Genomic DNA, 115,343 nt, shown 5'->3' on the forward strand with positions numbered 1-115,343 from the left:
TATACAATTAGTTATGTTGTTTGTGTTTTTTGATGGGAGCGTGAGCGGAATATTTTTTACGTCAAAAAAGTAGGAAAGGACTTAACAATTAAAAGGTTAGTTACAGGTATATTTATAGTATTTAAGGAGTATTTTGTTTATACCAATCTACATAAAAGCAATTTTAAGTGGATTGGTATTGTCTGAGATAAAATATGCTGGTTTTTACTTGTTTTTAAAAGGCATTGTAAGTAACCCCAAAAGCGACGCATTTTGCTTTTGGCTTGGGTATTCTTTTAAGCCAATATTTATATCTGCGTCGGTTTTTTTAGCTTTACCTTTGTAACTACCAAATAATTTATCCCACCAAATTACACTAAAACCATAATTTGAGTTAGTTTCGCTAACCACTTGGCTATGATGAATTCGATGCAATATTTGCGTCATTAAAATTAAACGCAGTGGTTTTTCAATGGCATTAGGTAGGCGTATATTTGCATGATTAAATAGTGCTAAACCATTAAGTGCTATTTCAAAAATAAGTACTGCAATGGCAGGTACGCCAAGGGCAGTTACTGCAGTGAATTTTATAAGTATGCTAAGTACAATTTCGATAGGGTGAAAGCGCAGCCCTGTACTTGTGTCTACGTGTGCATCGGCGTGATGTACACGGTGCAAGCGCCATAAAATAGGCACGTTATGAAATAACCTATGTTGCCAATAAATTAATATATCGAGTAAAAGTATGCTCAATATAATAATTAAACTGCTTGGTAGAGCTATTTGATTAAATAAGCCTATGCCGTGCTCTTGATTGTAAAGTGCTACGGCGGTTAGCCCAATGGGAGCCACTAAGCGCGCAACAACTGATGAAGCGAACACTAACCCAAAGTTAGCAAACCAACGTGTACTGCTTTTTATTGGTGATTTGCGCGCTGGTTTTTGCGCTTCAAGCAGCATCATTATAACTAAAATGCTAAAAAAGAAGCCTAAGCGCCACCATACTTCATTAGTCATCTATTACCTCAGAATTTGAACTGCTAGGCACGTTTTCAGCTGCTTTGTTAGCATCGGCTTCTTGTTGTTTAAGTGTGTGATAACCGCCATGTATACGGGTAAAAATAGTTATGCCACACGCAATAGCAAAAATGCTCGCCATAACCGCAAAATGCTGCGGCCAAATACAAAATGCAATAAATAGCGCTATTGTTTCAGTGCCTTCGGTTAAGCCGTTTAAGTAGTAAAAGCTTTTATATTTAAATTGCGGTTTTTCGAGTTTAAATTTTTCGGCGGCAATCGCAAAAGCTAAAAAGCTTGAACCCGTACCAATAAAAGTAGCAAGTAATAACGATCCCGCTATCGCGTTTTGCTCAGGGTTTGCCAAAATAAAGCCAAGGGGAATAGCCGCGTAAAATAAAAAGTCGAGTGTGATATCTAAAAAGCCACCTGCGCTTGAACTTTGGTTTGCATAGCGTGCTAATGCGCCATCAAGTCCATCTAAAATTCGATTTAAAGTAATGGCAACTAATGCGCCGTACCACATTTCAAACGCCAGTAATGGCACGGCCAATAAGCCAACTAAAAAGCCAACCACGGTGAGCTGATCGGCGGTCATGCCGCGTTTATGCATAAGCATAACCACAGGTGTTAACAGTGGCTTAATTACAGGGGTGATAAATTTGTCTAGCATGTTTGTTGCCTTATGCGTTTAAAACTATTCATTAAAGTCATGTATTAAAGTGCGCTACTTAAAGTAATGAGTTTGCCATTTGCAGCGTCGGCATCGCTATGATCATGAGTAACCATAATTGCAGGTAGCTTATGATCGCGTATTTGGCTAAACACGAGTTCGCGTGTATCAACACGCAGTTGGGTGTCGAGTTTGCTAAAGGGTTCGTCAAGTAAAATGGCTTTAGGTTCGCTCAGCAGCATACGTAATAATGCAACACGGGCTTGTTGCCCACCTGAGAGGTTGTCGGGGTGACGATTACCCATATCTTTAAGGCCGACTTTCTCAAGTGCGTGTTCTATTTTTTCAAGGCGTTGTTTTTTATTGCCTTTGGGCATTGCAAAGGCAATGTTACCAGCAACAGTTAAATGCGAAAACAATAAAGCGTCTTGATAAAGCACTCCAATATGGCGCAAGTGTGGAGGGGTGTTATCGATATTTTGACCATTAAGCCACACCTCTCCATTGGCCTTAAAGCTACTTGGTAAAGTACCCGTAAGCCAATTTAATAAGCTTGATTTACCACTGCCTGATGGGCCCATAATAGTCAGAATTTCACCGCCATTAACTTGCTCGTTTAAGCTAAGTAACAGTTCATTTTGGCGATAAAGCTGACAATTTTTAATCTGTAACGATGACTGCATTAAAAAACCTTAACCCTGATAGTGTTAAACATGGGTGCTTTACATATGTGCACGTTTAAACACGTGCACTTTTGAAAAAATATTTAGGTAAACCCCATGCCAGTATAAATCCAATAAGCGGTAACACCATTTGCATAATAGCGTACACGGCACTGGTGCGTCTGCTTGCGCCATTGGCAAGCGTAACGGCTTCGGTTGTTATTGTGGCTATACGCCCGCCGCCAGCTAAAAGCGTGGGGAGGTATTGTCCAAAACTAATAGCTAAGCCCAGTGCGGCTGCAATTAAAATAGGGGCAAACAACTGAGGTAGTTTTACTTTAAAAAACACCTTACATGGCGCTGCGCCTAAGCTTGCTGCAACATGAGCAAAACGAGGGTCTAAACGTCTATAGCTGCTCGCAAGTGACAAAAACACATAAGGCAACACAAATAGTAAATGCGTAAGTACTACATTAAAAAATGCGGCTTGGTTATTTACCAATTGTTGTATCCATACTAGCCCAAATAAAAAGGCAATACTGGGCACTAATAACGGTAAGTAAATAATTAAACTGGTAAAACGAGAAATAGGTTTGTCACTCAACTGCTCTGATTCTAAACACAATAAAGTAAGAATAATGGCAAATAGCGTGGTTACTAAACCGATTGCTAGCGTATTAAAAAGCGGGCTGCCCATTTGCATTAGTGCACTTTTAAAATGCAGTAGTGTAAATTGTTCAGGCATTGCCTCTGGAAAGCGCCAAAAACCTGCAACCGACCACATAACTAAACCAATAAGCGACAATAGTATAAAGCTAATTACTAATGCGGTGAGTACGACCGTTATTTTTTGCCAATAAAATCCGCCGTATTCACGCACCCCATTAGTGAGCGAGTCGCTAAATAATACTTTTATGGCTTTTTCTCCGGCAAGCCAAAGGGCTAACAACCCGCCTGTAACAGCCAGTTGTAATAAAGCACCTGCTGAGGCTTTAATACGCAGGTTTAAATCAACATCGTTAAACCAATGCATTATTGCAACGGCCAACGTGGGTGGTGTATTTGGGCCTAAAATGAGTGGCATTTCTACACTGGCACTTGCATAGGCAAGCACGGCTAAAAGGGGTAAACGCAGCAGCGGATAAAGACTTGGCAGTATTACTTTAAAAAAGGCCGTCATTGGGCAATAACCCAAGTTAAGCGCAACCTTATGTTGTTGGCGTAATTTTTTGCCAAGCTCAGGTTGAGCAAGTACGCCCAGTGCCATTAATAATAAAAAGGGAAGCTCTTTGAGTGTTAAGCCTAAAATAATACTAATACCGAACGAATCATGCGGAAACATGCCGTTTGGCGCAAGTTCCCAGCCGCTTAACCAAGGCGACGCTAAGCGTGAAATCATACCTGAAGGGGCAATTAAAAACCCCACCGCAATAGCGGCGGCGGCATGAGGTATAACTAATATAGGGCTCAATAAACGCTGAATTCGGTTAAGCCACGGGCTGTTAAAAAACGCAGCTAAAATCATTAAGGTAATGATAAATGCAAGCAAAGTACTTATTAAGCCTGTTGCAACGCTTAAGGTAACCATTTGGGTAAGGCCAGGTGTTTGCCAAAGGGCATTAAAACCTTGCAAGCTAAACGTTGTTTGCTCAAGTACGGGCGCATAACCAAAGGCAGGCAGCAATACGCTAATTAAGCCACCAAGTACGGGTAATATAAGTAAAGCGAGTAAAAATCGCGGGCTAAATTTTACAATGCGCGTAAACATATCGGTGCTGCACTGCGTTGTTGCTTTGGTATTTACTGGTACACTTTTTGAAATAACGCTCATTGGCTTACTCCATAACGGGTTTGCCAACCTTGCATAATGGCGTTTACCCAGCTTGGATGAGGTTCGCTCAATGTGCGTTTAATACTGTTTAAAGGCAGTGCACTTGGATGCGGTTTAGCTGTTTTAAATAAGGCTTGCTGATCAGGCGTTAACGTTGATTGAATAAGTACGCTTTTATCGCCCCATATATACGCTTTTTGTTTTTCAGCTTGTGCCTCAGGGCTCATTAAAAAATTAGCCACTAATTGCGCACTTTGCTGGTGGCTTGCATTGTAAGGGATTGCCACAAAATGGGTATTACTCAAACTGCCATCACTCATTGCGTAACTGCGAATGCTGTTTGGTAAATCATAGCGTTTTACAGCTGCCGGTACTTCTGGTGCTGAAAAAGTAAAGGCTAAACTCAACTCTGTATCGTCTACTAAGCGGCGCATTTGAGCACCACTTTGCATAAAATGAGTGCCACCACGCCAAAGAGTTGGGTGTAATTTATCTAAAAAGTCCCACAGTGGGTTTAACACTTGCGCTGTATTTTTAGTTGTAGCTGGTTGGTTTAGCTGCGCTTTAATATTTTCGCTGCTTTGCTGATGCAGTAAAACTAAGGCGTATTTTAAAAAGCTCATACCTAAAAAGTCAGGCGGCTTTGGGTAACTAAAGCGACCAGGGTTTTGCGCGCTCCAGTTTAATAATTCGTTTAATGTCGTAGGCAATTTATTGTTTGCCTTACCATTTATTGCAATGCTGTCGTAATAAAATGTAAGTGACGCTTGCCCCCATGGAGCCTCCATACCATTGGTAGGTAAACCAAAGTCAAAGGTTACAGCAGGGTTGTTAGCCGGATCGGTTAATGCAAAGTAGGGGAGTTTATTAGCCCATTCTTTTAAAAGCAGAGAGTGCTCACTCATGGTGGCAAAGTTAGCCCCGTTGATCCACATTAAATCTACGCTGCCTTGGTTGTTATTGTTTGCTGATTTTTCGGCAAGTACACGGCTTACTGCTTCGCTGGTATCGCTTAATTTTACATGCACTAGGTTAATGTTGTACTTAGTTTTAACTTGCTGCGCTGCCCATTGAATATAGGCATTTATTTGCGCGTCGCCGCCCCATGCATAAAAGTATACATCTTGATTGCGACCAAGTGTTTGAACTTGTTGCCAGCGAGATCCCTGTTGTGTGTTAATTACTAAATTACTTTTACTATTTGAGTTAATAGCGGGATTAGCAAACGCAGTGCTCGAAAAAACAGCTAAATTTACGATTGCAAAAACGCAAAACGCGACACAGCAAAAGCTGTATCGCGTCAGTGTTTGCCAAAACTTAATGGCGAACATTTAAATCCCAGTTGTAGTCTAAAAATTTAACTTTCATGTCATCATTCTTAAGTGCTTTTTGCTGAGCGGGTATCAGTTTAAGGGCATCAGGATACTGCAAGAAAAACTGCTGTAGCGTGTTTGCACCTCTAAAGCCTTTTTCAAAGTCATCGCCGTACCACTTAAATATTGAAGACACGCTTAGCGTATTTTCTTGAGCCATATTACGTGTCATATCTGATAAAAAGCGCACTGTTTGCTCTTGCAATTGGCTTTCTAAATCAGTGGCTGTATACGCTTCTTCTCGAAGCGCTGGACAACCAATACTCGCGCAATTTACCGCAAAGTGAATGCGAGGGTCGTTGTATTTACCGCTGCCACGTATTAAACCATGCTCAATATCATCAAGGCTGCGAGTTTTGCCAAGTAATGGCACAAACTCTTTACTCCATGGTGAGCTAAAAAAGCTCCCTAAGTCTTTAATTGATTTAAGATCTGGGTACTTTGTCAATATAAGTTCAACAGTCCACGCATTATAAGCATTGATTAAAAAAGCGAGTTGCTTAGGCTTTTCCCATGCGTCAAATTCGCTTTGCGTTACAGCCGTTAACGAATCTAAATACGTTTTTAGCTGTGCATGCTCGCGTTTTATGGCAGCGTAATCAACCTCAGTACTATGATTATGGTTAATAGCGACAACATGCTTATTTAACAATGCATTCCAGCTATCGTGCATGTTTTGGGCTTGGGCCGAAAATGACGTTGTAAACGATGTTACAACTAAAGCCGAACCAAGTAGTAATGCTTTTAGAGGTGTTTTAAACATAATTAACCTCGACGCCAAGTATGGTATTTTTCAAGCAAGTTAAGCACTTTTTCAGGTGCATGAGCGCGTTTCCACTCGCCTGCTGCGTACTTATTACCTTCAGCCCAAGTAGGATAGCTGTGTATAGTACCGAGTATTTTATTAAGGCCTAAGCCGTGTTTCATTGCCAGTACAAACTCAGCAATCAAATCGCCAGCGTGTTCAGACACCACAGTAACACCGAGTATTTTGTCTTTGCCTTTTGGTGTAATCACTTTAATAAAGCCTTTTGTAGCGCTGTCGGTAATTGCGCGGTCTAGCTCTTCAAATTCAAAGCGAGTAATTTCGTAATCTATGCCTTTGTCTTTTGCGTCTTGCTCGTTTAAGCCAACACGTGCAACTTCTGGGTCAATAAACGTAGTCCACGGAATAACACGGTAATCTACTTTAAACTTTTTAAGGTTACCAAATAAGCCATTTACCGCTGCGTACCAACCCTGGTGGGCTGCCACATGTGTAAACTGGTATGGACCTACAATATCGCCTGCTGCAAAAATATTTGGGTATAGCGTTTCCAAGTATTCGTTAGTTACAACAGTACGGTTTGTTTCTATGCCCAGCTCTTCAAGGCCATAACCTTTAAGGCGCGCACTTCTACCAACGGCACATAATAGCTCGTCATATTCAATATCTATTTCTTTGTCGTCATGCTTAACAACAATATATTTTTTACCATCGCGCGTTTCACAGCGAAGTGCTTGGTGCGATGTTAAAATATTAACGCCACTTTCGGTTAACGCTTCGTGAGCAAAAGTAGACACTTCAAGGTCTTCTTTGATCATGATGCGTTCGCTCATTTCAATTTGTGTAACACTTGAACCTAAACGTGCAAAGCTTTGTGCTAATTCGCTACCAATTGGACCGCCACCTAGTACTACAAGTTTTTTAGGTGCCTCATCCAGCTCTGCAAATTTATTCCACAATGTATCGCTTGTTACATAGCCTGTTTCTTCAATACCAGGTAGTGGCGGTACAAATGGGCGTGCGCCAGTTGCAATCACAATAGTACGAGCGGTGAGTGTTTGCGTGCCACCGTCGTTAAGTTTAATTTCTACAGTCCACGGGTCGATTAATTTACCGTAACCTTTTACAACATCTACGCCTAAGTCGGTGTAGCGCTCAACACTGTCGTGTGGTGCTACATCTGCAATTACTTTGTGTACACGTGCCATTACTTTTTTGAACGAAAACTGCGGTGTTGCGTTTTCTAGGCCGTAGTTTTCACCGTGGCGAATTTGCTCTGCAATTTTAGCGCTTTTTATAACTGCTTTACTTGGAACACAACCGTAGTTTAAACAGTCGCCGCCCATTTCGCCCGCTTCAATAAGGGTTACTTTTGCTTTAACAGCAGCAGCAATATAACTTGTTACCAAACCACCTGCGCCTGCACCAATAACAATCATGTTACGGTCGAATTTTTTAGGCTTAGTGTAGTTTTTGTATACGCGACGTTTTTTAAACACGTTTAAGATTCCTTTAGCAATGAATGGGAAAATGCCCAATAAAGCGAATGATAAGATTAAGTTGAATGATAAAATCCCAGATAAGCTCTCTATTTGCGCCAGTTGCGTACCTGCGTTAACAAATACAAATGTACCGGCGAGCATACCTGCTTGGCTTACCCAGTAATAAGTCCATGACTTTATTGAAGTAACACCCATTAATAGGTTTATTAAAAAGAACGGAAACACCGGCACTAAACGAAGAGTAAATAAGTAAAATCCACCTTCTTTTTCAACGCCTGCATCAATTGCAGCTAAGCGCTCAGGAAAGCGTTGTTTAATAGTGTCGCGTAGTAAGTAACGCGATACTAAAAAGGCAAGTGTTGCGCCAATAGTTGATGCAAAAGATGCAACCAATAAGCCTTCAACTAAACCAAACAATGCACCTGCTGCAAGTGTTAAAATAGCTGCGCCCGGTAACGAGAGAGCTGTTACAACTACATACAATAAAAAGAATCCACCAATAACTAATAGCGGTGACTGCTCTTTGTATTGGTTAAACTGATCCATCGACCCTTTTAAGCCATCAAGCGTAAGTAGTTGGTGTAAGTCAAAATGAAAGAACAGGCCGACGGCGGCCGCTGCAATCAATAATAAAAATATTTTTTTAATCATGTTCTCTCTCAAACCGCTCTTAAAAATTATGGGTTAGTGTTAATTTTGCGTTTATTGGCAATTCAGGAAATGCCAATGTTGCGCCAAAGTAACCGCCTTCAAATACTGGGCGCCAGTTTTTTTGATTCGTTACGTTGTTCACATCTAATCGTAACTTGGTACTAGGCGTAAAAGCATAGCTAGTATTTACGTTTAGTGTGTACTGATCACGAATTTTTACCGTCGCCAAAAAGTCTAATGGGTAACTCTTTGTATATAGACCTGAAAAACCCGTTTGCCATTTCGAATTAATTGAATAATTTCCGTTAAAGCTGAAAGATTGCTCAGGGATGCCCTGCACACGGGTGTTTGAAGGTGCAAAAGCGGTAAAGCTAGGTGCGCCAACACTGGTACCTTCAATAATATCTGGACGTGAGTTGTCAAATGCATCAGCTACTTGAGCCGAATCTTGACTACTTGCAGAATTATCGTAGCGAGCGTCAATATAGCTGTAGCCAGCACTTAGCCAATAAGGGTAGGCGTCATAAAATACTTGGCTTTCAAAGCCGGTAGTACGAATGCCAGTGTTACTACCATCACGATTACGTAAACTACGACGTTGGCTAAATACGGCTCCATCGGCGTACCAATCGCTGTTAGTTGGTGCGTATTTTAAACCAAATTCAACTAAGGTATTTTCGGTTGAAAAATTTTGTGCGCTAATTGTGTTGTCGCCACCAAGAGACGTGCCGCCAGCCATGCTATTTGATGTGGCTTCGTTGTAACTTGCTGCACCATAAGTGGTGTAATCACCATTCAATCGGTAGTTAAAGCTTATTTGCCCCGAATGTAGCTTATCATTAATGCTATCACGAGCTGCAATTTCACCCTCTGGCGCAATTGGGTCGTGCGCGTCCACGTCATAAAAATCAATACGGTAGCCAACACTTGTATGAAACTTATCTGTCCAATCTGAGTCTTGTTGAATAGCAAAACCTGTTTGCCATGAACGCGAATCGGTAGTGTCTGATAAGTTAAAGTCGCCACTGCCGTCGTTATTAATATCGTACTGACCACCTGGGGATACAAATACACCTGGGCTAATTTCAATTAAACGCGCTTGTTGTTCACTTGTTAAAGGTATACGGCGGTTTGAAAGTGGGCCTGTTAAGTCAATAGGCAAGTCTGCTTCTGTTGTAAATTGGCTGTAGCCTAATACGCGGTTATAACGCACATCAAATGCAAAAATTGTTTGCTGGTCGCTATTCCAAAGATAGGTAAGCTCGGTACGGTTTTGCGCCGTGTCTGCACCATCTATAATTTCAACAAAGCTATTTTGTGCAATTTCTTCACGTTGTAAGTGCTGAAAATACGTAATGTTTTTTATTGATGCATTGCTAGAAAGTTCACGCTTATAAATACTGTGTAGTAAATAGGTAGTAGCTTCGTTTTGATTATCAGGGTCGGTAAGTACTGTACTGCGATCAATTTTAACTTGTCCAGTAGGTGAAATAATTGAACCTGCTGCTGGTACGGTACTGCCGTTTGCTTGCACGCCTTGACCGGTAATATAAAGGCCGTTATCTATTAGCGCTTGAGTAGGGCGGTTAATACCGGCGTTATCGGTAAATTCAACTTGGTATAATTCAAAGTTAATATCCCAGCTGCTTTTGTCATCGGGTAATACACGCAATGATGCAAATAAGCTGTCGCTTTTAGTTCCCGAAAAATCGTAGTAACTGCCGTTATCAATATGTTCAGCGCTTACTCTAAAACCTACTTTATCTTTTACAATGGGTGCACTGTAATCAACTAAAACACTGTATTGATCCCATCTACCTGCAGATACAGCTGCTTTGCCTTTGCTTTCATCCGTAGATGCTTTTTTAGAATGTAAGTTTACAAAACCACCATTGCGTTGGCTTGAGCCAAATAATACCGGTGGCGCGCCCTTTACTACATCTATCTGTTCTATAGAGTTGAACGATAACGGCACACCAAAGCCATTATTACCAGCTTGACGACGTGTACCATCTTGAAAAAGCTCACCCAGCTGCCCGCGAATAGTAGGTAAACTTGGTGCGCCAAAACCACTGGCTGAATAGGTATTAGGGCTTACTGCGAGTACGTCTTGTAGGCTCGTAATATTAAGTTGTTCTATTAATTCGCTTGAAATAGGCGTTACAGAGCGGGCTATATCTTGAAGTGCTAAATTATCACCAAAAGGCCCATCTACTGTTGCATCCTTAACCGAAAGCCCTTGAGATTTAATAACTTGGCCTGCCACTTCAATACGCTCTATTGTGCCATCTTTTGTTGTTTTTGATTCTTCGGCTGCAAAAGCATTAAGTGGTGTATTTAATATTGTGGCTAGGGAAAGTGCTAAATATGCGTGTTTCAAACGTTTTCTCTCTACGGTTAAAATGTTGTTGGCGATAAAGACCGAAGGCTATAAAAATAACTTTCAGTTAAATTGTGTTTCTTTTTGTTTTTTAGAACATAAGCCTAAGCAAGTATTTTAAAGTAGTACTTAAGTGCTTAAATTTAATGGTTTATGTAAATAACTGCTTTTTAACATGTTTTTAAGCATAGTATACTTTTATAAAGCGTGTGCGGCACTGTTTAAGTTTTATCAATAAAGACTTAAAACAGATCGTTAATAAAAATAATTACTATTTTTTGAAATAAAAAATAATTTATACGGTCTAGGTTACTTCAACGTTTATTAATATTCATTTAAGGAAATTTTATGACAGGTTCAATGAGTTCTGATGTGCAAAACCGTTTGCAATGGTCACTTTTATCTTTGCGTTTAGGCGTGTTTATTGTAATGGTTATGTGGACGTTCGATAAATTCGTAAATCCTGGTCATAGCGCACGTATTTTCGAACATTTTTACGGTATTAGTGGCTCATCTGATATTGTTGCTTATGTAATTGGTGCTCTTCAACTTGTATTAGTATTAGCATTTTTAGCGGGTATTAAAAAGCGCATAACTTACGGTATCATTTTTGTAATGCATGGCTTATCAACGCTTTCTTCTTATAACCAGTATATAGATGGCTTTAACAACTTATTATTTTTCACTGCATGGCCAATGTGGGCTGCGTGTTTTGCACTTTACTTATTACGCGACCAAGACGTAAAATTTACTGTAAAGTAATAAAACAATAGTTATACCCTTAAGGTTGAAGCTAAAAATACATTGGGCTGAGTTGCTTACTATTTCAGCCTAATGTATAGCCTTTAAGCACTTCTTCTAACAATCCAACCTCTTTGTTATCTTCTAAAATAATCCTTTTTATATTATTTCATCCTAAATATTGCGTTAGATCAAAGTTAATATATTTGTAAGAACAATATCGACAGCTTTAGTTTATGTTAGCTATACGGTTAGTAGGTTTTAATTACCTCAAGTTATTCAACTCAATGTTGTATAGAAGGCTCGTATGGAAAAGGTTAAAATTTCGTCGGCGCATCAGTCATCAAATCGTTCAGAGAACAAGTCTTCACACAATCAAAATTGCGATGAATGGAGCAAGCTTGATTTAGTACAATTACAAGCAAAGCTAAAAACATCATCCGACGGGTTAAGCCAAGCTGATGCCACACAAAGATTGGCACAATATGGACCTAACGAACTAGTTGAAGAAAAACCAAATTTATTACTCAAGTTTTTATCTTACTTTTGGGGGCCAATACCGTGGATGATCGAGGCCGCTATTATTTTATCGGCACTTGCTAAACACTGGGCCGATTTTTTTATTATTCTTGTATTATTGTTGTCCAACGTATTGGTCGGCTTTTGGGAAGAACACCAAGCGGGTAATGCAATTGCTGCATTAAAAGCAAAATTAGCTAACAAAGCACGCGTTCGCCGCGATACTCAATGGCAAAACTTAAATGCCAGCGAACTTGTACCAGGTGATGTTATTAGAATGCGGATGGGCGATATAGTGGCTGCAGATGCGCGTTTGCTAGATGGCGATACAGTAGAAGTCGATCAATCATCACTTACGGGTGAGTCGTTACCGGTTGTAAAGTCGGCGGGTGAGACTGTTTATTCGGGATCTATTATCCGCCAAGGTGAAATAGAGGCAATAGTATACGCAACCGGTGCTAATACCTTTTTTGGTAAAACAGCACAGTTAGTACAAGGGGAGCGAACCGCAAGTCATTTTCAGCGAGCAGTGCTTAAAATTGGTAATTATTTAATAATGCTTGCTGCGGCTTTAGTACTGCTTATCGTTATTGTTGCTTTGTTTCGCGATGATCCAATGATCACCACATTACAGTTTGCACTCGTACTAACCGTTGCGGCAATACCAGTCGCCATGCCAACAGTGCTATCAGTTACTATGGCTGTAGGCGCTCGTTTATTGGCTAAAAAGCAAGTGGTTGTAACACGTTTAGCTGCAATTGAAGAGCTAGCGGGTGTTGATATTTTGTGCTCTGATAAAACAGGCACACTCACGCAAAATTTATTAACGTTAGGTGACCCACTTTGTGTTGATAATGCACTTAATGAAGTAACTTGCGATGACGTTATATTGAACGCCGCATTAGCATCTCGCTCAGAAAATAACGATCCGATTGACTTAGCAGTATTACAAAGTGTTAAAGCCGATCAAAATCTAGATTCTTACCATATAGAACATTTTCAGCCATTTGATCCCGTGAGTAAACGTACTGAAGCGTCAATTAAAAATGCTGATGGTAAAACGTTTAAAGTAACCAAAGGTGCACCACAAGTTATTTTAGCCTTGTCGGCTAATATTGAGGCAGTTAAAACTCAAGTTGAGGCGTCAATAGATGAATTTGCAGCACGTGGGTTTCGCTCTTTAGCGGTTGCTAAAACAGACGAGCAAGGTAACTGGCAATTTATAGGTGTATTGCCGCTTTTTGATCCACCGCGTGAAGAAGCAATACAAACCATTGCCGATGCAAAAGAAATGGGTATGAACGTTAAAATGGTCACGGGCGACCAAGTGGCCATTGCGCGCGAAACGGCAAGTAAACTGGGTTTAGGAGCAAACATTCTTGATGCTAGTGGATTTGGTGCAACGGAGCATCACCAAACAACGCAGTTAGATGACTCGATCGAGAGCGCTGACGGATTCGCACAAGTATTCCCTGAACATAAATACCATATTATTGATGTGCTTCAGCATAGAGGGCACATTGTTGGTATGACAGGAGATGGCGTAAATGACGCGCCAGCACTTAAAAAAGCTGACTGTGGTATTGCTGTATCGGGTGCTACCGATGCCGCGCGTTCAGCAGCCTCAATTGTGTTAATGACCGATGGCTTATCGGTCATTATTGATGCAGTTAAAGAAAGCCGAAAAATATTTCAACGCATGAACAGTTACGCTATTTACAGGGTTGCTGAAACACTACGCGTATTACTTTTTATGACAATGGCGATATTAATTTTTAACTTTTATCCGTTAACAGCCGTCATGATTGTAATGCTTGCTTTACTTAACGATGCCGCCATTTTGTCTATTGCATACGACAATGTGCATTATCAAAATAAGCCCGAAACATGGAATATGCGGCTCGTTTTAGGTATTGCATCTGTGCTGGGAATTGTAGGGCCAATTGCAGCCTTTGGTTTATTTTACTTAGGAGATAAAGTATTTGAACTCGACCGTCCTCATCTTCAAACATTAATGTACTTATTACTTTCTGTAGCAGGGCATTTGACTATATTTTTGGCGCGTACCCGAGGTCCATTTTGGTCTATTAAACCGTCTGCTATATTAATGGTCGCCGTATTTGGCACGCAAGTTATAGCAACACTTATTGCTGTTTATGGTGTGTTTATGACCCCACTAGGATGGGGGTGGGCACTTGCCGTGTGGGCATATGCTTTGGTGTGGTTTTTTATTAACGATGGTTTAAAGCTAGTGGCGTATCGAATTTTTGATCCAACAGAAGCACCCTTGCTAGAGAAGAGTTAACGCATAGACTTAAAAATGAAAAATGGTTATAAGCCAAGTGGCTTATAACCAATAGTACACAAGGGAGTGTATATAAGGTGGTTCAATTATTTGTGAGTAAAGTTACTCACAAATAAAAAGTATTTAGTGCATTGCATCGTTATATTGCTTTGCTAAGCTTTGTTTTTGCCCTTCGGTTAGTGCTTTGCCCGCTAATTGAAATACTTCGTGTTCTTCTTCACTTAAATGATGATGTACTAAATGGTGCAACTTTTTAGCTGCAACTAACCATGCAGACGAGCTCATTTCGGTATCTTCAAGTTGTTCAATTAATTCATCAATTTCGTGATGTTCAGCTACGCTGTGGCGCGCTTTTTCATGAGTTAAGTCATCAAACATAAGTGGGTTGTAAAAGTAACGTTCTTCAAATTTTGCGTGTTGTTCTAGTTCTGTTTTTAGCTCGTCCATTAGCGTGTGGCGCTGCTCTGTGTCGCCGTGCGTTTGAATAAGCGCATCTACTAATTCTCGTTGTTTGTCATGGTCATGACGTAGTGCTTCAAAAATATTCATAACTAATCCTTTTACAATTTATTTGCTTATATCACTAGTGTGCAAACTAAATGCCAAATATTAAGTTGATGTATTTTATTGCTTTTATTTTGATTTTTTATTTTTATGCTCATATCACTGTAAATTTTACAGTGATATGAATGCAATAATTTCAGGATTTTTCATAGTTCAATTATAAAGAAAGTATAAATCCCTACAGAACCTTACAAATAGTTACTGGTTGTTTATTTTATTGCAGTGATAAAGTAGCAACATTATTTAGGTACAACTTATATGTATTACTCCCAGATATAATACCAATCGGTATAAATGCAGGTAGCACGTTAACTGAATAGGATAGTTTAAGGATGAACATAAAAAGCCCCATCGCCGCATTATTGCTGTGCGCTTTACTAAGTGCGTGTAGTACAACCTCGCGTTCTGACCCTAACTTATGCATTGAAGAGGCTGAAATGGTTGATCGAAATGGCGCTCAAACAAGCTCAGAAGTTTATAATCAATGCATTAGCGCACAAATTAAAAAGGATGATAAAAACGACACTTTTTTTGATGCTATCGGTACGTTCTTTTTTGAATTTTTTGTAATGGTGGTAGAAAAGTAAATAGGCTAACTTGCAGCTGTGATTTAAATTAAATAAGTTGCGTAAAAATAGGATTAGTTATGAAGCAATTATTGATAGTAATTCCACTTTTTTTATTACTAAGCGCTTGTGCGGCACAGCCTTACGCAGGCTCGGCAAAATGTATGGAACAAGCAGATATTGCATACGAAACCGATACACGTAAAAATGAAACATTAGATAATGAATGTAAAGCTGCAAAAGTAAATACGCCTAATAAAGAGCTTGAGAATCATGGCTTGGTTGATAGAAGCCTTTTGCAGCTAATCGTTAGCTTTTTAAATGGTGTATTTCAATAGTACATATACAGTAAAAATATAACTAAATAAGGTATGTATGAGGGAAGAACTAAGAGCAAAAATAATTACCGTATGCGATAAAAAAATAGCAGTTAAAGGAGAAAATGTAGGGCTTTCTTTTTATGCATTTTTTGCAAATAAAAACGACGATCCAGAGCTACTTATGGAAGCTGCTACTTGGTGGATACACACCCATAAATTAGATCATTTTGTAAAAGCACATAAAATTAAACAAATGGTTTTAGACGAACTTTAGTCAAGTAAGTGAGCCAATACTTTTAGCTGTGTTTATTTAATCAACTACGACTTGGTTTCTTCCGTTTTCTTTTGCTTTATAAAGTAATTTATCTGCATGCTTAATAAGAATATCTAGTGTGCTTTTTAAAGGGCTACTTACAGAGGCTCCTGCACTAAAAGTGATTTTTGTATCTGTAGGAAAGTCTTCTATATTACTGCAATGCTCGGCGAAGCTAATGGCGAGTCGGTTAAATATATCGCGAATTATTCGTTCATCAGCCGTATTTAGTGCAAATAACCATTCTTCGCCGCCGTAACGGCCAAACTGATGATCATCACAGAGTGTTTCTCTTGCAGCTTTTGCAAAGGCAATAAGAACTAAATCGCCAACATCGTGACCAAAATGGTCGTTAACTTTTTTAAAGTAGTCTAAGTCAACAATTGCTATAGTCATTTTACCTTCACCAAGTTTTGCTTCTGCTGCGCGCATTATTCCTCTGCGATTAGGGCAATTTGTTAGGTAATCTGTTAATGAAATATCGTGATACTTTTGACGTTGTCGAGCTTGTCGATAAAATAAAAATAACGAAGCAATCACTAAAATAAACGCAATAGCAGCGCTAAGTCGCCAAATTATTTTTTGATGATATTCTTCTTTAGCTTGTAGCTCACTAATATCTTTTGCGTACTCTAGTTGCTGTATTTTTTCTTCTTTTTCTTTTACTTCAAACTGTATCTGTAGTGTTTTTATATTATTTTCGCTGGTTGCTTCGTAGTGTTTTTTTGTATAAAGGAGCTTTTGTTCAATTGCTTCAAAAGCCTCGTCAGTGTGGTTAAGGCGTCGCTTTAGCTCATAGCGTTTACCTAAAAAATCGGCTTTATAAATACTGCGGCTGAATTTATCTAATTTTAAAAACACCTCATCGTTTGCTTCATTTGCTTGATCAAGTAAATCTAGTTTTATATATATGTCAGCTAACAAAATGAGCGATGCGAGTTGCATGTCGTGAACACCTGCAGAACGAGCAAGCCCAATGTTTTCTTTAGTTAAAGTTAAAGCTTTATCGTAGTTTGCTTGTAAGTACTCAATACTGGCAATTGAGTACTGAGCAAAGGTTAAGCCTTTTTGCATATTAGCTTCTTTAAAATAGAGCAATGCTTTGTCTAGGTATATTAAGGCATCTTTAGGTTTTTCTATCTCAAGCAATATATTGCCTAAACTCCAATATGCTTTTGCAGTAAAAAGCCCATCTTGTGTTTGCTCATATGCTGCAACTGCTTTTCTTGCATAATATACGGCTTTGTCTTTTTCGTTTAGATAATTGTATGCATCGGCTATTTTTCTAAAAAAGTATCCTTGAGATGCTGAATCGTCATCTTTTAATGCTAATTCTAACCCCTCTAGTGCAACATTTAGGGTCTTTTTCAATGCATCTGTATCGGTGTAATAGTAAGCAAGTGCTCGTAAAATAATGATTTTTTCTTTAGTTGAATGCTGTTGCAAGCTCTCTTCTAATTTTGTGGCTAGCGTTTGTGCTGGAGCTGGGTTTGGCTCCCTCGCTAGAGACTTGAGTTGTGATTCGAGAAATAATAAATATACACTTTTTTGATTTGGTAACTCTTTGTTCTTTAAGTAATAGGATAAGTGTGTGTTTAACGCTTCGTATTTTTCTTGTCTAAAAAGTAACTCCGCATACAAAGCGGCCGCTTCTAAATGAAGGTTTTCCCAATTTTGCTCTTTGCTTATTTTAAACGCTTGAGTGAGTTTGTCTTCATTTTGAAGATAGTCTAGTTCATTTAGTTTTATGTTATTGATGAGGGTTTGAGTTGTTTCAAAGTCTAGCGCATGTAAAGTTGTACTTAATGAATCGCCGTTAGCTGAGGCAAGCTTACTTAAAAGTAAAAATAAAATGAGAACAATATACTTTGCCCATAAAGTATTACCTAAAATCTTTATTTGTGTATTGTTAGCCATGTTAATCCTTTGCTGACTTATTTTTATTATTGAAATAATTATTCACATTGCTTAATAAACTTGGGCTTGAACAATTTTTTATACTCATCATTGAAGAAAAAGACCACAAACGATATCAATTTAATTAATAAAAACCAACACATTGTATAATATAATGGTTGTAGCTATGTGTTTTTATTAAAAATCTGCGGCTACTTCAAACTCTAATCGTTTAAGTGTAATTGGGTGAGTAAATGCTAAGTATTCTGCATGTAAATGTAATCTATCGGCTTTTTGCCCGTAATGTGTGTCGCCTATAATTGGCATGTTTAAACCTAAACTGTGCGCGCAATGCACTCTTAATTGATGAGTACGCCCTGTTTTAGGATATAACTGTAATCGGGTAATATTGTTGTTACGCTCTAAAACGTGCCAGGTAGTAAGTGATGGCTTACCGTGTTTGTAACACACCATTTGGCGCGGTTTATCATCAAAGTCGAGCACTAAGGGTAAATCAATTACTCCGCTATCCTCAGCTACATTACCATTAACTAATGCGACATAACGTTTATCTATAGTGCGGTCAATAAATTGCTTTTGCAGTGCTTTGTGCACGCGTTTATTAAGTGCAATCATCAATAACCCTGAGGTTGACATATCTAATCTGTGTACAATTAGTGGACCCGACGCCTCTGGAAACTGCGTTTTGATTCGCATATAAACTGAGTCTTCAATATTTACGCCAGGCACAGATAAAAACTCAGCGGGCTTATTTACCACAAGTAAGTCGTCATCTTTATAAACAATATTTAAATCTTTACCTTGAGCTGGGTTGATAAGTAGCGGGTTATCTTCAACATCTAAACCCTTTAGCATGTGCCCAAGTATTGGTTGGCATTTACTGTAACAAGAAGGGTAGTAGTTTTTATGTTGCCTAATTGCTGATTTAGGCGCAGCTCCCCACCAAAATTCAGCCATTGCAAGTGGCTTTAAGTCATGTTTATAGGCGTATTGTAATAATTTAGGCGCAGCACAATCGCCAGCACCCGAAGGAGGAGTGTGCTCAGGCAGTGCTGCAAATATGGCATTTAAGTCTGTAGTTTCTCCATTTGCATTTAAAAATTGGTACTGTGCAAATAGCTTTTTTTGTAAGCTTTTAGAAAGCGTTTTACGGCGTTTTTTTAAATGAGCAATTTCATCAGAAATATTGATGTGTGTTTGCTGCAGTGACTCGATTATATTTTGCCAATAGGCTTTAAGTGCCAGCAGTTGCTTTTTTTCTACGATACTTTGCCCTGCAAGCTTATTTTTTAACTGCTCAAAATCACTTTCGTTAAGCTCTAATTCGCCTTCGGTACGTTGTATTTTACGTTGCTGGCGACCGGCTTGCATTACTCCCTGTTGAGCTAATAGTGCTTGCTGGTAGCTCTGTGTTGCATCATCAAGTTTGCTATTAACTTCATGCAGTTGTTCGCTATTTTCTAATTGCTCAATTTGAGCATTAATATCGTTAATTATTTTACTTTGAGCCAAATAGCTATCGTCTTGCAGTTGCATGCTAGAAACTGGCGGTACAAAGCTAATATTGGCTTTATCACCTTCAATTTGCCCCGAATAAGCACTTAAAAAGCCTAATTGTTGCTTAGCATTTTGTACCACTAAAACTCCAAACATTTTACCTGCATTTTCTGCTTTTAAATGCGTTAACGTTTCAAGTTGTTGCTGTAATTGTTTAGTGGCTGCTACAGCTAATGGTTGCGGCTCGTAATAAAAAGGGAAAGTAAACTTTTCAGGAAGCGCGAGAGAATCAATATTTTGAGAAAATAATGTAAAGCACGAAGCAGAATTTGACATAGAAGTAGGAGAAAAGCATTCAGTAAAATAATTGAGCGCATAATAACATATTCATAGTTAAGGCACTAAAAATCTCGCACTCGCATATTCATAAATACTTTAAAGCGGACATTCATGTTTTATGTATCAGTATGGGGGGGCTGCAAACCTAGGAGTATCGTTTGTTAGTAAAGTCTCGGTAGTAATATATCTATCATTATCAAAATATTTAAGCTTATCGATTCTCAATAATTGAGCGCATTTCGAAACGATGACTTACTTGATAGATCAGAGGCGAAAAATCAATTTACAGAATAACTGAATATTTAGGAGTTCTATATTATGAGTCAAAATATCGCAAGTTTTATCACTAAAACCCTCGAACAAGCTGGTGTAAAACGTATTTGGGGAGTCACTGGCGATTCACTTAACGGCATTAGTGAAAGTCTGCGAAAAATGGGAACAATTGAATGGCTAGGAACGCGACATGAAGAAGTTGCCGCATTTGCAGCCGGTGGCGAAGCGCATTTATCAGGAGAGCTTGCGGTGTGTGCGGGTTCTTGTGGCCCAGGTAATCTTCATTTAATTAATGGTCTATTTGATTGTCAGCGTAATAATGTACCGGTATTAGCTATCGCCGCACATATTCCTTCGTCTGAAATTGGCAGTAGTTATTTTCAAGAAACCCATCCGCAAGAATTATTTAAAGAATGCAGTGTGTATTGTGAAATGGTGTCGAGCCCCGAGCAAATGCCGTACCTGCTAGAAACCGCAATGCGACAAGCAATATTAAATAAAGGCGTGAGTGTACTTGTGCTACCTGGCGACATTGCATTAAAAGATATGCCTAAAGCTATTAAGCCAAAATGGAATGTGCCAAAACCAGCAACGCATACTCCCGCTTTATCTGATATTGAAGCAATGGCGACTCATCTTAATAAAAGTAAAAAAGTAACCTTGTTGTGTGGTGCTGGTTGTAAAGATGCCCACGACGAAATTGTTGCGCTAGCCGAAAAATTACAAGCACCGATAGTGCATGCTATGCGTGGTAAAGAATTTATTGAGTACGATAACCCTTACGATGTTGGTATGACCGGATTCATTGGCTTTGCGTCGGGGTATCATGCAATGCAAGAAGCCGATACATTACTTATGATTGGTACGAGCTTTCCTTATCGTGCATTTTATCCCGAAAATACCACTATATTGCAAATTGATAATCAGGCCGCGTCACTCGGGCGACACGTGCAAATTGACTGTGGCGTGCTAGGGGATACTAAAAACTCAGTGACCACTCTGCTTGATTATATTAAAGGTGAACGGAGCAGTTCGCACTTAGAAAAAAGTGTTAAAAACTACAAAGAGTCTCGACAAGATCTCGATGAACTAGCTACTGGCAAAACCTCGCAAAATTTAATTCACCCGCAATACCTAACACGTTTACTCAACGAGCAAGCGGCTGACGATGCTGTTTTTACTTGTGATGTAGGTACGCCAACAGTGTGGGCTGCACGTTATTTGCCAATGAATGGAAAGCGCCGCTTAATTGGATCGTTTAATCATGGTTCTATGGCAAATGCCATGTCGCAGGCAATGGGGGTTCAATCTGTAGATAGAGACCGCCAAGTCATTGCAATGTGTGGTGATGGTGGCTTTTCGATGTTAATGGGCGACTTAATCTCGCTTAAACAGCTTAATTTACCAATAAAGATTGTTGTTTATAATAATCGCTCACTTAGTTTTGTGGCTATGGAAATGAAAGCCAGTGGGTTTTTATCAAGCGATACCGATTTAGAAAACCCAAGCTTTGCTAAAATTGCAGAGGCCTGTGGCTTAAAAGGGATTCATGTGGATGACCCTGAAAAATTACCATCGGCAATGAACGAAATGATGAACCACTCAGGACCTGTTGTTTTAGAAGTCGACACTGCAAAACAAGAGCTTTCAATGCCACCGCAAATCAAATTAGAGCAAGCAAAAGGCTTTAGTGTTTACATGATGAAGGCGTTAATTAACGGCAAAGGTAATGAGATTGTAGAGCTTGCCAAAACTAACTGGTCACGCTAGTTGAGTTACTTCCTTGTTGAGTATTTTGGCTCAATAGGGAAGTGTAAATTAGAAGTAGGATATGATTAAAATGGAAGGTTTTTTAGTATAGTGTTGGAATCACTACGATGCTTTTGAGCTCACTCAAGTGCGATGTAAAGAGCTAAAACACTTAGCATTGGCATCAATTGCTACTTGGTAGTTTTTTTAGTTTAACGTTTCACTCGCTTTACTCAATCAAAGTAAAGCGAGCGCTCAGTATCACTTACAAACTCTTTTTAGGCGGTAGGGCGACGTTTGCAAATATTAGTCCTGCAACAAGCGACATAAATATTAAAAACGTTTGTTGGCCTATGTGTTCTGCGTATATAAAGTCTTGGCCTTCAATTAGTGAGTTTAAGCCAATATAGGTTTTGCTACCTGGTACTAATACAATTAAGCCTTGCATGGCCACAATAGAAGCTGGCGCATTAGCAACGCGGTTAAACAAGTTACTAAATATACCCACCGATAAAGCACCCACAAACGTACCTAACGTGTAATCAAGATACATAGCTGAGCCAATACTAGTGCCATACGCTATAAAGCCTGATGCAATAGACCAAACCGCATGCTTAAGTTTGGTTCTAAAAATCACGATTAAGCTGCTACAAAGTAAAAATATAGCCAGCCATGCGGTCCATTTTGGTAATGGCTCAGGTTGTACAAAGTCGGCTTGCCCAAAGAGTGCAAAGCCAATACCTATACCTATAAAACCACCAAAATACAGTTTAAACAACAGCATAAACGAGTCCATTACCCTTGCTGTGCCCGACACTAAATGCCGCGCTGCAAGCTCTGCTAAACCAAGCGCAAGTGCTAAACCGGGTATAAATACAATAATGGCCGAAAGTACTACCAAGCGTATATTTATTTCAGGCGTTATATACACGCTTACTGCACATGCAAGTACTGCTGATATTATGGCAACTAATGGCTCAAGCATGTGAGCTACGCGTTTTGAGCGACCAGACCAAAGCACAAACACATAAACGACTAAAGTAAGCAGCGATGACCAAATAACATCAGTCCAGCTAGTACCCATTAACATAGCAAACGCACCACCAGAAGTTGCAAAGGCAACGCCCGTTGTTAATTTATTATATGGGTTTGGCATCACAAAAATTGCGTCTAGCTGCGCATCAACTTCTTGTAAACTTAGCTTGTCGTCAAGCATTTGGTTTACAAGGTCGTCGGTGTCGGCAAGTGAGCCTAAATCGTGATCGCCAGGGTCTACACGTGCAACGTGGGTGTACTCATCTTCGTGGCCATCGGTCCAAATAACAAACGTTACAGAGGTTGGCGACATAACAAATGACGATTTAAGTCCTAAGTAAGTAGCCACTTCCATTAGGTGGGCTTCTAGGCGGTAGGCTGGGGTGCCATACTTGTGAAGCATTTTACCCAATTTAACGATAAATTTGCGTTTTTCTGTAAAGGTTGCAGTTTTCAAATCTTTTTGGACCAAATATTGCGATAACTAAGCTAAAAATATAGACAATACAGCTAAAACTGCCCACGTTTGATGGGCGCGATTTTAAACACTAATTGGTGTGTGTCTAGTCATTTTTAATCTAATTTTTTATTTTTTTCAGCTATCCATTGCGACATGTATTGAGTGCTGCGCATTGTATGATGTTTGAGCATTTGGCCTGTGAAGTTTTTTTCGCGATGAGCGCTTAAATCGCAACTTATTGAATCAATTTTTTTAATTAACGCTGCGCTTAATTGGGCTTTATCGTACAGCGTATTAAGGAGTGTATTACCATCTTGCTGCGCTTGTTCAAAGTCACTTTGATTGTTATGCATTTCAATGGCAGCGTTGGCAAAGTCATCGGCTGTGTTGGCTATTTTACCTGGCCATGGTAAATCGTTATGCATGCCCTCTGCGCCAATGTTAGTGGTAACGCTGGGTGTTTGCATTATCATGGCTTCAAGCAATTTACCTTTAATGCCTGCACCAAAGCGCAGTGGAGCTAAACATACACGCGCACTTTGCATTACATCAAACGCATTATCGGCCCAACCTTTTATTAAAAATCCTGTTTTAGGGTTATTTAGTGCCGTGGCTTTTGGTGGTGGGTAAGAGCCATAAATATGTAGTTCTGCTTTTGGGAGTTGCTTGCGAATAAGTGGCCATATTTTTTGTAAATAAAGTACAGCATCCCAGTTTGGCGCGTGTCTAAAGTTACCTATTGTCATAAAATGCTGGCGCTGCTCAAACGTTTTTGTACTTGTAGGCAGTGAGCTTAAATCGACCATAAACGGTAAATGGTGTAATAAGCTTGGCTCTATTTTAAATACGCTGTTTAGCAGGCTCATTTCATAACTTGAAATAATTAAGCTCAGGTCGCAGCGTAAAATAGCGGCAATTTCGCGTTTTGCTATGTCTGAATGTAAATCGCTGGTTGTAAAGTCACGCTCACCTTTAAACGCTTCGTGGCGAGCATTACGTAGGCACTGTAAATCTTCGGTATCTAAAATTTTAATTGCGTGTGGGCAATGCTTATCGACGCGCCAGCCAAATTGTTCTTCCATCATAAAACGGTCAAACATGACTATATCTGGATTATAGGCTTTAACGTATTCGTCAAAGCTGTCGCAGTTTAATGCAATGCTTTGGCTGGTTATGCCGAAGTCGTCAAGGTTTACCATGTGATCTGTGCGCTGCGCGGGCGTTGCAAATTCAACGTCCCAGTTTTGCGCTCTAAATGCATTTAATAACGACATCATGTGCGTTCCCGCAGCAGACGAATTTGGCTCTGGCCATACGTAGCCAATTACCAGCACTTTTTTCATTGGCTAGAATCTCTAATTTGTAAGTTTACATTTACCAGTGTTTTTACTGGCGGGGCTGTATTTTGTAGTAGCTCTTGCAGTATTAAAAGGCACCGCTTGGCTATATCGGTTGTACTTATAGCCACGGTGGTTAAGTGATTATTTATAACCGCGCTATTAGGAATATGGTGGCAACTCACTACTTTAATAGAGTGATGAGTTAATGAGTTAATAGCGGCAATAACACCTTGAGCAATAATATCGTTTGAACACACCACTGCGTTTAATGTTGGGTTATGCTTATATGCTTCTATAAATGCATTTTTAGCGCTAAGGGCTGTGTTTACTGCGCAGTGAATAGGGGCTACTGGATTAATGCTGTGCTGCGCGCAAGCGGTATTAAAGCCACTTTGTAGTGCTTGTGAATCATTTAAAGTAAGTTCACTGCCTATAAATGCAATGTTTGTCACGCCTTGTGCGAGCAAATGCATACTGGCTACGTGGCTGGCTTTTTTATAGTCGGGTAATACACAAGGAGCTGCGCTAAAAGGCACTTCACTCATTACGGTAATTACTTTGTGTTGCGCGCTGAGCGTATCAAGCCATTTGGAGCAAGTATTAGCAACGGGGCAAATAATAAATGCAGCAGCGTTGTATTCTTTTAAGTTTTTAACTGCGTTTGCTTGTAGTTCAAGACTATTATTACTGCTTACAATCATGGCTTGTAGGCCACTTTCGTTTAACAAAAGTTGTAGGCTGGTAGCAAGTTGCGCCATAGTTGGGTTAGTTAAATCGTTTATTACTATGGCCACTAAATTTGAGCGCTTTGAGCGCATAGCAGCGGCATCACGATTATAAACGTAACCAAGCTCATCAATCGCTTTTAGTATTTTTTGTTTACTTTTATTGCCCACTTTATCGCTTTGGGTAAGTACCAAAGATACGGTTGATTTTGATACACCAGCACGCTCTGCAACATCAAAAATAGTGACTGATTTGGCTTTGTTATGCATTGTATTTTAAGTACCGCAGTGGTGAATAAATAGCGCTGTAGTTTAGCTTAATCAGCACTATTAAGTCATCTTTTAGAGGTGTTTAACTTACCTTAATACTTTATGAACAAAGCAAAACGTGTTTATATACGCTTATAAGAGTAAAAAATAACAAAAGGATAAAAACATGAGCGCTTTTAGGCTGTTAGTTGCCTTTATTTGTTGTGCGGCATTAGTACCAACAAGTTACGCCGAGCAGGGCTATCAAACCCCATCACCTGAACTTGCAGCATTGGTTGATGCTAAGTTAGCACCCACTAGTTACTTATCGAGCGATGGCCAGTGGTTAGCGCTTTTTGAACGCAAACGTGTAGTAATCCTTGATGAACTTGCAAAAGAAGAGCTTAAGCTTGCTGGTATTAAGCTAAACCCCGCTAATTTTTCGCGCTCTCGTGTGAGTGCCAAATTTAGTGCCGTGGAGCTAAAGCATGTTCAAAGCGGGTCGGTTATCAGTATTAATAACTTACCTAATGGCATTATTCGCTCACCTAAATGGTCATCTAATAGTCAATATTTAGCCTTTATTGTTGAGCAACCAGCCCAAGCCAATTTATGGCTTTACAGCGTTGAAACCAAACAAGCAAAAGAGTTAACTAGCGCTGCATTAAATTCGGTACTAACTGCATCACCATATAAATGGCTGCCAGATAGCAGCGCCATTGTTGCAAACCTCGCTGTTAACTTTGGCAAGCCAAGGCTTGAAAATAACAGCCAAAATGTAGTGCCTGTTATTCAACAAAGTACTGGCGAAAAAGCGCCTGCACGTACTTACCAAAATTTATTAACAAGCCCGTTTGATGAATCACAATTTAAATTTTACGGCCAAGGGCAATTGGCTTACGTAACGCTTGATGGTAATACTCAAGCAATAGGTAGCCCTTCTTTATTTAAATCATTTTCGGTATCACCTGATTCTACCAATATATTAGTCGCCGGTATTAATGAGCCGTTTTCGTATCAAGTGCCTTACAGCCGCTTTGCAAGCACGTGGCAAATATGGGGCATGCGCGGCTATGCATTAGCAGAGCTGGCAAAACAACCACTTGCCGATAACATTCCACAAGGTTACGACAGTGTACGCACAGGCCGCCGTAATTTTGAATGGCGAGCCGATCAGGGCGCTGAAGTTATTTGGGCCGAGGCGCAAGATGGCGGCGACATGAAAACTGACGTTGAGCATCATGATTATGTATACAGCTTGCGTGCACCATTTAAACGCGAGCCTAAATTATTTGCCAAAGTAGAACGCCGTTATGCAGGAATGGAGTGGGGCAACGAAAACGTAGCAATGCTGACAGACTGGCGCTTTAGCGATCGCCAAGTACGTACTTACATAGTACAGCCACGAAATGCCGACAGAAACCGCGTTTTGTTTTCAGAGCGTAGTTACAACGACGCGTATAAAGATCCAGGTAATGCAATTTACGAGCGCAACGATTTAGGCGCAAACGTGATTAAAATTGTAGGCGGGCGTTATATTTACCTGCGCGGTAATGGTGCTTCAGAGCAAGGTAATGTGCCGTTTTTAGATCAATACGATGTTAAAACAAATAGCAGCAAGCGTTTATGGCAATCAGAAGCGCCATACTACGAGCGTGTACGCGCTCTGCTTGACGACGAAGGTGAGCGATTTATTACTATTCGTGAATCTAAAACTGAGCAACCTAACTTTTTTATACGCAATTTAGATAACGACACGCTAACGCAATTAACGACATTTGAGCATCCGTATCCTGCATTTAAAGGGGTAACTAAAGAGCAATTACGTTATAAACGCGACGACGGTGTTGAGCTTTCGGGTACGCTTTATTTACCACCAGGGTACGATAAAACACAAGGCCCGTTACCTGTACTTATGTGGGCTTACCCACTTGAATACAAAGATAAAGCCGTAGCATCGCAAGTTCGCGAGTCGCCTTACGCATTTACCTACATTGGCTATTGGGGTCCTATGCCTTACCTTGCCAAAGGGATTGCCGTGTTTGACGACCCTAAAATGCCAATAGTGGGTATTGATGGCAGTGAGCCAAACGATAACTTTAGAAAGCAGCTAGTATCCAGCGCACAAGCAGCTGTTGATGTATTGGTTAAAAAAGGTATTGCCGATAAAAACAAAATAGCCATAGCAGGGCACTCATACGGTGCATTTATGGTTGCTAACTTATTGGCTCATAGCGATTTATTTAAAACAGGTATTGCCCGCAGTGGCGCGTATAACCGCACATTAACGCCGTTTGGTTTTCAAGGAGAAGAGCGTGATTTTTGGCAAGCACAAAGTGTGTACGCTAATATGTCGCCGTTTTTTCACGCTGAAAAAATTAACGAACCAATGCTAATGATCCACGGTCAGGAAGATCCTAATTCGGGCACTTTCCCAATGCAAAGTGAGCGTATGTACGCAGCGCTTAAGGGTTTAGGTAAAGACGCTCGCTTAGTTATGCTTCCTTATGAAGCACATGGTTACCGCGCACGTAAAAGTTTATTACACGTGTTGTGGGAACAAGAGCAGTGGCTAGATAAGTATTTGTTAAATGATACAGCAGAGCCAGTAGAAGTAATTACTGAACCAGTGGTAAGTACTGGGCAATAGATGCTTTTTACATATGCGGTGGGGTGCAAGAAGATCCACCCTCAATCTCACGGCACTTTCCCAATGCAAAGTGAGCGCATGTACGCAGCCCTAAAAGGTTTAGGTAAAGATGCTCGCTTAGTAATGCTCCCATATGAAGCACATGGTTACCGTGCGCGTAAAAGCTTATTGCATGTATTGTGGGAACAAGAACAGTGGTTAGATAAGTATTTGTTAAATGATACAGCAGAGCCAGTAGAGGTTATTACTGAACCCTTGGTAAGTACTGGGCAATAGATGCTTTTTACATATGGGGTGGGGTGCAAGAAGATCCACCCTCAATCTCACGGCACTTTCCCAATGCAAAGTGAGCGCATGTACGCAGCCCTAAAAGGTTTAGGTAAAGATGCTCGCTTAGTAATGCTCCCATATGAAGCACATGGTTACCGTGCGCGTAAAAGCTTATTGCATGTATTGTGGGAACAAGAACAGTGGTTAGATAAGTATTTGTTAAATGATACAGCAGAGCCAGTAGAAGTTATTACTGAACCCTTGGTAAGTGCTGGGCAATAGTAATAAACATGAGTAAGCAACAGCGCGGCTACTTATAGCCGCGTTTTTGCTTTTAATATGAGAGTAAATTAATGATTGATGTAGCAGCACTTGCGGTTTTTATTCCTACCTTCTTTTTTGTGTCGATAACGCCAGGTATGTGTATGACCCTTGCCATGACACTCGGTATGAGCATTGGCGTGCGCCGCACATTATGGATGATGATAGGTGAGCTGTTAGGTGTAGCAACCGTTGCTATAGCTGCGGTATTAGGCGTTGCAAGCGTAATGCTAAATTACCCAGATGCGTTCGCTATTTTAAAATGGGTTGGCGGTGCGTACTTAATTTATATTGGCTTTAATATGTGGCGAGCCAAAGGGAAAATGTCGGTCGATACCTCAAAACCAAGTGACGTAAGTCGGAAGTCGCTATTTACGCAAGGTTTTGTAACCGCAATTGCTAACCCTAAAGGGTGGGCGTTTATGATCTCACTATTACCGCCCTTTATAAGTGTTGAGCATGCAGTAGCCCCTCAGCTTTTAGTATTGCTTGGCGTTATAATGACCACCGAGTTTTTAAGCATGTTGGCTTATGCAACAGGCGGTAAAAGCTTACGTTTATTTTTAGCCCGTGGCGATAATATAAAATGGATGAACCGTATTGCTGGTAGCTTAATGGGGTTAGTTGGAATTTGGCTTATTTTTGGTTAGCTCAAAAAGTAGTTGATATTGTCAATTAATTTGCTATAGTTGATTTTATCATCTATTTAACGCTTAAGGCATGCCCAAAAATGAGTACACCCGTATCAGTAAATCCAGTAATTGTTGAGCCTAAAAAAACACCTGTAATTTATAAGATACTGGTTATGGTAAGTATTATTACCTTAATTGGCGGTACTCTAACTGGCATTATGACTTATGTAAATGTGGGTGTTACAGAGCATTTTTATGCCGACTGGTTTACCTCATTTATAAGTGCAGTATTGGTTATGGCGCCTGTTGGTTTTGTAATGATGACCTTAATACATACGCTAGTTAATAAGTTATTACTTAGGGCGTATTGATCTTTGGTGGTTGAATTTGCATCAGTATGTTTGGTTTTTAGGCAAGGCAGAGCCTATGTAGTGTGGTTATTCCCCATAAATAGGCGATAACGCAGCATAAATACCAAACATGCGCTGCCTATTGGGTTCTTTCTAGGGACGATTAACTCTTTGTTGCTCGGTTTTGACTTAGCCCACTAGGTTACAAACCTCGCGCCGTGATTTAATCGCCCCTAGATTGAACAAATTTCAATCTACAAAGATAAACACGCCCTAGTAGCGAGCTAAAACGTAACTTAGTTATTAGTGTTTTTATGGCGCTGATCATGGAGTCTGTGATGGCGTTTGTTACCGCTACTAACAATATTGGCTATGCAGATATGCGTGTATTTGTAACTGGATGGGCTGAAGGGCTATTAGCCGCATTACCAATAGGTTTAACTATAATGCTGATAATGTCGGTTACGGTAAAACCTAAAATAGAACGCTTTTTAAAGAGCTAACACTTTGAGCGTTAACGTATTAAAGCAAATAATTTAATACGTTTATAGTGGGCAGATGCATGAAGTAATTAGCTACTTAATTGAGTTTTCTACCGGACAGCCTTGTTTACGGCATACACCTTCGTTACATAATTTGCATATTTTACGTGCTTCTACCTGCTCGCTTGTTAGGCTGCCAAGTGCTATTTCTATCAAACTTAAAAAGCTTTGTTTTTGTTCATCATTAAAGTTGTTTAGTATTTTAGAGGTGGCTGTTTCTCTGCTGCCTAGTACTAGTTCAACCCTTTTACTTCCTTTATCCGTTACGCATAAAACAACAGAGCGGGCATCTTTTACTGACTTTCGCCTTTCTACAAATTCTTCTTTTTCAAGTGTATTTATTAATCTAACTGCACCAGAATGCGTTAAGCCTAAAACCTTGCTTAGTACATCAATGGTTTCATTCGGATGATTGTAAATAGTGACCAGTGCCGCTTCGTGGCTTAGGCTTCGCCCGCCTAATTCGGCAATCTGCTTTTCAATGTCATTAGAAACAGAAGTAGCAAACGTGCCGATTAAATTTGATATATATTTTTCATTTTTCATAAATTTAATTATATGTGATTCGATCATATAAATATAGTGACAAATTAAGCGCGCTCATTTATTGTGTGACTCAGTCATGTATATTAACTCGGAATTAGTTAATCTACTTCGAATATTACACAAATTACATGAGCGAGGATTTACCGCCAGCTCATCAGTTAAATAGAGCGATATAATTAAATGAAAAATGATTCAGAAACATTACGTTATGCAAAAAAGTTTAAAACTGTATTAGATAAAAATATGGCCTACATAGACGAAGGCGAAGGTGATCCTATTGTATTTTTACATGGTAACCCTACATCTAGCTTCCTTTGGCGAAACGTTATGCCCTATTTGCAAGGAAAAGGGCGTTTAATTGCTATCGATATGATTGGATTAGGAGATTCGCAAAAGTTAGATAACACCCATGAGGGCAGCTACTCACTTGCTGAAAACAGCAAATACACATTTGCACTTTTAGAAGCATTGGGTGTAAATAATAACGTTACCTTGGTGCTGCACGATTGGGGTTCAGGCGTTGGTTTTAACTGGGCTAATACACATCGTGATGCAGTAAAAGCAATTGCGTTTATGGAAGCAATTGTTACTGACTTTCCAACATGGGACGATTTTCCTAAAGATTTGCACGGACCCATTGGCACTATGCGCTCAGCTGAGGGGGAAAAAATGGTGCTTAATGACAACTTTTTTATTGAAACAATATTACCAGCGACCATTGTACGCAAATTAACGCAGGCAGAGCATGATGAGTATCGCAGACCCTTTATAAATGCAGGAGAAGATCGCCGTGCAATTTTAGCAGGGCCTCGGCAACTGCCCATTGCTGGAGAGCCTGCTGATACCGTGGCTTTAGTTAAAAGCTATGCGAGCTATTTAGCTAACTCTCACAATATTCCAAAGCTATTTATTAATGCTGAACCGGGTGCTTTTTTAGTTGGTTACGCAAGAGACTTTGTGCGCACATGGCCAAACCTAACTGAGATAAGCGTAAGCGGTATTCATTATATTCAAGAAGATTCACCGCACGAAATAGGTAAGGCTATTTCTGATTGGTTACCAACATAGAAACAGGATGTATTAGTAAACCTGAACTTTGGATAATTAATCTATCTCAAGCCGTTATTTTCAGCGTTAACTACCATATATAGATGACGCTTTTATACAACTAAAAGCGTCATCCTTTAACTATTGCAGTAAAAAGGATGCGGTTTTACTCGCCTTTGCGCTTGCCACTTTTTCGGGTGAACCTTGCGCTACAATTAAGCCGCCTTCTTCACCAGCACCAGGGCCTACATCAATTACCCAGTCACTATTACGGGCTACTTGCATATCGTGTTCAACCATAATGACGGTATTGCCAGCATCTACTAATTTATTTAACTGCGACATCAGCATTGATACATCCGATGGGTGCAGGCCTGTAGTTGGCTCATCAAGAACATAAAGTGTGTTACCGCGCTGCGTACGTTGCAGCTCGGTTGCTAATTTAATACGCTGGGCTTCACCGCCAGAAAGCTCAGTTGCAGGTTGTCCTAAACGCAAATACCCAAGACCTACTTGCATAAGTGCATCGAGTGCTCGCAGTATCGCAGGTTCATTTTCAAAAAAGGTATACGCCGATTCAACCGTTAAATTGAGGATATCGCTTATGTTTTTATCACGATATGTAACCTCAAGTGTTTGCTCGTTATAACGTTTACCATGACATACTTGGCAAGGTGAATAAACGCTAGGTAAAAACAGTAGTTCTATACTTACAAAGCCAACGCCTTCACAGTTTTTACAGCGACCCTTAGCAACATTAAATGAAAAGCGACCAGCATCATAACGGCGTTCTTTTGCTTTTTGTGTTGAAGCAAATAGTTTACGCACATGATCAAACAAACCCGTATAGGTAGCTAAATTTGAACGAGGGGTACGGCCAATCGCTTTTTGATTGACTGTAATCAGGCGGCTTATATTATTTATACCTTCAATGATTTTTCCGTTGGTGTGTGTTTGCAGCTCTTGTTCGAGTAGGTCGGCTTCGTCGGTGGGGGCTTCTGTTATTACTTTTTGCCCAAGTGCTTCGTAAACAAGTTCTACTAAGGCTTGGCTTACTAGGCTTGATTTACCAGAGCCCGAAACCCCAGTAACGGTTGTCATAACACCCAGTGGAAATTCTGCATTGAGCTTTTTAAGATTATTACGCTCAATATCAGCCAATTTTAACCATGCATTAGGCCGCCTTTGATCCTTTTTTTGTGCGCTGTTTTGAGTAGACTCTTGAGTAGTATTTTTAGCAAAAAGGTGACGACCGGTGTGCGAGTTTTTTATTTTTTTTAACCCTTCAACAGGGCCGCTGTAAATAATGTCGCCACCATGCACACCTGCATCAGGGCCTACATCAACAATCCAATCAGCATGTTTAACAACGCTAATGTCGTGTTCAACAACAAAAACAGAATTGCCAGCCGCTATTAGCTCATCAAGCGCTTTTAAAAGTGCTTGTGTGTCTGCAGGGTGTAAACCCGCTGAAGGTTCATCTAACACGTAAACTACCCCAAATAATTTAGAGCGAATTTGTGTGGCAAGTCGCAACCGTTGTAGCTCTCCGGGGGAGAGCGTTGGCGTTGTGCGCTCAAGCGACAAGTACCCTAAACCAAGCATGGTTAGTGCTTCAATACGGGTGAGAATATCGCTGGCAATGCGCTGTGTAACAATGGCTTGCTCTGGTTTCTTTGTATTTTTATTTACTTTGGTATTAGCGGCGTTACTTAGCTTTTTAGCAAGCTCGTTTAATGTAAGTTGAGATAGCTCGCCAATATCGAGCCCTGCAAATTTAACACTTAACGATGCTTGTTTTAATTTTTTACCTTGGCAAGTAGGGCACTGCGATATTTGCATAAACTGCGATACGCGCTTTTTTGTACGCGGGCTTTGGGTAGTAGCAAAAGACTGTAAAACAAAGCGTTTAGCGCTTGAAAAAGTTCCCATGTAGCTTGGATCTTCGCTATTTTTTATCGCATTTTGTGTTTGCTCATAGGTGTAATCTGGATATACAGGCACAGTAGGTGTTTCGTCGGTAAATAAAATCCAATCGCGTGCTTTTTTAGAAAGTTTGTTCCAAGGCGTGTCTATGTCATAACCAAGGGAAGTAAGAATACGGCTTAGGTTTTTACCTTGCCATGCTGGTGGCCACGCGGCTATGGCGCGCTGGCGAATAGTTTTTGTATCGTCTGGCACAAGTAGCTTTTCGGTTACTTCAAACACTCGGCCTATTCCTGAGCATTCTGGGCACGCACCTTGTGGCGTATTTGGCGAAAATGCATCGGCATACAAAATACTCTGCCCAGCTGGGTATTCGCCAGCACGAGAGTAAAGCATGCGTAGCGCGTTAGAAATAGTTGTTATGCTACCAACTGATGAGCGAACCGACGGTGCCCCTCGTTGCTGCTGCAAAGCAACGGCAGGCGGTAGCCCTTCAATAGAGTCAACATCGGGCTCATCAACTTGATCTATCAACCTTCGGGCGTATGGCGATACTGAATCAAGATAACGGTGCTGCGACTCAGCAAACAGCGTTCCAAACGCAAGCGACGATTTTCCAGAGCCCGATATTCCTGTAAAAACAACCAATGCGTTACGAGGTAAATCAACGTCTACATTTTTTAAGTTGTGAACGCGTGCCCCTCTTACTTGAATGCTATTACTGGGGTCTGATAAATCTATTGTTGAGTTTTTATGTGTGCTTGCCATACGTTTATACTCCTGTTTAATCGCGTTTTTACTTTAAGCTAGCTTTGAATTATTTACTCTTATCACTCGTTATTACCCTAAAGTAGCGCAAGCACACTGAATGAGCGCTTAGTCTGTAGTGGCGCAGCCAAAGCGCTGGGTAAATAACGATGATTGTTTGTTTACATAATAGGTATGGAATGCGAATATAATTTAAACAGTTATTGTTATGTAATTTGTTACGTAATTTACTAGGTATTTTACTAGGTAATAAAAAGGAACTAACAGTGAATAAAGCCTTCGTGATCATTTTATTGGTGCTTTCGTGGGCAACCCAAGCCGACTCTATCAAAGCGCTAAATGTTGACCGTGCAGTACCAAATAGCATGAACTTATCGTTTGCAAACGATAGCAACATAACCCCTAAAAAAGGGGATTTTAAAATCACTAATTATGTATTAATGAGCAATGAAGAGGGCGAACGCTGGGCTGTTATAACATTAACTAACTTATCGTCGGGCAATCGCGAATTAGGCGAGGAACACATACTTGCACTTTTTGCCGACGGCAGCCGATTCATGCCAATGGAATTTAAACTTGGTTTTAAAGGTAACGAAACACAATCGGTAACTGTATCGTTTGCCGATTATAAATTCCCTATTTTAAGTGTGTATTCGAGTAACGATTTGTAACTAATAACGATGCGATAATATTAAATTAGGGATATTTCTAAAATTAAGGGTTTTTATGAAGTTTGAAGATGCGCAACAAAATATGAACCTCGCATACTTCGGTGGTGGAACCGGTGTATTAGTGTCTGGCTTGGTTTGGTGTATAGCTGGCTTTGTCGCATTACTGCATTCAAATCAATCGAGTATGCTTACTTTGTTTTTTGGTGGTATGTTTATACATCCTTTAGCCATGCTACTTTCAAAAGCGCTTAAACGCTCTGGCAATCATGACCCTAAAAACCCATTAGGTAAATTGGCCTTAGAAAGCACTATTATTTTATTTGTTGGTTTGTTTTTAGCGTTTTATGTAGCAAAACTTCAAGCTGAATGGTTTTATTCAATAATGCTGATGATAATTGGTGTTCGCTATTTAGTTTTCAACACTTTATATGGCATGAAAGTGTACTGGATTTTAGGTGCTTCGCTTATGTTTTCTGGCATGTTGTGTATTGTATTAAATGCCAATTTTGTAATCGGCGCCTTTATTGGCGGGATAACCGAAATAGTATTTTCGCTAGTAATATTTACCCAATCAAAAGGTGTGGCTTTAAAAACAGAATAACAATCTCCAATAATCGCAAAAATAGTGTGCAGTTGGAGTTACCCTTCAGCTTCGTAATATAGCAAAGGTTTTTAAAGTATTGAGTATCTGCAAATTGCATGTATTCATTAGTCGGTTTAGAGCGACAACCGGACGCTGAAAAATTCGTAGCATCATCCAAAATGCGAGACCCGTCATTGAAACTCTATCATTTGGTAAAAATGATATTCTTATTTTATAGGGACAATTGAAACCAACGACGAACATAAATCATCACTGGCTTTTAAAATTAAAAGGTACAACTCAGTTTAATATATGTAATTATTGAATAACGACCATTTTATAATGGAAATTTTTAGCTAATAAAGGATTGATGAATGGCTCTTCTACGAATTTTTTTCACTGTTATTTTTGTTATATCTATCTCAGGATGCATAGGTGCAGGTGTTGTGTACTCTTATGATGAGGAGGTGAGTGTTTCTTTAACTAAATCAGAAGTAAAAAAGCAATTTGGTGAACCTTTAAAAGTAAAATCTGACCAAAAGAAAGAAGTTTGGTATTACAAAGCCAAAGACGAAAGCGTTAATGGTTTTTTTATTGGCCTTGGTATACCATTACCGCTATTTATTTTTCTAGATGAAAAACTTATCGTTGAGTTTGAAGGCGAAACAGCAACGAAATTGATATATAAAAATTCACAGCAAAAAACAGTTGGCGCATTTTGCAAGTTTGTACCAGCTCTGCACCATGGTCCAAATACTTGGTCTTGCCATTTGGGTACTAAATCTGGAGGGGTCTAAGTAATATCTTCCGTTCATAATAGCGATATTATAAATCATGAAACTACTGGTCTTAGAATTGGATTAGTTGATTTTGCTCAGCTTTCACAATCGTCCGCTTCTGGCACTAAGCCGAACTTCGAGAAAGAGCGAATTACGGACATTGAGCTAATCTTCATTGTTAAATAATATTATGCTGTACCATTATAATGACTCTTTATTTTATAGGGATTTGAAATAACAAATGATGAGAACTTTTTTATTGTGTTGCAGTTTAATCATTACGACGCCTGCTTATGGAAATATGCCATCCTATTTCAACGAAGACATTGATAGCGAGTACAGAGAGCTGCTTAAACATGCGGACAAGATGCTTCCTCAGACGGATAAACAGCTAGCATACCTTCCTTCATTCTTTCCATTTAGCCTATTGGATGTTCGCCCAACGAATTTCGTCAATAATAATGACAAGCAAGCCTTTGCAAATTTTAATTTTGGGGTATTAGGAAGTAGGTTCCTGAATATTAATAAGAAGCAACTTTCTAATTTGCCAAGCATCTCAATATGCAAGGAGCAAAAATGTAAAAAAGAACGAATTGAGCTGATAAAGCAGTTTTTAGTGGATTCAAAGAGTGAAGTTGAAATGTTGAGACAAAATACAAATCTTTATATTGTCCAGCAAACGGCACCACATGTTTTTCGCATAAATAACACGTTTTATAGTCCAACGCAGCTTATTACCTACTACCCATCCAAACAAGCAGGATTTATCCCGTCAGGTGACTATAAGCTATCCAAGCCTGAAGAAGCTCCCAAAATGTTGGCATTATCTGAAGTTACTAAGGCTCTGAGAGAGGTGATGGCTAAGTATAATGTTGCTGCAATCACGAGAGTAAACGAAGAGAGTCTCAACATAATCTTTGGAGGTATAAGCGATAACCATTGGGGAATCGTAATTAACCATAAATCAACTATTCCAACTTCTGGTGATTATAGCCACATAGGTTTGGAATTCGATATTGTTCAAAAAGTTTCAGATAGCAGTTTTTACTATCAGACTAACTAATGGCTGTTATTGGCACTTTTGTGAAGTTCAACTGTGAGCGAAAAACTGGCTGTCAGCCCTAATTATTCCAAATATTGATTATCTTATAAAAGAAACAACAACGACAACCAGAGTAATAAACCCCGCAATCACAGCCTAATCAATAAGCATAAATTGATGAGGTATTGTTACTTTTAGTGCCTTATTGTTATTTATTGATCGTAATCAATAGATAACCTTTTAATACTCACTACACTTAACTTGCTGAGATGGAGCCGAGTCCATTCTTATGGAGTTGGTAATATCATTGAAAAATATGACTTTAGATTGTGAAGGAGAATAATATGCGAACAGGTAATATTTTATGGCCTACGGATTTTTCTGATACTGCATCACATGCTTTGCAATATGCCATTGAAATGGCGAATTTATATCAAGTAGGCATTCGTATTTTACACATTGTTGATCAGCCTTCAGATAATGAGAATTATATGATCCTTGCGATAACTCCCCAAGAGTTAGCTAAAAATATGGAAGACGCTGCGGCGAGTAAAATGCACGAGCTATTAGGTCAGTTGAATACTGATTTAAAGATTGAAACGGTTATTCGACATGGTGATGCCATTAATGAGATTTTAGATGAGACTAATAGCGGTGATATAGGCATGGTGGTAATTGCCAGTCATGGAAGAACCGGACTTTCTCATTTTTTGAATGTTAACGTTGCAGAAACGATAGCCAATAAAGCTAGTTGCCCAGTGTTAATAGTCAAATAAAATTGGCGCGTACCTCTTGTCCCGCTGCGGTTTTAGACGGGACAATGTGGCCAGCACGTTGGGTGAAAATGTGAGTTGTGTAAACGTCAATACACGGTTTAACTGCCCGAAAATGAACTTTTCATACTGGGGCAGGGTCAACGTAAAACTTTTACAGCAGTGAGTGTTAATTTTTTTCACTCATTGCGTAGGCATTCATTGTAGACGTCTTTTAGCTGATACCTTCACTCTACCAGTAAGCACAGCCTGGTCTTTTCCTCTTGAATTGACTGAATAATGAAGGTCCGCTCAACCACTCGACAACATAAAATATTGATAATAATTGGCAAGGTATTTTACTGTGTCGGATGGCGCTTCACTTATGCGACCTACACTGCCACAAAGTGGGCTATCTATAGGTTCACACCTAACTCCCAGCTATAAAACTATTACTCAATACTAATACCTTGTTTTAAAAAGTAATCTTCAATTTCATCAGTATGGGGCTTAAATGCTTTCCAACGGCCAATTGCTTTATTATTAAGTGGTTGGCGTACTTGCACCTTGCTTGCGGTAGAAACCGGTGCGGTGTTTAAGTGAAAATCTATACACTGCTCTTGCCACTCTAAGTTACAAAAGCTGACTAACTCTTTTATTTTCTGCTCGGGCTGTGCAACTAATTCTTCGTATTTTACTAATTTTATATTGCTGTGTTGCATGCTGAAGTGCTGCATTAGTTTGTAAAAACGGCTATAAAATTTTGCAGTGTCGAGTAGGTCGAGCGAGTACGCGTAGTAGGGGTTATTAATGGTAAATAATTGGCGATAGTTACCAATGGAGGTATCCATTGGGTCGCGCAGCATACAAATAATTTTAGCGTTTGGCAGTGCTTTGGTTATTAAGTCGATATAAAAAAAGTTAAACGGGAGTTTATCAATAAAGTGCTTATGGCTGCCTGTTATTACGCGTGTTGCGTTTAAATAGGTTGACCCAAGCTGATTAAAATCAAGCTTGTAGGCTTTAGTGAGCGTTTGAGTGTCGAGTACATGCGGTGTTTGCGTTTGGCTTAGCTTTTTAACGCTTAGGCCAAAGTCTTGTAATTCACCGGCTGATTGCACGTCGCTGTGGCTCGATAAAATACGCTCAACTAATGTGGTGCCAGAGCGGGGCATGCCTAATACAAAAATAGGTTCGGCCGTTGGGTTACCTTGTGTTGGCGCTTGTTTATGCTCCTCACTTAAGCGTTTAATATGTTCAAATAACTCAGTTGAGCTTGTATGATCAAAGGGCTGCACAGCACGTTTTGCTACTTTACCTTGCTCTAACGCGTTAAAAGCCTCTGAAAACTCACCAAGATCTTGATACTCTTTTGCTAAAGCATGGCCAATATGCAGTTTTTCATCGGGGTGTGTTACTTGCTCAAACACGTTTTTTAAGCGTTCAATGTGGTTGTTTTGCCTACTTACTTTAGTTAAATCACTTAATGCAAAATGACTTTGATGGTGCAGTGGGTTAAGCGCTATGGCATTTTCAAAAGCGTGTTGGGCTTTATCAAATAATCCTAAAAATTTAGCGCTTACACCATAGTTATAATAAAACGGTGGTTGAGCTTTGTTAGCTGCTGTAGCCAGTTTAATAGCGCACTCAAAGTAGTTAAGTGCTTGTTCGTGAATGCCTGCTTGAGTAAGGGCTACGCCGAGTGTGTCGGCATCAAGTGCTTTAGTTATTTGTTTTAATGATACCGATAGTGCGGTGTTTTTTGCTTTTTGTAATTCGCCAGTAAGTGCGTAACATTTAGCAAGTTGCGCGGTGTATTCAATACTTTGGCCAAGAGTGAGGGCTTTTTCGATAAGCTTTATTGCTTTGTGTATTTGCCCAACAGTTAAATTAACCATGGCCAGCAAAAAGTACCCATCGGCAAAGTCTGGTTTGAGTGTAACTAACTCCACTAGGGCTTTGTGTGCTTGCTCTATTTTACCTTGGTTTAGGGAGTGTATTGCGCTTTGATGAAGTTGCTTTAAATTTGGCTGCATGGTTTTTGGTAATTATTTTGTAAAAGAAAATAAAAAGGCTCAAATAAATTTGAGCCTTAAAACAGTGTTTAAAAAGTGAGACTGTTTAAAAGTCGCTTAAATTATATTTCAAATTTGTAGTTAAATTTAACACCTACCGTTAGCGGGCGATTAATGTAATGGCCGTAGTTACGTTGTATATCGGCGCCATTAGCTGATGTTATATCGGCATCTGAACGACGAACTGACGTAACTGCGTATTTGTTGAATAGGTTATCAACATATAGGGTAGTTGACCATGCATCAGCTGTTAATTTAGCTGATATATTACTTAAGCTGTAACCTGGTAGTGTTTCGCCGTTATCACGAAGCCCAACTCTTGAAAGCACGTCGCTTTGCGCGGTTAAACCGTAGTTAATATCGAGTGTTTTGTCGTTAAATACGTCTGTTTGATAGTTTACACCCATCGAAAATTGGTTTTCAGGTGAACCAGGTAAACGGTCGCCGTCTTCTGCGCCACCGGTGCCATCGGCGTTAAACAAAAATGGTGCGTCTGATGTTAGCTCTGCTTTTGTGTAGGCATAAGTTGCATAAACTGAAAACGAGTCAGATAAAATCGCACGGGTTGAAATTTCAATCCCTTTTGCATTTGCGCTGCCTGCGTTTGAAAGGTACGTTAATTGACCTATATCTGTAGCGCCCGTAATTTGTGCATCATCCCAATCGATGTTAAATAACGCGGCGTTAAAGTGTAGTTGGCTTCTAAACCATGTACTTTTAAAGCCTAACTCGTAGTTTGTTGTGGTGTCGGCTTCAAATAATAATTCGTCAGGTTGACCACAACCTGTTTGTTGATCCTCAGTAATAGGTTCCTCACATGACACTAAACCGTTTGAACCGCCAATTCTAAAGCCTTCACTTACTGTTACATAGCCCATTACTGAATCAGTAAATTGATATTTAGCATTAAATTTAAATAAGTTACCGTTATCGCCAGCGTCATCTTTTTCATATGCAACTGTGATGTCGTCAGGACCCGCACCACCGTACAATGTATTGGCTAGTGGGAAGTCAAAAGCTGCTTGCGACTCTACATCGTATTCGTAAAAACGGGCACCAATGGTAATATCTAATTTGTCGGTTACTTGGTAGCCAACTTCACCAAATAGTGCAGACTCAGTGACTTTACTTTTTGTAAGCTCTAAGTATTCTAATGAGTCTGGTCTTAGCTGCTCGCCACCAAAGTTATCGATAGCGAATTGGTCAAACCCAGGCGTAAACTCTCTGCTTGATGCTTCGGTTTCTGTTTTGTTGTAAAAGCCACCCACAATCCAGTTAAAGTCGCTGTCGCTTTGAGACACTAAGCGAATTTCTTGAGTGAAGGTATCTTCTTCGTCAATTTCACGGGTAAACGTTGAAAACGAAGGAAACTCTTCATAGCCGTAATCAAGACGAATAAGTAAGTCTGTTTGGTCGCGTTGGCCGTCGGCATCAAAGCTCGAAATACCAGTAGCCGATACTAGCTCTGCAAAACCTAAGTCGGCTTTTAGTTCAAGGCTTAGTAATTGATCTTTTTTCTCGCGAGGTTCTTCAAAGCGATAAGCTGACTCGTATTTACCTATTACGTCGCTTAAACCATTGTTTGCATTAAGACTGTTGTAATGAACAATCGAGCGGCCTTCGCTGTCTTGGTTTTGGTAAAAGTAGTTAAGCGTACCTTCAAACGATTCATTTGGTTTAAAGCGTACAGAAATACGACCTGTTGTTGTGGTTTCGCCGTTGGCGTCTTTTACATTTTTAAGGTTGTTGTTAACTGCTGAGCTATCGCTCCAATCTGGATCGGGCAACGATACGCCAGGCTCACGTACTACATAACCGTAATCGATAAACCCCGGATCTTCATATACGTTTAAGCTTGCACGAACTGCTAATTTATCTTCAATAATAGGAAGGTTAAATATAAAGCCGCCTTCGCCACCTAAAGAGTCACTTTCTTTTGTTTGAAATAGGTCGCCGTAAACTTCAAGCGATGTAAAATCAAGCTCAGGCTGTTTAAGCATGTAACGAATTGCACCGCCTAATGTGCCTGCACCATAAAGGGTGCCTTGTGGCCCAATTAATACTTCAACGCGCTCAATATCTACTAGGCGCATATCTACCGAAACTGGAATTTCGTTTATATAAGTAGATACCGTGCCGCCATCTGACGATGGACCAGAAGAATTTGTATTTAAACCACGAACAATAATAGGTGAGCCTGAGCGGCCACCTTGATCGGTAATTGTTAAACCAGGTACCCAGCGTGCTACATCCGCAAGCTCACTGATATTTTGATCTTTCATAATATCTGCATCAAGCGCTGTAATATTTAGCGGTGCATTTTGCACAGAGCCGCTACGCCTTGTTGCTGTAACTTCGATTACTTCGAGTGATTTGTTTTTAGCGGCAACTTCTTCTTGAGCAAGAGCGGCATTTGGTAATAAAAATACGCTAGAAACAGCGCTCGAAATAGCCAAGGTTAACAAGCTTGGTTTAAACATAAAAAGTGATCCCCAGTTCAAATGTTTTACATTAGTAAATTAAGTTAAGCAGTTTATCAGGGAGTGAAGTAGCTGGGAATATTTAAATTGAATTTTAATTCACTTTTATAGAATAAATATGGCTTATTTTCAGGGTTTTTATTTGGTTAATAGGCAATACAAGCAATAGCTTAGTGGAATTAGGTACAGTTAGGTTAAAAATTACACCCTTGTTTAAAGGTAAATAGTCATTCATGTTTTAAAGCTGGCTTTATGACGTGCTCGTTAAACAGATTATTACATTAAAATTAATATTTCATAATGTCATTACTTATACTTTTATTAGCACTATTAAAGTGTGTTTTTATCCCCATTATGAGTGATAGTCGTAATTATAAGTGACTGCATAAGCTTTTGAGTGGGCGTGTTTGATTGCCGCTTCGTATTCTCTTTTTTATTTTGTCCGCACTTTTTTGTGCGTGTTTTTTAAGGATTAACAATGAGCCAACTATTTTCGCCTTTATCACTTGGGCAAGTAACGTTAGATAACCGAATTATTATTGCACCCATGTGCCAGTATTCAGCAAACAATGGCGCTGCTAGCGATTGGCACACTATTCATTTAGGCCAATTGAGCTTAAGCGGTGCCGGGTTACTTATTTTAGAAGCAACAGCAGTAAACCCAGAAGGGCGTATTAGCTACGGCGATTTAGGGCTTTGGAATAACGAAACACAACAAGCGTTAGATAAAAGTCTAAAAGCAGTAAGGCAATACAGCCCTATGCCTATTGGCATTCAGTTAGCACATGCTGGGCGAAAAGCATCAACTGAAAAACCATGGGACGGTGGCGATGCGATTGCATCTGATGACGTAAATGGCTGGCAAACGCTCGCTCCTTCTGCAATTGCATATGACGATAAAAGCCCAGTACCAAAAGCAATGAGCCAATCTGATATTGACTCATTAATTAAAGACTTTGTAAGTGCAGCTAAACGCGCTGATGAACTCGGCCTTGATTTAATCGAGCTACATGGTGCACACGGTTACCTGTTACACCAGTTTTTGTCGCCACTTTCAAACAAGCGCGATGACAACTACGGTGGTAGCCTAGAAAACAGAATGCGTTTATTGCTTGACGTGTTTAAAGCAGTAAGAGCGGTATTCCCTAGTGAAAAAGCAGTGGGTGTACGTATTTCGGCAACCGATTGGGTTGAAGGTGGCTGGGATTTAGATCAATCGATAGTGCTAAGTAAAGCGCTTGATGAACTCGGCTGTGATTTTATTCATGTAAGTACGGCGGGCCTAAGCCCTGAACAACAAATACCTGTTAAACCTAATTTTCAGGTACCGTTTGCAACAGCTATCAAAGAAGCAGTTAAAATGCCTGTTATAGCGGTGGGTTTAATTACACAGGCGCAGCAAGCCGAAGATATTATTTGTGAGCAGCAAGCCGATGGCGTAGCACTTGCGCGTGGCATTTTATATAACCCGCATTGGCCTTGGCATGCAGCTGCAGAGCTTTGCGCTACAGTAACAGCACCTAAACAGTATTTACGCTCAAGCCCACATGGGCAGCCATCTCCAATTAAATAAAACACGCCCTAAGCAAAACCCAACCCGCGTTTGCGGGTTGGGTTTTATTATTTTTATAAAGTAGAGACACACATGACTCAAACAGGCGTTTCACCACAACCACTTAGCAATACACTCGTTACTATTATTGCTTTGTGTTGTGGCCTTATTGTTGCCAATATTTACTACGCTCAACCTATTATTGAGTTACTCGCCCCAGAGGTGGGATTAAGTGCACACAGTGCTAGCCTTATCGTATCGCTTACACAGATAGGCTACGCTTTGGGGTTGTTTTTTTTAGTGCCGTTAGCTGATTTAGTTGAAAATAAAAAGCTCATGTTGATCACACTTGGTGTGTCATTTTTAAGCTTAGTGGGGACTGCACTTGCTGACTCACCTAATGTAATGCTTATTTTATGTTTAATGATAGGTATTAGCTCGGTTTCTGTTCAGGTGCTAATTCCGCTTGCTGCGCATTTATCGTCTGACGAAAAACGCGGGCAAGTCTTAGGCAATATTATGGCTGGCCTGTTGTTAGGTATTTTGCTGGCAAGACCTATATCGAGCTTAATAGCCGATTACTTTGGTTGGCGTGCTGTATTTTACTTTGCAGCAGGGTGTATGGTGTTTATTGCAGGCGTAATTTATTTTGCTATTCCAAGCAGGCAACCTACCCATAAAACAACGTATTTTAAGTTATTAAAATCGCTTAAACAGTTAATGATAAGCCAACCAGTGCTGCGCCAACGATCTCTTTTTCAAGCATTAATGTTTGCATCGTTCAGCTTATTTTGGACAAGCGTACCGGTTGTGCTTGCCCGTGAGTATGGTTTATCTCAATCAGAAATAGCACTGTTTGCACTAGTGGGTGCGGCAGGTGCTGTAGCAGCCCCCATTGTTGGGCGTTTGGCAGATAAAGGCTATACACATCAGGTATCGTTACTGGCCAAAGTAATTGCAGCAGTGTGCTTTTTACCAAGCTTATTTGAGCTACCTTACGGCATTATAGTATTGGCATTAACCGGTGTGTTTATTGATTTTGCTGTGCAGGCCAATATGGTATTGGGTCAACGTGCAGTGTATGCACTAGAGCCACAAAGCCGTGCGCGTTTAAACGCTATTTACATGACGAGTATATTTGTAGGTGGCGCAGTAGGCTCGCTTATTGCCAGCCCATTATATGAAGCGGGTGGTTGGACAGGTATTGCACTGGTTGCTACGGGTATGCCGCTTATTTCGTTGATTGGCTATTTGGTTACAACTAAAAAGCAAAGTAAGACGGTAAGCTAATTACGTTGCAACAAAAAAGCCACGGCTTATGCGGTGGCTTTATTTTTTAGAATTAGTCGATTACAGTTTTACTTAAGCAACCTGCTTTTTTGCATTTGAAAACGAGCTACCAACAGATGCAACAATCACAAGTAAAATAGCGAGCCACTGCCATAAAGTAAGTAACTCACCCAGTATAATAAACCCCGCGAGCGAGGCTATTGCAGGCTCTAAGCTCATCATTACGCTAAATCCTTGCGAGGGCATGTTACGCAGTGCAACCATTTCAAGTGTGTAAGGCAATGCGCTTGATAAAATGGCAATACCAATACCCAATGGGATAATTTCCCATGTAAACGCGGCGCTTTGTAAAATACCGCCATAAGGTACTAGCACTATAGCGGCAACGGTCATTCCCAATGCGACAGTTGCTCCACCAGAGCTTTGTGTGCCCGTTTTTTTACCAAATAATATATAAGCAGCCCAGCAAGCACCTGCACCTAAAGCAAGTGCAACACCCAATGGATCAAGGCTGTCTTGGCCGCTCATATCAGGAAGTAAAAGCAAAATACCGGCAATAGCACAGGCAACCCAAAATAAATCACGTTTACGGCGCGATGAAAATAAGGCAACAGCCAGCGGGCCTGTAAATTCGAGCGCTACGCCTATGCCAAGTGGAATACGTTCAATGGCGTAATAAAACAAAATGTTCATGCCGCCTAAACTTAAACCATACACAATTATAGAAATACGATTACCAGAAGTAGGTAAGTGTTTCCAAGGTTTAAACACTAAGCAAAGTATTAGGGCAGAAAAACCAAGCCTAAGGGCAGTTGTACCTTCAGGGCCAACAATAGGAAAAAGCTGTTTTGCAAATGACGCGCCCGTTTGAATGGTCATCATTGCAAGCAGTACACACACGATAGCCAGTAAATAACTTTTTGAAGATGCTCGCATTTTTATCCTTGAGTTGAGTAACTCTATCAATTAGTTATGTAATGCAGGGAGTATAAAAGCTAAACCCGCCCGATATTAATGGCGGCATAGTATCTTTTTTTAAATTTATAGGTAAGTGTTTGCGACCAAAAATAGTGCAATTAATATAATATTAAATAGGGTGGGTTAATAAAGTAAGAGGTAAAGTTAGCAAACAGGTGCTTGCTAACTTTAATCAGTTGGTTAAAAGGCCCTAATGGGCACTTTTATTAACTAAGCCATCAAGAGAGTAAAGGCCTCGTTTTTCATTATTTTTGCGTTTAATTTCTTCAAGTGCGCGCGACTCTACGGCATCAAATAAAGCATTAATTAAGCGGTTAAAATGTTTGTGCATTGCGCTGCGAGCTGCATTTGCATCATGAGACTTTAGGGCTGTATAAATAGCGGTGTGTTCGTCCATAACGCATTCGTTATTGTTTTTACATACACTACTATAGTCAGCAACAATTTGTGGGTTTGTTAAACGTAAATCCCACAAGTTAGATACTGCAAACTCAAGTGCTTTATTGCGTGTTGCTCGCGAAATTATTTCATGGAACTCACGGTCAGCTTGCTCAACATAAATGCCTTTTTCCATGGCGATTAATGTTTTATTTAGTTGCTCTAATTCTTCTTCTGTAATGCTTTGAGCAGCTAAAGCGGCAATTTCGCCTTCAATTAATGCACGCGCTTGCGTAAGTTCAAATGCACTGATCTCTTTTGATTTTATAGATGTATTTTTTTGTTCTACTACGTATACACCAGAACCGGTTTTAACTTCAACTCGGCCACGTACTTCTAATGCGATAATAGCTTCTCTAATGGTAGGGCGACTTACATCAAACATTTCTGCAAGTTCACGTTCAGGTGGTAAACGACTCCCAGCAGAAAATTCGCCTTGATTTATTAAAGACTCAATTTTATCAACTATGCGCCAAAATAAGCGACGATTACCCATACTTTACCTTCATTACCTTAAGGAATAATGGCCTCTGGGGCCTAAAAGTCAAAACCAACTGTTAATACCAGAGGTTACCTCAAAATTCACTATTATGTCAAAATTCTAACGCGATGTTGTGGTTAAAAACCACTATACACCAATGGTTGTATTCTTGTATTACCAATTTAGTTCAAAATAATGCAATTGGCCAGCTTGATTGGTAATGTTTTTATGTGTTAGGTTAGCTTTAAGGTTATTGAATAATAAATATTGGTAATAAACTGAGTTTAGGTTGTCAGTGTTAAGTTTGTTGTAGAAGTATTTGATTGCCCACGGATGGGGATCGCTATTATTTAAAAGTGTTTTGTAAAATGTGTAGTTGTACGAGAGCTATTTAAGCTTTCTTCTGGGCGTTAACTGTCGTTGGTTAACGCCCATATTTTATTTAATTAGTCGTTAGGGTACACAACCCCAAGCTGTTTGCGCGCTTCATCAAGAACGCTCATTACGTTACTGGCTAAAATATGTGTATTAACGGGTGATTCAAAAATATTTTGCTTCACTAATGACATAAAATGCTCAACTTCGTATTTCATAAAGTGCTCATCAAATGGCTGGGATATAACTTCTACGTCACCATTATTAGCAATAAATTCAATCTTTTTTAGTTGCGATACAGCTTCTATACGTATGCGTCCATGCTCGCCTTGTATTTCGGTTATGTTGTCGCCTTGCGATATTTTGGAGTAACTAATAACGGCTTGTTTATCTGCGTAGTTTAGTAATACATCGCCCGCACCATCTACACCTGTATCAAGTAATATGCCACTGGCACTCACGCTTTGCGGCGCTCCCCAAAGTGCAATTAATAAATACAGTGGGTAAATCCCTAAATCAACCAAAGCACCATTAGCAAATTCGGGTAAAAACGTATTTGGACGTTCGCCATTTTTGTATTTATCGTAACGCGATGAATATTGACTGTACTGGCCAATATATTTACGTGGTGTACCAATTTTTTCCATTGCCTGTTGTAGGCCTGCAAAGTTAGGCAAGTGAGTGGTCATCATGGCTTCCATGTAGAGGCGCTGATGCTTTTTTGCTGTAGCTATAATACTTGCAAGCTCTTTAGAATTGGCTGCTGATGGTTTTTCGCCAAGGACATGTTTACCTGCTTCTAGGCACATAACAGCGTATTGTTTATGTAAGCTGTTAGGGGCGGCTATGTAGACAGCATCAACATTTTGATCTTGGCAAACTTGCTCGATTGAGGTGAAAATTTTTGCTTGTGTATTTTGTGGGTGTTTTGCTAAAAACGCTTCACCGCTTGATACTGCGCGCGAGCACACCCCATATAAATTAAAATCGTTTAACGTATTTGCAGCGGCTAACAGTGTGTCGCTAATAAAATTGGTGCCAACAATAACAAAGTTCATGCTCACTCCCTAGAAAATATAAGAGCGATAATTGTATCATTTTAAATTTTGGTGTGTTTATTTTAAAAGTTAAGTTTTTAACGTGTTTAGGCTTTAATTATTGTCGTTTTTTAGCTGAGGGTTTACGCAATATAAATAGCGATTAATGAGCTGGTTTTATGTATTGTGGTGTAAATAAAAAGTAAACGGTTAAGTTGTATGAGCACAGAGTATGATTACATTATAATTGGCGCAGGCAGTGGTGGTTGCGTGATGGCATCGCGATTGTCTGAGGATAAAAATGTAAGTGTGTGCTTAATTGAAGCAGGCGGTAGTGATAACAGTGTATTTGTACAAATGCCAGCAGGCATAGCAGCGAGTGTGCCTTATGGCATAAATAGCTGGCATTACAATACGGTGCCACAAAAAGAGCTTAATAACCGCTGTGGTTTTGTGCCGCGTGGCAAAGTGCTGGGTGGGTCGAGCTCGACTAATGCAATGGTTTATATAAGAGGTAATAAGTACGATTACGATAATTGGGCACAGCTTGGTAATGAAGGCTGGGATTTTGATAGTTTACTCCCGTACTTTATTAAAGCTGAGAACAATAAAGCGTTTATAAATAATGAGCTGCACGGAACAAAAGGCCCGCTACATGTACAAGAGCTAAATAATCTAAGCAATATAAACCAATACTTTTTAAATGCCTGTGCTGAGCAGGGCGTTAATTTAAGCGACGATATAAATGGCAAAGAGCAAAGTGGTGCACGTTTATCGCAGGTAACTCAGCACAATGGCGAGCGTTGTAGTGCAGCAAAAGCATATTTAACACCGCATTTAAACCGCCCCAATTTAACGGTATTAACCAATAGCCACGTTAATAAAATAAATATAACCAATAAGATAGCGCAAGGTGTGCAAATAGAGCGTAATAAAGAGGTTATTAATTTACGTGCTAAAAAAGAGGTAATACTTAGTGCTGGCGCTATTAATTCGCCGCAGGTATTAATGCTTTCAGGTATTGGCCCTAAAGCTCAGCTAAGCGCACATAACATTAAAGTTGAGCACGTACTTGAAGGTGTTGGCGCTAATTTACAAGATCACTTAACGGTAGTGCCACTTTATAAATCAAAAACAAATAAGGGTACCTTTGGTATAAGCCCACTTGGTATTGCGAGCATTATTAAAGGCTGCATTAACTGGTTTAGTAAGCGAGAAGGGCGATTAACCAGTAACTTTGCAGAGTCGCACGCGTTTATTCAATTATTTGAAGGCTCGCCAGCGCCCGATGTGCAACTAGAATTTGTGATTGGGCTGGTGGACGATCATAGTCGTAAATTACACACTGGGCATGGTTACAGTATACACAGCAGTATTATGCGCCCTAAAAGCCGAGGTACTATAACATTAGCCGACAGCAACCCGCGTAGTGCTCCACTTATTGACCCTAATTACTTAAGCCACCCAGACGACTTAGCTGTAATGATTGCTGGCCTTAAAAAAACACTCGCTATTATGCAAAGTAAAGCTTTTGATAACATACGCGGTAAAATGATCTACCCGCTTGATATAAATAATGATGATCAGCTGATTGCATTTATACGCCAAACGGCAGATACCGAGTATCACCCAGTTGGTACATGTAAAATGGGGCAAGATCCAATGGCAGTGGTGGATACTAATTTGCGAGTACACGGGGTAAGTAACTTACGCGTAGTCGATGCGTCGATTATGCCTACCATTATTACCGGCAACACAAATGCACCTGTAATTGCGATTGCTGAAAAAGCAGCTGATTTAATTAAACAGGCAAATGTTTAATTGAATCAACTTTAGTAGGGCTATTAATTAGCTATAAAATTCATTTAGCCATTGTTGCCAATCGCTTTCAAGGTGCAGCATTTGCTGATGCTTTTTAGCATTTAGATGCTTGATTTCGTCCTCGCTTGCCATATAGGGTCCAACGCGGCAAAGAGGGCAGTGGTTTGGTGTTAAGTATGCTGGCTTTGTGAGGCGTGAGCTTAATTCGCTAGTGTGTGTATTAATACCTTTTTGGCTGAAAACGTAAGTGATACCGCTGGTGTCTTTTACGTGTTTATCACGGTCAACATTACGAATTTTGTAACCTTCAAAATGGCTAATATCAAATGGGATTTGGCCTAAATAATCAGCGTTTAAACCGTTATTTAAACTCCCTTCTATATTCCATTCTCGATAAGGTTTTACATCCTTTGAAGTGATGTAGCACAGCATTGGGCCATTTTTATCAAGCGCGTATTCGTTAGCGTATTTAATAAATTGATGCAGCAAAGCGCGGTTTAATACGTTCATACTGGTTTGGCGCGTGTTGTTTTCAAACGCTTCACGGCCAACAAACGCGGGTATAAGCGGAAATTGAAAAATAACCACGTCAAAGCTGTACTGGTTTTCACTTAGAGTTTGCCAACACGCGGGGTTTGTTACATCAAAACCATTAAGTACCTCAACGTTATGCGCTTTTAAGTTGCTAAGTGCATTGTGATGATACTTTTGCTCAATAGTAGCTTGGTCATCGTAAGTGGATGCAACCAAAGCTTTTGGCGATAGATGAGTGTAAATAGCGTTCGAAAACGATAAATCGCCATCGCCTACGGTGAGTATTCGCCATTGAGGATTTAAATACATAAATTAAAATGGTTTAGTTGGTGTGTTATCGGCATCAGGCGTACTTTTTTGAGACTGCGCTGCAAGTAAACGATGAAAAGCAAGGCGTGTTTTTAACCCTTCAATGGCGATTTGTTTAATAATAAGATTAAAGGTAATTAAAATGGCAAAGGCAATATGAATAGGCCCGTGGGTAAACCCTGCATTTGTATCGTAAAGCATTAAACCGAATAGCAAAAATAAGACAACCAAGAAAATTTCGAGTAATTGACTTGAATAAAAACTCAAACGACCTTCGCTTTTATGATCTTTTTTAATGCGAATAGCACAAAAAAATGGGATCACTTTAATTTTAAATGCCGCGTTTTTTTCTACGTAGTTTTCGCCAAGTTCGTCGAGTTGTTGGCGTAATTGGTCAATCATGGTGTGTCCTCAAATAGCAGTGCGCAGATATTACCTTATTACTGTGCAACATTTAAGTTTACAGCTGCTATTTAGGATAAATACTCATACCAATAGTAAGAATGTGACACACAAACACAACAGAGGTAAGTACTACACGCATTTTTTGATAATCTTTATGGTAGGTTTGCCATTGTGGAGTGGCCTTTTCAAATATAAGTACTAACCAAAAACTAGCACCTAGCCAAGCCAGTGCCCACTCTACAGGTAAAAATGATAAAAATGGAACTGGGATAACAGGTAATACCGCTTTAATTGCATTGCTATAGCTTTGCTCTCCGGCGCGCCACAAGTTACCTGCCATAAATACTAAAATGGCGATACTGTAAAAAGTAAAAAACTCTAAGTTAAGGCTATTACTGCCAAACATAAGTGGCCAACCCACACACCCTAAAAACGGGATTAAGCCTAAGTAACCTAGTTGTATGTGGTTAACAAATTTTTCCATTACAGCGTGCCTTATGTTTAATGACTTATTTGAAGCGCGGCTATTGTAGCAGTATTGCGATTAGCGATCTTAATAATTCGCCAGCGTTTACAATTCAAATAATGCTTACGGTAAAAGAGATTATATAGTTCAATCCAAAAAACCGATTGTTTTAATCTAAACAATCAATTTCATTTAATTTCTCATTAGCCTTATTGTATTAACCAAGCCAACGCAGAAGGTCGTTTTAAACGAAAGCGTTGATTACTTTTTAAATACATTAAATATAGATGAGGAAATACCATGAGCACTTCATTAATCAATACAAAATTACAACCATTCAATGCAACCGCTTACCACAACGGTGACTTTGTAGAATTGTCTGAAAAAGATGTTCTAGGTAAATGGTCAATCTTCTTCTTTTACCCAGCTGATTTTACGTTTGTATGTCCTACTGAACTTGGCGATGTTGCAGATCATTACGCACAACTTCAAGAGATGGGCGTAGAAGTTTACTCAGTATCTACTGACACTCACTTCACTCATAAAGCATGGCACGATACGTCAGACACAATTGGTAAAATTACTTACCCAATGATTGGCGACCCAACAGGACGTATTACTCGTAGCTTTGGCGTAATGATTGAAGAAGAAGGCTTAGCACTTCGCGGAACATTTGTAATGAACCCGGAAGGCGAAATTAAAATTATCGAAACTCACGATTTAGGTATTGGCCGTAGCGCTAAAGAACTAGTTCGTAAAGTACAAGCTGCACAATACATTGCAACTCACGACGGTGAAGTTTGTCCTGCATCTTGGCAGCCAGGTGAAGACACACTTGCACCTTCACTAGACCTAGTTGGTAAAATCTAAGTATAGATTTATTCCTACTATGAGGGCAGGTAACTGCCCTTAAATCAACGAACATCCGTTTGTTGGTGCCTCCTATATCAATATACTTGTTTAAGCACATGCATTATTTGGCATGGGAGGCTTGCTGTTTAAATTTTCCTAAAAGGGTTAAGCCATGTTAGATAACAACATAAAAAATCAATTAAAAAGCCATTTTGAATCGCTTACTCAACCTGTTGAGCTGCTTATTGCCTTGGATGACAGCAAAAAATCAGCAGAAGTAGAAAGCTTAGCGAACGATTTAGCTTCACTGAGCGATAAATTTACGGTAATAAACAACCCAGATACAAGCGCGCGTCGCCCGTCGATGGTTGTACATTCACCTATTAAAAACACTCATATTACGTTTGCAGGCGTACCTATGGGCCACGAATTTACAAGCTTAGTGTTAGCACTTTTACATACTGGCGGACACGCAAGTAAAGCTAAAAGCGAAGACATTGAGCAAATACAATCGCTCACTCAAGAACTCAACTTTGAAGTATACATAAGTTTAAGTTGCCAAACGTGCCCGCAAGTAGTCCAAGCACTTAATACTATGGCAGCGACAAACAGCAATATTAAAGCGACCATGATTGATGGCGCATTATTTCAAAGTGAGGTAGAAGAGCGAAATATTTTAGCTGTACCGGCTGTATATTTAAATGGCGAACCATTTAGCCAAGGTGCACTAAGCCTTACCGACATACTCAATAAAGTAGATAGCAAAGGGGCACAGCGCCAAGCTGAATCGCTAAGTGAAAAAGATAAATTTGATGTACTTGTAATTGGTGGTGGGCCTGCGGGCGCATCGGCTGCGATTTACTCAGCACGAAAAGGGTTAAATACAGGCATTGTTGCCGACAGGTTTGGTGGACAAGTTGCAGATACATTAGCAATAGAAAACTTTATTTCGATTAAGGCGACAGAGGGGCCAAAGTTGGTTGCCCAGCTTGAAGAGCACGTTAAAGAATACGATGTAGATGTAATGCATAATCAGCGTGCAGCGGCACTTGGCTATAACAATGGCTACGAAATTACACTAGAAAATGGCGCAGTACTTAAAGCTAAGTCGCTCGTACTTGCCACCGGTGCACGTTGGCGCGAAATGAACGTACCAGGGGAGCAAGAATATCGCGGCCATGGTGTGGCATATTGCCCACATTGCGATGGTCCTTTATTTAAAGGTAAACCTGTTGCCGTAATTGGCGGTGGTAATTCAGGTATAGAAGCTGCAATCGATTTAGCTAATATTGTGCAAAGCGTTACGGTACTTGAATTTGCAGACACACTACGTGCTGATGAAGTGCTTATTCGTAAAGCTAAAAGCATGGCTAATATTACTATTATCAAAAGTGCACAAACAACCGAAGTACTTGGTGATGGTAAAAAAGTAACTGGCTTAATGTACACAGATAGAGTGTCGGGAGAGAGCAAAGAGCTTGAACTTGCCGGTATATTTGTACAAATAGGCTTAATACCTAATACAGAATGGTTAAAAGATAGCGACCTTGAATTAAGCAAATTTGGTGAAATACTGATTGATGCTAAAGGCGCAACTTCATTACCAGGCATTTATGGCGCGGGGGATGCAACCAATACTCCGTTTAAACAAATTATTATTGCAATGGGCAGCGGTGCAACAGCAAGTTTAGGTGCATTTGATTATTTAATTCGCCACTCTGAAGAAGCTGATCAAAGCGCTGCTTAATGTAATTAGTAAAAACTCTCTTGATATAACAGCAAGGCTACACCCATAGCTGTTTGTTAACCCAAGCCGCCCTTCTCCAAAGGCGGCTTTTTTAATACTTAAGAATTAGCACACGATCTAATCGCACCCACCGCCAGAATCACCGCCGCTACAATGTGTGTGAGAGTGCGATGAGTTACTGCTAGAGGAAACTGATGAGTCACTGCCAGTATAAGCTGATGATCCACGTGATGACTTAGCACTGATGAATGTAACTAACAGCAATATGCCTGATACGATAATTACCGTTATTGATGACCCCCATTGCTCAGTGGAAACGCCTTTAAATATTGCTAAACAAAGCACCGTAAATAGTATTGTTCTTATTATACTTTTCATTTTATATCCCTATTTAACCAATAAGTTAACTATAAACGTTAACTAACGTTAGCTGTATGCTCAAGCGCATTAATAACTGCTTTTTCGAGTATTGGTAACTTAAAAGGTTTTGATATAAACATATCCATGCCAGCTTGTTTACAGGCCAGTTTGTCTTGTGATGAGGTATTTGCTGTTAAAGCCACTATGTAAGTTTCTTCATCTGGACAGATGTTTTCTGCTCTAAGTTGTTTTGTTGCCTCAAATCCATCGAGTATGGGCATTACGCAGTCCATAAAAATAAGGTCATAATGTTTTTGGCGACATTTTAATACTGCATCTTGGCCATCAACGGCTGAGTCTGCTTTAATATTCAACTTATCTAGCGAGGCATGTAAAACTAATCTGTTAATGTCGTTATCATCAACAACAAGTACAGATAAGTCACTGCCGTTAGTGTCTAAGTTTGATTTAAGGCTTTCTTGTTTTTGCTCTTTACCTGGCTCTATAGGAATATTTACTAAAAACGTAGTGCCTTTATTAGGTGTACTTTTTACCTTTATTTTGCCGCCCATATATTCAACAAGCTCTTTTACTATTGCAAGCCCAAGGCCTGTGCCACCTTTTGAATTTTTAGCATCTACTTCTTGAGAAAAAGGAGAAAACAGTGACTCTAAAAAGCCTTTACTCATTCCGCGGCCTGTATCAGACACTTCAATGTTTAAACTTAACTTAGCTTTTACTTTAGAAAGGCTGGTGTTTAGTGTAACTGAACCATTTTCAGTAAATTTAAGTGCATTACTCAATAAATTAGAAACAATCTGGCTTAGTCGAGTATTGTCACTAAAAGCCCAGCAGTCATCATCAATTGTATTATTTACTTGTAGCGTTACATGCGTATTTTTAAATAGTGGTGTGTATAAAGAAGTTAAATCGGTAAAAATTGTTTTTAACAAAAAGTCAGTAGGCTCTAGCTTTAGCTCACCATGATTAATTTTAGAAAAATCGAGCACCTCATTAATAATGCTGAGCAAAATATCAGCACTTCTAAGTGCTATTTTTATTTTTTCAGCACGTACTTCTTCACTATGTTCATCAATTAATGTGGTTAGCATGCCTGTGATACCGTTAAGAGGGGTTCTTAATTCGTGGCTGATTTTAGCAAAGAGCATGCTTCTGTCTTCAAGTAAGCGCTCTGCTTGAGCTTGCTTTTGTTTAAGCTCTTCTCGAAGCTTGACTGACTCGGTTACATCTTGGCAGGTGCCAAATAACCTTATGCAGCGCTCGCCTTCAAACTCAGCCTCGCCAAAAGTAGCCACCCACAAATGGTTGTTTTTAGCTGTTATAACCTCTAGCTCTAAATTCCATTTTTTGCCTTTTTCTATGGCTAATTCTACAGCGCGAGTTATACCTTCACGACTTGGGCCTTCTTTATAAAACTCGATTGCAGAATTCATTTGTGGTTGAAATTGTTCATCTACTTCATGTATGAGGTATGTTTGTTCGCTCCAGGTGATTTTGTCAGAGATTAAATCAACTTCCCAGGTGCCTATATTTGCAACGTGCTCTAGCTTTAATAAGGTATTACTATTTTTTATGAGTTGTTCTTTAGTTTGTGCGCGAGCAAATTCCGAGCCTAGCCATTGCGCAAATAATTCGATGTAGTCGTAAGCATCATCGTTAAAAGCGAGGGAGTCTTTTGCGGATGAAAAGTTGACGGTACCAAATATTTTATCACCAATTTTTATTGGCGCGCCAATATAAGACTCTAACTGAAAGTTTATATAACAGGGGTGGTTCGCAATTGCGCTTTGAGAGGCTTTATGAAAAGCAAGTGCGGAGCCAGCCGATAGCGTATGTACACAATATGTACCTTGTAAGTCAAACACAGTACCGGGTAAAAGTGAGTTGTCGGGGGTTATGGCATATAAAACGGTATAACTGTTCTCATCTACTTTACTAATAATGCCTAGCTCTAGCTCGAATACTTCTAATCCAAAGATTAAAAGTTTATTGATTTTGGTTTGAAAATCAAACGACTGATTCGAAACTATATCGTGAAAACGTCTTAAAAAATTCAAAAGGAAACACCCCGTAAGCTTTTGTTCAATTTATACAATATAAAAGCCAATTAAAGGCATATTTATTAATTACTAAGTAAGTTTAGCAGTTTTTATCGATGATAACTAAAACTGATGCGTACACTTTAAATTTATAACCTTATGTTTTGTAGAATAATAGAGCATTAATATAACGCTGAGTGTAATGATGATTATATAATGCTCAGTGTTTTATATTTAGTAGGTTGAGTTTGGTGTGTACTCAGGATTTATATCGCCGCCAACTTCTTCCGGGTCTACATCGTTAATAAGTAGCGTTTCACGTACAGCTTCAATGTGATCAAGTACGCTTTGGTAGCGCTCGCCATATTCATACTTTGTCACTTCAATCGCTTTAGGCATGTAAGTAAAGGCTATTTTAAGTGCGTGGAGTGCTTCTTCGTTTATTTTTTCGGTCATAATGTTCTCTTATGTGTAGGCTATAGTTAATAAAATAACACCAAATACGATTCGGTAAAGACCAAAACTAACAAAAGTGAAATTTTCTAGAAAGCGTATGAATAGTTTAATAGTAAAATAAGCGACTATAAAAGACGTTAAAAAGCCAACTGCAAGGGCAGTTAGGTCATCTAAGCTAAACAGTTGGTAATGTTTAAGTAAGTCGTACCCTGAGGCTGCTGCAAGTACAGGTAAACCAAGTAAAAATGAAAATTCAGCGCTGGCTTTTCGGTTTAAACCACATAACATGGCACCAACAATAGAACTTCCAGCACGACTAGTCCCTGGAATTAACGCAAATACTTGTGCTACGCCAATCCAAAGAGCTTGTTTATAAGTAACTTGGGTTACATCGGTAGTTGTGCATTGAGCCTCTTTATAATTGCGCTCTAATAGTAAAAAAATCACACCGCCTACAATAAACATAACACCTACTACTGGTACGCTAAACAGTGTTTTTATTACATCACTAAATATAAAACCAATAATACCCAAAGGAATAAATGCAATGGCAACTTTCACCCATAAATTGAAATGTTTAGGGCTAAACTTATCTTTATAGTTGGCTAGTACCGCTAAAATGGCGGCAAGTTGGATAATGACTTCGAAGGCGAGGTTAGCGTCTGTTGATTCAATGCCTAACCACTTTGACGCTACAATTAAGTGCCCAGTTGATGATATGGGTAAAAATTCTGTTATACCTTCAATAATACCTAAAATAATCGCGTTAATTATATCCACGGTTTACTGCTTCCTGAAAAATTAAAAAGCCCGAACTCGGCTTAACTGAAATGACGCATTACTGCGTACCTAAATTGCGAGGCGTAGCATAAAAGCTCTTAAGGCAAACCAACAGTGTTTTTAGACTTAATTTGTTTAATAAATTGCATTAAACATTAAATGTACAATATAATGGTAATTGTTATCATTTGCATATACTGTTTTGTATATGTTTGGGCAAATTTACTGAGCGAATAATGAATAATAAAAAAACGTTTACAGCTACACGGAGAAGGCACTTAATTGCGTGTGTATTAGCGCTAGTTACTGCGGTAATAATGATTCCGGGTATGACAACCTATTTACCATTTCAAATGAATGAACAAATATTACTGCCTATTTTACTGTTTCCTGTTATTTGGACTGCGTTGTTTATTTATGCGTATTTGGCGCAAAAAGTATGGCAACCTTTTGTAGTCATGATTGCATTGTGTGTATTACATGGTTTATTGAGTTTTTGGGCGTTAACGCAGGGGCAGGGATGAAGTCGATTACTTTAAAAAAGCTATTTTTATTACATAGCTGGGTAGGAATTATTACTGCGGTACTGCTATTTATTGTTGCATTTAGCGGCGCATTAGCAGTTCTGTCGCGACCTGAGTTAAAAATATGGGCTAATCCAGAACTACAATCTAGCCAACACGTTGCCAGCGCGCAAATTAATAGATTAGTAAACGAATATCATAAACAAGTACCTAGTGAATTTGGCGAAAACATTCATGTGTTTTTACCAAGTGGGCATAACTTTCATTTATTAACGTTGGTATTTGAATCTCACCATGGCGATGAAAATTACGACCAAGAGGTGGCCAGAGTATTTCAATTTCATCCCAATACATTGGCGCTGGAAAATACTTACTATGGGCCTAGTAAAGAGTTTTACGCCAATAAAAAAACGGATGCGCCAACTTATATAGGTGAGTTTCATGCAGATTTGCATTTAGGGCGACCAATTGGGTTAATACTCACTGGGTTTTTAGGTTTAACGCTTTTAGTAAGTGCAGTGACAGGCTTGTTTATTCATCGCAAATTGATAAAAGAGCTCTTTACGTTTAGGCGAGATAAAGGGTTAGATATTGCAATAAGCGATGCTCATAAGGTTATAGGTATTTGGGGTAGCGTATTTAATATTGTGATTGGTTTTACAGGATCATTTTTAGGACTCGCGACTATTCTTTTACTACCAGCAGCTGCGTTTGTGAGCTTTGGTGGCGATCAAGATAAGTTAATAGAAACGTTTACCGCCATTCCTGAGCCTGTAGTTAGCCACATTAAGCAACCTACAAAAATAGACACTATTTTAGAGCATGCTCATAGTCGTTACCCTGAAGCAATAATTAGAGATGTCACAATAATGGCGCATAACGATGCGAATGCGCAGGTATATTTGCGTTTGTTAGGTGGCGAGGCTGTTGCTTCTCAGTTACTGCATTACCAAGGCAATGGTGAGTTTGTACAGTCGATGAGTAGTTTTGGTGATATTTCAGGTGTTTCAATAAAAGTAATTGAGCTGATGTTTCCGCTGCACTTTGGAAACTTTGCAGGGGTGTTTGTCAAACTGCTTTGGGTATTACTTGGTTTAAGTACTGCGCTTTTACCTATTTCGGGCATGATGATGTGGCTAGCAAAGCGTACACGTGGCAGTAGTCCTTCACTGAGTATGCAGGCATATGCACGCTGGAATCGCTTTATTATAGGCAGTTGTGGTGGCTTGGTATTAGCAAGCTTTGTGCTATTTCCTGTGCAAGTTGTACTTAATTATACCGTTATTGGTGTGGCGCAAAATAGCTTTTTTGGACCCGTGTTTTTTTATACGTGGTTGGCATGGTTACTCTTTAGTGTATTACCCATAGATTATAAAAACTATTTCAAGCTGACTCTTTTACTATGCGGCGCTTCGCTTGCTTTGGTGCTGCCGCTTAACATCCTATTTGGCGTGAGCAATGTTATTAACTTTAATAGCTCGCTTGTTGCGGTAGTAGATATAAGTTTTATGGTGGTGGGTTTCGGGTGTATGTTTGGTGCCTTAAAAATAAAAAACACACAAAAATTACAAGTTGAGGTACAACCCGCATGAACGAGCTACTAATTACAATTGCGATGGTGAGTTTACTATTAATGATGCTCAATATACGAAAAAACACACTTACATTATTGGTCAAAACATTTTTAAGTACACTGCTATTTGGTTTAGCGCTGATATGTTTTATGAGTGTTTACGGTATTTTAGGGGGTGCAATATGCGCCGTTGTGGGAGCTATGTTAGCTGGTTTACTAACCGCAGTTATTGCAGGTAAAGCACCGCAATTATTAGGTTAAATAATGCAGATCTTTAGCTAAAAAGGCCTTTGCAGTATTAACTCCAATGTTGTAACCACTATTAAGTATTTCAAACTTTTTAGTGGTACGCCCAACTTTAAAATTAGCCGGTGGTGCAATGATATTGATTTTGCAGTCACTAGAGCGTGTTAATAAATTAAAGCCAGGTACACATCGCGAAATCAACTGTTTTCTGGTAAGGTTTGGGTTACAAGGCTTTGTTAATAATAAAGAATAAGTATTTATGTTTGACCCTAGCGTAACCATTTTTGAAAGCACACAGAATCAGCTTGCAGAAAGTCCTCTTTGGCACCCTATGCTGAATACTTTTTTTTGGGTCGACATAAATAAAAAATTACTTTTAAGCAAAAAAATACACAGCGAAAGCCAACTAAAAACAATTAATATGCCCGATACACTCAGTGCAATAGCGTGGATTGATGAGCAGCACTTGTTGCTAGGTACAAGTACAGGTTTATACAAATACCATATTAATTCGAGCACTCGCCATCTTATTTTTAATATTGAAAATACAGAGCTAAATAGGCGTTCAAACGACGGCCGCGCTGATCCATGGGGTGGCTTTTGGTTAAGTACAATGGACGTAAATGCTAAAAAAGCTGATGGTAAAATATACCGTTATTATAAACGCCAGCTTAAAGTCGTTGTAAGTGGTTTGAGTATCCCAAATGGATTGTGCTTTGATAAGCCACGTTTACGCGGTTATTACTGCGACTCTTTAACGAGTTGTATTTATGTATTAGATTTGGATGAGCAAACTGGCGAACCTTGCTCTGAGCCACGTGTTTTCTATCAATTTAATGATACTGATGTTGACCCCGATGGCTGTGTAACCGACCAATTAGGTAATTTGTGGCTAGCTGTGTGGGGAATGGGGTGTGTTATATGTTTATCCCCAGGCGGTGAGCTAATTAAAACAATCAAGCTTTGTGCAATAAAACCGACTTGCACTGCATTTGGTGGTGAAAATGCTGAGTTTTTACTTGTAACATCGGCATTTGATGAAACGATTAATAATACTGCTAGTCAACAAGGCACTGTATTTCAAATCTCAGGCATAAAAAACGGGCAGTTTGAGCCGCCCGTTTTACTGTAATCTCAGTACATGTGCTGATTACCATGATAGTGAGGTTATTCTTTTAAGCTTCGATTAGCTGAAGTTTTATCTATAAATAGAATAATAAGGTAAAGGCTATCTTTTTTCGTTAATTGGTATTTACCAAAGCGCTCGGTTAATCATCAAATTATTTTTTAGATTCATATAGTTATTTTTTTAAAACTGGCTATTTTATTTCTGCCTGTTTCTTTTGCGTTATAAAGGGCTATGTCGGCGTTATTTATTACTTCTTTAGGTGTTGTTTTTTGATTGGGTATAAGGCTATAAAATCCAATACTCAAAGAGAGGTAATTACTAGCACTTGAAAAATTATGTTCAATTGCGAGTTCTGCGATTTTTTCCTGAATAAGAACAGCAAACCTTTGACAATGATCTGTGTCGACTGCAGGTAAAATTATCGCAAATTCTTCACCACCGAAACGAGCGGCTAAATCACCTTCACGTTTACAAAGATCATGCAGCGCTTTGGCAACTTGTTTTAACACTTCGTCACCGAGCTGATGCCCGTAGTTATCGTTATAACGCTTAAAAAAATCAATATCACACATTATTAAACTAATGGGTTCTTTATTACGTGCGCCGCGTTTTATTTCGCATTTTAAAGTTTGATCAAAACAGCGTCTGTTAGCAATGTTTGTAAGGCCATCAGTATTAACTTGTTTGTTGAGTTTATGGTTGGCATTAATGAGTTGCTGCTGAGTTTTTTGTAGCTCTTGCTTGTAATTTAAATTTTTGAAAGCATTAGCAAGCATTTCACCTACTAACCTTAGGCGAATAAGGTCTAAATCAGTCCAGTTTCTCTTTTGAACAACGCAATCACAGCCTATAAAGCCAACGAGCTCTTTGTCATAACGTAACCCGATGCAAAGAACTGATTTTATTTTTTGTCGCTGAAAAATTATTTTTTCGCTCGTTGCTTGAATAGGTAACAACGTTACATCGTTAACTCTAAATAAGTGAGTACGGGCCATTAAAGTAAAAAAATAAGGGAGATCGCTTTTTGGAAGGTCCTGTAAGTCGTCTTTAAATGCTTGTATATCGTTATTGACCCATTCGTGAGTGTTATTTATTGTTTTACCGTCCTTGGCAAACTTAAATAAATAACTTCTATCTGCGTGGCATACGGTACCAATAGCTTTTAATGCATAGTTGATATGCTTATCAACGTCGTCGTTTTGAATATCAATTAAGTCAGTTGATATGTTCGAAATAATATTATCAAAATCATATTGTTCTTCGACATTGTTATTTAATATATCAATGATAATAATTGAATGTGAGTTAGGTAATTTTGCAAATTTTACATTGAGTAGTAATTTAGATGTTTGTTTTGATAAAGCAAACTGGCATTGATTATTTGCTGTAAAATAGTCTAAGAATAGATCTTCGATTAACAGTTCTTTTTTACTGTGATGATTGGTTAAAGTGATATGTGCAAAATCGTTTTTTTTAAAATGTGGTTGCTCTTCTAAGTCAAATAAACTCAGTGCCTGACTGTTAACTTTGAATATATCTTCATTGGCATCATAAAGTAATATACAAAATGGCAGTAACTTCATGTTTTGCCACATTTCATCTGATCGATTATTACTCACTTAACTCTCCATGTGTTTAAGCCACAATTAAATTGTTATCTATTGTATTTTTATTGTTTTTACCTACTAATTATTAGCACATTTTTTTTGATTTACTAAGTTTTTAGTGCGTTTAAGGGTAGTACGTATTATAATTGATACTGTATATCATTACCCTTTCTACTCTAAGCCATCTTTGGCTTATTTGCACTTTAAGTATAGGTTATTCAAGCATTTCATGACAGAAATCACTACACATCAAGCTTCTCGTCGTCGGTTACTTATTGCGCTAGCAATTACGTGTTCGTTTATGGTAATTCAGGTTATAGGTGCTTATTATTCTAATTCGCTTGCTGTACTTGCCGATGCGGGGCATTTGTTTGTTCACAATAGTTCGTTATTCATCGCACTGATTGCATCAAGTCTCGCTATTCATTTTGCTAAAACCTATAACGATGGTCATCAAAGAGCTGAGCTTCTAGGCGGTCTGGTGAACGGGTTTTTATATCTAGCAATAAGTTTAATTATTTTGTATGAAGGTGGTGAGCGCTATATACACCAGCATGAAGGAAATGAGCTGGCTATTAATAGTTATTTAATGTCGGTTATTGCTGCTATTGGTTTTTTGTTTCATGGTGCTGCTGCATGGGTTTTATATAAAGGCCGCAAAGCGAGTATTAATGTTTACGCGGTATTTTTACATTCATTCTTTGATTTGATTTCGACAGTATCGACATTTGTGGCTGGTATTCTTATATATTTTACGGGCTGGGTTGTTATCGATATTTTATCGAGCATGTTAATCGCCTCTTTCGTGTTGTTTACCGGTGTTAAGGTCATTATTAGTTGTATAAAAGGTTTACGCTTAAATAAGGCTAAACTCCCTAAAGTAGCAGATATTGAAAGTGAGATTACAGATATGGAGCATGTTCACAATGTCCATAACGTCACTGTCACGCGAAAATATAAGGGTGTAGTAGTAGGCGCACACGTTGTCCTTAAAGAACATTGTACTATTGAAAAGCACGATGAAGCATGTCGTATGAAAGTAGAACAACTGTTAGCTGAAAAATTTAATGTACACAATAGTGTATTACAAATTGAAAGCCACGAATGCCATCACATTCATTAATACAAATTAATATAAAAGCGTGTAAAACTGATTAGCACGCTTTTAATGTTTTAAATCAAATCAATGATATTGCTAAAACAATCGCTTTTACGTAAGTCTTTAGCATCCATTGGCCTTGCAAAGTAGTAACCTTGCAGTACATTGCATCCAACTCCAGCTAAAAAGTTCATCTGTTCGCGCGTTTCTACTCCTTCTGCAATACAGTACAGATCTAGGTTTTCGGCCAATGAAAGAATGGTCTTAATAATTGACTCATCACCTTTATCTATACCAATACTGTTTACAAAGCTTTGATCTATTTTAATAACATTAATAGGAAATTGGCTCAAATAGGTGAGTGACGAGTAACCTGTACCAAAATCGTCAAGTAGTAATTTAAAGCCAGCAGCTTTTAAGTTATGTAGCTGCTTGGCTGCTTTGAGTTTATCTTCTAGTAAAATACTCTCTGTTATTTCAAGTCTTAATTGTCTTGGATGAACTTGAGAGTCCGCTAATATAGACATTAACCTTTGGGTTATGTTTGTTTTTAAAATGTGTTTAGGCGATAAGTTTAAAGATATGTAAAACAATGGGTTTTCACTGAGTATAGGTGCAAGTTCAATAAGAGCTCGTTGCAATGCTTGCTCAGTAAGGAGTTCTATTAAACCGGTTTCCTCTGCGACAGGAATAAAAAGTGCAGGCGATACTAACTGTCCTTGATTGTTCCAGCGCATGAGTAACTCCACGCCATTTATCGTTTTTTCTTCTATGTCGATGATAGGCTGATAGTGATTAAAAAATCGGTTGTCTTTCACTGCATCTTTTAAATCATTTTCGAGCAGTAACTTTTGTTTTATCAGCTCATTCATTTCATCGCTAAAAAACTTAAAGTCGTTTCTCCCGCCTTGTTTAGCGTGCATCATGGCTACATCAGCATTACGGATAAGTAAATCGGTGGTTACAGCATCGAATGGGTATAAAGCAACGCCAATGCTGGCTGAAATATTAATAGAGAAGTCTTCAATAATTACTTTATTAGCTAACTCATTACTAATTTTTCTTACTGTATCGCGAAGAGACTGAAGCGATTTTATATTTTGAATCAGCACTAAAAATTCATCACCACTTTGTCGGCCAAGTTTTGCGTTTGCGCCGAGCATACCGTTCACTCTTTGGGTAATATTACACAAGAGCTTATCGCCAACTGCGTGGCCAAAAGAGTCATTAACAGGTTTAAACTTATCTAAATCAATAAATAATAATGCGCATTGTGTATTACTTTCATCGGCATATTTAATCGCTTTTTCAATGTTTTGATACATTAAACTACGATTTGGGAGATGCGTTAGAGGATCAAAGTTAGCCAAATAGCGCAATTCGTTTTCAGCACGTTTTTGCTCGGTTAAATCTGTAATAACCACCACATAGTAACTTGCAGTATCTTTTGTAACTGCTGTGGCACTTATATGAATTGGATGTTCGTTATTTCTTGCTGTTTTTATATAAGCATCACTTTGCCAGTTTTCTGTCGGTTTTAATTTTTTTAAAATACCAGCAAACTCTTTACACTTATCTTTACCAATCGCTTTTATGAACAATTTAGGACTAATTTTAGTGGCTACTTTTTCATTTGAAAATGTTTCAATAAAACTGTTGTTTGCAGAAAATGGCATTAAATGTTTATCGAGTATAAGGAGCCAGTCATTTATTTGGCTGAACGCTTCACCTAAAATTTTTGCTTGTTGCTCGTTAGCACGTTGCGCTGTGATATTAGTATATATGCCAGAAACATATAACGGCTCATTTGTTTGAGGATCATATATAACTTGACCTGTATCTTGATACCATAACCAATGGCCATCTTTGTGCTGTAAGCGATAGGTTGCTTGCCAGTTTTGTTGTTTTTTGTATTTGAAGTAGTTTTCCCATTGGTTTTCAAAACGACGTCGATCATCAGGGTGTATTAGCGCCAAAAATTGTTCTATGTGTACGCGTACAGGCAAGTCTGTATAGCCTAATTCAATTCCTCTGAGCGTGCTTACGGAAGCATCTTTAAAATTATAATCCCACACGCCACTTTTGTTATTTTTAAGCGCGAGCTCTGTTTGCTTTTGCGAATGAATAGTCGCTCTATGAGCTTGTTCTATTGCAACTTGGCGGCTGCGGTATTGCCAAAAAATAAAAAACAATACGGCTAGTATTAAGGCTATATAGGCGGCAATAGCAAAGGGCGACTTCCATGGAGCGTAAGCTACGTTGATGTTAAGCGTGGCTGGTTCGCTTGTAACAATACCATCGCGATTATGTGCTGATATTTTTAGTGAGTAACTACCCGGTTGGAGCTTTGTGAAAAACACTTGATTAGATTGTAAGTCTTCATATGTAAGAGACGTTGGCCCTAAAAGGGTAACTTTATAATACGCTTTGTCTATATTGGGGTAAGAAAAGTTAGAAAAACTAACCGTCAACCCCATATCTTCATAACTGAGCTCAAGTGGTTGGCTAAGATATTGATGAGGGTAATAATTGAGCTCTTTGGTAAAAAGATTTATATCAGTAATCGCTACATTATTTTTTTTAAATAACTCTTCTTCATCAAAGTCTAGAGGGTCAAAGAGTAGAGCTCCGACATTGCTGCCAAAAATTAGCCTGTCATCATTTAACATTGTTGCAGCTATAGGAGTAAATTGGTTTATATTCAATCCGTCCTTTACTGAATAACTCACCACAATGAGTGTATCTAGGTTTATTTGGTATAAACCATTGTCGGTACTTGCCCATAAAAAACCATTTTGATCAGGAAGTAATGAGTAGATAGAGTCAGTATTAAATGAATTTTTTAATCCTATGTAGTGTTTTCTCTCATAAGTAACTGGGTCAACACCAATTAAGCCTTCCTGGGTGGTTGCCAACCATAAAGTATTCCGTTTTGAGTCTAAGTAAAAGTTTTCTACAGTGTAAAAAATATCTTCTTTAGGGTTAAAAGACTGAAATATAGTCGTTAAAGTTTTCGTTTTTTCGTTGTACCTAAAAAAACTTTTTGATGTACCAAGCACAAACTCTTCAGGATGTGTGTCGAGGTGTTTATAAAAAGCGTAAGAAAATAAAGGGTCGACTTGCTCTTTGAGTCCCTTAATAATTCTTGTTTTTCCGGTTGTTTCATTAAAAAGATAAAAGTTATCATCAGACATAAATGCATATGTGTCTGCAGATAATTGGGAAAAGCCAAATAAGTTTGATCGGTTAATTACATCATTCTCTATGTCTTGGTTTTCAATAACTTTACCTGTTTGCTTATCAAAAAGTTTGAACCCGTTGAAAGTAACAAGCCAAAGGAATTGATTATCGCCAATTGAAGACGGAAAAATATCATAAACGGCAGATGCTCCATATATAGCTTTTGAGTCGGTCGAGCTTAAATATACTTTACTTTTATTTGTAACTTGGTCGTAGCGCGCAATACCATCTTCGGTCCCTAGCCATATAATATTATTTTTATCTTGATAGGCAGCATGAACAGTATTATTCCCAGGTAAAAAAATATGTTTAAACCGTTGAGTTTTGACTGGCCAAGTAAACACTCCTTGGGTTCTAGAAGCTAGCCAAAGTACACCCGATTTATCAATCATTAGGTCGTTGATTGAGTTTTCACTAATATTAAACTTACTTTTTTCATAATTTAATATGAACTCTAGTTCTTTGGTTTCACGGTGATAACTAAACAATCCACTTTCGGTTGCTACAAACTCCCCGTAAACAGTATTGGCATAATCCCATATATTATAATCAGGGATTAAAGTTGTAATATTTGCTGCAGATATATTTTTGTTATTATCGAATGCTAATTGATACATGCCTTCAACAGTACCAACAAGTAATCCTAATTCATTATCAACACTTAAGAATTTGACGTTTACATTATCTATCGTATTTTTTTCAGGGGGATGAAGAGGGATTTTTACAAGTTCTGAATTATCTATATTTGCCGTGTATAAGCCATCATTTGTACCAATATATAAAGTATTTTTATATATCGTTAATGACCTAATGTAGTCACCTTCATTTGGTAGAGCTAGTTTAAGTGCAAAGCGTTTACTCGTCTCATCAAATGTATATATTTGACCATCTATGGCGAAGTAAAAAGTATTTTGTTTTTGGGTCATCGCGGAGATTGGAGAAAACATTTTTTGTTCTTTATCTATTTGACCTGAATAGATTTTTTCGGTTTTTAAAGTGAGGGGATCTATTATAAACGCACCAGAAAGATCAGTTGAAACGATAATCTTTCCGTCTTCGGCTTTAAATAACGCATAAATATAGTGTTTATCTAAGCCAAAGCCACCATTAAAAGTTTTTACTTTATACCCGTCAAAGCGATTTAAACCTTGTTGGGTAGCTATCCAAATATAGCCAATTTCGTCTTCTTGTGTCTGCAAAACGTAACTTTGCGAGAGACCTTCGTCAGTAGAAATTCGTTGTAATTGTTGAGCATAGTTCTGTGATGCAAAAGTACATTGAATGCATAGTAAAAAAATAATGGTGATAGGAAAAAAAACTTTGCTCAAACGCACTTATAAACACTCTCAGTGGAGGATAGGATGATACTTAGCTAGATAGTAAATATAGCATAAGTTTTTATTTTTTAATTACAAATAATATACGTAAAGTTAAAAGTTCTATTTTCAAATAGTGAGCTAATCTAAATAGATAACAGTTAATGTTCATGAGGAGAGTATAGTGGTTTTATCTAATATTGATGTAAAAAACAGCGTATTATTAATAATAGACCTACAAGAGTTGCTTGCTCCTGCAATTAAAGATTTTCCGAATATTTTAAAAAGTACATTGCAGTTAGCGCAGGCAGGTATTATTCACGACGTCCCGGTCTTAATAACTGAGCAATATGTCAAAGGGTTGGGCGCGACTAATCAGCAAATTAAAAATACATTACCTAATGCTATGTATTTTCATAAAACGTACTTTAGTGCATGTGCAGAGCTCGGCTTTGTTGATAAGTTAAAAAGCCATGATAAAAAGCAGGTTGTTGTTGTGGGCACTGAAGCGCATGTGTGTGTTTTACAAACATGCTTAGATTTAATAGAAAATGGTTTTGAGGTTATTGTCGTACACGATGGTATTGGCTCGAGAAATCCGCAACATAAAAACTTGGCAGTTGAGCAATTACGCCAAGCGGGTGCGGTAATTTCATGCGCTGAAATTGTTATTTTTCAATGGACAAAAAAAGCAGCAACGCCTACGTTTAAAAAAATACTGCCTATAATTAAGTAGACCACATGTATGTAATGTAAATCAAATGTATTACTTTTTGGTGTGTCGGTAGTTTATTATTGTGTTCAGTGAACTGAAACTCGTTTTTACACGTATATTGCAGACTGCTTTATAAAACAACAATGCAAACAACAATTTTAAGGTTTTTATGTCTAGTATTGGCCGGTTATTTACAATTATTTTCAGTCTTTTGTTTGTCGAGTCTATCGCTATTGGCTTGTATTTCGACACATTAGCGCAGGCCTTTATGATAGGTTTGCCATTGTGTTTATTACCTATATGGCTTTTAAACACACAAGGGGACAGCCCTGTTACCCCACATGTGATAGCTGCTGCCATAATGATGTTTTCTTTTTTGCACATACAACAAACTTTTGGGTTGATTGAAGTCCATTTTGAAATATTTATTTTAATGCCCATGTTAATTGTTTTTGTACAGTGGCGAGTGTTTATTACTGCAATTGTATTTGTGGCAGTTCATCATTTGTCTTTTTATTATTTACAAACTCAAAATACAGGATTTTATGTATTTGATCCTGACAGGCTTGCTTTTACTACGGTGCTTATTCATGCTGGATACGCAATAGTTGAAGTGTTAGTTGCAGGCTACATTGCCATAATGTTGCAACGCGAACGTCGTGCAGCTCTATCTTTAAGTTATGCGACAGAGCAAATAATGAAAGACCCTGAAAACATAAAACTCTCTCTTCGCGCTGATGATACTAAAAGTGAAGCTGTAGCAGGTTTTAACACGTTACTAGATTACTTATCGGATGTTATTAAGCAGGTACAAACTCAATCTGAATCACTGCAAAAAAACTCACAAGAGCTTATACATGTTCATGATCAGTTGGCGGGTGGTGCAGTGCAGCGTACACAACAAACTGATGATATTGCTAATTCTGGCGCTCAAGTTGCTAATGGTTTTAAACTTGTAGAAGAAGAAAGTGAGGTGCTAAAGCGTCAAGTAGACCATATTACACAAGCTGCGAGCGACGCATTAAAAGAAGTTCTTCAAACAGATGCTAAAAGTAGAGAGCTGTTAACACTACTTAACCATACTGAAGAAAAAATAAACCTCTTAGTGGCTGCGGGTGATGTTATTTCAGGTCTTCTAAATGAGATATCAGGTATTGCTGAGCAAACAAACTTACTTGCTTTAAATGCTGCTATTGAAGCTGCCCGTGCAGGCGAACATGGTCGAGGTTTTGCTGTTGTTGCTGATGAGGTAAGATCTTTGGCTAACCATAGTAAAGCAACAACAGATAAAATTAGTCTAACATTAAAAGATCTTGTTAATAATAGTAAAACGTCAACACAATCAATGAGTCAGTGTGTGAATTTTGTAGTTGATTTAACAAGTATTAGTGCTGCAATGAAAGAAAATATTTCAGCAATGAGCGAGCAAATAGCCGCAGTATCTTCAAGTTCTGATTCAGTTGCACAAGTTGTAGCTGAGCAGGCAGGTAATACTGAATTAATAGCAAGCAGTACTGATACTATGCGACAAAATCAGTACCAAGATACGCAAATAGTGCAGCAGTTAACCGCTAAGGTGCAGTTAATCGATGTAAGTATTGATGTGTTAGAGCAAAGCATTGCCAAGTTTAAATAAATCTAACTCTTTCGTATTTTCGCTTATAGCTACATGGCTTATTTGTGTTGTTGCAGGGTTAGTTTATTTTCAATTAGAGCAGCTAAAACCGTTTGATAGCTCAAAAATTTTAATGCAAAAACATTGGTTTAGTAATTTTAAAAAGCAATTGGATTGGGTTGATAATGGTGAGCCCTCTTTAGTGCTTATAACAGAAAAAAACTGCGGGTGTACTATACAGGCTAAGCCACATATTTCATCGCTAACTTCTTTTGCTACGAATAAAGGCATAAAGATTGTGGAAGTTGAATTAACACCAATTCTTAAACGCATTATTCCGGCAACGCCTGCTGCTGTTATTATTAACAAAGCGGGTGAATTTGTTTATGCAGGTCCGCTCTCCGAAGGATTAGCTTGTGCTCAGGGAAGTGGTTTTGTTGAAACCGTGGTCACTAATTTAGCTGCAGGTTTTAACTCAAACCTCTTAATTACACAAACCAAGGGATGTTACTGTGTAAATAATGCATAAATAACGTGCAGAAAAAACTAAAGCTCGCACTTAAATCAACAGTTACGAGCTTTAATATTTATTAAATTGTAACTAAGCCATAAATACCTAATGACACAAACACACAAGCAGCAATAGCACGTACGGTGTTTAAAGATATTCTTTTTAGTAATGCATTTCCGGCGTATATAACAGGGACATTAGCAATTAGCATACCTAACGTGGTTCCTACCGTTACCCAAAACACAGACTGATATTGTGCGCCTAGCAACACCGTCGCTATTTGTGTTTTATCACCAATTTCTGCAATAAAAAATAATACAAAAGCGACTAAAAAAGCCCCGTAGCTATCGTATTTACTACTTACAGCTTCGTCTTTGTCTGGAACTAATAGCCAAAGGCCAACTACAATAAAGCTTATGTTAACAAGCCAAGGTAAATATTCAGAAGAAAAACTATTATTTAACCACTGCCCAAACCATGCTGATAAACCATGATTGAGTAAGGTTGCGGCTAAAATACCAAGAATAAGTGCGCCTTTATTACGAAAGCGGGCGGCTAACAGGAGCGATAAAAGCTGGGTTTTATCGCCTATTTCGGCAAGTGTGACAGTGACGGTTGAGGTTAAAAAAACTTCCATTATTGATTCTTACAGGCGGGAATACTAAACCAAGGCAAACAACTATCTCCCGCCATGAGGATAGTGTCTACCTAGGTCTCGCCGATAACGCTTGCTACAACATTACAAACTTACCATGCACTTGAGGTGCAATTATGTTGATAAGTTTACTCATTACTGAGCGGGCTACTCCCCTAAGAGGCGGGCATTATTCCACAAAAATTTTGTGCGGTAAATATTAAGAATCGCGCATAGTTAATTTATTCGGGAGTAATAACGTTAGCTTTTGGCAATTAGTTGATAGTCAGGAAAGTGCGATAAGCGGTCGGTCAGGGTTAATTATTATTAGCTAATAGATACTATGAGGAAACTTTTCCCTTTTACATAGTGAAATAAACTTCAACAATCATAATGTTTATAGCTGGCAATAGATTACACTATTTGCTATTAATATAAGTTCATTAAATAAGGATGTTTTCGCGCTAAAATATGGGAAGTGTACTCTGATAAAGTTGTTATATCTCAAAAGGAGTTGAGTCATGCGGATTTATTGTTTAGCTCTATATTTCTTCTGTTCGGCTGTGTTTGCCACTAGCTGCTATATTACCGAAGAGCAACGCACTGAAAATAGCATCAAATATCAGGATCAAGTCGAAATCGAGATAACACTTTCAGATTCAGATTACTCAGTGATGATATCAATTCCTTCTCAAATAGGTGAACTCCCATTTCAAGGAGTCTTCCTTGTTACTGATAGCCTAGAGGACCCAACATTTTTCACTCAGCTTCAATCTTTCGAAGAAAATGGAAAAAATGTAGCCTGGTACACAATAAATACTGGTTTAATTCGCCGTCACTTTATCGTGGCTAGCTTCGGTGAGTGTAGTATGGATGTCTTCAGGGAAGTTTTATACCATGAAATATAACAAAACCACTCAATGCTCTCGCTTCACTCGCTAGGACACTAGGTATACAAGGAGGTCCTGTGAATTTAAATCAAGTTACGTTACCCGTAAATAACATGGATAAAGCTACAGAGTTTTATCGTGCTCTAGGTTTTACTCAAATAGTTGATACACCTCATTATGCACGTTTTGAATGTCCTGAAGGAAATTCAACTTTTTCATTATCTTTAGAAAGCTCTGACTTTAAGGGTTGTACTGTTATCTATTTCGAACACGAAGAGTTAGATAGTTGGGTTGCTCAATTAAAGTCTAAAGGTCTTAATTTCGATCAAGAGCCAACGGATCAGAGTTATTTGTGGCGAGAAGCTGTTTTATATGATCCGTCTGGTAATAAAATTAAACTTTATTGGGCAGGCGAAAACCGCCTTAATCCACCTTGGCGTGTCGAAATGCGCACCTAACAACACGTCCTGAGGTGGACGACCAGTAAAATTTAGCTATTAATTGCGAACTTTAAAAATGGTGAGCCTTACTTATTTTAGCCAACAGCAATTTGCCGCTTAAGACAGCGTTCTGCGCTTAGTCTAGTTCGGTTGTGATTCACTATTAGGAGTAAACTTTGAATAAAGGGATTTTGTTATTTTTACTCACCGTACTTTGTACCATCAATTCTGCGAACTCCGCAGAGACAACTTGGAAAACCCAAGGTTATGGTTACGTTTTTCATACTGTGGACAATAAAACAACAGCCTTTGATTTAACAACTAAGCATTGTTTGGAAAACCACTTTATCACCGATGAGTTTGAACAAATCTCGTTCATTGAAGAAACACAAAAAGTGAATAAATATAATCGCTTACTTAACTTTGGTGGTTTGTTTCCGTTAAAGCTAACGAAATTAGATAGTTTACCCGCTCAATGTCAATCCGAAAAAATTTTTAGTATTAAAGACAAAAACTACGAATTTAATGCCAGTATTGTTCTTGACGTTCTAATGAATAATTTTGAAGAGCACTATGCATTTTCAAAAGATAAAGATATTAATTGGGTTGAGCAGAGAAAACTTTGGCAAAAAAGAATAACCTCAAAAACTACGCAAGATGAGCTATTTAGTATCATTGATGACTTTCTTAAAGAATTACGCGACGGTCATGCCATATTACTCAATCAAGAACTTGATAGGCTTTCACATTACTCACCAAGAAAGTGGTCATTTTGGGGTGAATTAAAAGCGCACTCAGTAAATTACCCTGAATACTCAACTTACTGGGAATTACATACCGCATTAATTGAAAAGTCTCAGGGAAACATTAAGAATTACATTGATAAAAACTATTCCACTCTTCAATATCACGATAATTTTACCTTAGCAAAAACGCCTCAAAATATTGCCTATTTAAAAATAAGTAACTTTGATGATTTCTCAAATAATGACGTAAAAGCAACAAAAGAGGTTATGGAGATATTTACGCCTATCATCAAACAAAGCAATGGTTTAATTATTGACTTACGTTTTAGTATGGGTGGAAGTGACTTAGTGGCATTTTCTATTTTATCTTACTTAATAGATTCAGAATTAGCCTTGGGGGGTAAACAGTTTAAAACATCGACAGGTTACAGTGAACTTCAAAAAATTGTTGTCGCTCCATCAAAAATTAATAATTACACAGGAAGCATTGTTGTTCTAATTAGTCAAAAAACACCTAGTGCGGCTGAAGTATTTCTTTTAGGTTTACAAGCAAGGGGCAATGTTACTTTTATTGGTGAAAGAAGCTACGGAGCTTTTAGCGATACGTTAACAAAAGCTTTGCCTAATGGGTGGGGGATCACATTATCAAATGAAAGGTATCTCAATTCTCATGGGGAAAATTATGAAAACATTGGATTGCCTGTAGATCATGAGTTTGTATTTCTTAATGTGAACAATATTGAAAGCGGAACAGATGTGCAGCTTAATGAGGCAATTAAAGCTTTTAGATAGGTGCATTCGGCGTATAACAAGGCGTCACTAATGTCCGCTGTTGGCACTTTTGCGAAGTTCGGTAGAAATTAGGATGACATCCATATTTACTGGGATAGCTTTGTTTGTTCAATTAAGGTGGTTGTCTGGTTTAATTTTTAATTGCATTATGGCAATTGCTTTTATTGCATGACCTAATTAAATTATCTTTATATGGCCCCCTTAATCGCTTTTCATTAAAGTTATTATTCGGCAACTTATCTCGAAAAAACGGTAAACAGGGAATTTTATGAACTACCTAAAAAAGCTAAGGCTCCTCGCCATAATCATTTGTCTCTTGCCTCTATTTTCTGCCAATGCTGTCATTGTTAAAGAACACATAATTAACTCTAAGACGTTGGGAGAAAAGCAAAACGTCACCGTTTATCTGCCAGATAATTATGGTGACTTTCCGGATTATAAATATCCAGTTTATTATTTTCTGGATGGCAAATATTACAAGGACATGATTCAGGGGGTTATGTCATCCTATTACGAGAATGGTTTGGCACCATCCATGATATTGGTTGCAATTGAAAACGAAAGCAGAATTAGGGATTACACACCGACTGAACATGTCGAATACAAACAAGGTGGTGGTGCGGATGTCTTTTTGGATTACATAGAGAGAGCTGCTTCCCTTTGTCGATAAGCACTACCAAGCCTCTGATTTTAAAACCTTGAATGGACACTCTCTTGGCGGGCTTTTTTCTTTGCATGCAATGCACTCCCGACCGGGGCTGTTTACTGCCCATGTAGCATTAAGCCCTTCTATCCACTGGGGCAATAAAGTCACATTGCCTAAACTGAAAAGGTACCTGTCTTCACAAGACAATTTGAATCAGTTTCTTTATGTCAATCTAGGAGATGAAGGCTTTCAGGTGATTGACGATTCGGCAATAGCTATGCGTGAGGGATTTTTAGAATTAAAGGCATTTCTAGAAGAAACCAAACCCAACGGCCTCAGATTTAAGATAGAACATTTGCAAACGCTGCCCCACGTAGCGACGCTAATGACTGGTCTGGTTAATTCCACCAATGAATTGTATCGCAACTGGTCAGTACCTTTTAGAGTTTTTACAGAGGGACCTGAAGGTTTTGATAAGCATTTTAAGCTGCTGTCGCAAGACTTATTCCAGGAGATCAAACCTCGAAAAGGTGCGATCAATTTTGCTTCATATTATATTACAGGGCTTGATTCGCCCGAAAAAGGCATGGAGCTGTTGCAATATAACGCAGGGCTTTATTCAGATTCTGCATGGGTGTTGCTTAATCTGGCCAAAGGCTACGAAGAGAGAGGGGATCAAGATAAGGCTAAACAGCAAGCTATGCTGGCTCTTGGGAAAATCAAAAGCCATGAAGAAAACCTCAAAACCACTATCGATGAGTTTATTGCGGGGTTTGATACAGAGGAATAGATATGTAGGTATGCTAAAGGAGTCAACCCTTGATTTTATGTATCAAAAAACAACACCGCCCCGAATTGGCACTTTGGCGAAGTCCGCCTAGAGCGAGGAGCGGACACTGAAAAGTTAAATTTATTACTACTTCTTTGAGTAGGAGCCTAATTTTGTCCGATAACATTATTAAACGCCGCTTTGGGGAAAAATAACATGCTTAATATCTGGCTATTTTAATTACTTGTTTACAAAGGCAATTATTGGTGAAATTATCGGGGTATGTAATATACGCCGTTTTGGTGTGTTATGAACCACCAAAATGGTGTTCAATAAGCTGTTAGGGTTTACGGAGAAACTGGTGCATATCAAATCTATTATTTTTATTATTTCACTTTTATCGTTTTCATCATTTGCAAATGATATTAGTGAATTCTGGGCAGCCGAGCCTGAATATTTAAAAGTTGTTAAAATCAATGTGTCCCAACTTTATAATAAAAATCCTGATTTACATGTCCTCGAATTTTCGATTAAACGTGACACTACAAAAATTGAAACAGACAATGAGTATTTTATTTACCTTAAAGCACTAGATAAAGCAGATATAACCTTAGATCCCGATCCTAATGTTCAGGCTTGGGCAAAATCCGAAGGTATTGAGGCAAATGAAATTGCTGTTTACAGTGCGATCTTCAAGTTACCCAAAGGTGAGTTTAAGCCTTATATGCTATCGGTCATTCAATCTCGTGCTTTTTTAAATAATAAATGGGCGGAGTTGGTAAAGCCCTAACAAAGCAAATCAACTAGGACACGTAACAGTTGGCAACGTTTCGCTACACAATTTTAGCCAACCATTACTTAGCCTGTTATTTAGGCGTTGGTATGACTCCCACTGTCAAGTTAAACGCACTGACCCCTGCCTAACTTTTTAAGCCATAATTACTTTAGCTCGAATTAGAGCGAGTTAATACATAGGATGAAGCAAGTAATGTCGTCGGTTATCTTGCTGATATTCGTTGGTTATTACTATTTCTAGTAACAGAGCAGACCTTACTTATTGCGTCCTGTGGCGGTCACCGATGGCACCTGTCTTCAGTCTATGTTCGTGGTTCAATGCAGCGTTAGCTACATTGCCATCCTAACGCCGTCGGTGGTTGTGCCACACCCGATGCTTGATCCCATGCATTAACTCTAATTCGTTTATCATGCGGGTACTCTTGCCAATCTAAGTTTTGTATTCACTGGCGTAAGCACCACTTCTTTTGCAATAGCCCATATGTACGCAATCATTTCTCGGGCAATGGCGGTAACAACCAGATTGTAGTGTTTCCCTTTGGCTATCATTTTTTTATAGCGTTTGCAGAGCCTAATCTGTGCTTTCCACGCAATATCAATAATGTCCTTTGGTAAGCCTTCTTGTCGTTTTTGCATATCGGTCGATATATTTGCCGCATACCTATAAGTGTGTGCACCTTCCACAAGAAGGCGTCTTGCTCGGCCATTTCCGCATTTTGTGATGGCGCCAATATGGCGTTTGCCACCACTCGAGTGTTCACTGGGTACAAGACCGAGATAACTCATTAATTTACGGGGATGGTCGAAACGCGATAAATCGCCAAGCTCAGCAACAACGCCGGTGGCGACCAACAAACGGACACCACGCATAGCTTGTATTGCTTTGACAACAGGATAATAACGCCACTGGTGAACGTGGTGTGTTAGTTCATTGTCTAGCCGTTCAAGTCGGCTTATTCGTTCGGTAATTGTGTGTAAAAACTCTTGTAAGACGATGTGCTGAGCGGGGGGGGGGCAGCACAAGCTCAGTAAGCCAACGTAAATGTTTTTGTGACCAATTCGCAGTGCCTTTGTAATTGATATTATTGCGAAGCAACAGCGCCTTTAATTGATATTTAGCATCTTTTAAGTCCTTCATTGCCACTTCGCGTGCACGAGATAAATCGCGTACAGCTTCATCTTCAGGCTCGGGAACATAGATAGGTGTTAAATCTTCAGACTTAAGTAATTTAGCAAGCTTAAGAGCATCACGTTTATCGGTTTTAATCTTCTCACCAGGTTTTTTAGGAATAAGAGAGGGCGCCACCACGTAACAGCAATGGCCGAGGCTGGTAATTAACCTGTAAATCCAATAACCACATGGGCCTGCTTCATAAACAAAATGAAGTGTTGCGCCAGGGTATTTCGATTCGAACTGACGAACAAGCTTTTGAACGGCCACTTTGGAAGACGAAACTCGGCCAAGATGAACAGGTTGCGCACTTCTATGTTCTTCAATATAGGCGACTTCATTGAATTCTTTATGTGTATCAAGACCGATAAAAAGTATGCTATGTTTATTCATGTTAGCCTCTGCTGTTTAGTTAATTGACAAACTAATTATGGCTCTGGCTTTGAATTAAGCTAACCCACGAAAAGCGGAGGCTAACACCGTGTGGGAGTCATTATGTCTATGTTTTTTTCAAACTATGAGTAAATTTAAAGTTTTGTTAATCCCAGTAGCTACTTTACTAGGAGCGCTATTAGGTTATTTTCTAGCACCGCCACAACCACTTTATCCCTTTGCAGGTGAAAAGCATGAACTTGAACTCATTTACTATATTGAGCTTCATATAATTATTTATTTAGGTTTCTTTTCAGCATGCTTCACATTTTTATCTTCTAAGCTCCTCAATACTTCCATAAGTTTAGCCATAGGTTCATTAATTTCAGTTGGTTTATTTATTGGCTCAATAGATGATTTAAGGAGCGGAGCTATACCTTATTACAGTTTTCGCGAAATAGTTGTATATATTGTTGGTTGTATTTCTTGGTATGGTATAGTTTATTTGTTAAGTAGCTTTTCCAATAAAAACAAAGTGGTATAAACACATAACAAGACGTTAAAGGCTTCCATTTTGGGCCTCCTAGAGGTAAAGTGAAAGAATAGATAGTGATTAATAGTGTTTCTCGCAGGTCTTATAGATAGTCGACTTTACGACAACCCCTGAGTATGCGTATTGAAACAAATTACTCCTGTTGATCCGAAAGTCTTGTTACAAACATTAATTGTTTCCGCTCAAATATTGGTAATCAACAGAAGCATATTCCATGTATTAATGAGATAGGTAAATACATTAATTAATGGAACGGAGTAACTATAAGTTACTCAAACGGACGCTAAACAGTTGGCTAGCTTCGTTCCTCGCAATTTTAGCCAATAATTTCGCGCCGCTTAGTAGGCGTTAGGTACTTCATAGTGTTTAGGTGTAATTTTCAAGTTTTATTGATATCAATTATTGGAATGCCATTTATTGCATCAGCGCAAGATGATAAGTTGTGCGAACACTTAATTTCCTTTGCTAGCAAATCAAAAGTCGCTAAACCTTTAAAAGTTATATTAATTAATGATTGGGCTAACTTCTCAAAGAGCTGTGAGCATAATGGAACAGAGGAGGGTAAGGAGTTCTGCAATTACTTAATAAACAATACTTCAACTGAATTTATGAATATTAATTTATCAAGAATTTTGAATTGTAGTGTAAATGATTTTAATTTAGGCAGTGTTCACCTAAATAAAATCTCAGGTGAATTTTCAGTATTTGAAATACTTAGCCTAAACCAAGATATTACATTGAATATAAATTTCTCAATTGGGGACGATGTAATAAAAGACTTTATAGAAATCGAGGCTGAAAATGAGCCTGAAGAATAAGTACCTAACAAGCTAATAAACAAGGACAAAAAACAGTTTGCTGTTTTCGTTCCTCAACATTTTAGCAAACAATTTTTTGCCTGTTATTAGGGCGTTACGATCGTCCGTAATTGGCACAAACCGGAAATCACCTACCAATAAATTCCGTATTTATAAATTAAGGTTTTATAAAGCCTTAATGTAATTAATTTGCAACCATTCAAATATTTACCAAAACCTAATCTTACTTAGATTTAAGATAGACTCTAATTAATAAATCTCAATCTGTGTGCCACACTTTGCTTAAAATTCAAACTATTCTCAAGCTGCCGCGAATTCTCGACTTAAGTGGCGCTGGCCAAAAATTTCAAATAATACACATTTTTTTAAATAACAATTGATAACCATTTTCGTTTAGATTAGTATGCACCTACTAAATGAAATTGAGAGTGGTTTGTATTCATGTATATTTGTCTATGTCACGGTGTGACTGATAAAAAAATTGAGCAAACAATTGACGATGGTGCAACAACCATGCGTGAATTAACTAAAGAGCTTAAAGTAGGCAGCCAATGCGGTAAGTGTTGTGGTTGTACTAAAAAGATCCTTAATCGCAGACTTATTCAGATTGCTGATGTAACGGATCAAGTTGCTTAATTACATATAAAAACTTAGATATAAAAAAAGCAGCTTTTAGCTGCTTTTTTTATGCTTGTTACTATTTACAGTTGAGACTGCAAGTAGTTTTTAATACCCGTGTTTTTAATAAGTAATTGTTGGGTTTCTAACCAATCAATTTGCTCTTCTTGTTCATTTAAAATGTGGTCAAGGGCTTCACGGGTAATATAATCTTTTTTGCTTTCAGCCAGTTTAACTGCGCTTTGTAACTCACCAATAGTATCAAGTTCAAAACTCATGTTAGCTGCAATCATTTCTTCGCTGTTTTCACCAATACGCAGTCGGCCTAGGTCTTGAAGATTTGGTAAACCTTCTAAAAACAAAATACGTTCGATTAAACGATCGGCGTTTTTCATTTTTTGAATAGATACTTTGTAATCTGCTTTGTCTAGTTGAGTGAAGCCAAAATCTTTAAACATGCGTGCATGTAAAAAGTATTGGTTAATACCAACAAGCTCATTAGCGAGTACTTTATTAAGCGCTGCAATAACGTCTTTATCGCCTTTCATAGTATGCTCCTACTAAGCCATTTGTGCTTGATGATAATTTTCAGAACCAATCTTATCAATTAAGCCAAGTTGTTGCTCTAACCAGTAAACATGGTCCTCTTCGGTATCAAATAACAGTTTTTCTAAAATGCTACGAGATTGATAATCTTGTTGTTCTTCACATATTGCGATAACGTCTTTAACACACGCAACTACTTCAAGTTCTAGTGTTAAATCGTTTTGCATCATGCTTTTTACGTCGTTACCGATAAGTAAATCACGGCGTTTAGTCATATTTGGTACACCTTCTAAAAACAAGATGCGCTTAATAAGCCAGTCTGCGTGATCTTTTTCTTCTTCCATTTCGTGGTTAAGGCGCTCGTATAGTTTGTTTAAACCCCAGTCGTCATACATGCGCGAGTGTATAAAATACTGGTCGATTGCTGCTAATTCGTTAGCTAACAATGTATTAAACGCATCGATTACTTTTTGATTACCTTTCATGATAAATCGCCTTAACTATTTCAATTGTATACAGTGTAGTACAAATAGCCTATATTGCAAGTTTTCTCTATAAAAATCATTGCGTTACTATTGGTTTTGATTCTTATTTAAGTTTGCGTTACTGCTTGGTTTATGGACAGTTTTTTATTTGCATTAGCATCTAATAGACGCCTTAAATAAAAAAGTGAGACGTCTATTTATGTGGGATTTGTTAATTAACCTGAACTCTGGATAATAAATCTATCTCGAGCAGCTATTTTCAGCGCTAACTGCGTTGAATTTACTTGCAATAGGCTAGCTATTGACGCGTAAAGTCGCCTTGTTTTCACTGAGAATCTCTGGCTAGAGAAAATCAATTTAAATATCTCCATGATTCTATACGTCAGTAAATCTCTTAACCAGAGCTCAGGTTAAGCATATAGGCATGCAGGGCATGCCTATAGTGTGTGTTTATTTGTTAAAATTGGTATGTAGCACCCAATGTTGCAGTTGTGCCTAATCCTTTAATGTTGTACCCACCGTAAGTATATGCTTGTGCGCGGGCTGGGTAGTAATCACTATTGAAAAGGTTTTCTATTCCCAAATAGCCACTCCACTTGGCGTTAACATTGTATTGGCCACTTAAGTTAAATGTGTTGTAGCTACTAACAGGGCCCTGATCGCCGGAGTATTGCCCTTGTGCGTTTTTATCAAAGCGCTTTCTGTCGCCTACGTATAAAAAGCTCATTGCAAGTGATAGTTCGTCATTTGTTTGCCATGTTACATTAGCTGTTGCTTTAGGTGGGCTAATTTGGCTTGCGCCTAAATAGTCATCTGTCTCGGTGTTTTTACCTTCAACATAGCTGTAAGTAGCACTTAATTTAAGGTCTTGGGTAATAGTGTAGTTAACTAGTCCTTCGTAACCCCATATTTCTTGTGGTGCACGCACGGGTTCGTAAACACCTGTTACTTCATTATACTCATTACTTGTACCAAGCTCTGAGGTACTTCTGTAAAGAGCAAATTCAAAACGTACGTTTTCAAACTGTGAGGTAAAACCAACTTCGTAATTGTCGATTATTGAGGCTTGTGTTTGAATAAGTGCAATGTCGTCAACGGTTGCAGCGCGAAGTAAGCGACCAATATCAGAAATATCAGAGCCCTGTGAGTAACTAAAAAATGGGCTAAAGGCATCTGTTAAGTTATATTTAATACCGGCGTTATAGGTTGTTGCATCGTAATTAATGGTGTCGCCACGCACATTTAATGGTACTGAACATTGCGATACGGTTTTGCAAAGTTTTAGCGTTTGGTAGTCACTTACGCTCAAATCAATGCTTTCGTTTCTTACACCCGCTTTTACAATAATGTCGTCGTTTATTACCCATTTGGTTTGTAAAAAGCCTGCCACACTTTCCATGTCCATTTCTGGCACCCACACACGGCCATCTACTAAAGGTTGCGATGTTTTATCGTTTAAGGCATCAATGCCGTAGATTAGGGTGGCTGTTACATTTTCAAAATCAAACTGGCTATTAAACGTGGCTCGTGCGCCTTGTTTATCTGATTTAATAACCGATTGACCACCGCTGTAACCTTCATCAAGATTGGCTAAAGCGGTTGAGAAAAAGAACACGTTTTCTATATTTTGTTTATATAGATCGAGGGTCATTTGTGTGTTTTCAAACAGCGCGTAATCAACATATTTTAGGGTTATATTCTCGTTGCCTTCAGGGCCTTGCGGTTTACCTTGTTTTTGAAGCTCTAAAGGGACGTGTATAGCGTATGTTTTTTCCCCTATATTGCCATCGCCAGTCACATCGCCTAAGTCTGTTTTTTGTTGTGAGCTGTAAAAGTTGTAGCTAAACTGAAGTTGTTTTTCGTCGTCAAAATCGTAACTTAACTTTGTAAAGTAGTTTTGAGTTTCAGAATCAGATAAACCATATTGCAAGCCTAAAATATCGCCCTGTGCATCGCGTTGTACGCCGTTTTCTTCATAGCTTGCTGTTAGTAGATAGCTTAGTTTATCAAGTTTGCCGTTCACTGCTGCTGATATTCTACCGCCGCCACTTTCTGCTAACTTAACAGCGCTAAAGCGACTTGAAATACTTATTTCGCCTTCCGGTTTACCATCACTACGCGCTTGTTTTGTTATGTAGTTAATAATGCCACCTGAGGCACCATTACCATAAATAGAGGTTGCTCCTTTTATGACTTCAATGCGCGCTATTGCGCTTGCGTCTAACGTTTTTACACCTAATGAACCATTACGAAGAGGGGTTGATTGCGGTACGCCATCAATCATTATTAATGGCGCGCGACCACGCAGTGTTTGTCCTGAATTACTTGAGCTGCCAGTGTTAGGTGCAAGGCCTGGAACCATTTGCGCGAGTAAACTCCCCAGCTCTGAGCTTACTTTTAAATGCTGCTGTATTTGTTGCTGATTAATAACGGTAATTGAGGCTGGTACTTCGTCAATGCTTTCTGATATTCGGCTGCCAGATACAATCACATGCTCTAACTGATCAGAAGTGTATTCATTTTTATTATTTTCATTTGCTAACGTGTTAGCACTTATTGCAACAGCAATAAGGCAAAGCGAAGTTTTTAACATGGGAGGGTCTTAGTTGATAATAAGTTGCGTAATGGTAATTATTATCAACTAATGACGCAAGTGTTAATGAGATTTATTTCCATTTGTGGCGTTTTAACCAAAAATACACACCGCTTACAATAAAAAATGCGAGTGAAAGGGCTATTAATAACCATAAAAACTGCACTATAGGACCTGCAAAATCACCAATGTGAAATTTATACTTAAAGTTCCATGCTTGTGTTGTGAAGTTGGTTTTACTGGCGTCAAATGAGTTTAATACTTTACCAGTAAATGGGTTAGTCCAAACCCAGCTGTAAGCATGGCTTTCGCCAGGGTTTTGCATTCTCAGTGCAATTGCTTCGTCATCTTTTTTAGGCAAGTAAATTCTATATGTTTTGCCATCAGGGAATACGCTCTCGGCATTTTTTATTGCTTCGTTATAATTTAAAACAGCTTGAGAAAGGGGGATTATTTTTGGTGCTTTAGGTCTTTGCTCTACTTTGTTAAACGTTACAAATTCTAATACAGATTGAGTTTGTGTTTTCCAGTTAAATGCCATGCCAGTAAAGGCAATAAGCATAAGGGGTATAAAAAAGTAAACACCAAGCACGGTATGTAATTGATACATGAGCACTCTAAATTTGGCTTTTGGTTTTATAGCTAAACGTTTAACTCTGTTTTTTGGTTTTACCCATAAGTAAAAACCAAGTAATACATTTACTAGCAGCAGCAATGCACACACGGACATCCAATTTCGAAAGGTTTTTTCACCCTTACTGTTTTCAAACAACAGCCAGCGATGTAAGCCTTGGGCAAACCCATAAATAGTATCGGTTGATTCATAGACGTTTAGTACACTCCCTGAATAGGGATTAACACTAGCGTAGTGTTTATTAGCTAACCTAAACTGCCATGCGGCGTCCGGTGCTTGCTCTGGCATAAAAAAAGTAATTTTTTGCTTAGTTTGAGTTTGTACATTTTGTATAAGCTCATCGTAATGCATAAAAGTAGCTTGTGGTGCTACTTGCCATTTTGCGGGTTCTATTAAGTGCTGAATGTCTTTTGCATAAATCATAACAGCACCGGTTAAGCTCACTATTAATAAAAATAGTCCGCTAATAAGGGCAAGGCCTAAATGAATTCTACGTAACCAAATTTTCAAAAACGGTATCTCATTATGAGTTAATAGTAATATTGTAAATGATAATACGAGCTGTTTTCAATTAAATAGTGATGTATTTGGTTGGATTTCTATTATGCAATTTTCGATATTATAGTTATCGTGTAAGAATATTTTTATGGCTTGCAAATTAATCGCTTGCTGAGTGCTAATAATAAGCTCGCAGTAGCTTTCTTTATCGTCTAATTGCCAAAGCTTAATACTGGTTACCGATTCGATATTAAATTTACTACTAATAGCATCCGATATTGCGTGTGTGTCGATATTGTCAGGCGCTGCTTGCATTAAAACTTTGCAGCTTTGTTTTAAAAGTAAAATGCCATGATAAATTACATACATAGAAATAAGTACAGTGGCGATTAAATCAACAATATACCATTGATATAAAATAATTAAGGTGCCAGCAATGATTACCACAATAGATGCCATTGCATCTGATACGTTATGAATGAAGGCTGCTTTTATATTTATACTGTGATTTGCACCAGCTCGATAGGTTAAATACGCTGTTGCTAAATCAATCACTAACGCTATTGCGGCCACCCACACAACTATCCAACCATTAATTGGTTGAGGGTTTAAATAACTCGAAATTGATTCAAAAATTAAATACACACCAATTATTATTAGTGTACTGCTATTAAAAAGAGTGGCGAGTATTTCAGCGCGTTTATAGCCAAAGTGATGAGTGTCATCAGCTGGTTTATTACCGATTTTTCGTGCAATCAAGGCTATAAATATAGCGGCGGCATCACTTAAGTTGTGAAGTGCATCTGCTATAAGTGACAAACTACCCGAAAATAACCCACCAATAACTTGGGCTATGGTTAGTAATACATTAATAAAAACTGCAACGGTGAGCTGTTTATTACTTTGGTTTTCGTCTACATGACTATGTGAATGATCGTGCGCCATTGCCATAATCCCTTCAAATACATTGACTGAATATTGCTTATATCATGGGTGGTTTGAAACAGCTACAGAAGTTGTCGCGTACATGAACGTAATTTTAAGTTAATGATAAAGGCGTATTTTATTAAATGCGTGAATTTAAGTTTGTCGCGCTAAATGTCGAGTTTTTAAGGAGTTTACGGCTCAAAACTTGCGTCTTTATATATTTAGTGCATTAATGTAAGTAATATTAAATGATTAAAAGCTGCTGGGTATTAAGCATGGACAAAGGTTTAAACTTTGGTGAATTAACAGGTAAAGGACAATCTGTTCGAAGTAAGTTAATTATAACCTTTATAATTATAGCTTTAGTGCCGCTTTGTATACTTACGTGGTTTAGTCTTGAACACGTAAATCGCACCCTTAAACAAAATGCAGACACCGAACTTAACGAGCTTAATAATATAGGCAAGCAATTTGCTGATATTTGGTTTGCAGACCATGTTAAAGATTTATATTTGCTTAGGTCACAACTTGATATTAGCTCTGCTAAAAAACAAAAATTAATAAATCAATTTGTTGAGCAGTATGACTTCGTTAATCATGTAGAGCTTATAGATATAAACCTTGTTAACTCACGACCTTTATCACCTTTTTTTGATGTTATTAAAGAGCAGCGCTTTGACGACATACGCACAGGTATTAAAAATACAGGCAAGATTCAGTTTCAGTCAATGACTGCCTCAGGGCGCGACTATCATATTATTGGCTTGCCAGTATTAAATGATGAAAATAAGTTACAAACAATATTGATCGCAGATATAAATTTAAACGGCTTATTAAATAATTTAAGTAAAATACACGCTGCTAATAAAGACATAACATTTTATGTTATGTACAAAAATAAAATTCAAAAAAGTAATAATTCAGACGATACCCAACCACTATTTTTCTCTCAAAACGGATCACCAACACAACGTGTTTTTACTTATAGTGATAAGAATGAAGTCACTTTATATGGGTATATTAATTCATTAGAGTTTTTAAATGAATCTGGCTGGCAGCTACTCGTATCAAAACCAAAAGAAGTCGCACTACAAGGCGCCAATTATTATAAGCAGCTTGCTGTATTGACTAATACGGGGGCGTTATTGCTTATATTAACGCTGTCTTGGTGGTTTGGTCGCCGGCTTTCTCAGCCTTTAATTAACTTAGCTAAAATTGTTGAAAATATTACAAAAGGCGATTTGGTTAAAGTTCCAATAATAAACGACAGTATAGAGTTTAATCAGCTTTCATTAGGTCTTCGTAAGTTAGTGGACGTAAAAGCAGAGCAACAAAGTATATTACAAAAACAACGTTCGGCACTTCAAATTGCATTAAAACAATTAGCTGAACAAAAAAGCGCATTAGATGAACATGCAATTGTTGCTGTAACCGATTTGCATGGCACTATCACTTTTGTAAATAAGAAATTTTGTGAGATTAGTGGTTTTGATGAGCATGAATTAATAGGCGAAAACCATCGCCTTTTAAATTCGGGAAAACACGAAAAAGAATTTTTTAAAAATATGTATAAAACCCTTAAACATGGCGACATATGGAACGGGCAAATATGTAACAAAGCTAAAAATGGTGATTTTTATTGGGTAGATACGACCATCGTGCCATTTTTAGATGAAAACGGTAAACCACAAAACTATATCGCTATTCGTACCGACATTTCAGCACTTAAATTACAAGAGTTGGAGCTTGAACAGCACAAAACACAGTTACAACTAGTGATTGACTCAACAGCCGTGGGTATTTGGGATTGGTATATCGATTCTAAAAAAGTGACATTTAATAATCGCTGGGCCGAGATTATAGGTTACAAACTCAGCGAGCTTGAACCATGCACTATAGATACTTGGTATACCTTTGCTCATCCTGATGATTTAGCTATATCGGAGAGAAAACTTCAAGCGTATTTTGCCGGCGAGACTGACTATTATGTTAGCGAAGCCCGCATGAAGCATAAAAATGGAGATTGGATTTGGGTTCTCGATACTGCAAAAATAGTTGAGTGGAATACCGATGGCTCTCCAAAACGTATGATAGGTACGCATTTAGACATATCTGATCAAAAATCTACACAGCATGAACTGCAAGGAAGTCGAGATAGGTTTGCATCTTTGGTATCAAATATACCGGGCATTATTTATCGATGTAAATTTGATGACAAATTAAGCATGCTTTATATGAGCGACCAAGCGAGTGAAATAACAGGCTATTCGCCTGATGAGTTGATACATAGCGAAGCCATTAACTTTTTTGATTTAATATGCGAAGACGATTCTACAAAAATAAAAGCTGAAATATTAAGTTGTGTCGGCGCCAAGCAACCATGGTCTGTTGAGTATAGAATTACAGCTCGCGATGGTTCCTTGCATTGGGTCAACGAAAAAGGCCAAGCGATTTACGCAGATGATGGCAACATATTGTATTTAGATGGGTTTATTTTAGATATTACGGAACGTTACAACACTCAATTAGAAATAAATCGTCAGCAAAATTTACTCGAATCAATGAGTAAGCAAGGTCAGATTGGCGCATGGGAAATTGACTTAGAGGCGCATACGCTTTATTGGTCTGATGAAGTTAAAGTTATTCATGAGGTACCAGAGGGTTATGAACCTAGCATAGATACCGCAATTGATTTTTATAAACCAGGAATACACCGAGACACTATAAGTACCTTGTTTGAATGCGCTGTGACTTTAGGTGAAAGTTGGAGTGTTGAGCTTATTATTTTAACTTATTCGGGGCAGGAGCGTTGGGTTAAATCAATGGGCCAAGCAGAGCTTAGAGATGGAAAATGCGTACGTGTTTTTGGCTCGTTTCAAAGTATTGATGCGCATAAGCGACTTGAACTCGAAAGCGAAAAAACAAACAGGTATAACAAAAATTTAGCCGCACTTACTGTTGCCCCTGAAGTACAAAACAGTAATGTAGAACAAGTTAAAAAGTTAGCAGTTAAATCTATGTGTGAAGTGCTAGATATTGCACGCGCCTCGGTATGGATTTTTAACGATAAACGAGATGTGATGACATGTCATAGTTTATACATTAAAGGGCAAGGTTTTGTAGATACAAATGCTGTTTTAACTGCTAAAGACTACCCTGCATATTACAACGCCATTTATAAGCAAAACTTAGTAGCTATTGATGATGTTTATACGCACCCAGCAACGGCTGATTTTATAGAAGTGTATGCAAAACCACTAAATATTAAATCGATGCTTGATGCAGTGATAGCAACTGGCGATGGTAATTTAGGTATTTTGTGTGCTGAAACGGTAGGCGAGCACCACAATTGGACGCAAAGCGAAGAAACGTATCTTCGATCATTAGCTACTTTAGTGGGAAGCTCTTTAGTTTCTCAGCAGCGTAAAGTAATCAGTGAGGAGTTAAAAGTAGCGCTTGTTAAGGCTGAAGATGCAGCGCTTGCTAAGAGTCAATTCTTAGCAACCATGAGCCACGAAATAAGAACGCCAATGAATGGTGTGCTCGGTATGCTAGAGCTTGTTCAATTAGAATCATTACCTAAGCCAATAGAGACAAAAGTAGACATTGCCAAAACAAGCGCACATTCTTTATTAGCCGTGATTAACGATATTTTAGATTTTTCGAAAGCCGAGGCTGGTAAAATCGAACTTGAAGAAATTAACTTTAATGGACGAGATTTAATTGGCGAAGTTGCTGCCGCGCAAGCATTTACTGCTCAAGACAAAGGCATTGAAATAATTTTAGATTTGTTAGCCTTGGAGCCTTCGCAATTATGTGGTGACCCCGGGCGAATTCGCCAAGTGCTTACTAATTTACTGAGTAACGCCGTTAAGTTTACGGCTAAAGGCGAGGTTGTGGTAAGTGCGAAAATTAATAAAATGGTTCAAGGTTTAGAATTTGTTGTAAGTGTAAAAGACTCAGGCATAGGAATAAGTGAAGACAAACAACAGCAATTATTTACTCCGTTTTCTCAAGTAGATGCATCAACAACGCGTGAATACGGGGGCAGTGGCTTAGGGCTTGCCATCTGCAAACAGCTTTGCGAGTTAATGGGAGGAGCTATTTCTGTCACTAGCGAAGCAGGTAAAGGAAGCACCTTTACTGCCTCTATAATGCTAACACCGGGAGATCAAAAAGAGCGTTATATTCCTAATATTAATATGGAAGAATTAACAGTTTTAGTTGTTGATGATAACGAAACAAATAGAATAGTAATTTTACAACAGCTTGAACATTGGGGCGCGAAAGTTGTTCTGGCATGTGACGCACACCAAGCACTTGATATGTGTGCGCAGCAATATAAAAGCGAAAATTGCATGTATGATATTGCAGTGCTTGATATGCAAATGCCAGGAATGGATGGCATAGAGCTTTGTAAAGCATTAAAAGCACATGAACATTATAAATCAATGCCACTTGTAATGATGACTAGTATTGCTGGTATGGAAGGCGCGCAGCGCTATTCTGATGCTGGTTTTCAGGCATATTTCCCCAAACCTGTAACCACTGCCGATTTAATTTCTGCACTGTCAGTCATAACAAGTAATGATGCAGATGAGACACTCCCACTTGTTACGTCAGGTTATATTTCGTCACTCAAAAAAGAAAAGGTGCAGGAACCTACCCAAATATTACTTGTAGAAGATAATCCAATTAATCGGCAAGTAGCTACATTAATGCTCAAAAAGCTTAATTGTGACGTTACAATTGCCGAAAATGGTCAATTAGCAATTGATATATTAAAAGCTCACGATTCAGGGTTCTTTAAGTTAGTACTTATGGATTGCCAAATGCCTGTTATGGATGGTTTTGCTTCAACCGCGGCTATTCGCAAAGGATTAGCGGGTGAACAGCACAAAAATATTAGAATTATTGCTATCACCGCTAATGCAATGGACTCCGATAAAGAGCGTTGTATTACAGCTGGAATGGATGATTATTTGAGTAAACCTATTCAATTAGATATTTTAAAAGATAAATTAGAGCAGTATATTTAAGGTAAAAATACAATGAGCCAACCCGTTATAATACGTGATGCAAAACCAAGTGACGCAAAAACAATTTTGCACTTTATTACCGAACTTGCCATATACGAAAAAGAACCGGATGCGGTAAAAACCGATGAACAAGCAATTTTAGATACTTTGTTTAGCGAAGGGGCAACCGCGCACAGCATAATTTGTTTAGAGGGCGATGAGCCAATTGGTTTTGCAGTATATTTTTATAATTACTCTACTTGGTTAGGTAAAAATGGCCTATACCTTGAGGATTTATACGTAAGCCCAGATAGTCGTGGCAATGGTGCAGGCAAAGCCATTATGAAGCACTTAGCTAATAAGGCGATTAGTAATAACTGTGGTCGTTTTGAATGGGTGGTGCTTGATTGGAATAAACCCGCTATCGATTTTTACAACAGTATTGGCGCAAAGCCTCAAAACGAATGGATTATATATCGCTTAACAGGGCAGGAATTATTAGATTTCGCCAAATAGTTAATGAAAATCATTTGCATTTGGGGTGTTGGGTGTGTAAGTTAAATACACACTCAATAATTAAATGTGCAGATGATTATATGATCTCAGGTCAAAAACAGCCCCACCCAGATCTACTCTATCTTGAGCAAGCATTAAGCCCTTGGCAGTCGAACATAATGCAAGGTAATTATGCATTTGAGCAGGGTGCTTTACTCGAAGCACGCGATAAATACTTATTAGCCAAAACGCTTGCGGATCATCTCCTTCAGCAGTTTTTATATGCTCAGATTAATAACAATGCCATTTATGCTATTGAGCATTGTATACCCGCACTTGTTGTTGCGTCGCATAATTTAGCTGATACCTATATAGCTATGCAGCAGCCAGAAAATGCATGTAAATGGCTATGCGAAATACACCTAACGCTTTGTCCTTTAACAAAGCATACTCATTACGATATACAAAAAGTGAGTAAGCATCATTACATTAAAACTTCCTCTGAACTTGTGTCATTTGCACGCCGGTACCCTTCTTTTCCAGAACTGATTGAGCAAGTTAATTTTTGTTTAAGCTCAAACACACCTTCAAACAAACAATTGCACTAAAAAGGACTATTTATGACGTTTACTTTACCTAAACTAGATTATGAATACGATGCATTAGAACCTCATATTGACAGTAAAACGATGCATATTCACCACACACTGCATCATCAAACGTATATCAATAAAGCCAATGCTGCTTTAGCAGATACTGAGTATGAAAACGTAAATGTTGAAAAATTACTTAAGGGAATAAACAGCCTGCCTAGTAATCTGCAAAAAGCAGTACAAGAGCATGTAGGAGGGCATTTTAATCACAGCTTATTTTGGCAAGTAATGAGCCCACAAGGAGGCGGTAAACCTGAAGGTATTGTGGCTCAGGCTATAAATGAGCAACTAGGCGGTTTTGATAAGTTTAAAGAGGAATTTACAGCCGCGGCAATTAGCCAATTTGGTAGTGGCTGGGCATGGTTATGTGTCACGCCAGATAAAAAGCTGATTATACAAAATAGCGCTAATCAAGATTGTCCTTTAATGCAAGGTAATACACCTATTTTGGGACTTGATGTATGGGAGCATGCCTATTATTTGAAGTATCAAAATAAGCGCCCTGACTATATTGCCGCATTTTATAATGTAATTAATTGGCAAGAAGTACAAAATCGCTATTTATTGGCTATTGGTTGAGTGCCGAATATGGCTAGTAATGTGAATTTTTTTGTATAAGCTAGGCTCTATAAGGTTAATTTATAGAGCCGTTTATGGACACTTCACATTGGCAAAAAGCACGTCAGAGTCGCGATCCTCGTTTTGACGGGCTTTTTTACGTAGCGGTAAAAAGTACCGGTATTTATTGCAGACCTATTTGCCCTGCACCAACGGCTCACGAAAAAAACGTTGTTTATTATCAGTTTGCCCATAACGCGGCGCAAGACGGTTTTAGACCCTGCATTCGTTGCAGGCCTGATAGTGCCCCTGGCAGCGCAGCATGGCAGGGTACAAAAACGACTGCACTTAGAGCAAAACAGTTAATAGATCAAAATGATGAGCACGACTGCGAAAATTTAGCAGCTCGTTTAGGTGTAAGTAGTCGTTATTTAAGACAGTTGTTTAAGCAGTATTTTGGCGTGTCGATTACGCAATATCGATTGTTTAACCAATGTCACTTTGCTAAAAAGCTGATTCAAGAAACACATTTACCCCTTACCGAAATAGCGTTTTCCGCAGGCTTTAAAAGCATTAGGCGCTTTAATGATGCATTTTTACAGCAGTTAAATATAGCTCCCTCGAAGCTGCGTAGTAGCGATAAAAAACCAACGTCAACACTCACATTAACGTTACCATTTAGGCCGCCTTATAATTGGCCTGCTTTGCAGGGCTTTTTGCAAAGGCGTTTGATAAAGCCAATGGAGTGGATAACGCAAACGAGCTACGGACGTACTTTTGCAAGTGAGCAATATAAAGGAAGTTTTACCGCTGAATTTATAGCGAGTAAAAACCACTTTAGTGTGTCTATCAATATAGATAATACGTTGTACTTACAACCTGTTATAAATAATATACGCCGTGTGCTTGATTTAGACGCCGATATTAATTTAATTCAAATGCATTTAAGCGCTAATATAAATAATGCATTTACAGTGTGTGAAGGGCTCAGGCTTCCGGGGATTTGGTCAAGTTTTGAAGCAGGGATAAGGGCAGTACTTGGACAACAAGTCAGTGTTACTGCGGCGCATAATTTAGTAACAAAGTTAGTTGATGAATTAGGCGGAAAAGAGGGGGATGCTGTTTACTTCCCCACAGCTAAAATTGTTGCTGATAGTGATTTTGCTTTTTTTAAAATGCCACAAGCACGCAAAAATGCACTGCACAATTTAGCCCATTTTTGTGCACTAAATCCTGAAAATGACGATTTAGATGAATGGCTTAGCTTAAAAGGAATTGGCCCTTGGACAGTAAATTATGCAAAGCTGCGAGGACAAAGCCAACCCGATATATTACTTGATGGTGATTTAGGTGTTAAAAAAGCACAAGCAGCGGCAAACCCGTTTGAGCCTGCTAATTGCGCTCCTTTTCGATCTTACTTAACTTTTCAACTTTGGCAGCAATTATAATGATAATTCAAACATCAATTTCGAGCCCAATAGACGACATAATTATTCAAGCGACCGAAAAAGGCGTGAGTTATGTTGGGTTTTATCCACCAGTTGAACACCCTTATACGCCATTTGAGCAAGTCACTAACAAGGCGGTGCTTATTTGCGCTGCGCAGTTAAAAGAGTATTTTGCAAAAAGTCGCACTACTTTTGATGTACCACTTGATACAAGCGGTACGGTATTTCAGCACAGTGTATGGCAAGCATTATTAACGGTACCTTTTGGACAGTCGCAAACATACGGTTATATTGCAAACCAACTCAATAACCCAAAAGCAGTGAGGGCGGTAGGTGCTGCTAATGGTAAAAACCCGATTAGTATTATAGTGCCTTGTCACCGAATTATTGGCGCAAATGCAAAGTTAACGGGTTATGCAGGTGGGCTTGATAGAAAACTATGGTTGCTGAAACACGAAGGATTAATGTAAATTAATTTAACGAATATTTTGTATGTTTAGTACTACATACTACACTGTAGATTTAGTTTATAAATAAAAATCACTATGAAAATTAGAACGTTACTTTATATTTTTGTTTTGAAGTGTATTGTGTTTTGCGATGGCGTTACGGCCAAAGAATTACTTTTTTGTTATGAAGATAAAAACGCAGCACCACTATTTTTAGGTGTTGATAAGGCTATACCTATTGATCAACCTGAGGCCTCAGTGGAGGTTTTAAGCTTATTAGATAAAGCGATTGATGGTGTTGAGATTAAATTTGTTCGAAAGCCATGGCGTAGATGCTTAAACGATTTAGAATTTAATCGAGTGAATGCTGTTATTGCAAGTTACCGCACAGGACGAGAAAATGTTGCTGTTTACCCTGTTGATGAACAAGGTAAGTTACAAGAAGAGTATGCAGTAAGTGAATTTGGTAGCTGCCTTATAGGGCGTTATAAATTTCATAAAGAATGGGAGACTCGCGAAGTATTTCAAAATAAAGCATTTACGATAGCTATTCCTAATGGCTATGGGCTAAATAGCGCGTTAAAAGAAGAACCATTTTTTATTCATAATACGTTCTCTAAAAGCAAAGCTTTTGAGTTGCTAGATAAGGGCGTGGTGCAGGCGAGTGTCGATCTATGCCAAGTAGATGGCTTAAAAGTGTCGAGTTACCCTTATAAAAGTAAAAATGTTAAACCTATTTACCCACCGTACGAAACCAGCCATGGTTACCTTATTTTTTCAAAAAAATTCTACGAAGAAAATAGCACTCTAAGCTTGGAAATGTGGCAATGGTTATCAAAATTTGAAAGTGCACCTGTGTATATTAAATACTTACAAACACTTAAATAAAAGGGCCTGTTTATCTTTCGAGGTTAAATTTGCAGCAGCGTATTTGGTTTTTAGGCTAGGCGGAGCCTATGTAGTGTGGTTAGTCCCCATAAATAAACGATAACGCATTATAAATGCCAAACACGCGCTGCCCCTGGGTTTGTCCTAGTAGGGATTTACTCTTTGTTGCTCGGTTTTTATTTAGCTCACTAGGTTACAAATCTCGCGCCGCGATTAAATCCCCCCTAGATAGAACAAATTACAATCCTGAAAGGTCACAGGCCCTGACAAAAATAAAATTCGCGTTTGTAAATTTGTATTAATTTAATATTAAGGTAGCATAAGCGCACTTTTTATAAAATGGCACCGCAATGGCTCAATTATACTTTTACTACTCTGCAATGAACGCAGGTAAATCAACCACGTTATTACAATCTGCATTTAACTATAAAGAACGTGGCATGGAACCTGTCATCCTTACTGCGGCCATTGATGATAGACAAGGCGTGGGTAAAGTATCGTCTCGTATTGGCTTGCAAGCTGATGCGCATGTATTTGATGCTAGCAAAGATGTTTTTGATCTTATTCAATCACTCAACAATGATAAAAAGCGCCATTGTGTATTAGTTGACGAGTGTCAATTTTTATCAAAAGAACAAGTAATGCAATTAACCGATGTGGTTGATGAGCTTGGTATACCGGTATTGTGTTATGGCCTGCGTAATGACTTTAGAGGCGAGCTATTTATAGGGTCGCAATACTTACTTGCGTGGGCTGATAAGTTAGTTGAGCTCAAAACTGTATGCCACTGCGGGCGTAAAGCTAACCATGTACTTCGTACCGATGAAAATGGTGAAGCAATAGCCGATGGTAATCAAGTAGAAATTGGCGGCAATGACCGATATGTTTCGGTATGCCGCAAACATTATAAAGCCGCGTTAAATATGGGCCGACAAAGCATTTAAAAATGTATCAATATCTTCGCGCGTAATATCTAAATGCGTTACTAGCCTAAGCTGCTTGCTTGGGCTAAATAATATACCTTGTTGTTTAAGTGCCTCAGCAATCTCTTCAATGTTTATACTGTTAGTGTATGTTGCGTAAACCATATTAGTGGTGTTACTCATATCGACAGTAAAGCCACTGATTTCACTTAATTGTTGAGCCAAATAACGTGCATTTGCATGATCGTCTTTTAAGCGCTCTATATTGTGCTCAAGTGCAAACTGCCCAGCGGCTGCAAGCATTCCGGCTTGGCGCATACCGCCACCAAGTACTTTTCTCCATCGTCTTGCTTTATTAATAAGTGCTGGTGAGCCTAATAATAAAGAGCCTACGGGCGCTCCCAAGCCTTTAGATAAACAAATAGAAACTGAATCAAAGTGTTTTGTAATTTCAGTGATATCAACATTTAGCTCAACTGCGGCATTAAATGCTCGTGCGCCGTCTAAGTGCAGCGCTAAATTATGTGTGTTAACAAAGTCACGAGCTTGGGCTAAGTACTCAAGAGGCAGCACCTTTCCGCCAATGGTATTTTCTAAACTAAGCAATCGCGTTTTTGCAAAATGGCAATCGTCTGGTTTTATAGCCGCCGCTATTTTACTAAAAGGTATACTGCCATCAGCATCGTTTTCGATAGGCTGTGGTTGCACAGACCCTAAAACAGCTGCGCCGCCGCCCTCAAACTTATAGTTATGCGCATTTTGACCACAAATGTATTCGTCACCTCGCTCACAATGCGCCATTATTGCAAGTAAGTTGGCTTGTGTACCTGAGCTACAATAAAGTGCGGCTTCAAAGTTAAAACGCTTACACGCATAAGCTTCTAGTTGGTTAACGCTTTCATCATCACCATATACATCATCACCAACCGGTGCGCTGTACATAATATCGCGCATTTCTTTTGTTGGTTTTGTAACTGTATCAGAGCGAAAATCTATCATGATTGCCTTATCCTTTTTATTGTTTTTAATAAAATTAGTATTAATCAAGCTCGCTACAAATTTGCTCGCGGGTTTCTTTATCAAAGTAGCTCCATGCAATAAAGCGGCTAATTTTTTGACCTTGTGCCATATCAACTATTTTATATTGTGCTATCGGTTGGGCTTTTAATACTTCTTCAAGGGCTGCAATATTATCTTTTTTGGATACTAACGACGTAAACCACAGTACTTGCTCTGCAAAGTCTTCGCTTTCTTTAATCATATTAGAGATAAACTGTACTTCACCGCCTTCGCACCATAATTCATTATTATGACCACCAAAGTTAAGCGCGTTACTTGGTGTTTTGCCTAAGTTTTTCCATTTACGTTCACTGCCTTTAGTCGCTTCTTCTTCACTGGCATGAAACGGAGGATTACAAAGTGTTAAATGGAATAAATCTTTTTGATTTATAACGCTTTTAAAAATATGTGATGCGTTTTTTTGTTGTTTTAGGGTTATTTTTAAACCATTAAACTGAGCAATTTGCTTTGCTATTTTTACTGAGGTTGCATCAATATCAGTCCCTGTAAAATGCCACTTATATTCACTTGTACCAGTAAGCGGGTAAACTAAATTAGCGCCAGTACCAATATCAAGTACTTTAATTTGCTTACCTAAAGGTATTTGTTGTTGATTATCATCACTTAATAAGTCGGCTAAGTAATGAATGTAGTCAACACGCCCAGGTATAGGTGGACATAAGTTGTGCTCGGGAATATCCCAAAAATCAATATTATAATGTGCTTTTAAAAGAGCTTGATTGAGTGTTTTAACGGCTTTGTTATCACTAAAATCAATGCTTTTAGTCCCTGCAGGTGTTGTTATAACAAACGGCAGTAGAGCAGGGTGCTCTGTTGTTAATAAATCGAAGTCGTACCCATTTTTATGTAGGTTACGAGGGTGTAATTTTGAACGTGCTTTATTTTCTTTCATGGCTTCATTTTAACAACAGATATGATGTAGTGATTGTAACAAATGCTGATGAGTAAAGTGCAGACATTTCCTTTGGTATATTTAATATTGCTGGTAGGATGAGTTGAAAATAATAAAAAGGAATAACTGTGGCGATTTCTCAGCAATCAATAATTATTAATTTAGCTGATCAACAAACACTTCATTTACGCCGTATTAGCGATGAAAATCAGCAAGGGCCTGTCGTATTTTTTATGCATGGAGCTGTAGAAAACGGTAAAATTTTTTATACCCATTCAAATAAAGGACTTGCCCCTTTTTTGGCTGAGCATGGATATAGGTGTTATGTGGCCGATTTACGTGGCCGAGGTGGTAGTAAACCGGTTATTTCAAGTGACGCTAAGTACGGGCAAACTGAAGCCATTTTAGAAGATATTCCAGCGTTTATTAAGCAAATAGAGTCGATTGAAGGCAAGAAGCCTGACTACTGGGTTGCTCACTCTTGGGGCGGAGTATTAATGAACAGCGCGTTTGCACGTTTCCCTCAATATATTAATGATGTAAAAGCGTGTGTGTATTTTGGCTCTAAGCGTTCTTTATTTAATAATCATCCTCAAAAACTATTACAAGCCAATTTAATTTGGTATTTTATGGCGCCTTTACTTGCTAAAAAACATGGTTATTTAAATGCTAAGGGCTATAAGTGGGGAAGCGATAACGAAACTCAAAAGTCGCATTATCAAAGTATGCAATGGGCTAAAAAGAAGCCATGGATAGATTCTGATGATAATTTTGATTATGCAAAAGCGCTAAACAGCCTGCATTTACCGCCAACGCTTCATATTGCTGCGGTAAAAGACAAAGCACTAGCTCAACCAATCGATATTCAAAAATTTATGGACGAATCTGGGCCTGGCATTCAAAAAATGCGAATTTACGGTCGTAAACACGGGCATAATTTTGATTACGATCATATTAATATGCTTACCCACCCAAGTGCGCGTGATGATCAATTTAAAGATTTACTTAATTGGTTTAAAGCACGTCCGTAAGGGCCTGTTAACCTTTCAGGATTAAAATTTGTTCAATCTAGGGGCGATTTAATCGCGGCCCGAAGTTTGTAACCTAGTGGGCTCGATAACTGCTCCTGCGTTATTCTACTGGCTTACATCCATGTAAGAATAAGTAAAAACCGAGCAAAGCTTCCGCGTCCTGCTCACGCCCCTTACCTACGTCCATGTAGGCAACAAAGAGTTAATCGTCCCTAGAAAGAACCCGAAGGGCAGTGGATGTTTGGTCTTTATGCTGCGTTATCGCCTATTTATGGGGAACAACCACACTACATAGGCTCTGCCTTGCCTAAATACCAAACAGCCTACTGCAAATTTAACCTCGAAAGATAAACAGGCCCTAATTAATTCTCATCAAGTAACTTTAAAAGCGGTGTTTTGTAACGCTCCCACTTAGCGATTGCGGCGTTATTAATAGGTTGGCGAATAGCATGTTTACTCAACGTGGTTACCGGTGTTTTTTGTTTATAAAACGCTAAGCAGCGCTCTTCAAAATGACAGTTTAAAAAACCAAGTAACTGCGTTAGCTGCTCTTTTGGGTTACTCACTAAATCTTCGTAACTGACATCATAAATTGGCATATCTTTAAAGGAGTGCCAATGCCTCATCATTTTTTCATACAACTTATGATAAAGCTTAAACTCAGATAGTGAGCAAAAATAAGGCTCGTTTTCAGCAAAGTAATTAGTGAAGATAGAAAATGCGGTGGCATTAAAATCACGACTTAAGTTTATAAATTTAGCATTAGGAAACAGCCTATATATAAGTCCTAGCGATTGATAATTACTAGGCAGTTTATTTATTATAAAAGGTCTGATGGGCGATGCTGTTTTTAAAGTTGTGATATACAGTTCGCGGGCTTTTTTTATTAGGTCAGGCGTTAAATGCGCTAAACATTGCGGGTAAGCAACTCCCGTTTTTTGTTCAATAAAAGCAACTGCGTTATTACTAATACTTGTACTCTCTCCGAGGCTCGAAAACTGACTATGGCTTGCCAACATTTGCTCCAGGAGGGTAGAGCCACTACGAGGCATGCCAATGATAAAAACAGGCGTAATATTACCTGTAAACTTTTCATCGGCAGAGGCAATAAATTCCTCGGTGTTGTGTTTTATTATTTCATCGTAAAAAGGGATTAAATCTTTAGTGTTAAATTCACTTAATTTTTTTTGTAATTTATTCGCCAATATAAAGTAATTAAATGCTTGCTCGGTATCTTCAAGTGCATCGTAACTGTTTGCTAAAGCGTAGTAACACACCATTTTTAAACGTAAATTGCTCGTTTGAGTTAATAAGTGGTGTAAATTACTTACATAATTATGCTCTTTATTAAAGCGGCCTAACTGTACAAGTTCAAATAAAATATAGGCTGTTACTGGGTAGGTGCCAATACTGAGAGCTTGGGCAAACGTTGTATGGGCTTTATCTAATTCGCCATATGTTAAGTAGTGTTGGGCTAAGTAGTAGTGGGGTTCTGGGTTATGACTCGCTAACTTTTTTGCATATTCGAGAACAGTTAACGCATCGTTTGGCGAATTAACACCGTTGAACGCATCTGCTAGTGCATGTAATGGTTCAAGCATATGAGGCATTCGCTCACATGCTTTTTGGAGTAAGTATACAGCAGAGTCATAGCGTTCTAGTCGTAAGGCAATTCTGCCTAAGCCAAATAAAGCTTCACCATTTTCAGGATTACTATTTAATAGCGTTTTAAAATGAAACTCAGCTTCTTTGAGTTTATTTTGTTGCAGTAGTTGGTTAGCTTTATTAAGTAGCATAGTTATACCAATTTTATTAAAAAAACAATCATTCTATCGCATTAAATAGCGTACTCACTGCGTTAAAAATTATTCATATAGAGCAACTATATATCATAATTTTCGCCTTGTTATTACGCTATTTTCTGAGCGCTATAATAGAACACTTATTCAATGCAATTGGTATTGTTCATTATTATTTTTATTAACTATAAAATTAAAAAGGCGAAATGTCTTTAACATTTCGCCTTTGGTTCTTCATGAAAATAGTTTAGAAAGTATATGTTGCTTTCGCGTAGTAAAAGCCACCGTTAATACCAAACGGAGATGTTTCATAGTATTGACCACCCCAGTTGTTATTAGGAATCCCCGTTGCATCTGCAAAATCAAGTTTTTCAGCATCTTGGTCAAACAAGTTTTGAGCGCCTACAGAGAAGCTAACTGATTCATTTAAGAAGTAAGTAACTTCAGCATCAATAGTGACGGCAGCATCTGCTGTTTTAGCTGTTGCATCATAATCAACGTGAACACCTTGGTATTCGCCGTAGTAGTTTGCACGAGCAAATGCAGAAACTGATTCCCACTGCTGAGATAATGTGAACGTTGCACGATGATTAGGTAAGTCTTCTTCTAAGCGCTTAACCTTAAACGCACCTGTAATCTCACTAAATTGAGTTACTTCAGTATCATTCCAGTTATAAGCAAGGCTAAATGTAGAGCTACCGCCCATTAGTTCAGCTGTATAGTTGGCAACTAAATCGATACCTTGTGTTGTTGTATCAAAGTCATTTGTAAAAAAGCTTACTTGAGCAAGACCTTGTACATTAGGAACTCCAGCCGCTGTAAGTGTATCTTTATCTGCTTGGCTTAAGTTGATTTTATCTGATTGGCTAATACGGTCATCTACTTGAATATTGTAGTAATCAAGCGTTAAAAATAACTCGCCGATTGTGTATACAGCACCAAGCGTATAGCTTTGCGATTCTTCCGGCTCAAGCTCTGTACCACCTAATTGCACTGCAATTGGGTTTGTTGGTGGAAGAAGCGCTGAATCTTGTAATACGCCGCTATCTAAGCTTGTTTGTACGTTACTTACGTTAGCTTGACCAACTGTAGGTGCACGGAAACCGCTACTTACAGAGCCACGAATATTTAAATCTTCAGTTAAATGGTATTGAGCCATTACTTTGTAGTTAGTTGTAGTACCAAAGCTGTCGTAGTCTTCAAAGCGAAGCGCCACGCCCATTAGGAAATCTTCAGTAAACGGTGCTTCAACATCAACGTATGCTGCATAGTTACGACGAGAAAACTCACCTGCTTGTGATGGTTTAAAACCAGGGAAGCCGTTAGAGCCAATACCAAAACCTTGTTCTGTTAAAGGGCCTGCAGTGTAAGATGCTTCATCACCAGAAATGATAGTGAATGTTTCTTCGTGCCATTCAAAACCACCGGCAATATTTACATCATAAGCTAAACCAAAGTCGACACCCTTTGATAAATCAAAGTTAAAGTTTTTCTCTAGTTGCTCATATTTACCTGGGCTGAAATCACGTGGTGTATCTGCACCTAAAGAGGCATTAACTGTATCGTAAATAAAGTAACGTGATTCATTTAAGCCCACAGTACCGCTTAAGTCATAGTAAGTATCTTTTAAGAAACCACCAGTGAATCGCCCTTTAGTACCGATAGTTAAAGAAGTATCAGTAATGTTGCCGCCAAAGTTAGGTGTAAAACCACCTGGAAGCGATTCGTTAAATGCAAAACAATCTGGGTTGTTCGCTACACCATTTATGTAAGCTGGATCATCTAGTACGTTGCCATCTGTTATTGCAATAGTAGGACAGTTAGCGCTCATATCAGGTGTTAAATCTGCAACAAGCAGAGTTTCGCCACCATCATTTGAATAAACACCAGAACGCGTTTGTGGGTTACGGTAGTAAAAGCCACCACGTACATCACGTTCAGAGTAGTTACCAAACATGTAAAATTCAGAATCGTTAGTGAGCTCTAAACCCACGTTACCAAAAATTGTAATATCGTCATCAACTTCTGGTGCGCCCCATACTTGTGCTAGCGAAGATACATCAGGAACACCGGCAGCTGAAAGAGCTGCAGCATCGGCACGCTGAACTGAGCGGCTTGTTGCATCTGCTGTTTTGTATTGAAAACTTAAATTAGCAAAGCCATTGTCGGTAAAAGGTAAACCCACGTTACCCGACACTTGTGTTGTATCCCCATCGCCTTCATAAAATTGACCATGGCGAATTTCTAATTTACCGCCTTCTGAAGCGTCTTTTAACTGGAAGTTCATTACACCGGCAATTGCATCAGAACCATACTGTGCGGCTGCGCCATCACGAAGTACTTCTACTTGTTTAATAGCAATGCTTGGAATTACTGAAATATCTGCACCTTGGGCACCATCATTAATACCACCGCCTAAAAACGCAATTACAGAAGCACGATGACGACGTTTGCCGTTTAAAAGAACTAATGTGCTGTCTGATGGTAAACCACGTAAGTTAGCTGGGCGAACAAGAGAGGCTGCATCGCTAATAGGGTTTTGATGTACGTTAAAAGATGGCACGGCACCTTTTAAAAGTTCAAGCATGTCAGTGTTGCCCGACTTTTCAAGCTCTTCGCCACCAATGATATCGATTGGCACCGGTGAATCACCGATTGAACGTGGAGCTGAACGCGTACCTACTACGGCAATTTTCTCTACGTTTTTGTTTACTTTAGTTTGTTGTTGCTCGTCTGCTGCAACAGCAGTACCTGAAAAAAACAACCCTGCAGTGGTTGTAGCTAAAGCAAATTTGATTGCTTGGTTTAGCGCATTATTTTTTAATTTCATTCTAATTTTCCCCAGTTAGAATAATTCTTATTTTTGATGCTAATTTCACATCATTTATTTTTTACTTAATTTTTGTTTCACATAAGTTTGAGGTCTTACCTCAAAAGCCTAATCAATTAAGCTTACTTTTTGTGAAGTCCTATCTACAGACTATAGGTAAAAAACGAGGAGAGCAATTGTTAATTAACCGTTTGATAACAAAAAGGTTCAATTTAATAAAAAATGCAACAGTGGTGCAAAGTGAAGTGAAAATGAACTAAATAAGTGCAAATAGGGTTGTTAAGAGGAATTTTAATGCGTTGGAAATATTAAAATGTTATTTATTTGTTTCTTCCTTGTGTTTTTTAATGTTTTGTATGCAGCGCCAAGCCACTAATTTTTCTTTATATTCATCCCACACACAGGGGCAGCAACTACCGCCGCCACAGCATTCATCAGATTTTGGTTTTTCAGGCTTTTGCGGTATTTGACTTGATAAATTTTGCATTATTGTATGTATTTAATACTAATTTGGTGCAATAAGAGTAAGTGAAAGGCCGTAGCAAGTAAATTATTCTTTGTGAACCTGCGCCGCTGTGTGAAAATAAAAGCTATGCGATTATATAAAGTTATTCACCGTGCGCCTTGGCGGGTAGTTAAAATTAGTAAGAAACGCCAACAGCTGCGTTTTCGTCGTGCTATGGTGGCGCTTAAAATCGCACTTGCCCAAGAAAAACAAGAAACCAAAGAAATGCTCTCTATTTATAGGCGCTATACCCAAGGCCAAACAAGTAAAGAGGAGTTAAAGCGCGCTAATGAACAGTTTGTTGATATTCTAAAAGGGCTAGGGCTCGGTGTGTTTGCTGTATTACCTTTTGCCCCGCTTACAATTCCTTTAGTTGTTAAATTAGGGAGTTTAGTGGGAGTTGATGTACTGCCAAGCTCGTTTAATATAAACAAATCTATTAAAGAACTTGATGCTAAAATAGATCAAGAAAATCAAAAGCAAGAATCCAAAAACAGCTTAAAAAAGTAACTAAAATCCCTTCAAATTAGCGATACCTTTTAGGTGCGCTTATTGATATGCTCTTAAGTACCATTTTTATATTATATGAGCTTTTTAATGAGTGCATTACTACGTCATACATCTTCTGGTATTCCTTTATCTTTTATTCTTAAAAACGAATTATCTGACTGGCAAGCACAGCAGCCTGCATTTATACAAAATTGGTTAACTAATACAGGTTTTGAAAAGCAAGGTGTTGCTTTAATCCCTGATGCTAAAACTGGCGAGTTAAGCCAGGTACTTTGTTTAATGCAAAGTAGCGATGGCTTTTGGGCTGCGGGTAATTTAGCAAATACACTTCCTACTGGTACTTATCAAATTCAAGACGAGAGCGCTTTTGTAGAGCAAGTTGCTTTAGGGTTTGTGCTTGGTGGTTACGAATTTAGTGAATATAAAGAAAAACCAACGGCAAAAGCACAATTAGCCATTAGCGATAAAGCGTTGTTTGACCGTATTAGCCAACAAGCTGATGCCATTACACTTGCACGTGATTTAGTTAATACTCCAGCGGTAGATATGATGCCGCAACATTTATCGCAAGTAATGGAAGATTTAGCTGCAACTTACAATGGCGAATTTTCACAGTGGATTGGCGATGAGTTACTAGAGCAAAACTACCCGACTATTCATATGGTGGGTCGTGCAAGCGAAAATAAACCGCGTTTACTCGATTTAAAATGGGGTGCAACAGATGCTCCATTAATTACGCTAGTAGGTAAGGGCGTATGTTTTGACTCTGGTGGACTTGATTTAAAACCAAGCTCTGGCATGCGTAACATGAAAAAAGACATGGGCGGCGCGGCGCATGTAATTGCACTAGCGCAGCTTATTATGGCAGCTAACTTACCAATTAGATTACGAGTGCTTGTACCCGCTGTTGAAAATGCAGTATCGCGAAATGCATTTCGCCCAGGCGATGTAATTAAAACGCGCAAAGGCATTATGGTCGAAATTGATAATACCGACGCGGAAGGGCGATTAGTATTGTGTGATGCATTAAGCGAAGCACAAAACGACAACCCTGAGCTAATTATTGATTTTGCTACTCTCACGGGCGCATGTCGTGTTGCACTGGGCACGGAGCTTCCGGGCTTTTTCTCAACGCAGCGCGATGTAGCAAATGGTATTATTGATGCAGGTTTAATCGTACATGATCCTGTTTGGCAGCTTCCGTTGTTTGAACAATACAAAAACTTACTAAAAAGTGATGTAGCCGATATGGCAAACTGTGCAAGCACACCGTTTGGTGGTGCTATTACCGCAGCGCTTTACTTAAAAGAATTTGTTGAACCAACAACACCATGGGTGCACTTTGATGTAATGGCATGGAACTTACGTGCATTACCAGGTCGTCCAACAGGTGGTGAAGCGTTAGGTATTCGCGCGGTGTTTACTTACTTACAAAACCGTTTTAACTAATCTTATATGACTATACGGGGTTAAACCTCGTATAGTTCAAGTGGTAAATTATCTGGATCGGCAAAAAAGGTAAACTTTTTGCCGGTTATTTCATCCACTCTAATATCCTCAACGTCTACATTACACGACTCTAAATACGTTTTTGAAATCTGTATATCAGCTACCTTAAAAGCTAAATGTCTTAAGCCTTGTGCTTCGGGATAGCTTGGTCTCGTAGGTGCGCCATAAAACGAAAATAACTCTATTTGACTGCCATCAGGCATGGCTAAATCTAATTTATAAGAGTTACGATCGGCTCTAAAGTGCTCATTAATAACGTTAAGTTTAAGTACGTTGCTATAAAAGTGTTTAGAACGTGCATAGTCACTGCAAATAATGGCAGCGTGATGAATACCTAAAAGTTTCAAATTTAATTCCTTAAAAAGCAAAAACGCACTTAAATAAGTGCGTTTTAAATGTGGATTATTACATCTTTTTTTAGCTTTGCTGCGCTTCTTTACATGCTTTAACGGCTGGTGCTACAAGCTCTAAACCAGTTTTATCACATGGCGGTAACGCGGCATCGCTTAAACTAATAGGCGTTACGCGCTCGCCCCATTTTATGTAACTTGCAGCCCATGTTAAGCCTGCACCAAATGCAGCAGACATAATATTTGAATGCGGTTTAATTAACCCTTGCTCAACGGCTTCACATAACGCAATAGCAATAGTGGCAGCAGAGGTATTACCATACTCACCAATGTTAACCATTACTTTTTCGTCAGGTACTTTTAAACGATGTTGAATAGCCTGAATAATACGTAAGTTAGCTTGGTGTGGAACGAGTACATTAATGTCATCAAGGCTCAAATCGGCTTGTTTAAGTACGTCGTCGCACGCTTCGCTCATGCCTTTAACAGCACGTTTGAAAATTTCACGACCTTCAAATAATAAATCAGATGGACCAATTGGCTCATATTTATTTAAATCGCTACCAAAGTTAGTGATGTGTAAAATATCGCGGTCTTCACTGTCACAACCGGTTTTAGTACCAAGTAGACCCGCTGGTGTATCTGCTGCTTCAAGTACGACAGCACCTGCACCATCGCCAAATAATACAGCGCTGTCACGGCGTGCCCAGTTTACGTACCAGGTCATACGCTCAGCGGCAATGACCACTGCTTTTTTGATCATACCCGCTTGAATTTGTGCTGTAGCAGCTTGCAATGCATATAAAAAGCCCGAACATGCCGCGTTTGTATCCATTGCGGCAGCGCCAGTTGCACCAATATTTTTTTGCACTTGTGAGGCGGTATTTGCCACAACAGTAGAAGGTGTACAAGTGGCTAATATTACTAAATCAATATCTTTAGGATCAACGCCCGCGCACGCAATAGCATGCTTAGCAGCAACGGTTGCCAGCTCGGCGGTACTTACATGGCTCACTCGGCGAGATTTAATGCCTGTACGCGTGGTTATCCACTCGTCGGTGGTATCAACTATTTCACTAATTTCATCGTTGCTAATGCTTGCTGGTGGAATGCATTTACCCCAACCAGTGATATGTGCGTAAGGCATAGTATGTTCTCTTAAGGTGGTCTGACATGTATTTCTAATGGGTGAGTTATACCAAAAAACGGCTTTCAAGACTAGTTTATAGCATGCTTTGTATCGTAAATATTCGCAATTACGGGTTATTTAAGGTAATGCTAGTATAAAAAAGGAGCAAGTATGAAAACAACACTAATAACAACATTCACTTCAATAGCGCTGGCATTAATTGCAAATGGGGCTTTTGCTCAACAGCATAAAATTATTTATGCGGGCAGCTTACTTGCATCCGAGGATCAAAAAGTAAAAACAGAGCAAACGTTAGTCATAACAGATAATACAATAACAGCCATTAAAGACGGCTACCTCACAAAAGCAGAACTTAACCTATCTGATGCCGATATTATCAATCTTAAAAATCAATTTGTAATGCCTGGTCTTATTGATATGCATGTTCACGTTACGTTTGAGCGAGATGCTAAAGCAAACCCTCACCGCTGGGCAACAGAATATGATGCCGATTATGCTTTGCGCTCAATTAAATATTTGCAACGTACGCTCGATGCGGGTTTTACATCAGTGCGAGATTTAGGTAGCGATCATAAAGTTATATTTCCGCTAAAACGCGCTATCGAGAGAAATGATATTAACGGCCCTCGTATTTTTGCAGCGGGTAATACAATATCGCCTACCGGTGGACACGCAGATATGCACGGTTATCGAAAAGATATTACAGATGCGGTTACAGGTGGGATTGGTATTTGTAATGGCGCGGATGATTGTAGCCGTGCGGTACGCGAGGTAATAAAAAGTGGCGCTGATGTAATTAAAATTACTGCCACAGGCGGAGTATTGAGTAATACCGCCGCAGGGGTTAACCAACAACTTACAGATGCAGAGCTGATTGCAATTGTTGATACTGCTCACCACTTAGGGCGTAAAGTTACAGCGCATGCGCACGGTACACAAGGTATAAAAGCGGCCTTAAAAGCCGGTGTAGATTCTATTGAGCATGGCTCTTATTTAGATAAAGAGGCAATAAAGTTATTTAAAAAAACGGGAGCTTATTTAGTACCGACGCTTTTAGCGGGTGCAACGGTAAGCGAAGAGGTGCTTACAAATCCAAATATGCCACCGGCAATAGCCAACAAAGTGCGTGAAGTGACTCCAAAAATGCAGGCTTCGTTCAAACTTGCACTGAAAAACAAGGTTAATATAGCCTTTGGAACAGACTCAGGTGTGTCGCGTCATGGGCTTAATGCTAACGAATTTAGTTTAATGGTAAACAATGGTATGAGCGAAGGCCAAGCTATTAAGTCAGCAACCATACATGCAGCTAAACTACTGGGGCAAAGCGCACTCATTGGCGACTTGAGTGTTGGTAAGCAAGCAGATATTATCAGTGTGAATGGCTCACCGCTTAAAAATATCGACGTACTTAAAAACGTGCAATTTGTTATGAAAGCCGGGCAAGTTTATAAACAATAGGGAAGGTTATGAGCAGCAAAATAAAAGTGTCGTTGTTTAATCATTTGATTGACGCTGAGCGCCAGTTACTAGACCCAGAGATTCGCCAATCTGAGCGCGCACTAGATGCTTTACTCGATGATGAATTTATCGAAATTGCAGCCAACGGCACTACATTTAATAAATACCAAGTACTTACCCGCTTACCTACCGAGGTTGTGCCACAGTTTTATAATCAGCATTTTAAGGGCCGAATGCTGAGCGATGATGTAGTGCAACTTAGTTATCAAGCTGCTTACAGGCGCTCTGCTCGCAGTGAATTTAATTATTCATTGCGTATGTCGCTTTGGCGTCAAACTAACGAACAATGGAAAATGGTGTTTCATCAAGGAACGCCTTGTGCACCGTTTTCAATTTCGATGGATGATGATTAAAAATCATATAACCGTTAAAATAACCTTATTAAACATTTGATTGGGCAATTACCTCTTGTTAATGCGTACAGACCCCACCATTAGTCGACTATTAATGCTGCGTAGCGGCGCAATTGCCGTGCAATTAATTGCTGTGCTTAGCGTTTATTTTTTACTAGAACATCAGATTGCATTACTGCCTTTGCTGATTGTCATTGCCGTTGAGGCTGTGTTTCAGCTTATTAGCCTGTTTGCTTATCGTAACGTAAGCCAAGCTAAGCCCTTGGGTATGTTAATGCAGTTAACTGCTGATGTGTTATTTTTAACGGTATTGCTCTCACTAAGTGGCGGTGCAACTAATGCATTTGTATCGTTGTTATTACTCCCAATAATGATAGCTGCTGTTACGCTGCGAGAAAAAGGATTAGCTTATATTGCAGTGTTAGCCATTGCCGCATACAGTTTTTTATTGATAAAGATGCCCGATCACAGTATGCATCAAATGAATATGAGTGGTCACTTTATTGGCATGTGGGTTAATTTTGTTTTAAGTGCCAGTGTAATTGCACTTGTTATTGGCGCAATGAGCAGAGCACTTAAAGAGCGAGAGCGAATTATTGCAAATGTGCGAGAAAAGCAATTACGTAATGAACAGCTTGTTACCCTTGATGGGGCCGCAGCACAAATAACTCATCAACTAGCGACCCCAATTGCAAATTTACAGTTACTGTTTGAAGAGTTATTAGAAGAGCAACCAAACAATCCTATTGTTAAGCACATGCAAGCGCCGCTTACTCAGTGCAGTACACAGCTTAACGACTTTAGAAACCTCTCAGAGCAGTTACGCCTTAAAAATTCACAAGAGCATACAACGGTAAAGCAACTGCAAACACAAATTACCGACACACTTTTACTGCAATACCCTGATCAGCACATTAAATGGATTACGCCACCTATTGCTGCAACGCTATTGAGTGATGCCATGTTATTGCCTGCTATTTTAAATTTATTGCAAAACGCCGCGCTCGCTAATCAAAAACAAGATAAAACCCAGTTAGAGCTGAGTTGGCAGCAAGATAACTTACATAGTGAATGCGTTTACTTGCTAATTCGTGATTTTGGCTGTGGCTTTTCGTCATCGCAATTAGCTGATCTGGGCGGGCAACTTATGCCAAGCGATCAAGGAATGGGGCTTGCTGTGCTTTTATCAAATGTTACTTTTGAGCGTTTAAATGGCTCACTTACCTTGTTTAACCATGCAGATGGCGGCGCTGTTGCCAAAGTTAAACTCGCTATTGTAAACACTGAGAATAACGCCTCATGAAGTTACTTATAATTGAAGACGATATAAATTTAGCCAGCACACTAGCAAGGCGCTTAACTAAACAGGGCTTTACCTGCGAGGTGGGGCATAATCAAAGTGATGCATTACTTATAGCCCGCCAGCACTTACCTGACTTTGTATTGCTAGATATGAAACTAGGCGATGACAATGGCTTGGCATTAATAAAGCCATTACGTAGTTTGCTCCCCCAAGCACATATTGTTTTACTAACTGGGTTTGCAAGTATAGCAACCGCAGTAGAGGCAATGCGTTTGGGCGCAAACGACTACCTTACTAAGCCGGTTGATATGGCAACATTATTAAAAGCGCTTAACACCGAGCCTGTGGCAACGGCATCGAGTGCTATTGATGATGCAGTTATGTCGCCAGAGCGCTTAGAGTGGGAGCATATTCAACAAGTACTGCACAGTAATAATGGCAATGTGTCGCTAACCGCAAGGCAACTTAATATGCATAGGCGTACTTTGCAGCGCAAGTTACAAAAAAAGCCGGTGCAGCAGTAAAGTACTTAATTAAGGAGGTGTTATGAGCGATGATGCAGCGACATTAATGCGTAATCAAAAAATTATATTATTCGATGCGCAGTGTAAGCTGTGCAGCGCGTGGTGTAACTTTATTATTACTCACGACACTAATACTATTTTTAAATTATGCAGCGTGCAATCTCCAAAAGGAGAACTGTTGTTAACGCATTTTGGTTTTTCAACAACTGAATATGCCTCAATGGTGCTTGTTGAAAATGGTAAAGCATTTACCCAAAGCCATGCTTTTTTTAATGTTGTTAAGCAGCTAGGTTACCCATATAAGCTAGCAAACGTATTTAGTATTTTGCCAAATAGGTTTAATAATTGGCTATACGATAGGGTTGCTTTAAACCGCTATACCTTATTTGGAAAATATCAGTATTGCAGAATTCCCAACCCAGATGATGCTAAACATTATTTATAAATTAGGCGTTAATACACTGCAGTATAAGTAGATGCTAGGCTTATGAGGTTGTGTTAAAATCGCCGCGTTTAATTTTAGCTAACGGTATAAAAGGCTTTTTTCATGGCAAACACAGCACATGCACTTCACATTTTGGTTAAGCACAAAGAAATTGCAGAAGATATTATTAAGCAATTAGGTAAAGGTGCGAAGTTTCAGACCTTAGCTAAAAAGTATTCGTCATGCCCATCGGGTAAAAAAGGCGGTGACTTAGGTGAATTTAGACGCGGACAAATGGTCCCACAGTTTGACAAAATTGCATTTAAAGGCGCAATTTTAGAGCCCCACCTAGTTAAAACGAAATTTGGCTGGCATGTAATCAAAGTACTTTATCGTACTTAGTTTATTTAAACTGTTTAATAATTGACGCGTCTTAGCAAGCGTCTATTTCATCACCTATCCTAAACTTACACTTTGACGAACTAAGAATTAGGATGGGTGTCATCTTAGTTTATTGCCTTAGGAACTTCAGCCACAGTTGTTACAAATCCTTCTGGATGGATAGGACACTTGGCCGGTGATTTATTAGGCTTGTCTGCGCCCACCTGTATACCAGTAAAACATCAGTTCAAATACCACAGAATTACAGGAGTAAAGGTTGATTATATCCCTCGGTAACATACGATTAGTAAAATATATTGTCCCAATACTTTTACTGTGTGCAAATAATGTCTGGTCTTGCTCAAAGTATGCAGAGATGGTTCAAACGGCTGACTTGAGTGAGGTCGGTGAACTTGCCCGACGAGAATTGGGGCATGAACTTATGAGAGAGTATGATTTCCCGAGTAAGGTATTGAAGAGACTGATGAATAATGAAATGGAATTTGAAAAAAGTAATATCCTTCATAAATATGGGGATGTTTTGCTTGATATGGCTGTTTATCGTTCAAACTATGAAGGTGTCAGGTATTTGCTAAGTAACGACATATCCTTATTTTCAAAACGGAGATTTATAGAAAGCCCAATATTTGTTGCTACAAGTGCTAAGGACAAAAAAATGTTAAAGTTACTCTTAGAGATGACAAGCTCTGAACATACTCAATTGTTTAAAGTGGCAAATAAATATATTGATTGTGCTAACTCTTTTAAGGTTAAGTAGGTTCATGAAAAATTAACGTGGCACCCACTTTAATTAGGATAGTTTTGCTTGTTAAAAATAGGTGCCTGTCTTGCTTAATATCTACCACAGTTCGATAAGGTTGCATTTAAAGGCGAAATTTTAGAGCCACACCTAGTTAAAACAAAATTTGGCTGGCATGTAATTAAAGTGCTTTATCGTACTTAGTTTATTTTTAAGTAAAGAAGTAACCTTCGCTGTATAGAAAAAGGCTGCAATGTGCAGCTTTTTTTAGTTTTAGTTAGTTATTATTTTGCCAAATTAAAATCTATAGTCATTTCTAAGTCTTCATCAACTACCGCAATACCATTAACTACTTTAGGTGCGTAACGC

The 115,343-nt window shown here is 38.7% G+C and carries 102 protein-coding genes and 4 pseudogenes (1 of these 106 cut by a window edge); 59 read left to right on the forward strand and 47 right to left on the reverse strand.

What is annotated here, in order from left to right; all coding sequences use genetic code 11:
- Window positions 1-204: 204 nt before the first annotated feature.
- From I6E80_RS03525 to I6E80_RS03560, 8 genes are read right to left on the reverse strand one after another with little or no spacing between them, the layout of a single operon-like run.
- Window positions 205-996, reverse strand: a complete 792-nt coding sequence (locus I6E80_RS03525) for a sterol desaturase family protein (RefSeq protein WP_197184808.1) — start codon at window positions 994-996, stop codon at window positions 205-207.
- Window positions 989-1,669: a CDP-alcohol phosphatidyltransferase family protein gene (locus tag I6E80_RS03530; RefSeq protein ID WP_197184809.1), complete on the reverse strand. Its 681-nt coding sequence runs from the start codon at window positions 1,667-1,669 to the stop codon at window positions 989-991. The genes I6E80_RS03525 and I6E80_RS03530 overlap by 8 nt, the downstream gene beginning before the upstream one ends.
- Before the next feature lie 44 nt (window positions 1,670-1,713).
- Entirely contained in the window at window positions 1,714-2,352 is a 639-nt protein-coding gene (locus tag I6E80_RS03535; protein ID WP_076924245.1) for an ATP-binding cassette domain-containing protein, read from the reverse strand.
- A gap of 55 nt (window positions 2,353-2,407) precedes the next feature.
- Complete coding sequence (locus I6E80_RS03540) at window positions 2,408-4,162, reverse strand: ABC transporter permease (RefSeq protein WP_076924244.1); 1,755 nt, start codon at window positions 4,160-4,162, stop codon at window positions 2,408-2,410.
- Window positions 4,159-5,493, reverse strand: a complete 1,335-nt coding sequence (locus tag I6E80_RS03545) for an ABC transporter substrate-binding protein (RefSeq protein ID WP_197184810.1) — start codon at window positions 5,491-5,493, stop codon at window positions 4,159-4,161. Before I6E80_RS03545 ends, I6E80_RS03540 begins: the two co-directional genes overlap by 4 nt.
- Window positions 5,480-6,298, reverse strand: coding sequence for a DUF547 domain-containing protein (locus I6E80_RS03550; protein WP_076924242.1), 819 nt, complete (start codon window positions 6,296-6,298; stop codon window positions 5,480-5,482). Before I6E80_RS03550 ends, I6E80_RS03545 begins: the two co-directional genes overlap by 14 nt.
- A gap of 2 nt (window positions 6,299-6,300) precedes the next feature.
- Window positions 6,301-8,454: an FAD-dependent oxidoreductase gene (locus tag I6E80_RS03555; protein ID WP_197184811.1), complete on the reverse strand. Its 2,154-nt coding sequence runs from the start codon at window positions 8,452-8,454 to the stop codon at window positions 6,301-6,303.
- Between the two features lie 19 nt (window positions 8,455-8,473).
- Window positions 8,474-10,834 (reverse strand): TonB-dependent siderophore receptor, encoded by a 2,361-nt coding sequence (locus I6E80_RS03560; protein WP_197184812.1) that lies wholly within the window; start codon window positions 10,832-10,834, stop codon window positions 8,474-8,476.
- Window positions 10,835-11,182: 348 nt separating this feature from the next.
- Here I6E80_RS03560 and I6E80_RS03565 point away from each other — a divergent pair, with 348 nt between their 5' ends.
- Together I6E80_RS03565 and I6E80_RS03570 are read left to right on the forward strand one after the other, a co-directional pair.
- Window positions 11,183-11,596 carry a hypothetical protein gene (locus I6E80_RS03565; RefSeq protein ID WP_007581772.1) on the forward strand — a complete coding sequence of 138 codons (414 nt, stop codon included), beginning with the start codon at window positions 11,183-11,185 and terminating at the stop codon, window positions 11,594-11,596.
- Window positions 11,597-11,882: 286 nt separating this feature from the next.
- Complete coding sequence (locus I6E80_RS03570; protein ID WP_197184813.1) at window positions 11,883-14,399, forward strand: plasma-membrane proton-efflux P-type ATPase; 2,517 nt, start codon at window positions 11,883-11,885, stop codon at window positions 14,397-14,399.
- Window positions 14,400-14,522: 123 nt separating this feature from the next.
- Here the strand turns inward: I6E80_RS03570 and I6E80_RS03575 are convergent, their stop codons facing one another.
- Window positions 14,523-14,948, reverse strand: coding sequence for a hemerythrin domain-containing protein (locus I6E80_RS03575; protein ID WP_007581776.1), 426 nt, complete (start codon window positions 14,946-14,948; stop codon window positions 14,523-14,525).
- A gap of 347 nt (window positions 14,949-15,295) precedes the next feature.
- Here I6E80_RS03575 and I6E80_RS03580 point away from each other — a divergent pair, with 347 nt between their 5' ends.
- Genes I6E80_RS03580 through I6E80_RS03590 form a run of 3 tightly spaced genes read left to right on the forward strand, consistent with a single transcriptional unit; the run spans window position 15,296 to window position 16,123 of the window.
- Window positions 15,296-15,550, forward strand: coding sequence for a hypothetical protein (locus I6E80_RS03580; RefSeq protein ID WP_170071295.1), 255 nt, complete (start codon window positions 15,296-15,298; stop codon window positions 15,548-15,550).
- Window positions 15,551-15,609: 59 nt separating this feature from the next.
- Window positions 15,610-15,867: a hypothetical protein gene (locus I6E80_RS03585; protein ID WP_024591905.1), complete on the forward strand. Its 258-nt coding sequence runs from the start codon at window positions 15,610-15,612 to the stop codon at window positions 15,865-15,867.
- A gap of 37 nt (window positions 15,868-15,904) precedes the next feature.
- Window positions 15,905-16,123, forward strand: coding sequence for a DUF6500 family protein (locus I6E80_RS03590; RefSeq protein WP_024600489.1), 219 nt, complete (start codon window positions 15,905-15,907; stop codon window positions 16,121-16,123).
- Window positions 16,124-16,159: 36 nt separating this feature from the next.
- Here the strand turns inward: I6E80_RS03590 and I6E80_RS03595 are convergent, their stop codons facing one another.
- Complete coding sequence (locus I6E80_RS03595) at window positions 16,160-18,079, reverse strand: GGDEF domain-containing protein (RefSeq protein ID WP_197184814.1); 1,920 nt, start codon at window positions 18,077-18,079, stop codon at window positions 16,160-16,162.
- Window positions 18,080-18,256: 177 nt separating this feature from the next.
- A complete protein-coding gene (locus tag I6E80_RS03600; RefSeq protein WP_197184815.1) occupies window positions 18,257-19,912 on the reverse strand; it encodes an RluA family pseudouridine synthase in 1,656 nt (551 codons plus the stop codon).
- A gap of 321 nt (window positions 19,913-20,233) precedes the next feature.
- On the opposite strand from I6E80_RS03600, the gene poxB reads away from it, so the two are divergent.
- A complete protein-coding gene (gene poxB, locus I6E80_RS03605) occupies window positions 20,234-21,958 on the forward strand; it encodes a ubiquinone-dependent pyruvate dehydrogenase (RefSeq protein WP_197184816.1) in 1,725 nt (574 codons plus the stop codon).
- 244 nt (window positions 21,959-22,202) lie between these two features.
- Here poxB and I6E80_RS03610 read toward each other — a convergent pair whose 3' ends face one another.
- From I6E80_RS03610 to I6E80_RS03620, 3 genes are all read right to left on the reverse strand, one after another.
- Window positions 22,203-23,429 carry a threonine/serine exporter ThrE family protein gene (locus tag I6E80_RS03610; protein WP_076924234.1) on the reverse strand — a complete coding sequence of 409 codons (1,227 nt, stop codon included), beginning with the start codon at window positions 23,427-23,429 and terminating at the stop codon, window positions 22,203-22,205.
- A 116-nt stretch (window positions 23,430-23,545) separates the two neighbouring features.
- Window positions 23,546-24,775, reverse strand: coding sequence for a glycosyltransferase (locus I6E80_RS03615; protein WP_197184817.1), 1,230 nt, complete (start codon window positions 24,773-24,775; stop codon window positions 23,546-23,548).
- The gene (locus tag I6E80_RS03620) at window positions 24,772-25,767 is read right to left on the reverse strand and encodes a LacI family DNA-binding transcriptional regulator (protein ID WP_197184818.1); all 996 of its coding nucleotides are present in this window, start codon (window positions 25,765-25,767) and stop codon (window positions 24,772-24,774) included. The genes I6E80_RS03615 and I6E80_RS03620 overlap by 4 nt, the downstream gene beginning before the upstream one ends.
- Window positions 25,768-25,933: 166 nt before the next feature.
- On the opposite strand from I6E80_RS03620, the gene I6E80_RS03625 reads away from it, so the two are divergent.
- The 6 genes from I6E80_RS03625 to I6E80_RS03650 all read left to right on the forward strand — a co-directional run bounded on the left by I6E80_RS03625 (window position 25,934) and on the right by I6E80_RS03650 (window position 30,472).
- Window positions 25,934-28,396, forward strand: coding sequence for a prolyl oligopeptidase family serine peptidase (locus tag I6E80_RS03625; protein WP_197184819.1), 2,463 nt, complete (start codon window positions 25,934-25,936; stop codon window positions 28,394-28,396).
- Entirely contained in the window at window positions 28,397-28,672 is a 276-nt protein-coding gene (locus tag I6E80_RS03630) for a S9 family peptidase (protein ID WP_197184820.1), read from the forward strand.
- Entirely contained in the window at window positions 28,673-28,948 is a 276-nt protein-coding gene (locus tag I6E80_RS03635; RefSeq protein ID WP_197184821.1) for a S9 family peptidase, read from the forward strand.
- A gap of 71 nt (window positions 28,949-29,019) precedes the next feature.
- Window positions 29,020-29,637, forward strand: coding sequence for a LysE family translocator (locus tag I6E80_RS03640; protein WP_197184822.1), 618 nt, complete (start codon window positions 29,020-29,022; stop codon window positions 29,635-29,637).
- Window positions 29,638-29,717: 80 nt separating this feature from the next.
- The gene (locus I6E80_RS03645) at window positions 29,718-29,990 is read left to right on the forward strand and encodes a DUF2798 domain-containing protein (RefSeq protein ID WP_231616708.1); all 273 of its coding nucleotides are present in this window, start codon (window positions 29,718-29,720) and stop codon (window positions 29,988-29,990) included.
- Between the two features lie 293 nt (window positions 29,991-30,283).
- Window positions 30,284-30,472 (forward strand): DUF2798 domain-containing protein, encoded by a 189-nt coding sequence (locus I6E80_RS03650; RefSeq protein ID WP_231615234.1) that lies wholly within the window; start codon window positions 30,284-30,286, stop codon window positions 30,470-30,472.
- Window positions 30,473-30,544: 72 nt separating this feature from the next.
- Here the strand turns inward: I6E80_RS03650 and I6E80_RS03655 are convergent, their stop codons facing one another.
- Window positions 30,545-31,057 carry a MarR family winged helix-turn-helix transcriptional regulator gene (locus I6E80_RS03655; RefSeq protein ID WP_197184823.1) on the reverse strand — a complete coding sequence of 171 codons (513 nt, stop codon included), beginning with the start codon at window positions 31,055-31,057 and terminating at the stop codon, window positions 30,545-30,547.
- Between the two features lie 180 nt (window positions 31,058-31,237).
- On the opposite strand from I6E80_RS03655, the gene I6E80_RS03660 reads away from it, so the two are divergent.
- The gene (locus I6E80_RS03660; protein ID WP_197184824.1) at window positions 31,238-32,125 is read left to right on the forward strand and encodes a haloalkane dehalogenase; all 888 of its coding nucleotides are present in this window, start codon (window positions 31,238-31,240) and stop codon (window positions 32,123-32,125) included.
- A 120-nt stretch (window positions 32,126-32,245) separates the two neighbouring features.
- On the opposite strand, the gene uvrA is transcribed toward I6E80_RS03660, so the two are convergent.
- Entirely contained in the window at window positions 32,246-34,798 is a 2,553-nt protein-coding gene (gene uvrA / locus I6E80_RS03665) for an excinuclease ABC subunit UvrA (RefSeq protein WP_197184825.1), read from the reverse strand.
- 266 nt (window positions 34,799-35,064) lie between these two features.
- Here uvrA and I6E80_RS03670 point away from each other — a divergent pair, with 266 nt between their 5' ends.
- The 5 genes from I6E80_RS03670 (at window position 35,065) to I6E80_RS03690 (ending at window position 38,649) form a co-directional block, all read left to right on the forward strand.
- Window positions 35,065-35,469 (forward strand): hypothetical protein, encoded by a 405-nt coding sequence (locus I6E80_RS03670; protein WP_197184826.1) that lies wholly within the window; start codon window positions 35,065-35,067, stop codon window positions 35,467-35,469.
- A 55-nt stretch (window positions 35,470-35,524) separates the two neighbouring features.
- Entirely contained in the window at window positions 35,525-36,070 is a 546-nt protein-coding gene (locus I6E80_RS03675) for a hypothetical protein (protein ID WP_024598011.1), read from the forward strand.
- 356 nt (window positions 36,071-36,426) lie between these two features.
- Window positions 36,427-36,849, forward strand: coding sequence for a hypothetical protein (locus I6E80_RS03680; RefSeq protein ID WP_197184827.1), 423 nt, complete (start codon window positions 36,427-36,429; stop codon window positions 36,847-36,849).
- A 223-nt stretch (window positions 36,850-37,072) separates the two neighbouring features.
- Window positions 37,073-37,894 carry a hypothetical protein gene (locus I6E80_RS03685; RefSeq protein WP_231616710.1) on the forward strand — a complete coding sequence of 274 codons (822 nt, stop codon included), beginning with the start codon at window positions 37,073-37,075 and terminating at the stop codon, window positions 37,892-37,894.
- 323 nt (window positions 37,895-38,217) lie between these two features.
- Entirely contained in the window at window positions 38,218-38,649 is a 432-nt protein-coding gene (locus I6E80_RS03690; RefSeq protein WP_024598014.1) for a universal stress protein, read from the forward strand.
- Between the two features lie 428 nt (window positions 38,650-39,077).
- Here I6E80_RS03690 and I6E80_RS03695 read toward each other — a convergent pair whose 3' ends face one another.
- Together I6E80_RS03695 and I6E80_RS03700 are read right to left on the reverse strand one after the other, a co-directional pair.
- The gene (locus I6E80_RS03695) at window positions 39,078-40,661 is read right to left on the reverse strand and encodes a sulfotransferase (RefSeq protein ID WP_197184828.1); all 1,584 of its coding nucleotides are present in this window, start codon (window positions 40,659-40,661) and stop codon (window positions 39,078-39,080) included.
- 101 nt (window positions 40,662-40,762) lie between these two features.
- A complete protein-coding gene (locus I6E80_RS03700) occupies window positions 40,763-43,180 on the reverse strand; it encodes a TonB-dependent receptor (protein ID WP_197184829.1) in 2,418 nt (805 codons plus the stop codon).
- 478 nt (window positions 43,181-43,658) lie between these two features.
- On the opposite strand from I6E80_RS03700, the gene I6E80_RS03705 reads away from it, so the two are divergent.
- Both I6E80_RS03705 and I6E80_RS03710 read left to right on the forward strand, forming a co-directional pair.
- Complete coding sequence (locus I6E80_RS03705; RefSeq protein WP_197184830.1) at window positions 43,659-44,753, forward strand: NADH:flavin oxidoreductase/NADH oxidase; 1,095 nt, start codon at window positions 43,659-43,661, stop codon at window positions 44,751-44,753.
- 72 nt (window positions 44,754-44,825) lie between these two features.
- Window positions 44,826-46,022 carry an MFS transporter gene (locus I6E80_RS03710; RefSeq protein WP_197184831.1) on the forward strand — a complete coding sequence of 399 codons (1,197 nt, stop codon included), beginning with the start codon at window positions 44,826-44,828 and terminating at the stop codon, window positions 46,020-46,022.
- A gap of 72 nt (window positions 46,023-46,094) precedes the next feature.
- On the opposite strand, the gene I6E80_RS03715 is transcribed toward I6E80_RS03710, so the two are convergent.
- The 3 genes from I6E80_RS03715 to I6E80_RS03725 form a co-directional block, all read right to left on the reverse strand.
- Window positions 46,095-46,958, reverse strand: coding sequence for a DMT family transporter (locus I6E80_RS03715; protein ID WP_076924222.1), 864 nt, complete (start codon window positions 46,956-46,958; stop codon window positions 46,095-46,097).
- Between the two features lie 232 nt (window positions 46,959-47,190).
- Entirely contained in the window at window positions 47,191-47,934 is a 744-nt protein-coding gene (locus tag I6E80_RS03720; protein WP_197184832.1) for a FadR/GntR family transcriptional regulator, read from the reverse strand.
- Between the two features lie 431 nt (window positions 47,935-48,365).
- The gene (locus I6E80_RS03725; protein WP_197184833.1) at window positions 48,366-49,352 is read right to left on the reverse strand and encodes a Gfo/Idh/MocA family protein; all 987 of its coding nucleotides are present in this window, start codon (window positions 49,350-49,352) and stop codon (window positions 48,366-48,368) included.
- Window positions 49,353-49,550: 198 nt separating this feature from the next.
- On the opposite strand from I6E80_RS03725, the gene I6E80_RS03730 reads away from it, so the two are divergent.
- Window positions 49,551-51,152 (forward strand): GMC family oxidoreductase, encoded by a 1,602-nt coding sequence (locus I6E80_RS03730; RefSeq protein ID WP_197184834.1) that lies wholly within the window; start codon window positions 49,551-49,553, stop codon window positions 51,150-51,152.
- A 27-nt stretch (window positions 51,153-51,179) separates the two neighbouring features.
- Here the strand turns inward: I6E80_RS03730 and I6E80_RS03735 are convergent, their stop codons facing one another.
- The 3 genes from I6E80_RS03735 to I6E80_RS03745 form a co-directional block, all read right to left on the reverse strand.
- Window positions 51,180-51,995: a class I SAM-dependent methyltransferase gene (locus I6E80_RS03735; protein WP_197184835.1), complete on the reverse strand. Its 816-nt coding sequence runs from the start codon at window positions 51,993-51,995 to the stop codon at window positions 51,180-51,182.
- Window positions 51,996-51,998: 3 nt separating this feature from the next.
- Window positions 51,999-52,397 (reverse strand): hypothetical protein, encoded by a 399-nt coding sequence (locus I6E80_RS03740; protein WP_076924217.1) that lies wholly within the window; start codon window positions 52,395-52,397, stop codon window positions 51,999-52,001.
- A 67-nt stretch (window positions 52,398-52,464) separates the two neighbouring features.
- Window positions 52,465-52,884 carry a DUF3429 domain-containing protein gene (locus I6E80_RS03745; RefSeq protein WP_197184836.1) on the reverse strand — a complete coding sequence of 140 codons (420 nt, stop codon included), beginning with the start codon at window positions 52,882-52,884 and terminating at the stop codon, window positions 52,465-52,467.
- Window positions 52,885-53,166: 282 nt separating this feature from the next.
- Between I6E80_RS03745 and ahpC the strand changes: the two genes are divergently transcribed.
- Together ahpC and ahpF are read left to right on the forward strand one after the other, a co-directional pair.
- Window positions 53,167-53,736, forward strand: a complete 570-nt coding sequence (gene ahpC / locus I6E80_RS03750; RefSeq protein WP_008134426.1) for an alkyl hydroperoxide reductase subunit C — start codon at window positions 53,167-53,169, stop codon at window positions 53,734-53,736.
- A 154-nt stretch (window positions 53,737-53,890) separates the two neighbouring features.
- Window positions 53,891-55,465 (forward strand): alkyl hydroperoxide reductase subunit F, encoded by a 1,575-nt coding sequence (gene ahpF / locus I6E80_RS03755; protein ID WP_197184837.1) that lies wholly within the window; start codon window positions 53,891-53,893, stop codon window positions 55,463-55,465.
- A gap of 117 nt (window positions 55,466-55,582) precedes the next feature.
- Here the strand turns inward: ahpF and I6E80_RS03760 are convergent, their stop codons facing one another.
- The 4 genes from I6E80_RS03760 to I6E80_RS03775 all read right to left on the reverse strand — a co-directional run bounded on the left by I6E80_RS03760 (window position 55,583) and on the right by I6E80_RS03775 (window position 59,121).
- Window positions 55,583-55,843, reverse strand: a complete 261-nt coding sequence (locus I6E80_RS03760) for a hypothetical protein (RefSeq protein WP_076915785.1) — start codon at window positions 55,841-55,843, stop codon at window positions 55,583-55,585.
- Between the two features lie 38 nt (window positions 55,844-55,881).
- Window positions 55,882-57,903: an ATP-binding protein gene (locus tag I6E80_RS03765; protein ID WP_197184838.1), complete on the reverse strand. Its 2,022-nt coding sequence runs from the start codon at window positions 57,901-57,903 to the stop codon at window positions 55,882-55,884.
- 216 nt (window positions 57,904-58,119) lie between these two features.
- Complete coding sequence (locus I6E80_RS03770) at window positions 58,120-58,341, reverse strand: penicillin-binding protein (protein ID WP_197184839.1); 222 nt, start codon at window positions 58,339-58,341, stop codon at window positions 58,120-58,122.
- 9 nt (window positions 58,342-58,350) lie between these two features.
- A complete protein-coding gene (locus tag I6E80_RS03775; protein ID WP_076924210.1) occupies window positions 58,351-59,121 on the reverse strand; it encodes an undecaprenyl-diphosphate phosphatase in 771 nt (256 codons plus the stop codon).
- 236 nt (window positions 59,122-59,357) lie between these two features.
- Between I6E80_RS03775 and I6E80_RS03780 the strand changes: the two genes are divergently transcribed.
- The 3 genes from I6E80_RS03780 to I6E80_RS03790 are packed head-to-tail and all read left to right on the forward strand — an operon-like array spanning window position 59,358 to window position 61,479.
- Complete coding sequence (locus I6E80_RS03780; RefSeq protein ID WP_024600574.1) at window positions 59,358-59,645, forward strand: hypothetical protein; 288 nt, start codon at window positions 59,358-59,360, stop codon at window positions 59,643-59,645.
- Window positions 59,642-61,237: a PepSY domain-containing protein gene (locus I6E80_RS03785; protein ID WP_197184840.1), complete on the forward strand. Its 1,596-nt coding sequence runs from the start codon at window positions 59,642-59,644 to the stop codon at window positions 61,235-61,237. The genes I6E80_RS03780 and I6E80_RS03785 overlap by 4 nt, the downstream gene beginning before the upstream one ends.
- Entirely contained in the window at window positions 61,234-61,479 is a 246-nt protein-coding gene (locus I6E80_RS03790; protein ID WP_197184841.1) for a hypothetical protein, read from the forward strand. The genes I6E80_RS03785 and I6E80_RS03790 overlap by 4 nt, the downstream gene beginning before the upstream one ends.
- Here the strand turns inward: I6E80_RS03790 and I6E80_RS20600 are convergent.
- Window positions 61,471-61,620, reverse strand: a pseudogene (locus I6E80_RS20600) (DUF6363 domain-containing protein); the annotation flags it as partial. The gene I6E80_RS03790 and the pseudogene I6E80_RS20600 sit on opposite strands and share 9 nt — an antisense overlap.
- Window positions 61,621-61,723: 103 nt before the next feature.
- Here I6E80_RS20600 and I6E80_RS03795 point away from each other — a divergent pair.
- On the forward strand, window positions 61,724-62,596 hold the full coding sequence (locus I6E80_RS03795) for an SMP-30/gluconolactonase/LRE family protein (protein WP_197184842.1): 873 nt from the start codon (window positions 61,724-61,726) through the stop codon (window positions 62,594-62,596).
- A 38-nt stretch (window positions 62,597-62,634) separates the two neighbouring features.
- On the opposite strand, the pseudogene I6E80_RS20405 reads toward I6E80_RS03795, so the two are convergent.
- Window positions 62,635-62,736: pseudogene (locus I6E80_RS20405) on the reverse strand (paraslipin); the annotation flags it as partial.
- Between the two features lie 21 nt (window positions 62,737-62,757).
- Complete coding sequence (locus I6E80_RS03800) at window positions 62,758-64,212, reverse strand: diguanylate cyclase (protein ID WP_197184843.1); 1,455 nt, start codon at window positions 64,210-64,212, stop codon at window positions 62,758-62,760.
- A gap of 217 nt (window positions 64,213-64,429) precedes the next feature.
- Between I6E80_RS03800 and I6E80_RS03805 the strand changes: the two genes are divergently transcribed.
- A complete protein-coding gene (locus I6E80_RS03805) occupies window positions 64,430-65,323 on the forward strand; it encodes a cation diffusion facilitator family transporter (RefSeq protein WP_024600569.1) in 894 nt (297 codons plus the stop codon).
- A gap of 50 nt (window positions 65,324-65,373) precedes the next feature.
- Here I6E80_RS03805 and I6E80_RS03810 read toward each other — a convergent pair whose 3' ends face one another.
- Window positions 65,374-69,873 carry an EAL domain-containing protein gene (locus I6E80_RS03810; protein ID WP_197184844.1) on the reverse strand — a complete coding sequence of 1,500 codons (4,500 nt, stop codon included), beginning with the start codon at window positions 69,871-69,873 and terminating at the stop codon, window positions 65,374-65,376.
- 166 nt (window positions 69,874-70,039) lie between these two features.
- Here I6E80_RS03810 and I6E80_RS03815 point away from each other — a divergent pair, with 166 nt between their 5' ends.
- From I6E80_RS03815 to I6E80_RS03825, 3 genes are all read left to right on the forward strand, one after another.
- Window positions 70,040-70,591: an isochorismatase family protein gene (locus I6E80_RS03815; RefSeq protein ID WP_197184845.1), complete on the forward strand. Its 552-nt coding sequence runs from the start codon at window positions 70,040-70,042 to the stop codon at window positions 70,589-70,591.
- 148 nt (window positions 70,592-70,739) lie between these two features.
- Window positions 70,740-72,206, forward strand: a complete 1,467-nt coding sequence (locus tag I6E80_RS03820; protein WP_024600566.1) for a methyl-accepting chemotaxis protein — start codon at window positions 70,740-70,742, stop codon at window positions 72,204-72,206.
- On the forward strand, window positions 72,190-72,714 hold the full coding sequence (locus I6E80_RS03825; RefSeq protein WP_197184846.1) for a DUF6436 domain-containing protein: 525 nt from the start codon (window positions 72,190-72,192) through the stop codon (window positions 72,712-72,714). Before I6E80_RS03820 ends, I6E80_RS03825 begins: the two co-directional genes overlap by 17 nt.
- 61 nt (window positions 72,715-72,775) lie before the next feature.
- On the opposite strand, the gene I6E80_RS03830 is transcribed toward I6E80_RS03825, so the two are convergent.
- The gene (locus I6E80_RS03830) at window positions 72,776-73,333 is read right to left on the reverse strand and encodes a TMEM165/GDT1 family protein (protein WP_121954733.1); all 558 of its coding nucleotides are present in this window, start codon (window positions 73,331-73,333) and stop codon (window positions 72,776-72,778) included.
- Between the two features lie 518 nt (window positions 73,334-73,851).
- On the opposite strand from I6E80_RS03830, the gene I6E80_RS03835 reads away from it, so the two are divergent.
- From I6E80_RS03835 to I6E80_RS03860, 6 genes are all read left to right on the forward strand, one after another.
- Window positions 73,852-74,238, forward strand: coding sequence for a hypothetical protein (locus I6E80_RS03835; protein WP_024600563.1), 387 nt, complete (start codon window positions 73,852-73,854; stop codon window positions 74,236-74,238).
- A 59-nt stretch (window positions 74,239-74,297) separates the two neighbouring features.
- Complete coding sequence (locus tag I6E80_RS03840) at window positions 74,298-74,678, forward strand: VOC family protein (RefSeq protein WP_197184847.1); 381 nt, start codon at window positions 74,298-74,300, stop codon at window positions 74,676-74,678.
- Window positions 74,679-74,836: 158 nt separating this feature from the next.
- On the forward strand, window positions 74,837-76,198 hold the full coding sequence (locus tag I6E80_RS03845) for a S41 family peptidase (RefSeq protein ID WP_197184848.1): 1,362 nt from the start codon (window positions 74,837-74,839) through the stop codon (window positions 76,196-76,198).
- Window positions 76,199-76,466: 268 nt separating this feature from the next.
- On the forward strand, window positions 76,467-76,868 hold the full coding sequence (locus I6E80_RS20535) for an alpha/beta hydrolase-fold protein (protein ID WP_197184849.1): 402 nt from the start codon (window positions 76,467-76,469) through the stop codon (window positions 76,866-76,868).
- A gap of 28 nt (window positions 76,869-76,896) precedes the next feature.
- Window positions 76,897-77,634: a hypothetical protein gene (locus I6E80_RS20540; RefSeq protein WP_269435574.1), complete on the forward strand. Its 738-nt coding sequence runs from the start codon at window positions 76,897-76,899 to the stop codon at window positions 77,632-77,634.
- A gap of 340 nt (window positions 77,635-77,974) precedes the next feature.
- Window positions 77,975-78,403 carry a hypothetical protein gene (locus I6E80_RS03860; protein ID WP_024600559.1) on the forward strand — a complete coding sequence of 143 codons (429 nt, stop codon included), beginning with the start codon at window positions 77,975-77,977 and terminating at the stop codon, window positions 78,401-78,403.
- Between the two features lie 413 nt (window positions 78,404-78,816).
- On the opposite strand, the pseudogene I6E80_RS03865 reads toward I6E80_RS03860, so the two are convergent.
- Window positions 78,817-79,972: pseudogene (locus tag I6E80_RS03865) on the reverse strand (IS110 family transposase).
- 124 nt (window positions 79,973-80,096) lie between these two features.
- On the opposite strand from I6E80_RS03865, the gene I6E80_RS03870 reads away from it, so the two are divergent.
- The 3 genes from I6E80_RS03870 to I6E80_RS03880 all read left to right on the forward strand — a co-directional run bounded on the left by I6E80_RS03870 (window position 80,097) and on the right by I6E80_RS03880 (window position 81,958).
- The gene (locus I6E80_RS03870) at window positions 80,097-80,495 is read left to right on the forward strand and encodes a hypothetical protein (protein WP_024600558.1); all 399 of its coding nucleotides are present in this window, start codon (window positions 80,097-80,099) and stop codon (window positions 80,493-80,495) included.
- Between the two features lie 416 nt (window positions 80,496-80,911).
- Entirely contained in the window at window positions 80,912-81,322 is a 411-nt protein-coding gene (locus tag I6E80_RS03875; protein WP_197184850.1) for a hypothetical protein, read from the forward strand.
- A 441-nt stretch (window positions 81,323-81,763) separates the two neighbouring features.
- Entirely contained in the window at window positions 81,764-81,958 is a 195-nt protein-coding gene (locus I6E80_RS03880) for a (2Fe-2S)-binding protein (RefSeq protein WP_002960627.1), read from the forward strand.
- A 65-nt stretch (window positions 81,959-82,023) separates the two neighbouring features.
- On the opposite strand, the gene bfr (I6E80_RS03885) is transcribed toward I6E80_RS03880, so the two are convergent.
- The 5 genes from bfr (I6E80_RS03885) to I6E80_RS03905 all read right to left on the reverse strand — a co-directional run bounded on the left by bfr (I6E80_RS03885) (window position 82,024) and on the right by I6E80_RS03905 (window position 87,641).
- A complete protein-coding gene (gene bfr / locus I6E80_RS03885) occupies window positions 82,024-82,488 on the reverse strand; it encodes a bacterioferritin (RefSeq protein WP_024593101.1) in 465 nt (154 codons plus the stop codon).
- Between the two features lie 12 nt (window positions 82,489-82,500).
- Window positions 82,501-82,971, reverse strand: a complete 471-nt coding sequence (gene bfr, locus I6E80_RS03890; RefSeq protein ID WP_002958985.1) for a bacterioferritin — start codon at window positions 82,969-82,971, stop codon at window positions 82,501-82,503.
- A gap of 457 nt (window positions 82,972-83,428) precedes the next feature.
- A complete protein-coding gene (locus tag I6E80_RS03895) occupies window positions 83,429-85,564 on the reverse strand; it encodes a TonB-dependent receptor (RefSeq protein ID WP_197184851.1) in 2,136 nt (711 codons plus the stop codon).
- Window positions 85,565-85,637: 73 nt separating this feature from the next.
- On the reverse strand, window positions 85,638-86,708 hold the full coding sequence (locus I6E80_RS03900; RefSeq protein ID WP_197112763.1) for a PepSY domain-containing protein: 1,071 nt from the start codon (window positions 86,706-86,708) through the stop codon (window positions 85,638-85,640).
- Between the two features lie 57 nt (window positions 86,709-86,765).
- Complete coding sequence (locus I6E80_RS03905) at window positions 86,766-87,641, reverse strand: cation diffusion facilitator family transporter (RefSeq protein WP_197112761.1); 876 nt, start codon at window positions 87,639-87,641, stop codon at window positions 86,766-86,768.
- Window positions 87,642-87,898: 257 nt separating this feature from the next.
- On the opposite strand from I6E80_RS03905, the gene I6E80_RS03910 reads away from it, so the two are divergent.
- From I6E80_RS03910 to I6E80_RS03945, 8 genes are all read left to right on the forward strand, one after another.
- On the forward strand, window positions 87,899-92,662 hold the full coding sequence (locus I6E80_RS03910) for a PAS domain-containing protein (protein ID WP_197184852.1): 4,764 nt from the start codon (window positions 87,899-87,901) through the stop codon (window positions 92,660-92,662).
- Between the two features lie 12 nt (window positions 92,663-92,674).
- Window positions 92,675-93,157 (forward strand): GNAT family N-acetyltransferase, encoded by a 483-nt coding sequence (locus tag I6E80_RS03915; protein WP_024593105.1) that lies wholly within the window; start codon window positions 92,675-92,677, stop codon window positions 93,155-93,157.
- 80 nt (window positions 93,158-93,237) lie between these two features.
- Window positions 93,238-93,744: a hypothetical protein gene (locus I6E80_RS03920; protein ID WP_197184853.1), complete on the forward strand. Its 507-nt coding sequence runs from the start codon at window positions 93,238-93,240 to the stop codon at window positions 93,742-93,744.
- A gap of 12 nt (window positions 93,745-93,756) precedes the next feature.
- A complete protein-coding gene (locus I6E80_RS03925) occupies window positions 93,757-94,368 on the forward strand; it encodes a superoxide dismutase (RefSeq protein ID WP_197184854.1) in 612 nt (203 codons plus the stop codon).
- A gap of 74 nt (window positions 94,369-94,442) precedes the next feature.
- Window positions 94,443-95,795: a DNA-3-methyladenine glycosylase 2 family protein gene (locus tag I6E80_RS03930; RefSeq protein ID WP_197184855.1), complete on the forward strand. Its 1,353-nt coding sequence runs from the start codon at window positions 94,443-94,445 to the stop codon at window positions 95,793-95,795.
- Window positions 95,795-96,265 (forward strand): methylated-DNA--[protein]-cysteine S-methyltransferase, encoded by a 471-nt coding sequence (locus I6E80_RS03935; protein ID WP_076924193.1) that lies wholly within the window; start codon window positions 95,795-95,797, stop codon window positions 96,263-96,265. The genes I6E80_RS03930 and I6E80_RS03935 overlap by 1 nt, the downstream gene beginning before the upstream one ends.
- 75 nt (window positions 96,266-96,340) lie before the next feature.
- Window positions 96,341-97,132, forward strand: coding sequence for an amino acid ABC transporter substrate-binding protein (locus I6E80_RS03940; RefSeq protein ID WP_165735889.1), 792 nt, complete (start codon window positions 96,341-96,343; stop codon window positions 97,130-97,132).
- Window positions 97,133-97,482: 350 nt separating this feature from the next.
- The gene (locus I6E80_RS03945) at window positions 97,483-98,076 is read left to right on the forward strand and encodes a thymidine kinase (protein ID WP_007582344.1); all 594 of its coding nucleotides are present in this window, start codon (window positions 97,483-97,485) and stop codon (window positions 98,074-98,076) included.
- Here the strand turns inward: I6E80_RS03945 and ltaE are convergent.
- Complete coding sequence (ltaE, locus tag I6E80_RS03950; protein WP_197184856.1) at window positions 98,050-99,054, reverse strand: low-specificity L-threonine aldolase; 1,005 nt, start codon at window positions 99,052-99,054, stop codon at window positions 98,050-98,052. The genes I6E80_RS03945 and ltaE overlap by 27 nt on opposite strands.
- A 40-nt stretch (window positions 99,055-99,094) precedes the next feature.
- Window positions 99,095-100,027 (reverse strand): 23S rRNA (adenine(1618)-N(6))-methyltransferase RlmF, encoded by a 933-nt coding sequence (gene rlmF, locus I6E80_RS03955; protein WP_197184857.1) that lies wholly within the window; start codon window positions 100,025-100,027, stop codon window positions 99,095-99,097.
- Window positions 100,028-100,155: 128 nt separating this feature from the next.
- Between rlmF and I6E80_RS03960 the strand changes: the two genes are divergently transcribed.
- A complete protein-coding gene (locus tag I6E80_RS03960) occupies window positions 100,156-101,058 on the forward strand; it encodes an alpha/beta fold hydrolase (RefSeq protein ID WP_024600543.1) in 903 nt (300 codons plus the stop codon).
- A gap of 362 nt (window positions 101,059-101,420) precedes the next feature.
- Here I6E80_RS03960 and I6E80_RS03965 read toward each other — a convergent pair whose 3' ends face one another.
- From I6E80_RS03965 to I6E80_RS03975, 3 genes are all read right to left on the reverse strand, one after another.
- Window positions 101,421-102,854: a sulfotransferase gene (locus I6E80_RS03965; RefSeq protein ID WP_197184858.1), complete on the reverse strand. Its 1,434-nt coding sequence runs from the start codon at window positions 102,852-102,854 to the stop codon at window positions 101,421-101,423.
- Window positions 102,855-103,104: 250 nt separating this feature from the next.
- A complete protein-coding gene (locus I6E80_RS03970) occupies window positions 103,105-105,687 on the reverse strand; it encodes a TonB-dependent siderophore receptor (protein WP_076925741.1) in 2,583 nt (860 codons plus the stop codon).
- 316 nt (window positions 105,688-106,003) lie between these two features.
- Window positions 106,004-106,174, reverse strand: a complete 171-nt coding sequence (locus I6E80_RS03975) for an oxidoreductase-like domain-containing protein (protein WP_076925739.1) — start codon at window positions 106,172-106,174, stop codon at window positions 106,004-106,006.
- A 105-nt stretch (window positions 106,175-106,279) separates the two neighbouring features.
- On the opposite strand from I6E80_RS03975, the gene I6E80_RS03980 reads away from it, so the two are divergent.
- Both I6E80_RS03980 and I6E80_RS03985 read left to right on the forward strand, forming a co-directional pair.
- Window positions 106,280-106,702, forward strand: coding sequence for a hypothetical protein (locus tag I6E80_RS03980; RefSeq protein ID WP_024600540.1), 423 nt, complete (start codon window positions 106,280-106,282; stop codon window positions 106,700-106,702).
- An 87-nt stretch (window positions 106,703-106,789) separates the two neighbouring features.
- On the forward strand, window positions 106,790-108,151 hold the full coding sequence (locus tag I6E80_RS03985) for a M17 family metallopeptidase (protein ID WP_197184859.1): 1,362 nt from the start codon (window positions 106,790-106,792) through the stop codon (window positions 108,149-108,151).
- 20 nt (window positions 108,152-108,171) lie between these two features.
- Here I6E80_RS03985 and I6E80_RS03990 read toward each other — a convergent pair whose 3' ends face one another.
- Complete coding sequence (locus I6E80_RS03990) at window positions 108,172-108,558, reverse strand: VOC family protein (RefSeq protein ID WP_024600538.1); 387 nt, start codon at window positions 108,556-108,558, stop codon at window positions 108,172-108,174.
- Between the two features lie 70 nt (window positions 108,559-108,628).
- A complete protein-coding gene (locus tag I6E80_RS03995; protein WP_197184860.1) occupies window positions 108,629-109,708 on the reverse strand; it encodes a ketoacyl-ACP synthase III in 1,080 nt (359 codons plus the stop codon).
- 153 nt (window positions 109,709-109,861) lie between these two features.
- Between I6E80_RS03995 and I6E80_RS04000 the strand changes: the two genes are divergently transcribed.
- The 8 genes and pseudogenes from I6E80_RS04000 to I6E80_RS04035 form a co-directional block, all read left to right on the forward strand.
- Complete coding sequence (locus I6E80_RS04000; RefSeq protein WP_197184861.1) at window positions 109,862-111,169, forward strand: amidohydrolase family protein; 1,308 nt, start codon at window positions 109,862-109,864, stop codon at window positions 111,167-111,169.
- Window positions 111,170-111,177: 8 nt separating this feature from the next.
- A complete protein-coding gene (locus tag I6E80_RS04005) occupies window positions 111,178-111,582 on the forward strand; it encodes a DUF4440 domain-containing protein (protein WP_024600535.1) in 405 nt (134 codons plus the stop codon).
- Between the two features lie 61 nt (window positions 111,583-111,643).
- A complete protein-coding gene (locus I6E80_RS04010; RefSeq protein WP_197184960.1) occupies window positions 111,644-112,885 on the forward strand; it encodes a HAMP domain-containing histidine kinase in 1,242 nt (413 codons plus the stop codon).
- Complete coding sequence (locus tag I6E80_RS04015; protein ID WP_197184862.1) at window positions 112,882-113,409, forward strand: response regulator transcription factor; 528 nt, start codon at window positions 112,882-112,884, stop codon at window positions 113,407-113,409. The genes I6E80_RS04010 and I6E80_RS04015 overlap by 4 nt, the downstream gene beginning before the upstream one ends.
- Window positions 113,410-113,431: 22 nt before the next feature.
- Window positions 113,432-113,854, forward strand: a complete 423-nt coding sequence (locus tag I6E80_RS04020; RefSeq protein WP_197184863.1) for a thiol-disulfide oxidoreductase DCC family protein — start codon at window positions 113,432-113,434, stop codon at window positions 113,852-113,854.
- Between the two features lie 102 nt (window positions 113,855-113,956).
- Entirely contained in the window at window positions 113,957-114,235 is a 279-nt protein-coding gene (locus tag I6E80_RS04025; protein ID WP_002959014.1) for a peptidylprolyl isomerase, read from the forward strand.
- A gap of 355 nt (window positions 114,236-114,590) precedes the next feature.
- A complete protein-coding gene (locus I6E80_RS04030; RefSeq protein ID WP_197184864.1) occupies window positions 114,591-114,992 on the forward strand; it encodes an ankyrin repeat domain-containing protein in 402 nt (133 codons plus the stop codon).
- A gap of 81 nt (window positions 114,993-115,073) precedes the next feature.
- Window positions 115,074-115,178: pseudogene (locus I6E80_RS04035) on the forward strand (peptidylprolyl isomerase); the annotation flags it as partial.
- A gap of 80 nt (window positions 115,179-115,258) precedes the next feature.
- On the opposite strand, the gene I6E80_RS04040 reads toward I6E80_RS04035, so the two are convergent.
- Window positions 115,259-115,343: the 3' portion of an energy transducer TonB gene (locus I6E80_RS04040; RefSeq protein WP_039488466.1), read on the reverse strand. The gene runs 263 nt beyond the window's last position; 85 of the gene's 348 nt are visible here — the last part of the coding sequence; its start codon lies off the right edge, out of view; it ends in the stop codon at window positions 115,259-115,261.

The sequence above is a fragment of the Pseudoalteromonas sp. NSLLW218 genome (genome assembly GCF_015864775.1).
Taxonomy (GTDB): domain Bacteria; phylum Pseudomonadota; class Gammaproteobacteria; order Enterobacterales; family Alteromonadaceae; genus Pseudoalteromonas.

Bases quoted from the DNA above. Each gene is read 5' to 3' on its own strand.
- I6E80_RS03525 (WP_197184808.1), bottom strand. From the start codon at position 996: ATGACTAATGAAGTATGGTGGCGCTTAGGCTTCTTTTTTAGCATTTTA.
- I6E80_RS03530 (WP_197184809.1), bottom strand. From the start codon at position 1,669: ATGCTAGACAAATTTATCACCCCTGTAATTAAGCCACTGTTAACACCT.
- I6E80_RS03535 (WP_076924245.1), bottom strand. From the start codon at position 2,352: ATGCAGTCATCGTTACAGATTAAAAATTGTCAGCTTTATCGCCAAAAT.
- I6E80_RS03540 (WP_076924244.1), bottom strand. From the start codon at position 4,162: ATGAGCGTTATTTCAAAAAGTGTACCAGTAAATACCAAAGCAACAACG.
- I6E80_RS03545 (WP_197184810.1), bottom strand. From the start codon at position 5,493: ATGTTCGCCATTAAGTTTTGGCAAACACTGACGCGATACAGCTTTTGC.
- I6E80_RS03550 (WP_076924242.1), bottom strand. From the start codon at position 6,298: ATGTTTAAAACACCTCTAAAAGCATTACTACTTGGTTCGGCTTTAGTT.
- I6E80_RS03555 (WP_197184811.1), bottom strand. From the start codon at position 8,454: ATGATTAAAAAAATATTTTTATTATTGATTGCAGCGGCCGCCGTCGGC.
- I6E80_RS03565 (WP_007581772.1), top strand. From the start codon at position 11,183: ATGACAGGTTCAATGAGTTCTGATGTGCAAAACCGTTTGCAATGGTCA.
- I6E80_RS03570 (WP_197184813.1), top strand. From the start codon at position 11,883: ATGGAAAAGGTTAAAATTTCGTCGGCGCATCAGTCATCAAATCGTTCA.
- I6E80_RS03575 (WP_007581776.1), bottom strand. From the start codon at position 14,948: ATGAATATTTTTGAAGCACTACGTCATGACCATGACAAACAACGAGAA.
- I6E80_RS03580 (WP_170071295.1), top strand. From the start codon at position 15,296: ATGAACATAAAAAGCCCCATCGCCGCATTATTGCTGTGCGCTTTACTA.
- I6E80_RS03585 (WP_024591905.1), top strand. From the start codon at position 15,610: ATGAAGCAATTATTGATAGTAATTCCACTTTTTTTATTACTAAGCGCT.
- I6E80_RS03590 (WP_024600489.1), top strand. From the start codon at position 15,905: ATGAGGGAAGAACTAAGAGCAAAAATAATTACCGTATGCGATAAAAAA.
- I6E80_RS03595 (WP_197184814.1), bottom strand. From the start codon at position 18,079: ATGGCTAACAATACACAAATAAAGATTTTAGGTAATACTTTATGGGCA.
- I6E80_RS03600 (WP_197184815.1), bottom strand. From the start codon at position 19,912: ATGTCAAATTCTGCTTCGTGCTTTACATTATTTTCTCAAAATATTGAT.
- poxB (WP_197184816.1), top strand. From the start codon at position 20,234: ATGAGTCAAAATATCGCAAGTTTTATCACTAAAACCCTCGAACAAGCT.
- I6E80_RS03615 (WP_197184817.1), bottom strand. From the start codon at position 24,775: ATGAAAAAAGTGCTGGTAATTGGCTACGTATGGCCAGAGCCAAATTCG.
- I6E80_RS03620 (WP_197184818.1), bottom strand. From the start codon at position 25,767: ATGCATAACAAAGCCAAATCAGTCACTATTTTTGATGTTGCAGAGCGT.
- I6E80_RS03625 (WP_197184819.1), top strand. From the start codon at position 25,934: ATGAGCGCTTTTAGGCTGTTAGTTGCCTTTATTTGTTGTGCGGCATTA.
- I6E80_RS03630 (WP_197184820.1), top strand. From the start codon at position 28,397: ATGCTTTTTACATATGCGGTGGGGTGCAAGAAGATCCACCCTCAATCT.
- I6E80_RS03635 (WP_197184821.1), top strand. From the start codon at position 28,673: ATGCTTTTTACATATGGGGTGGGGTGCAAGAAGATCCACCCTCAATCT.
- I6E80_RS03640 (WP_197184822.1), top strand. From the start codon at position 29,020: ATGATTGATGTAGCAGCACTTGCGGTTTTTATTCCTACCTTCTTTTTT.
- I6E80_RS03645 (WP_231616708.1), top strand. From the start codon at position 29,718: ATGAGTACACCCGTATCAGTAAATCCAGTAATTGTTGAGCCTAAAAAA.
- I6E80_RS03650 (WP_231615234.1), top strand. From the start codon at position 30,284: ATGGCGCTGATCATGGAGTCTGTGATGGCGTTTGTTACCGCTACTAAC.
- I6E80_RS03655 (WP_197184823.1), bottom strand. From the start codon at position 31,057: ATGAAAAATGAAAAATATATATCAAATTTAATCGGCACGTTTGCTACT.
- I6E80_RS03660 (WP_197184824.1), top strand. From the start codon at position 31,238: ATGAAAAATGATTCAGAAACATTACGTTATGCAAAAAAGTTTAAAACT.
- uvrA (WP_197184825.1), bottom strand. From the start codon at position 34,798: ATGGCAAGCACACATAAAAACTCAACAATAGATTTATCAGACCCCAGT.
- I6E80_RS03675 (WP_024598011.1), top strand. From the start codon at position 35,525: ATGAAGTTTGAAGATGCGCAACAAAATATGAACCTCGCATACTTCGGT.
- I6E80_RS03680 (WP_197184827.1), top strand. From the start codon at position 36,427: ATGGCTCTTCTACGAATTTTTTTCACTGTTATTTTTGTTATATCTATC.
- I6E80_RS03685 (WP_231616710.1), top strand. From the start codon at position 37,073: ATGATGAGAACTTTTTTATTGTGTTGCAGTTTAATCATTACGACGCCT.
- I6E80_RS03690 (WP_024598014.1), top strand. From the start codon at position 38,218: ATGCGAACAGGTAATATTTTATGGCCTACGGATTTTTCTGATACTGCA.
- I6E80_RS03695 (WP_197184828.1), bottom strand. From the start codon at position 40,661: ATGCAGCCAAATTTAAAGCAACTTCATCAAAGCGCAATACACTCCCTA.
- I6E80_RS03700 (WP_197184829.1), bottom strand. From the start codon at position 43,180: ATGTTTAAACCAAGCTTGTTAACCTTGGCTATTTCGAGCGCTGTTTCT.
- I6E80_RS03705 (WP_197184830.1), top strand. From the start codon at position 43,659: ATGAGCCAACTATTTTCGCCTTTATCACTTGGGCAAGTAACGTTAGAT.
- I6E80_RS03710 (WP_197184831.1), top strand. From the start codon at position 44,826: ATGACTCAAACAGGCGTTTCACCACAACCACTTAGCAATACACTCGTT.
- I6E80_RS03715 (WP_076924222.1), bottom strand. From the start codon at position 46,958: ATGCGAGCATCTTCAAAAAGTTATTTACTGGCTATCGTGTGTGTACTG.
- I6E80_RS03720 (WP_197184832.1), bottom strand. From the start codon at position 47,934: ATGGGTAATCGTCGCTTATTTTGGCGCATAGTTGATAAAATTGAGTCT.
- I6E80_RS03725 (WP_197184833.1), bottom strand. From the start codon at position 49,352: ATGAACTTTGTTATTGTTGGCACCAATTTTATTAGCGACACACTGTTA.
- I6E80_RS03730 (WP_197184834.1), top strand. From the start codon at position 49,551: ATGAGCACAGAGTATGATTACATTATAATTGGCGCAGGCAGTGGTGGT.
- I6E80_RS03735 (WP_197184835.1), bottom strand. From the start codon at position 51,995: ATGTATTTAAATCCTCAATGGCGAATACTCACCGTAGGCGATGGCGAT.
- I6E80_RS03740 (WP_076924217.1), bottom strand. From the start codon at position 52,397: ATGATTGACCAATTACGCCAACAACTCGACGAACTTGGCGAAAACTAC.
- I6E80_RS03745 (WP_197184836.1), bottom strand. From the start codon at position 52,884: ATGGAAAAATTTGTTAACCACATACAACTAGGTTACTTAGGCTTAATC.
- ahpC (WP_008134426.1), top strand. From the start codon at position 53,167: ATGAGCACTTCATTAATCAATACAAAATTACAACCATTCAATGCAACC.
- ahpF (WP_197184837.1), top strand. From the start codon at position 53,891: ATGTTAGATAACAACATAAAAAATCAATTAAAAAGCCATTTTGAATCG.
- I6E80_RS03760 (WP_076915785.1), bottom strand. From the start codon at position 55,843: ATGAAAAGTATAATAAGAACAATACTATTTACGGTGCTTTGTTTAGCA.
- I6E80_RS03770 (WP_197184839.1), bottom strand. From the start codon at position 58,341: ATGACCGAAAAAATAAACGAAGAAGCACTCCACGCACTTAAAATAGCC.
- I6E80_RS03780 (WP_024600574.1), top strand. From the start codon at position 59,358: ATGAATAATAAAAAAACGTTTACAGCTACACGGAGAAGGCACTTAATT.
- I6E80_RS03785 (WP_197184840.1), top strand. From the start codon at position 59,642: ATGAAGTCGATTACTTTAAAAAAGCTATTTTTATTACATAGCTGGGTA.
- I6E80_RS03790 (WP_197184841.1), top strand. From the start codon at position 61,234: ATGAACGAGCTACTAATTACAATTGCGATGGTGAGTTTACTATTAATG.
- I6E80_RS03795 (WP_197184842.1), top strand. From the start codon at position 61,724: ATGTTTGACCCTAGCGTAACCATTTTTGAAAGCACACAGAATCAGCTT.
- I6E80_RS03805 (WP_024600569.1), top strand. From the start codon at position 64,430: ATGACAGAAATCACTACACATCAAGCTTCTCGTCGTCGGTTACTTATT.
- I6E80_RS03820 (WP_024600566.1), top strand. From the start codon at position 70,740: ATGTCTAGTATTGGCCGGTTATTTACAATTATTTTCAGTCTTTTGTTT.
- I6E80_RS03830 (WP_121954733.1), bottom strand. From the start codon at position 73,333: ATGGAAGTTTTTTTAACCTCAACCGTCACTGTCACACTTGCCGAAATA.
- I6E80_RS03835 (WP_024600563.1), top strand. From the start codon at position 73,852: ATGCGGATTTATTGTTTAGCTCTATATTTCTTCTGTTCGGCTGTGTTT.
- I6E80_RS20535 (WP_197184849.1), top strand. From the start codon at position 76,467: ATGAACTACCTAAAAAAGCTAAGGCTCCTCGCCATAATCATTTGTCTC.
- I6E80_RS03870 (WP_024600558.1), top strand. From the start codon at position 80,097: ATGAGTAAATTTAAAGTTTTGTTAATCCCAGTAGCTACTTTACTAGGA.
- I6E80_RS03875 (WP_197184850.1), top strand. From the start codon at position 80,912: ATGCCATTTATTGCATCAGCGCAAGATGATAAGTTGTGCGAACACTTA.
- I6E80_RS03880 (WP_002960627.1), top strand. From the start codon at position 81,764: ATGTATATTTGTCTATGTCACGGTGTGACTGATAAAAAAATTGAGCAA.
- bfr (WP_024593101.1), bottom strand. From the start codon at position 82,488: ATGAAAGGCGATAAAGACGTTATTGCAGCGCTTAATAAAGTACTCGCT.
- bfr (WP_002958985.1), bottom strand. From the start codon at position 82,971: ATGAAAGGTAATCAAAAAGTAATCGATGCGTTTAATACATTGTTAGCT.
- I6E80_RS03895 (WP_197184851.1), bottom strand. From the start codon at position 85,564: ATGTTAAAAACTTCGCTTTGCCTTATTGCTGTTGCAATAAGTGCTAAC.
- I6E80_RS03905 (WP_197112761.1), bottom strand. From the start codon at position 87,641: ATGGCGCACGATCATTCACATAGTCATGTAGACGAAAACCAAAGTAAT.
- I6E80_RS03910 (WP_197184852.1), top strand. From the start codon at position 87,899: ATGGACAAAGGTTTAAACTTTGGTGAATTAACAGGTAAAGGACAATCT.
- I6E80_RS03915 (WP_024593105.1), top strand. From the start codon at position 92,675: ATGAGCCAACCCGTTATAATACGTGATGCAAAACCAAGTGACGCAAAA.
- I6E80_RS03920 (WP_197184853.1), top strand. From the start codon at position 93,238: ATGATCTCAGGTCAAAAACAGCCCCACCCAGATCTACTCTATCTTGAG.
- I6E80_RS03925 (WP_197184854.1), top strand. From the start codon at position 93,757: ATGACGTTTACTTTACCTAAACTAGATTATGAATACGATGCATTAGAA.
- I6E80_RS03930 (WP_197184855.1), top strand. From the start codon at position 94,443: ATGGACACTTCACATTGGCAAAAAGCACGTCAGAGTCGCGATCCTCGT.
- I6E80_RS03935 (WP_076924193.1), top strand. From the start codon at position 95,795: ATGATAATTCAAACATCAATTTCGAGCCCAATAGACGACATAATTATT.
- I6E80_RS03940 (WP_165735889.1), top strand. From the start codon at position 96,341: ATGAAAATTAGAACGTTACTTTATATTTTTGTTTTGAAGTGTATTGTG.
- I6E80_RS03945 (WP_007582344.1), top strand. From the start codon at position 97,483: ATGGCTCAATTATACTTTTACTACTCTGCAATGAACGCAGGTAAATCA.
- ltaE (WP_197184856.1), bottom strand. From the start codon at position 99,054: ATGATAGATTTTCGCTCTGATACAGTTACAAAACCAACAAAAGAAATG.
- rlmF (WP_197184857.1), bottom strand. From the start codon at position 100,027: ATGAAAGAAAATAAAGCACGTTCAAAATTACACCCTCGTAACCTACAT.
- I6E80_RS03965 (WP_197184858.1), bottom strand. From the start codon at position 102,854: ATGCTACTTAATAAAGCTAACCAACTACTGCAACAAAATAAACTCAAA.
- I6E80_RS03970 (WP_076925741.1), bottom strand. From the start codon at position 105,687: ATGAAATTAAAAAATAATGCGCTAAACCAAGCAATCAAATTTGCTTTA.
- I6E80_RS03975 (WP_076925739.1), bottom strand. From the start codon at position 106,174: ATGCAAAATTTATCAAGTCAAATACCGCAAAAGCCTGAAAAACCAAAA.
- I6E80_RS03980 (WP_024600540.1), top strand. From the start codon at position 106,280: ATGCGATTATATAAAGTTATTCACCGTGCGCCTTGGCGGGTAGTTAAA.
- I6E80_RS03985 (WP_197184859.1), top strand. From the start codon at position 106,790: ATGAGTGCATTACTACGTCATACATCTTCTGGTATTCCTTTATCTTTT.
- I6E80_RS03995 (WP_197184860.1), bottom strand. From the start codon at position 109,708: ATGCCTTACGCACATATCACTGGTTGGGGTAAATGCATTCCACCAGCA.
- I6E80_RS04000 (WP_197184861.1), top strand. From the start codon at position 109,862: ATGAAAACAACACTAATAACAACATTCACTTCAATAGCGCTGGCATTA.
- I6E80_RS04005 (WP_024600535.1), top strand. From the start codon at position 111,178: ATGAGCAGCAAAATAAAAGTGTCGTTGTTTAATCATTTGATTGACGCT.
- I6E80_RS04010 (WP_197184960.1), top strand. From the start codon at position 111,644: ATGCGTACAGACCCCACCATTAGTCGACTATTAATGCTGCGTAGCGGC.
- I6E80_RS04015 (WP_197184862.1), top strand. From the start codon at position 112,882: ATGAAGTTACTTATAATTGAAGACGATATAAATTTAGCCAGCACACTA.
- I6E80_RS04020 (WP_197184863.1), top strand. From the start codon at position 113,432: ATGAGCGATGATGCAGCGACATTAATGCGTAATCAAAAAATTATATTA.
- I6E80_RS04025 (WP_002959014.1), top strand. From the start codon at position 113,957: ATGGCAAACACAGCACATGCACTTCACATTTTGGTTAAGCACAAAGAA.
- I6E80_RS04030 (WP_197184864.1), top strand. From the start codon at position 114,591: ATGGTTCAAACGGCTGACTTGAGTGAGGTCGGTGAACTTGCCCGACGA.